Genomic DNA, 112,337 nt, shown 5'->3' on the forward strand with positions numbered 1-112,337 from the left:
GCCGCAAGGCCGAGACCGCAGGCCAGTCGATCAGCTCCTGCTGTTCCAGCGTCTGTGCCAGTGCGCCCAACTGGCATTCGCGCAGGGCACGCTGTACCGCCTCGGCACCGAGGATCTGCGCCGGGGCGGCATGCAGGATATTGAGCAATGAGCGGCTGGAAGGGGAGTAGGGACTGTAATGTTCGGGACGGCAACTGAACATGGCATGCAGCGGACTGATTGCCAGCGCATCGGCGCCCTTGTCGGCGGCGCTCAGGACCAGATCCTGCAGCGCAGCGGTGTCGCCCAGCCCGCCATCACCTGTTCGGCGCAGGGAGTAGACCTGCGCAGCAATGCCCCAGATATGTCGCCGGCCACCGGTCAGCTCGGGAATGGACGGGCAGGCCGGCGGCGCGCAGGCCAGCTGCCACTGCTGCTCGCCACAGCTCAGTTGATGGTAGCCACAGGGCAGCGCGGGCAGGTAGCCATGGCGGTCGACCTGCAGCGTGATGGCGTGGCCATCTTCCCGCAGTACCTGACAATGGCTGCCCGGTCCCAGGCGGCTGCGCACATCGATGGGCTGCTCGGCATTGCAGATCAACAGCGGCCCGTGCTCGGCTTCCTGCCGGAGCTGACGAGCCCGGGCCAGGCTGGCATCCAGCTGCGCCGGCGTATCGGCGGGCAACTGCAGTGCCTTGAGTACACCAAGCAGGGCCCGCTCGTCGAGGCTGGCCGAGTGGCCGTGGGCATCGGTCCAGTGGCAGAGGACGCCGGCTTCCTCGGCCAGTTGGAACAACTGTCGGGTGCTCATGTCGCTGGGTCCAGAATCGCCCTCGAGCTGTAGCCCGGTAGCAGGCAGGGGTCCCGTGACAGGTTGGCGCGATAGTCATGGATGACCGTGGTGCCCGGCTCGGGAGCGGCCACTGCCAGGGCATGCTCGGACAGGTTCAGGTCGATGCGCAACCGGCTGCCGTCACCCAGTCGCCAGCAGGCCGATAGCGCCTTCTCGCCGAGAATACTGGCGCCGTCGGACAGGGTTCCGGGCAGACGCGGCACTATATGCGCATGGCGCAGGCGCAACAGACTGCGGTAACAGGCCAGCCAGTCCTCCTGCAGGGTCGGGTTGCCCTGTGCCCGCTCCGGCACCGAGCTGAGATAGGTGGCGGCCACATTTGGGTCCGGAATGCGCTGGCGCAGGGCCTCGTCGGCGAAGGCAGCAAAATCCGCGAATTCATTGCGGCGGCCTTCGCGCACGGCCTTGCCCAGTTCCGGATCGTGGTCGGTGAAGAACAGGAACGGCTGCTCGCAGCCCCATTCCTCGCCCATGAACAGCAGCGGGATCATCGGGCACAGCAGCACCAGTCCGAGGGCGGCCTTCACCGCGCGGTGATCGGCCAGGGTGATCAGGCGCTCGCCGAGGGCACGGTTGCCGATCTGGTCATGGTTCTGCAGGAACAGGATGAAGGCGGTCGGCGGCAGATGGCCGCTGGGTTCGCCGCGTGGGACGCCGTTGCGGCTGGGCTCGCCCTGGTAGACGAAGCCTTCCTGCAGGCAACGGGCCAGCTTGATGGTGGTATCCCGGGCGAAATCGCTGTAGTAGCTTTCCTCCTCGCCGGTCAGCAGAACATGCAGGGCATGATGGCCGTCGTCATTCCACTGGGCATCGTAGCCCTCGCTGAGCAGGCTGGCCTGGTTGCGCTCGTTCTCCAGCATCAGGTGCACCCGCCGTCCGTCGGGCACGGCGCTGCGCACCCGCTGCGCCAACGTCTTGAGAAAATCCGCATCGCGGATGGCATGCACCGCGTCCAGGCGCAGGCCATCGATACGGTAATCGATGATCCACATCATGGCGTTCTCGTAGAAGAAATCACTCACCTGGAGCACGCGAAAGTCGATGGCCTGACCCCAGGGAGTCGGCAGATCCTGGCGGAAGAAGCTGCTGGCGTACTCACCCAGGTAATTACCATGGGGGCCGAAGTGGTTGTAGACCACATCCATGAATACCATCAGCCCGAGGGCGTGGGCACTGTCGACCAGCTGCCGCAGCTCGTCGGGTGTGCCGTAGCTGGCTTGCGGGGCGAATGGGAAGACGCCGTCATATCCCCAGTTGCGCTGCCCCGGGTACTGGCTGACCGGCATCAGCTCGATGGCGGTGATGCCCAGTTCGAGCAATTCCGGCAGCCTGGCCTGGATGCCGGCAAAACCGCCGAAGGCGCCCGGATGCAGTTCATAGATGACCGTCTCATGCCAGGGCCGGCCCTGCCATTGCTGACACTGCCAGACGAATGCGTCGGGATCGACCACGCAGCTGGGACCATCCACGCCCTGCGGCTGATAGCGCGAGGCGGGATCGGGCACCGAACGCTCGCCGTCGATCAGGAAGCGGTAGACAGTCCCCGCGCCACAGCTGACCCGGGCGCTGTACCAGCCATCATCCTGGTGATGCAGGCTGTGCACACTGCCATCGCCGAGGCGCACCGCGACGCTGTGGGCATCGGGGGCCCACAGGGAAAAGCTGGTGGCGCCGTCGGGCTGCAGAGTGGCTCCATGCAGTCGGGTTATCTCACGCATGTGCCGGCTCTCCTGCCGGCTACGGCAAAGGAGTCATAGGTACGCTCGATCAGCCTGCGATAAAGACGGTCATAGGGCTTGACCGATTGGTGCCAGTACAGCGGTGCGGCCATCGCCTTGCAGCGCATGGCGTTGAGCAGCACCGGGTGGCGGTGCACATTCAGCGCCCGGCGAATCGCCTGCAGATAGCTGTTGGTGGTCGGCTCGCGGAACAGGAACCCGGAGACGCCATCCTCTATGGTGTCGGCCAGGCCGCCGGTGCGCCGGGCGATCGGCAACGAGCCGTAGCACTGGGCATAGATCTGACTGAGGCCGCAGGGTTCGTAGCGTGACGGCATCAGCAGGAAGTCGCTGCCGGCGAGGATGCGGCGCGCCTCGGTCTCGTCGAAGTGCAGGTTGACGCCGACCCGACCGGGATAACGCCCGCTGAGCTCCTCGACCCGGCGCTCCAGCGCGCGCTCGCCCTGGCCGATGATGGCGATGCGACCGCCAGCGGCGACGATGCTGTCCGCCACCTCGATGGTCAGGTCGATACCTTTCTGATGCACCAGCCGCGAGACCACGGCGAACAGCGGTCCCTCCTCCTGGGCAAAGCCGAAGGCCTGTTCCACATGCCGCCGGTTGGCCTGCTTGCCCTGCCATTGGCCGGGGGCGAAGCCCTGCACCAGCCGCGGATCGCTCTGCGATTGCCAACTGGTATCGATGCCATTGACGAAACCGCACAGCAGGCCTTCGTCGGCCTTGCGTCGCAACAGCCCCTCAAGCCCGCAGCCGAACGCCGGTGAGGTGATCTCATGGGCATAGGTATGGCTGACGGTGGTGATATGGGTGGCGTAGTTGATGCCGGCCTTGAGAAACGACAGCTTGCCGTAGTACTCCATGCCATCGGGGTGCAGTGCTTCCTCGGGCAGGCCGAGTTCGACGCGACTTTCCGGCGAGCACAGCCCCTGATAGGCCAGATTGTGAATGGTGAACACGCACGGCACCTGCTGGCCACGCCAGGCCATGTAGGCCGGGGTCAATCCCGCCGGCCAGTCATTGGCATGCACCAGGTCCGGTTGCCAGTTGCGTACGCCCACGCCATCGGCGATCTTCGCCGCAGCCAATGCCAGGCGGGCGAAGCGAATATGATTGTCCGGCCAGTCGATGCCCTCGCTGTCACCATAGGGGCCGCCATCGCGGTCATACAGTTGCTGGCACAACACCACATAGACGATGAGCTGGTCGGGCAGGGTGATCTGGCCGATCAGGCAGGGCGGAATGGCGCCGTGACCGGGCAGCTTGCCGACCACATGGATCGGCAGCCCACTCTGGATCACCTGCCGGTAGCCGGGTATCAATACCCGTACCGAATGATGCTGGCTCAGGGCGCGGGGCAGGGCCGCGGAAACATCACCCAACCCGCCCACCTTGATCAGGTCGGTGAACTCGGAGGTGACGAAGAGAATATTGTGGCCAGTCTCTGCTGGCGGCGAGGGTTGCACCTGGCTCTTCGATGAGGTGTGCTTGAATGACTCTTCCGGCAGGATCGCCGCCGCAGCATTGCCCATAACATCCTCCAAACGGTGTGTTTTCTCTGGGAGAGTGTTGGTACCTGATCGCATAGCCATGAGCGGGATCGTCCGCCGTAGCAGATCAGAAGGTGTGGATAGCCATCCCTCAATTTAGTGACTGGCTGGGGTTACAGAAGTTTCGACTTTTTTTGCCGCTCGACAGCGCCGGCAAGCGGGAACTTAAAGGCTCTGCCTCCAGCTCTAAATGGGTAACGCGGATAGGTGGTCGATCAAGGTGGACTCAGCATGCAGAACCTGCAGCAGGTAGTGGATTTCCTCAAGCACAACGAGCTGGTCCTGGCCACGGCCGAGTCCTGTACCGCCGGGCTGATCGCCTCGCTGGTGGCCGAGGTGCCCGGAAGTGGTGCGGTGATGGAATGCGGTTATGTGGTCTATGCGATCAGTGCCAAGCGGGAGATGCTTGGCGTCAGCCTGCAGACCATCGACAGCTACGGTCTGACCAGCGAACCGGTGGCCCGGGAAATGGCCCTGGGCGCACTGCAGCGCTGTGGCGCCGGCATAACCCTGGCCAATACCGGGCTGGCTGAAGCGCAAGGGGAGATGGATGGAGTCATCTGCTTCGCCTGCGCCATGCTGCTCGATGGCCAGCCGCGGGTGCTGAGCGAAACCCGCAAGTTCGATGGCAGGCGTAATGAGGTAAGGGCCAAGGCCGCACGTCACGCTCTGCTGTCGCTGGAAAGATATGTGGACGAGCTGCGCCAGACACCGCCCCGCCAGAACTGAGCGGCTACCAGAACCCGGCGGGGTGACGCTCTGCCACCGCCGGCAGGGTCAGCGCGAAGCCGTCGTGAAACAAGGTGGCCAGCTGGGTATCGAGCACCATGCTGTTGATCGAGTCGAGGCCGGCCTCGAGGGTGCGGGTAGTGCCATCGGTGACGAAATACAACTGGTGACGCACCTGTCCACGGCTGGTATCGGCGGCGATACGGTAGTGGCTGGCATGGCCGTGCTCGACGGCACTGACCTCCAGGCACAGCTCGGGCGGGCTGCCTGCTGTATGCACCACGGCATTCAGGCCGGCCTGGCGCGCCGCCAGCGCGGCCTGTTCGAACAGGGGGGCTGCTCTGGCCAGCAATATTTCGCCATAGCGACGGGGAAAACCATCTGCAGCGGATGGCAGGGCGGATTCGGTCATGGCATACCTCGCTGGCGCAGGGAATGAAGCGGTACAGTGTTGGACAGGTGAATTCCCCGGGAGTTGTGTCAACGAGCGTCAGTCCGGATTGGTTAAAAATAACGCGAACCTCTGTTGCGGCCTGCCCTCCAACTTATCAGGTGCCGTGCACCTGTATGTACAACCCTGAGTGGAGGTCAAGCAGATGACTCAACGTAGAGGTGGTAAAGGCAATTTCGCCGAAAACCCGCAACGTGCATCGGAAGCCGGCAGAAAGGGCGGTCAAGCCAGCGGTGGTAACTTCAAGAACAATCCGCAGCGTGCTGCGGAGGCCGGACGCAAGGGTGGCCAGCAAAGCAGACGGACCTGACGCAATGCAACGGCGAAGCGGGGGCTGCGGCCCCCGTTCTTTTGGCCTGCCATCCATGGCGGCCACCTTTGCTGACTGCCGCTGCGCGACGCGAAAAATCGCTGCCGGCGATTTTTTGCTTCCAGTTCGCGTCAAGCCGTTCTCCCCGGTAGCCGGGCTTTGTCCGCACTGTTATGCTTCGTGCTTTATTTTCGCCCGTACGGGCTAGTCGAAGAGGTAAGCATGAAGCGGAATCTGCTGGCAGCCAGTGTTGCACTCAGTATCTTTACTTTGGTGGGTTGCAGTGAAAAGGAACCCGAACTCACCACTTCCATCCAGCAGGCGTCCTACGGTATCGGCCTGAACATGGGCCAGAGCCTGTTGCAGGATGGTCTGGATGATGTGGATACCCAGGCCCTGGCGCTGGGTATGCAGGACGCGCTGTCGGGCAGCGAAGCCCGGGTCAGCGAAAAGGACCTGATCGCCGCCTTCGGTGAGCTGCAGACCCGTGCCGAAGAGCGTGCCAATACCCAGAATGTCGAAGCCCTCGAAGCCAACACGGCCTACCTGGTGGAAAATGCCGAGCGTGATGGGGTGATCACCACCGAATCCGGTCTGCAGTACGAAGTGATCGAGTCCGGCGACGCCGACGGCGCCCAGCCGAAGGTCAGTGACGTGGTCTCCGTTCACTACGAAGGCAAGCTCACCGATGGCACCGTCTTCGACAGCTCCATCAGCCGTGGCGAGCCGATCGACCTGCCGGTCAGCGGTGTGATCCCCGGTTGGGTCGAGGCGCTGCAACTGATGCGTGTCGGTGACAAGTGGAAGGTGACCATTCCCAGTGATCTGGCCTACGGCCCGGGTAGCCCCAGCCCGCTGATTCCGCCGAACTCGGTGCTGGTGTTCGACATGGAACTGCTGGGTATTCAGCAGGACGAAGAATAAGTTCTATCTGCGCTAGGGTAACACTCGCCGGGGCCCGGGACAGACGCTGCGGGCCTCGGAGTGTTACCGTTATGCACATTTCGCCGGTAACAGGCAAGCGACAATTTGCCACTTCCCCGCCTAATTTCCTGTCTCGTAAATACCTGTTTTTTAAGGTTTTTGTGACTGATCAAAAAATGTGCAGGGCAGCCGGGAGCGCATCCTGACGGGTGTTTGCCTCCCTTGTGCAGGCCTTGTTCACAGAGTTATCCACAGGAATTGTGGGTAACCGGCGCAACCCCGCTGCGGGCCGCCATGAGGCCACTCCAGACCTGGGGGCGACCCAGCCAGAAACCCTGCACCATCTGTGCGCCGAGTTGCTCCAGCACCTCCAGTTCTTCCCCCAGCTCCCGCCACTGTCGAGAATCTCGCACAGTGCGGCCGGTTGTTCGGAGAGAGTCATAGGGTGCCCAGGCATGCGAAAACCGCCTTGCCCGGGGGGACAACCAAGGCAAGTTTCCAGCCCGGATTGTCCGCTTGATGGGTGACGAAAATGTGACCCGGGGGCTCTATCCCTTCGCTACCCCGGGAAAGCCTTAGCCTGCTCTGGCGACCTGTTGGCGCTTGATCTCCAGCAGGTCGATGAGGATATGGCCGGTTTCGGCGAGGAATGGATCGTCCTTGTCGTCGGTATCCTCTTCTTCAAGCGGCGAGGGCAGGCCGCTGCCGTCCATCAACGGGTCTTCCCTGTCCAGGGCGTCGAGCGGCTCTTCGCCCAGTGCCTTGCGCCGGGTATTCTCCATGGCCAGCAGTTTGTCCTCGAACTCCTTCTGCTCGGCGCGGCGCTTGGCCTCATTCAGCGGCAGATACTCACGCTCCTGCATGCTCCGGTTCAGGTCGATCCGCGCCAGGGTATAAACGAACTGCGGGTCGTTGGCGGCGCGCGCCTTGTGCCTGTCGGTCAATTGCGGGATCAGCGGCTGCAGACCGGTGTCGGCCTGGTAGCGGGCCGGCGGGATGGTATCCCAGGGCAGTGCGCGGGGCAGGCTGCTTTCGCCGATCTCGGCGGTTTCCAGCAGCGACGGGTAGGCGATGTCCGGCACCACGCCACGGTTCTGCGTGCTCTGGCCGGAAACGCGGTAGAACTTGGCCAGGGTGAATTTCAGTTCGCCATGGTTGAGCGGCTGGATGGACTGCACCGTGCCCTTGCCGAAGGTCGGTTCACCGATCACCAGGCCGCGGCCATAGTCCTGTATCGCACCGGCGAAGATCTCCGAGGCGGAGGCGGACAGGCGGTTGACGATCACCGCCAGCGGGCCGTTGTAGGCCACTCCGGCATTCGGGTCATCCAGCACCTGCACGTCGCCCTTGCTGTCGCGTACCAGCACGCTGGGTCCCTGGCCGATGAACAGGCCGGTCAGCTCGGTGGCTTCCTGTAGCGAGCCGCCACCGTTGTTGCGCAGGTCCAGCACGATGCCGTCGATGTCCTGCTTCTGCAGTTCGCCGAGCAGGCGACGTACGTCGCGGGTAGTGCTGCGGTAGTCCGCATCGCCACGACGGTAGGCCTTGAAGTCGATATAGAAGCCGGGCACCTCGATGACGCCGATGCGGTAATCGTTGCCGTGTTCGTTGAACTCCAGCACCGAGGACTTGGCAGCCTGGTCTTCCAGCTTCACTGCCTCGCGCACCAGTGCCACCTCACGGCTGGTCATGTCGCTCGGGGGGTTGCTCGCCGGGATCACCTCCAGGCGTACCGAGGAACCCTTGGGACCACGGATCAGCTTGACCACCTCATCCAGGCGCCAGCCGACCACGTCGACCATCTCACCCTTGTCCTGGGCAACGCCGATGATGCGGTCGGCGGTGGACAGCTGCTTGCTCTTTTCCGCCGGACCGGCCGGCACCAGGCGGACGATCTTGGTGTAGTCGTTGTCGCTCTGCAGTACCGCGCCGATACCTTCCAGCGACAGGCTCATGTTGATGTCGAAGTTCTCCGCGTTATCCGGAGACAGGTACTGGGTATGCGGGTCGTAGACCTGCGCCAGGGCGTTGATGTAGTTCTGGAAGATATCTTCGCTGCGGGTCTGGTACAGGCGCTTCTGCTGATTGGCATAGCGCTTCTCCAGCAGATCCTGGATGGCATCGGTTTCACGTCCGGCCAGCTTCAGGCGCAATACCTCATCCTTGATCTGCTGGCGCCACAGGGTATGCAGGGCCTTTTCATCGGTCGGCCAGTCGGCTTCCTCCCGGTCGATCAGGATGCTCTGGTCACCGGTGAAATCCAGTTTGTCGACGCCTTCGCGCAGCAACTGCCGGGCGTAGGCCATGCGCTGGTCGGCGCGCTGAATCTGCCGGGTGTGCATGGCGAAGCCGATGCTCAGATCGCCGGCCAGCAGCAGGTCGTCGAGCTTGTGGCGATACTCTTCGAAGGTATCGATATCGGCCGCGGTGAACAGGCTGCGCTGCGGATCGAGCTGGCGCAGGTAGGTATCGAACACTTCGCTGGAGAGCGCGTCATCCAGGCGAATGCGGTTGTAGTGATGGCGCCGCAGCAACTCCACGGTATTGAGGCTGGCGATCATCTGCTCACGGGTCGGCTGCAGACTCTCCAGATCGAGAATGGGCATCGCGCTGTCGACCGTGTCTGCAGCGAAGGCACTGGCGCCAAGGCTGAGCAGAGCGATCAGGCAGGACTTGCGCAGGATGTTGGAAACTTTCATCAAAGGTATCGTGTCCGGAGAGGTGAGGGTATTCTTTAGTGCTCGACAGGGGCCCGAGGGTTCCCTTTTCAAACCGATTCGACTGATAACTATGGGGGCACCGTGAAAGGATTGCAAGCTGATGGCGGGGTACTGAGCTGGCGTACGGAAGGCTCGGCGGCGCTGGCGCCGGGGCAAGTCCGGGTGGCTGTTCGCGCCGCCGGAATCAACCGCGCCGACCTGTTGCAGAAGGCCGGCCATTATCCGCCACCGCCAGGCACCACCGATATTCTCGGCCTGGAGTGCGCTGGCGAGGTTGTCGAAGTCAGCGGCGAGACCCGCTGGCAGGTGGGCGACCGGGTTTGCGCGCTGCTGGCTGGCGGTGGCATGGCTGACGAGGTGGTCGTCGATGCCCGGCACCTGCTGCCGGTGCCCCAGGGCATGAGCTGGGAGGACGCGGCGGCGATTCCCGAAGTATTCAGTACCGCCTGGCTGAACGTCTTCGAACTGGGCGCTGCGCAGCCCGGCGAGAAGGTGCTTATCCATGCCGGCGCCAGTGGCGTGGGCACTGCCGCCATCCAGCTGTGCAAGGCCTTCGGCAACCCGTGCTGGGTGAGCCTGGGCACCCAGGAGAAACTGGACACCTGCAAGGCGCTGGGCGCACAGGGTGGTGTACTGCGCCATGATGGCATTACCGCGTTGAGGGATGCGGGGCCCTTCGATGTGGTGCTGGACCCGGTGGGTGCCAACTATGCACCGGATCACCTGGATCTGATGGCGGTGGACGGCCGCTGGGTGATGATCGGACTGATGGGCGGTCGTCAGGCCACCCTGGATCTGGCCAAGGTGTTGGTCAAGCGCCTGCAACTGACCGGCTCGACCCTGCGCACCCGCAACGCCGACTTCAAGGCCGGCTTGCTGGTGCGCATGGAGCAGCGTCTGTGGCCGCTGTTCGAGTCCGGCCAGTTGAAGCCATTGGTGGCCAGAACCTACTCCTTTGATCAGGCCGAAGAAGCCTTTGCCGAACTGGCCAAGGATCAGATCGTCGGCAAGATCGTCTTGGTAAACAGCTGACTCGAGCGCACGGAGCCCCCTCGGGGACACCGAGCTCCGAGATGTACGAGCGGTGCTCTAGCCTCCCAGGAAGAGAGGGGCTGGGAGTGACGAGTTCCATCTCGTCACAGCGTACTGGCTGTGGCCTCCGAAGGCCGAGATGGAACTCGGCCTTCCATTAAGCGGCTTTCTTGTGGGAGCGACGAGCGGAATGGACGTTATATCTGTGGGCAATCCAGAAATGCCGTCAACACCCGCTGCAGATACTCCACATCCCTGACCCCCGCCAGCTCGCGGATCGAATGCATGGCGAAGGTCGGGGCGCCGATATCCACGGTGCGTACGCCCAGCCGGCTGGAGGTGATCGGGCCGATGGTGCTGCCACAACCCATGTCACTTCGCACAACGAAGCTCTGTACCGGCACGTCGACCTGTTGGCAGAGATGGCGGAACAGTGCGGCGGTTTCGCTGGTGGTGGCGTAGCGCTGGTTGCTGTTGATCTTGATTACCGGGCCGGCATTGAGCTGCGGGCCGTGATTGCCATCATGGCGGTCGGCGTAGTTGGGGTGAATGGCATGGGCGTTGTCCGCCGAGACCAGTACCGAGCGCTGGATGGCGCGAATGCGCTCGATCTCATTCGGCAGCAGACGCTTGAGTACGTCTTCAAGGAACGGGCCGTCGGCGCCACAGGCGGAGCTGGAGCCGACTTCCTCGTGGTCGGTGCAGACCAGCAGGCAGGCTTGCCTGGTATCGCTCGCCAGCAGGGCTTCGAGACCAGCATGACAGGACAGCAGGTTGTCCAGCCTCGCGGCGGCCAGGAAGTCGCCATCCAGTCCGATCATCGCCGGTGGCTGGGTGTCATAGAAGCTCAGTTCGTAGTCCAGTACCTGCAGCTGTCCGCGTTCCGGATAGCGCTGGCTCAGCTCGCTGGCGAGCAGCGCGCGCAGATCCCGGTTGGGCTCGATGCTGTGTGCCAGTACCGGCGGCAGGTCGGTCTGCGGGTTCACCGCAAAACCGCTGTTGACGTCCCGGTTCAGGTGGATGGCCAGGCTGGGGATGATGGCGATCGGGCGCTTGAAGTCCAGCATCAGGTTGTGCAGCTGACCGTTGTCATCGCGGCAGGTGACGCGACCAGCCAGTGACAGGTCGCGGTCGAACCAGGGGGCCAGCAGTGCGCCGCCGTAGACTTCCACGCCCAGTTGCCACAGGCCGTGGCGGCTGAGTTCCGGTTGGGGCTTGACCCGCAGGCAGGGGCTGTCGGTATGCGCGCCGATCATGCGCAGGCCGTTGTCCAGCGCACCGGGCTGGCCCAGGCTGAAGGCGATCAACGATGACTGGTTGCGCAGGACATAGTAGCGCCCGCCCTGTTGCAGGGACCACTCATCACGCTCATCCAGCTGCTGGTAGCCGGCGGCCTGCAGGCGTGCGGCCAGGCTGGCGGCGGCGTGGAAGGGGGTGGGCGAGGCCTGGATGAAATCGGCCAGGGCCAGGCTGGCGGCACTGTGAGGCATGCGAACTCCTGTACGTCAGAATGGGGCGGGGCAGTCGAAGACCATGCGCTCACCGCTACGCGGATGGTTGATCTCCAGCCGAGCGGCGTGCAAGGCCAGTCGCGGACAGGCGGCCAGCGCTGCCTCATGGGCATACAGCCGGTCGCCGAGCAGTGGGTGACCGATACTGAGCATGTGCACGCGCAACTGGTGCGAGCGACCGGTGATCGGCGTCAGCTCGACCCGGCAGTGATCGGCGTGACGCTCCAGCACCCGCCAGAAGGTCTGCGCCGGTTTGCCCAGTTCATGGTCAACGATATGCCGTGGCTTGTTGGGTGGATCATAACGCAAAGGCAGGTCGATATGCCCGGCGTCCGCCGGCGGCTGGCCCCAGCACAGGGCGATATAGGTCTTGCCGGTCTCCCGGTCCTGGAACTGGCGCGACAGCTCACGGTGGCTGTCCGGGTCACGGGCGATCACCAGGATGCCGGAGGTTTCCCAGTCCAGGCGATGGACGATGCGCGCCTCCGGGTAGCCGTTGTCCTGCAGGCGGGTGATCAGGCAGTCCTTGTTGTCCTCGGCACGACCGGGGACCGACAGCAGCAGGGTGGGTTTGTTGACGATCAGAAACGCTGGATCCTCGTGGAGGATACCGATATGGGTCAGGGGCATGGGGTTACCACGGCACCGCCAGAGGGCGGTGCCTGTCTGTCAGCGTTCGGGCAGGGTGATGTTCAGTTCCAGGATCGAGCAGTCGTCCTGGTTGTCCAGGGCGACATGTACCTGCTCGCGATCGATCGGCACGTACTTGCTGATCACATCGATGATTTCCTGCTGCAACTGCGGCAGATAATCCGGCTGGCTGCGCTGGCCACGCTCGTGGGCAACGATGATCTGCAGGCGTTCCTTGGCCATGGAGGCGGGGGAGTCCTGCTTCTTCTTGCGGCTGAAATAGTCGAAAAGGCTCATCATTATCCTCCGAACAGGCGCTTGAGCAGCCCTTTCTTCTGGGCTTCGAGGAAGCGGTGGGGCACTTCCTTGCCAAGCAGACGTTCGACGGCATCGCTATAGGCCTGACCTGCGTCGCTCTTGTCATCCATGATTACCGGGATGCCCTGGTTGGAAGCCTTGAGCACCGCCTGGGATTCGGGGATCACGCCGAGCAGCGGAATCGACAGGATGTCCTCGACATCGCTGACCGACAGCATCTCGCCATTTTCCACGCGCTCGGGGCTGTAGCGGGTCAGCAGCAGGTGTTCCTTGATCTTCTCGCCCTGTTCGGAGCGGCGTGACTTGCTCGACAGCAGGCCGAGCATGCGGTCGGAGTCACGTACCGAGGAGACTTCCGGGTTGGTCACGACGATGGCCTCGTCGGCGAAGTACATCGCCAGGTGAGCACCCTTCTCGATCCCGGCGGGGGAGTCGCAGACGATGAAATCGAAGGTTTCCTTCAACTGATCGAGCACGCCCTGCACGCCTTCCTGGGTCAGTGCATCCTTGTCCCGGGTCTGCGACGCGGGGAGGATGTAGAGGTTGTCCGAGCGCTTGTCCTTGATCAGCGTCTGATTGAGATTGGAGTCGCCGTTGATCAGGTTGACGAAGTCATAGACCACGCGACGCTCGCAACCCATGATCAGGTCGAGGTTGCGTAAGCCCACATCGAAATCGACGATGACTGTCTTGTATCCACGCAGAGCGAGTCCGGTACCGATGGCAGCGCTGGTAGTGGTTTTGCCAACGCCCCCCTTGCCTGAGGTAATGACTAGGATCTTTGCCAAAATGACCTTCCTGACTGATCTTGAATGTAATTGTGCAGCGCGCAAAAAGCGCTATTGGGCGCTGTTTTCGTTGACGTGTCCGGGTCCCGCTAATCGACCCCAAGCCACGGCATACGGGTGTCTCCGAATGGTTGAACAGTATCTGTCAAAGGGCGGCTATCTTCAAGCTGTCACCTTCCAGAGATATCTGTACTGCCTCCTTCCATTGCTGCCGGCGCAGGTCCTCGGCGACCTTGTACTGACCGGCCACCGAGACCAGTTCGGCCTCCAGTGACTGGCAGAAGATGCGCGCGCTGGTATCCCCGCGTACCCCTGCCAGCGCTCTGCCGCGCAGCGGGCCGTAGACATGGATATGACCATCGGCCAGCAGCTCCGACCCGGCGCTCACCGGCGCCAGTACGATAAGGTCGCCGCCGGGAGCGTATACCTGCTGCCCCGAACGTACCGGCTGGGTAATCACCCGGGTCGGCGTGGACTGGGCGGGCTGGGTCGGCTCAGCGGGCTTTTGCGCCGCGGCTGGTTGTTGGGCAACAGCTTGCGCTTCTGGTTCCGGAGCTTCCAGTACTTTCTCGCGGCCGCGGCCGGGCGGCAGCAATACCAGGCTGGCCTGCTGGGCCAGGGGGCGAAAATCCTCCGCGCCGCGCAGGGCCACCGGTAGCAGGCCGTGGTCCCGGCAGATACGCAGCAGGGCGATCAGGCCGGCGATATCCAGGTGATCATCGAGCTTTTCCAGGCTGATCAGTACCGGCGTGTCCTGAAAGAAGTTCGGTGCCTGCTCGACTTTTTCCGCCAGTTGAATGGCAAAGCGTTCCGGTGCCTGGCGTACCAGTTCCACCACGGTCATGGTCAGCATGCCGCCCTTCAGATGGAATACCGGGTCGTTATCGAGAAGGTCGAGGTTTGAGTCGGAAGTCATGATGGATCCATAGAGCGTTTGGTGGGCACACTTATATAGCCTGAAAAGAGCGACCGCAAGCCGAATCCGGAAAAGCACCGGGCGTGCGGTTTCCCCTCCGACCCGCTGCTTGGGTAGAATGGGCCTTTTCGTCATTCACCCTGTATGGTCCCGCTGATGACTCGCCCCGGCTTCAAACCTGCATTGCTGCATCCCCGCTATTGGCTCATGTGGTTCGGGCTCGGCCTGCTGTGGCTGGTGGTGCTGTTGCCTTATCCGCTGTTGCTGCGCCTTGGTCGGTTGCTTGGCTGGGCAATGTACCTGGCAATGCGCGAGCGCCGCGAGATCGCCCGGATCAACCTGGAATTGTGTTTTCCGCAGTGGAGCGCTGCCAGGCGTGCAGCAGTATTGCGTGAGAACTTTGCCTCCAACGGCATCGCCCTGTTCGAAATGGCCATGGCCTGGTGGTGGCCGCCGCGGCGGCTGGCGAAGCTGGCACGGATCGAGGGGTTGGAACATCTGCAGCAGGCGGCTGCGGCAGGGCAGGGTGTGGTACTGATGTCGCTGCACTTCACCACCCTGGAAATCGGCGCCGCGCTGCTCGGTCAGCGGGTGACCATCGATGGCATGTACCGTGAGCATCGCAATGCGGCATTCGACTATGTGCAGCGGCGGGGCCGTGAACGGCACAACGCCGACGCCATTGCGGTGGAGCGGGAGGATGTGCGCAGCATGCTCAAGTCGCTGCGCAAGGGCCGCGGCATCTGGTACGCCCCTGATCAGGACTATGGCCGCAAGGCCAGCGTGTTCGTACCGCTGTTCGGTGTTACCGCGGCGACCGTCACTGCCACCGCGACCTTCGCGCGACTGGGCAAGGCGCTGGTGGTGCCTTTTACCCAGACACGCCTGCCCGGTGCCCAGGGCTATCTGCTGACCGTGCATCCGCCGCTGGAGAACTTCCCGATGGGTGACGAGGAGGCCGATGCCCTTCGCATCAACCAGTGGGTGGAGCAGCAGATCCTGCTGCAGCCGGAGCAATATATGTGGGTGCACCGGCGCTTCAAGACCCGCCCTGAAGGCGAGCCCAGGTTCTATCCCAAGCGCCAGCGCAGGAAACGCAGGCGGCGGAGCGCTGACTGATGGTCGAAGCCGGCCCCTGCAAGGATGATTGCCTGGCGTTGATATTGTCCGGCGGCGGTGCCCGCGCGGCGTATCAGGTCGGGGTGATGACGGCGCTTGCCGAGCTGACCCCACCCGGTACGCCGAATCCGTTTCCCATTATCTGCGGCACCTCGGCCGGAGCGATCAATGCCCTGGCGCTGGCGACCCACGCCGGTAATCTGCACCAGGCGGTCGACAGCATGCTGGAGGTCTGGTCGGAGTTTCGCAGCCACCATGTGATGCGTACCGACTGGCCGGGCCTGCTCGGGCAGGCCTGGCGCTGGAGCCGCACCAACCTGCTCGGTAGAACCAGCGAGCTGACCACCGCGATGCTGGACAATGGACCGTTGCGGGAGCTGCTGGAGTCGCGCATGCGCTTCGGCTGCATCGAGGAAGCCTTGCAGGCCGGGCAGCTGCGGGCCATTTCGGTCAGTGCCTTTGACTACCAGGCTTCGCAGTCGGTGTACTTCTACCAGGGGCGTGGGCGCATCACGCCGTGGCGCCGTCACCGCCGCATCGGTGTGCAGACGCGCCTGGGGCTGGATCATCTGATGGCCTCGACCGCCATCCCGCTGCTGTTTCCGCCGGTGCTGCTCAACCGCACCTGGTATGGTGACGGCGCGGTACGCCAGCAATCGCCGCTGAGCCCGGCCCTGCACCTGGGAGCGAACAAGGTGCTGGTGATCGGAGTGACGCACCATACATCCGAGATACCGGTCGCCGGCCAGCCTGGCCCGATACTGAAAACGCCACCACCGCCGAGCCTGGCGCAGTTGGGTGGGCACCTGTTGCACAGCACCTTCATCGACAGTCTGGAAAGCGATCTGGAACAGCTGGAGCGGATGAACCGGCTGGCAGCCTATCAGCCCTTCGCCATGCGTACCGGCGCCAATGGCATCCGCCATGTGGATGTGCTGGTGATCTCGCCCAGCGAGCCGGTGGACAGGATCGCCGCCCGGCACCGGGACGCTCTGCCGGCAGGACTGAGGCTGTTCCTGCGGGGCAGCGGTGCCACCCGCTCCTCGGGCAGCGATCTGCTGAGCTACCTGCTGTTCGAGGCGGAATACTGCAACGAGCTGATCGCCCTGGGGCGTCGTGACGCCCTGGCCCGCGCGGATGACCTGCGGCGTTTTCTGGATATTCCTGTCACGGCGTAATGGGTGGGGCGCGGTTAGCCCACCACCAGAATACGCAGCGCGTCCAGGCGGATCTTCGCCTGGCCCAGCACCTCGATGCCCTGGGTGCGCTGGCGTTCCAGCGCATCGATCTCGCTCTGGCGCACCAGCGGGTTGACCTGCTGCAGGGCCTTCAACCGGTCGATCTCCTCGGCCATGTCACTGGTGAAGCGTTGCGAGGCCTGTGCGACCAGCTCGTCGTGCTGCACGTCGGCCAGTGCCTCGGCACGGTCGAGCAGGCGCTCGACGGTCTCGCGCTGGCTCTTGGCGACCTTGCTGGCCAGGTGCTTGGGCAGCCCGTCGATCTGCGCCTCCAGGGTTTCGAAGGCGACCTTGGCGGCCAGGTCGTTGCCATTGATGTCGAGCAGGCAGCGTACCGGGGTCGGCGGCAGATAGCGCTGCAGCTGCAGGTTGCGCGGGGCGATCGCCTCGCTGACGAACAGACACTCCAGCAGCATGGTGCCGGGCTTGAGTACCTTGTTCTTCAATAGCGCGACCGAGCTGTTGCCCATGCTGCTGGACAGTACCAGGTCCATGCCGCCCTGCAGCATGGGGTGCTCCCAGGTGATGAACTGCATGTCCTCGCGGGACAGTGCGGTGTCGCGATCATAGGTGATGGTCACGCCTTCCTCGTCACCGAGCGGGAAGCCGGCGTCGAGCATGCGCTCGCCCGGGCGCAGCACCAGGGCGTTATCGGAATGATCCTCGCTGTCGACACCGAACACATCGAACAGGCGCTCCATATAGATAGGTAGCTGGAAATCATTATCCTGCGCGCTGATGGCATCGATCATGCGCTGGGCGTCGCCCGTCTGTCCGCGTGAATGCAGTTCCAGCAGGCGGTCGCGGCCCTCGTGCAGCTCGGCTTCCAGTTCGCTGCGGGACTGTTGCACCTGTTCGATGAGTTGCTGCCATGCCTCCGCCTGCGGATTATCCAGCTGCTGCAGCAAGGCCGAGCCATAGCGGTGCTGCAGCGCGTTACCGGTCGGGCAGGTGGCGCGGAAGGCATTCAGTGCCTGGTCGTACCATTGGAACAGCCGCTCCTGGGCGGACTCTTCCAGATAGGGTACGTGCAACTGGATGGTCTGCCGCTGACCGATACGGTCGAGGCGGCCGATACGCTGCTCCAGCAGGTCGGGATGCCCCGGCAGATCGAACATCACCAGGTGGTGGGCAAACTGGAAGTTGCGCCCTTCGCTGCCGATTTCCGAACAGATCATCACCTGGGCGCCGAACTCCTCGTCAGCGAAGAACGCAGCGGCCCGGTCGCGTTCGATGATGCTCATACCCTCATGGAATACGGTGGCCGGAATGCCGCTGCGGATGCGCAGCGCATCGTCCAGGTCCAGGGCGGTCTCGGCATGCGCGCAGATCACCAGTACCTTGCTGTGCTTGAGCATCTTCAGCGTGTCGATCAACCAGTCGACCCGCGGATCGTCCTGCCACCAGGCGGTTTCCGCCGGCTCGAACTCATCCTGCAGGCCGACTTCCGGGTACAGCGCGGCACGGCCTTCCAGATCCTGATAGATCGGCGGGCAGGGCAGTGGGTAGGCATGCAACTGGCGCTCGGGGAAGCCGCTGATCACCGCGCGGGTATTGCGGTACAGCACCCGGCCGGTGCCATGGCGGTCCAGCAACTGGCGGATCAGGCTGCGGCGGGCATCATCTGCGGCGTTTTCGTCATCGGCCTGAAGGGCATCGAGCAATGGCGCAGCGCTGTCGCCGAGCCATTGGCTGATGGCCTGGCGGTCGGCGTCAGCCAACTGCCGGGTATCCAGCAGATGCTGCACGGCCTCGGCCACGGGCTGGTAGCGCTCTGCCTCCTGGCGAAACGCCTGCAGATCATGGAAGCGGTCAGGGTCGAGCAGGCGCAGGCGGGCGAAATGGCTGGCCTGGCCCAGTTGTTCGGGTGTTGCGGTCAGCAGCAGCACGGCGGGGATCTGTCCGGCCAGTTGCTCGACCAGGGTGTATTCGGGGCTGGCACCCTCTTCATGCCAGACCAGGTGGTGGGCTTCGTCGACCACCAGCAGATCCCAGTCGCTGGCCTGCAACCAGTCGGCGGCCTTGGCATCTTCCAGCAGGAATTCCAGCGACACCAGGGCCAGTTGCTCTTCTTCGAAGGGGTTCTGCTCGGCGCCCTGGCAACGCTCGCTGTTGAACAGTGCAAAGCGCAGGTTGAAACGGCGCAGCATTTCCACCAGCCACTGATGCTGCAGGTTCTCCGGCACCACGATCAGCACGCGGCGCACGCGGCCGGTCTGCAACTGACGGTGGATGACCAGACCCGCCTCGATGGTCTTGCCCAGGCCGACCTCGTCGGCGAGCAGCACCCGGGGCGCCACCCGGTCGGCGACGTCCTGGGCGATATGCAATTGATGGGCAATCGGCTGGGTGCGTACCCCTGCCAGACCGAGCAGTGGTGAACGCTGGATGCGGCAATAATGACGCAGGCTTTCGTAGCGCAGGCCGAACCAGGGCAGGGGATCGACCTGGCTGGCGAACAGGCGGTCGCTGGCCAGGCGGAACTGGATGAAGTTGTCCAGCATGGTTTCGCTGAACTCGTCGCGGCTACCGTCTTCGCGCAGGCCACGGTAATGCAGCAGGCCATCCTGCTCGCTGACGTCGCTGACCGTCAGGCTCCAGCCTTCATGGTGGCTGATGCTGTCGCCGGGGCTGAAGCGCACCCGGGTCAGCGGCGCCGTGCGGATGGCGTAGTGCCGGGTCTCGCCACTGGCGGGAAACAACATGACGACCAGGCGACCATCCTGTGATAACACCGTACCCAATCCCAGTTCCGATTCGCTGTCACTGACCCAGCGTTGTCCCGGGGTAAATACTGTCATGTTCCACTCCTGCCCGTGCGTAAAGGGCGCTATGGTAACCGATACGGGTGTGCTCACAAACCGTTGATGCTGCGCTTTCGAGTACGCGGCAGAAAGTGCCTTGACTGACTGCGGATAGCCCGATTTTGTGATGGCGATCACGACATGATTAGTAAAAAAGGCCTGTTGACGGCCGATACCATCAGTACCAAGCTGATTATGTTGGCATCGATTGATCGACCACAGGTGTTCCCATGCTCATTCCCGGTTTACCGCCGGCAGGCGCCCAGCAGGAAGTGTTCAAGCCGGATCGACAGGTCAGGACCACGGCTGCCGAAGGGCTGGCCCACGATCCGCTGTCCGAATTGCCGGTCGAGGAGCAAGCCTCGGCGCAGTACCATGGCCAGCACTCCGGGGGCGAGCAGTCCCCGCCACAGGACACCGAAGCAGCAGCGGCAGAAGTGACTGCGGAGGCGCCCGCGGGCTCGCCGGAGCTGCCGCGCAAGGGGTTGCTGGTTGATATCAGGGCCTGAGGTGGTTGCGAGGCAAGGGCAACAGACCCTAGACTGGCAACCGTCTTGAGTCTGGGGGTATCTGCGTGTCCGAGCCATCCGAATCTGCCGCGGTTATCGATCTTGCCGAAGCGCGACGCGAGCGGCTGCACGATATCCACGAAGCCCGCCTGGCCAAAGTGCGTGACGCCTTCGAGAAAGCCTTTCCCCTGCCTGCGGCTCCCGCTGCCAAAAAACGCTCGAAGAAGAAAAAGCCGAAAAAGCGCTGAAAACTTCTGCTTAATTGATCCTGGTCAATTACCCGGATAAAGCCAATGGGTATTCTGCAGTCATACACGGATGCGGAGATGCCCAGATGTTTATTGATGACGCTGTGATTGCCGGTTTACTGACAGTCGGCCTGATGGTGGTTTTCCTGGCTGGGGTGGGCGTATTCATCTACAAGGACGCACAGAAAACCCGCAACCGGAATTCCTGAATTTCTCGATTTTTAACGTGCATGGCTCGCAAGGCCTTCAGCGGTTGCTCTCGGGTAACCGCTTTTTTTTATTTCTTTCCCTCCCGAATTTTCCGTACCGCCTGTAGCAGGCAGCCATGCTGTGCCTGCGCCCGGCTCGGCCATGTCGAGCTCCCGAAAGTCTAAACCAATGAATCCTGCTCCGGTCACAATCTTGACAGCCAGTGCACCACGGCGTTGAGCCGCAGCAACCCTGCGCTGGCGACAGAACACCCACGCCAAGCGAGGTTTCCCATGGCTATGACTGTGAGTGAGTACATTGTCGACCGTCTCTATGAATGGGGCATACGGCGTATCTATGGTTATCCCGGTGACGGCATCAACGGGGTCTTCGGCGCGCTCAATCGTGCCGATGGCAAGATTCGCTTCATCCAGGCCCGGCACGAGGAAATGGCGGCCTTCATGGCCTCGGCGGAGTCCAAGTTCAGCGGCGGCCTGGGGGTGTGCATCGCTACCTCCGGCCCGGGCGCCTCGCACTTGTTGACCGGGCTGTATGATGCCCGGCTGGATCACATGCCCCTGCTGGCCATCACCGGCCAGCAGGCCCGTACTGCACTGGGTGGCCATTATCAGCAGGAACTCGATCTGACCTCGATGTTCAAGGATGTCGCCGGCTCCTTCGTGCAGCAGGCCAGCGCGCCGGCCCAGGTGCGCCATCTGATCGACCGGGCGATCCGTACCGCCTATGGTGAGCGCCGGGTGGCGGTGATCATCCTGCCCAACGATCTGCAGGAGGAAGAGTACCAGGAGCCGCCCCGTGCCCATGGCACCGTGCATTCCGGGATGGGGTACAGCCGCCCCCGGGTCGTTCCCCATGAAGAGGATCTGGAGCTGGCGGCTGAGGTGCTCAATGCCGGGAACAAGGTAGGCATTCTGGTCGGTGCCGGTGCCCTGGGGGCGACCGATGAGGTGATCCAGGTCGCGGAAAGGCTCGGCGCCGGGGTGGCCAAGGCGCTGCTCGGCAAGGCGGCGTTGCCCGACGATCTGCCCTGGGTGACCGGCAGCATCGGTCTGTTGGGCACCGAGCCCAGCTACAAGCTGATGACCGAGTGCGATACCCTGCTGATGATCGGCTCGGGCTTTCCCTATTCCGAATTTCTTCCCGAGGAAGGGCAGGCCCGGGGTGTGCAGATCGATATCAAGGCGGACATGCTCGGCCTGCGCTATCCGATGGAGGTGAACCTGCAGGGCGACTCGGCGCAGACCCTGCGTCTGCTATTGCCGCTATTGAAGGAAAAGACCGACCGTAGCTGGCGCCAGGACATAGAAAGCTGGCGTGCCGACTGGGACAAGGCGCTGGAAAAACGTGCCATGGTCTCGGCCAATCCGATCAATCCCCAGCGCGTCGCCTTCGAACTCTCACCGCGTCTGCCTGATCGCTGCATCATCACCTGCGACTCGGGCTCCTGCGCCAACTGGTATGCCCGCGACCTGAAGATCCGCCGCGACATGATGTGTTCGCTGTCCGGTGGTCTGGCTTCGATGGGGGCAGCGGTGCCCTACGCCATCGCGGCGAAGTTCTGCCATCCGGAGCGTCCGGTCATCGCTCTGGTCGGTGATGGCGCCATGCAGATGAACAACATGGCGGAACTGATCACCGTCGCCAAGTATTGGCAGGAATGGGAGAACCCGCGCTGGATCTGTGCGGTATTCAACAACGAGGATCTCAACCAGGTCACCTGGGAGCAGCGGGTGATGGAGGGTGACCCGAAGTTCGAAGCCTCGCAGAACATTCCCAATGTGCCTTACCACAAGTTTGCCGAGCTGATCGGCCTCAAGGGGATCTACGTCGATAGCGAGGACGCCGTGGCCGGCGCCTGGGAGCAGGCACTGGCCAGTGATCGGCCGGTATTGATCGAGTTCAAGACCGACCCGGACGTACCGCCGCTGCCGCCGCACATCAAGCTGGAACAGGCCAGGGCCTTCGCCTCGACCCTGCTGCAGGGCGACCCGGACCAGATGGGCATCATCAAGCAGACGGCCAAGCAGGTGCTGAGTCGTATCCTGCCGACCAGCGGGGACAAGTGACCCCGGGTCTGCGGGTGCAGGAAGCTGCAACAGGGCTTAGACTTGCCCCACCCTGACCACCGGTTTCGTCTCATGCCTGATTCATCCATCCCGTCCCGCTGCAGCTCTGTGCGACCGCGTTGCGCCCTGTGCCAGCGCCCGCCAGGGCATTGCCTGTGTCATCTGCTGCCGAGTATCGCCAGCCATACGCAGGTACTGGTGGTGCAGCACCCGGATGAGCGGAAACATGCCCTCAATACCGCCCGGTTGCTGGTGGGTGGGCTGCTCCAGGCCGAACTGCTGGTCGCCGAGCGATTGCCCGCATCCTGGTGCGCCCGGCTGGCCGATCCGGAGTGGCGCACCGAACTGCTGTTCCCCGGTCAGGATGTGCCGGTGGTCCAGGCCCCCGGGGAGGATCTGCGCCCCCGCCGCCTGGTACTGCTCGACGGCACCTGGCGCAAGGCGCGCAAGCTGCTGTATCTCAACCCGGTACTGCAGGGGTTGCCACAGGTGTCGTTGCCCGCTGGGCTGAGTAGTCGTTACCGGTTGCGCAAGGCGCCCATGGCAGAGGGACTGTCCACCATCGAGGCGGGCATGCATGCGCTGCAGGTCATCGAGCCACAGACCGACTTCAGCGCCTTGCTGCGGCCCTTCGATGCGCTGATCGAGGGGCAGATCCAGGCCATGGGGCAGGCGGTATATCAGCGCAATCACGCAGGACCACGCCCGCGCTGAGTTGTCCCCATTCGTAACAGTGATTTTGGTGTTTTCCGCTCCTCGCCGATTCCCGGGCCCGCTAGACTGGGCGATATGAGGATTTTGATACAAAAACAAAAAGTGACTCGATCCGACGGCGTGGTGACTGGAGGCGGTATGCACAAGACAGGTTTGCGGGTGGTGGTGACGGGGGCGGGTAGCGGGCTGGGGCGTGAACTGGCATTGCGTTACGCGCAGGAGGGTGCGCGGCTGGCCCTGGCTGATATTCAGGAGGAGGGGCTGGGAGAAACCCTGCGTCTGGTCGAAGCGGCGGGTGGCAGCGGCTTCACCCGACGCTGTGATGTGCGTGATTACAGTCAGTTGGCGGCACTGGCGCAGAGCTGCGAGGAGACCATGCACGGCGTCGACGTGCTGATCAACAACGCCGGCGTGGCCTCCGGTGGCTGGTTCGAGGATCTGTCGCTGGAGGACTGGGACTGGCAGATCAGTATCAACCTGATGGGGGTGGTCAAGGGCTGCAAGGCGTTCATGCCGCTGCTGCTGTCCCAGGAGGGTGGCCGGATCATCAATATCGCCTCCATGGCGGCGTTGATGCAGGCCCCTGGCATGAGCAACTACAACGTGGCCAAGGCCGGCGTGCTGGCACTCTCGGAAAGCCTGCTGTGCGAGCTGCAGCCCAAGGGCGTGCAGGTGCATGTGGTATGCCCGTCGTTCTTCCAGACCAACCTGCTCAACTCCTACCGTGGGCCGGACAATGCCTCGAAGGAGGACATCGCCAAGCTGCTTGAGGGCTCGCCGATCTCGGCGGCGGATATCGCCGATACCATCTACCGGGAAAGCCAGGCCGGCCACTTCATGATCCTGCCCCACGACAAGGGTCGCGAAGCCTGGGCGATCAAGCAGGCCAATCCGCAGGTGATCTACGACGAGATGACCCATCTGGCAGTGAAGAAGCTGGCAACCGCCGGCCGCTGACAGGGTTCTACCGGGAAAAGGGAGAGGGCATCCGCCCGTCTCCCTTTTTTCCATCCGCTGCATTCCCTCCCGGTGTCACGCGCTACGGCATGTGGCACAATGCGCCATTGACTATCGAATTACGGGATCAGACGGGAACATGGGCGTTTCTACTGCCACAGGCGGGTCGTCGGATGACAGCTGAAGTGCGTCGCATGGCGTTCCTGCTGTGGCCCGGGTGTCATCCGGCGATTCTGATGCCGGCGCTGGCGGTGTTGCGTTCGGCCAATCGCATGGCCGAGACCACGCACTACCAGATGGACTGCTTCACCCTGGACGATAACCCCATTCTTTCTCCAGAGGGCTGGCAACTGCCGGCGCGGCGCTGGACTGGTCCTGTGCAGGAACTGTCTCATCTGTGGTTGGTCGCTGACGTGGCGCAATTGCCGGTGTCGCTGAGCCCAGCACTGACATTGCAGCTCCGTTCGCTGGCGCGTGATGGCGTGCTGCTTGGTGGCCTGGAGGAAGGGGTGTTCCCCTTGGCCATGGCCGGACTGCTGGACGGCCACCGCTGTGCGGTGCACTGGCGCATGCTCGAGGAGTTTCGCGAGCGGTTTCCCGCGGTGCAGGCCGGAACCCGGCTGTTCGAGCAGGACCAGGGGCGACTGAGCAGCAGCGGCTGCGCGATTACCGATCTGTTCCTGACCCTGGTCGGAGAGCATCATGGCGCGGATCTGGCGGCGCTGGTGGCGGAGGAGCTCAATGTCGAGCGGGTCCGCGATGGCACCGAGCAGCAACGGGTGCCGCTGCGCAACCGTCTGGGCAGCACCCATCCCAAGCTCACCCAGGCGGTGATCCTGATGGAGTCGAATATCGAGGAGCCGCTGACCACCGACGAGATCGCCCGGCATGTGTGCGTATCGCGACGGCAGCTGGAGCGTATCTTCAAGCAGTATCTGAACAGCGTACCGTCGCAGTATTATCTCGAGTTGCGCCTGAACCGGGCGCGGCAGATGCTGCAGCAGACCAGCAAGTCGATCATCCAGATCGGTCTGTCCTGCGGCTTTTCATCGGGCCCGCATTTTTCCAGTGCCTACCGCAACTGTTTTGGTGTCACTCCCCGCGAGGATCGAAACCAGTACCGTGCCCAGCAGGCGCAGGACGGCCGGGTCAGTATGTAACATCGGCATGCCCAGGCATGCCATATTCACTATCCGCCTTTGGCGAATACAGGAGAGTTGAGGAAATGTCGCAGTCAATGCAGGTCAGCCGCGCCGATTTCGACCGGCTAATGGTGCCCAATTACGCCCCCGTGGACATGATTCCGGTGCGCGGCAAGGGTTCGCGCCTGTGGGATCAGCAGGGCCGAGAATACATCGACCTGGCCGGCGGCATCGCAGTCAACTCTCTGGGCCATGCCCACCCCGAGCTGGTGGAGGTGTTGACCGAGCAGGCGCACAAGCTCTGGCACGTGTCCAACATCATGACCAACGAGCCAGCGCTGCGCCTGGCCAGCAAGCTGGTGGCGGCGACCTTCGCCGATCGGGTACTGTTCGTCAACTCCGGTGCCGAGGCCAACGAGTCGGCCTTCAAGCTGGCCCGGCGCTGGGCGCATGACAATGTCGGCCCGGACAAGCACGAGATCATCGCCTGCAGCAACAGCTTTCATGGCCGTACCCTGTTCACCGTCAGTGTCGGCGGTCAGCCGAAGTACTCCCAGGGCTTCGGTCCGGCCATCGCCGGTATCAGCCACGTGCCCTACAATGATATTGCTGCCCTGGCGGCGCAGATCTCCGAGCGCACCTGTGCCGTGGTGCTGGAGCCGCTGCAGGGGGAGGGGGGAGTGATCCCGGCTTCGACCGAGTACCTGCAGGCAGTACGGGAGCTGTGCGACAAGCACGGCGCACTGCTGATCTTCGACGAGGTGCAGAGCGGTATGGGCCGTACCGGCAAGCTGTTTGCCTATATGCACAGCGGTGTGACACCGGACATCCTGACCAGCGCCAAGGGTATTGGCGGGGGCTTCCCGATCGCCGCGATGCTGACCACTGACCGGGTTGCCCCGGCGTTGAGTGTCGGCAGCCACGGCAGTACCTACGGCGGCAACCCGCTGGGTTGTGCCGTAGCCGAACGGGTGCTGGATATCATCAACACCCCGCAGGTGCTCGACGGCGTGGCGCAGCGCCATGCGCTGCTGACCGACGGCCTGCGCGCACTGGCCGACGAGCTGGGTGTGTTTTCCTCCATCCGTGGCCAGGGTCTGCTGGTCGGTGCGGTATTGGCCGAACGCTGGCGCGGCCAGGCCGGGCAGGTCATGCAGCTGGCCCAGCAGGAAGGATTGCTGGTACTGCAGGCCGGTGCTGATGTGGTGCGGCTGGCGCCGAGCCTGATCATTCCCGAGGCGGATATCCGCGAGGCGCTCGGGCGGTTGCGCTCGGCCTTGCAGAAGCTCGCCGAGTAACCGGAGAACCCCATGCTTATCCAGCGCCTGTGCACCCCGGCCGATCTGCCTGAAATAGAACGTCTTGCCATTGCCAGTCCGGTGGGGATCACTTCCCTGCCGGCTGACAGCGAACGTCTGTCGGTGATTATCGAGGGCACCGAGGCGGCGATGGATGAGGGGGTCACCTTCACCGGCGAGGAGCGCTACTTCTTCGTGCTGGAGGATGTCGACAGCGGGCGGCTGGTGGGGTGCAGCAGCATCATTTCCGCGGCGGGCTTCAGCCAGCCGTTCTACACCTTTCGCAACGAGATGTTCGTGCATGCCTCGCGGGAGCTGGGGCTGCACAATCGCATCCACGTGCTGTCGCTGTGTCATGACCTGACCGGGCACAGCCTGCTGACCGGGTTCTACCTGGATCCGACCTGGCGCAGTTACCAGGCGCTCAAGCTCAATGCCTGCGGGCGGCTGCTGTTCATTGCCTCGCATCCGCAGCGGTTCGCCGAGTCGATCGCGGTGGAAATCTCCGGTATCAGCTATGAGGATGGTAATTCGCCGTTCTGGGATGGCGTGTGCCGACACTTCTTCGACGTCGACTATGCCGAGGCGGAGCGTCTGGGCAGCAGTCTCGGGCGCAGCGTGCTGGCCGAGCTGTTGCCAGGCTATCCGCTGTACGTGCCGATGCTTCCCGATGCCGCCCAGGAAGTCATCGGCCAGGTACGACCTGCCTCGCAGATGGTCTATGACATCCTCATGAAGGAAGGTTTCGAGAGTGACAATTATATCGATATCTTCGACGCTGGCCCGGTGGTGCAGACCAAGACCGCGGAGCTGACCTCGGTGCGCTGTAGCGAGGTGGCCACCGTCAGCATCGGCCAGCCGCCAGCCCCCACCGGCACCTGGCTGGTGGCCAACGAGCGGGTGCGGGACTTCCGTGCCTGCCTGTGCGAACTGGCCTGGACACCCGGCGAGCCGCTGGTGCTGGAGGCACGGCTGGCGCAACTGCTGAAGGTTACCGAGGGTGACAGCCTCAGATTGATTGGAGGAGATTGACATGCTGGTACGTGCGGCGCGCACCGAAGACCTGCCGGCACTGCTCCAGCTGGCGCTGGAGGCCGGGTCGGGGTTGACCAGCCTGCCGGCCAGCGATGAGCGTCTGGGGCGGCGCCTGCAGACGGTGGCCGCGAGCTTTGCCGGCGAACTGCCGGCAGCCGATGCCGACTATCTGTTCGTGCTGGAGGATGAGCACGGGCAGGTGGTCGGTACCAGTGGCGTGCTCGCTGCCGCCGGGCTGCGCGAGCCCTGGTACAGCTATCGCATGGGCTTGACGGTCACCGCCAGCCGCGAGTTGAGCGTGTATCGCCAGCAGCCAACGCTGTTTCTGACCAATGATCTGACCGGGGCCTCGGCGCTGTGCTCGCTGTACCTGAGTCTGCCGCACCGGCACAGCGTGAATGGCCGGCTGCTGTCCAAGGCGCGGTTCATCCACATGGCCGAGTTCGCCACCGATTTTGCTCCGCGGGTGATTGCCGAAATGCGCGGCCTGTCGGACCGCCAGGGGCGTTCGCCGTTCTGGGACAGCCTCGGGCAGCATTTCTTCCGCATGGACTTCGCCCACGCCGACTACCTCACCGGTACCGGCAGCAAGGCCTTCATCGCCGAGATGATGCCGAAGTTCCCGCTGTATGCCTGCTTCCTCAGTCAGGAAGCGCGCGATGCCATGGGCCGGGTGCATCCGGATTCGGAGCCGGCGCTGGCGATGCTCACCGAGGAAGGGCTGCAATACCAGGGCTATATCGATATCTTCGATGGTGGCATCACCATCGAGGCGCCGCCCGGCCAGATTCGCAGCATCCGGGAAAGCCAGCAACTGGTACTGGCGGTGGGCACACCGGGAGATGAAGCGCAGACCTACCTGGTTCACAACCGCGGCCGTGCGGACTGCCGCATCACGGCCGCGCCCGGGCGCATCGCCGCCGGCACCCTGGTGGTGGCGGCGCAAACCGCCGAACTGCTGCGGGTGCGTGCCGGTACGCCGGTACGCGCGGTGGCGCTGGTCGGCGGACCGGGCGTCGCCGATCCCTATGCGGTTGCCGCTCCCTGACAGACCGGAGCGGTGGTCGGTGGGATATCCAATCGCACCGATAGACAGAATCGCGCAGAGCAGGTAATGCATGCTGTCTTGCTATACCTATATAATGACGAACTTTGCCCGGCGTGAGCCTGGCCGACCTGATCCGTGGTAAGGGACCTATGAAAAGCGCTGAGATCCGTGAAGCCTTCCTTCGCTTCTTTGAAGAGAAGGGCCATACCCGAGTCGCCTCCAGTTCGCTGGTGCCGGCAGATGATCCGACGTTGCTGTTTACCAACGCCGGGATGAACCAGTTCAAGGACTGCTTCCTGGGGCTGGAAAAGCGAGCCTACACCCGCGCGACCAGCAGCCAGAAGTGCGTACGTGCCGGTGGCAAGCACAACGACCTGGAAAATGTCGGCTATACCGCCCGCCACCACACCTTCTTCGAGATGCTGGGCAACTTCAGTTTCGGTGACTACTTCAAGCGTGATGCCATTCATTATGCCTGGGAGTTCCTGACCTCCGAGCAGTGGCTCAAGCTGCCCGCCGAGAAGCTCTGGGTCACCGTCTACGCCAGCGATGACGAAGCCTACGACATCTGGACCAAAGAGATCGGCGTGCCCGCCGAGCGCATGGTACGCATCGGTGACAACAAGGGCGCCCCCTATGCCTCGGACAACTTCTGGGCGATGGGTGATACCGGTCCGTGCGGTCCCTGCACCGAGATCTTCTTCGATCATGGCGAACACATCTGGGGTGGCCCGCCGGGCAGCCCGGAGGAGGACGGCGACCGCTATATCGAGATCTGGAACAACGTGTTCATGCAGTTCAACCGCACCGCCGATGGTGTGCTGCATCCACTGCCGGCGCCGAGCGTGGATACCGGCATGGGCCTGGAGCGCATCAGCGCGGTGCTGCAACATGTCAACTCCAACTACGAGATCGACCTGTTCCAGAACCTGCTGAAGGCGGCTGCCGAAGCCATTGGTTGTGCCCAGGACGATGCCGCGTCACTGAAGGTAGTGGCCGACCATATCCGCTCCTGCAGCTTCCTGATCGCCGACGGTGTGCTGCCGTCCAACGAAGGACGCGGCTACGTGCTGCGCCGGATCATCCGCCGCGCCTGCCGCCATGGTAACAAGCTGGGCGCTACTGGCACCTTCTTCCACAGGATCGTTCCGGCGCTGGCCGCCGAGATGGGTGCAGCCTTCCCCGAGCTGAAGACACAGCAGGCGCATATCGAGCGCGTGCTCAAGACTGAAGAAGAGCAGTTCGCCAAGACCCTGGAGCAGGGCCTGCGGATTCTCGAGCAGGACCTGGTTGCACTTGAGGGCAGTGAGATTCCCGGCGACGTGGTTTTCAAGCTGTACGACACCTACGGCTTCCCCATGGACCTGACCGGTGATATCGCCCGCGAGCGCGGCCTGACCATCGACGAGGCCGGCTTCGACACCGCCATGGAAGCCCAGCGTGAGCGGGCCCGTGCGGCCAGCCAGTTCGGTCTCGATTACAACCAGTTGGTCAAGATCGACGGCGAGACCCGGTTCGAGGGCTACACCGCCACCGCCGGCTCGGCGCAGATTCTTGCCCTGTACCGTGACGGCCAGGCGGTCGAGACGCTGGGCGAGGGTGAGTCGGGTGTAGTGGTACTGGACCGCACGCCATTCTATGCCGAATCCGGCGGCCAGGTAGGTGACACCGGCTACCTGAGTGGCGCTGGGGTGCGCTTCGATGTGCGCGACACCACCAAGGCCGGCGGTGCCCACCTGCACCACGGCGTGGTAAGCAGCGGTAGCCTGGCCGTTGGCAGCACCATCAAGGCGGTGGTCGACGACGGTGTGCGTGACGCCACCAAGGGCAACCACTCGGCCACCCACCTGCTGCACGCGGCGCTGCGCCAGGTGCTGGGCGAGCATGTGCAGCAGAAGGGCTCGCTGGTGGACAGCCAGCGCCTGCGTTTCGACTTCAGCCACTTCGAGGCGATCGCTCCGCAGCAGCTGCGTGAGCTGGAGCGCATGGTCAACGAACAGATCCGGCGCAACTCGGCGGTGGAAATCGAGGTCACCGATATCGAGACCGCCAAGGCCAGAGGTGCCATGGCGCTGTTCGGCGAGAAGTACGGTGATCAGGTGCGGGTGCTGAGCATGGGCGGCGGCTTCTCCGTCGAACTGTGCGGTGGCACTCACGTCAATCGTACCGGTGACATCGGCCTGTTCAAGATCGTCAGCGAGGGTGGTATCGCCTCGGGCATACGCCGCATCGAAGCGATCACCGGCCAGGTGGCCCTGGACTGGATTGCCGAATCGGAAGAGCAACTGCGCCAGGCGGCGCAACTGGTCAAGGGCAACCGTGACAACCTGCTGTCCAAGCTGAATGCGGCGCTCGAGCGCGCGCAGCAGCTGGAGAAGGATGTGCAGCAGCTCAAGGCCAAGGCGGCCAGCGCGGCTGGCAACGATCTGGCTGGCGAGGCACAACAGTTGGCCGGCATGAATGTGCTGGTCAAACGCCTGGACGGGCTGGATGGCAAGGCGCTGTTGGCCCTGATCGACCAATTGAAGAACAAGCTGGGCTCGGCGGTGCTGCTGCTGGGTGGCGAGCTGGACGGCAAGGTAGTGCTGGTCGCCGGGGTTACCAAGGATCTGACCAGCCGGGTCAAGGCTGGCGATCTGATCCGCACCACGGCGCAGGCGGTGGGCGGCAAGGGTGGCGGGCGCCCGGACATGGCGCAGGGTGGCGGCACCGAGGTGGCCGCATTGGATGCCGCGCTGGCTGACGCAGCCGAATGGATTGCGCAGCAGTGACAGTGAACAGGGTCAGGCGTCCCAGGGCGCCTGGCGCAACGATCGGGTAACCGATTTCTGCATGGGGGTTGGTGCGACAAATGGCACTTATTGTCCAGAAGTTTGGTGGTACCTCGGTTGGCAGTGTGGAACGCATTGCTCAGGTGGCCGAGAAAATCAAGGCGTTCAAGGCCCAGGGGAATGATCTGGTCATCGTGGTTTCGGCCATGAGTGGTGAAACCAATCGGCTGATCGGGCTGGCGCGGGAAATCTGTGCCGATCCGGACCCACGGGAAATGGACGTGATCCTGTCCACCGGTGAGCAGGTGACCATCGGCCTGTTGGCCATGGCGCTCAAGTCCATCGATGTACCCGCCGTATCCTATACTGGCGCCCAGGTGCGCATCGAGACCGACAATGCCTTCGGCAAGGCGCGTATCCAGCGTATCGATGAGCAGAAGCTGCGCGGTGAACTGGAGGCCGGGAAGGTGGTGATCGTGGCCGGCTTCCAGGGCATGGACGGCAACGGCAATATCACCACCCTCGGCCGTGGTGGCTCGGATACCACGGCGGTGGCCCTGGCGGCGGCGCTCAAGGCTGACGAGTGCCAGATCTATACCGATGTGGATGGCGTCTATACCACCGATCCACGGGTGGTCGACAGTGCCCGTCGGCTGGACAAGGTCACCTTCGAGGAAATGCTCGAGATGGCCAGCCTGGGCTCCAAGGTGCTGCAGATTCGCGCGGTCGAGTTCGCCGGCAAATACAACGTGCCACTGCGTGTGTTGCACAGTTTCAAAGAGGGTCCCGGGACCCTGATTACCCTTGAGGAAGATCTTTCAATGGAACAGCCCGTCATTTCCGGCATTGCTTTCAATCGTGACGAAGCCAAGCTGACTATCCGCGGTGTGCCGGATACCCCCGGCGTGGCATACAAGATCCTGGGGCCGGTCAGCTCGGCGAACATCGAAATCGACATGATCGTGCAGAACGTTTCCCAGGATCAGACCACCGACTTCACCTTCACCGTCAATCGCATCGACCAGCGTCGCACCGAAGAAATTCTGCGCAAGGTGGCGACTGAAATCGGTGCCCGGGAAGTGGCTGGCGACAGTGCTATTGCCAAGGTCTCGATCGTGGGTGTGGGCATGCGTTCGCATGCCGGTGTGGCCAGCAAGATGTTCGAGGCGCTGGCGCAGCATGGCATCAACATCCTGATGATCTCCACCTCGGAGATCAAGATTTCCGTGGTCATCGACGAGAAGTACCTGGAACTGGCCGTACGTACCCTGCATTCTGCCTTCGAGCTGGATGCGCCTGCTGAAGAGGCCGACCAGATCGGCTGACACCCGGCGGTGGTCTGTTGATCATCGCGGCGGGCACGATTGCTAACGGTCGTGCCTGCTGACAGGTCCAGTTAGTGTGAATTGTCGCATCGATATCGAACGCCTGATGCCCGTTGTGGTCACATTTATGCAAACGTGACGGCTGAACAGGCACCAGGCCGATTTTTTTATTGCAGAGCTGTGTCCTGATTAATGAGCAAGGAGAAATGGAATGCTTATTCTGACTCGCAGGGTTGGTGAAACCCTGATGGTAGGTGATGAAGTAACAGTAACGGTCCTGGGCGTGAAGGGTAATCAGGTGCGTATTGGCGTCAATGCCCCGAAAGAAGTGGCTGTGCACCGCGAAGAAATCTACCAGCGCATCCAGAAAGAGAAGGATGATGCATCAAACGATTAATTTTCTTAAATTTTTCATTGCATTAGCGCAGCCGCGCAGTTAATATTCTGCGCGTGTTACGGAGAGGTGGCCGAGAGGCCGAAGGCGCTCCCCTGCTAAGGGAGTACACCTCAAAAGGGTGTCGAGGGTTCGAATCCCTCCCTCTCCGCCACTTTTGTGTTATAGAGTTGTCAAGAGATAGTTTCTTGAATTTAAAAGAAAAAATCGTTTGACAGGCAGAAAAAAGACTCTATAATACGCACCCACAACGCACTCGTAGCTCAGCTGGATAGAGTACTCGGCTACGAACCGAGCGGTCGGAGGTTCGAATCCTCCCGAGTGCGCCACTTTGAAAAGCCCATTGCTCATACAGTGGGTTTTTTTTCGTCCCGCAAAAATCGCAGTCATCACACCTGCGCAAAAGCCTGCCAGACTGGCTAAAGGGCCGGTTGCTGTCGCGTCGCCAGGGCCCTTCCTGCGGCTGCTGCGAAACGGCAGCTGCCCCTGGTGGCAGGCCGATCTTGTCTTGTCGGAGGACGTACCATGTCAGAGCTGAACAGAAAGTCCCCAGAGCGTCTGCAGGACCGCCTCGAGCAGGTCATCCAGCTGCTTGAGCGACACCGGCTGGTCGACTCGCTGCTGGACAGGACCGATAGCGACAGACAGGACCAGGCCGATGATCTGGTGTACCGGCAGAACCGGGCCGAGTTGCAGAACAAGCTCAGCGAGCTGCACCCGGCCGACGTCGCCTATATCCTCGAATCCCTGCCGCTGGACGAGCGTCTGGCGGTCTGGCAACTGGTCAAGTCCGATCACGACGGCGATATCCTGCTCGAAGTGTCCGATGCGGTGCGTGAAACCCTGATCGCCGACATGGACAGCCACGAAATCATCGCGGCGGCCAATGCACTGGATGCCGACGAACTGGCGGACCTGGCGCCGGACCTGCCGCGCGACGTAGTGCGCGAGCTGATGGACAGTCTGGATGCCCAGCGTCGCGAGCGGTTGCGCTCGGCCCTGTCCTATGATGAGGACGAGGTTGGCGCGCTGATGGACTTCGACATGGTCACTATCCGTGATGATGTCACCCTGGAGGTCGTCAGCCGTTACCTGCGGCGCTTCGATAGCTTGCCGGACCATACCGACAAGTTGTTCGTGGTCGACAGCGAAGGTCGCCTCCAGGGCGTTCTGCCGATCCACAAGCTGCTGGTGAGTTCACCGGATGCCGTGGTGGCCGATGTCATGGCCACCGACCCGGTGGTGTTCGACCCGCATGCCGAGGCAGGGGAGGCCGCCCAGGCGTTCGAGCGCTATGACCTGGTCACCGCGCCGGTGGTGGATGCCGATGGCAAGCTCTGCGGTCGGGTGACCATTGATGAAGTGGTCGACTACATTCGCGAAGAAAGCGAGGCCGAAGTACTCAGCTCGGCAGGTCTGCGCGAGGAGGAAGACATTTTCGCCTCGGTCTGGAAATCCGTGCGCAACCGCTGGGCCTGGCTGGCCATCAACCTGTGTACGGCGCTGGTTGCCTCCCGGGTGATCGGCCTGTTCGAGCATTCCATCGAGCAACTGGTGGCATTGGCGGCGCTGATGCCGATTGTCGCCGGTATTGGTGGTAATTCCGGTAACCAGACCATTACCATGATCGTTCGTGGTATCGCCACCGGCCAGGTTCAGGTAGCCCATGGTCGCCGACTGATCCGCAAGGAGGCGGGTGTGGCTATGATCAACGGGCTGTTCTGGGGCTTGGTGTTGGCGGTAATCGCCTGGGTTCTCTATGACAGTGCGGCGCTATCGGTGGTGCTGATGGCGGCCATGCTGTTGAATATGCTGCTGGCGGCGCTGATGGGCGTGTTCATTCCGCTGCTGCGGCTGCGCTCGGGCAAGGACCCGGCGCTGGGCTCCAGTGTGATGATCACGGGTATCACCGACAGTGGTGGTTTCTTCATTTTCCTCGGCCTGGCGACATTGTTTCTGTTATGAGTCGTTGATCTGGACGATTGCCAGTCCCGGCAATGTAAGGTTACATTGAGCCGGCTTTGCCGGGGCGGAGTGTCGATGCAGTCCGCCAGTACGCCAGAAGCGCATTCACACAGGTGGTGCGCTTTTTTGATAATGGAGGCATGAAAACAATGAGTTCGACTGAACTGCTGATGGAAGGTGTGGATTTGATGTTGATGGGCATGGGAGCGGTCTTCGTGTTTCTGCTGCTGCTGATCGCCTGCATCAACCTGATGTCGTGGCTGGTAATCCGCTTCGTGCCGGAAGAGATGCCGGTGACCGCGGCGCCCAAGCGGGTGCCTGTGTCAGCTACCGCGCCGGTTGAACCCGAGCTGCTTGCTGCAATCGGTGCCGCTGTGCGACTGCACCGTGCCAAGCGCGCTGCCAGCTGAAACGCAATCCTGACAATCTGAATAACAACACAGGCCGTACATTCATGACCATCATGAAAGCTAATCCATTAGGAATTACCGACGTCATCCTGCGTGACGCTCACCAATCCATTCTTGCCACCCGCATGCGCCTTGAAGACATGTTGCCGATCGCCGGCAAGCTGGATCAGGTGGGCTTCTGGTCCGTGGAGTCCTGGGGTGGGGCGACCTTCGATGCGTGCATCCGCTATCTTGGCGAAGATCCCTGGGAGCGTATCCGCGCCCTCAAGAAGGCGATGCCCAATACCCGTCAGCAGATGTTGTTGCGCGGTCAGAACCTGCTGGGTTACCGGCATTACGCCGATGATGTGGTGGAGAAATTCGTCGAGCGGGCAGCCTCCAATGGGGTGGACGTATTCCGCGTATTCGACGCGATGAACGACCCGCGCAATCTGCAGACGGCGCTCAAGGCGGTCAAGCAGGTCGGTAAGCACGCCCAGGGCACGATCTCCTATACCACCAGCCCGGTGCATACGCTGGACATGTGGGTCGATCTGGCCAAGCAGATCGAGGACATGGGCGCCGAATCCATCGCCATCAAGGATATGGCCGGCATTCTGACGCCCTATGTGTCATTCGAGCTGGTATCCCGATTGAAGCAGACGCTGAGCATTCCAGTGCACATGCAGTGTCATGCTACCGCCGGCCTGTCCACGGCTGCGATTCTCAAAGCGGCCGAGGCGGGCATCGACAATGTCGATACGGCCATCTCGTCGATGTCGATGACCTATGGCCATTCGCCGACCGAGTCGGTGGTGGCGATCTTCCAGAACACCGAGCGTGATACCGGCCTTGATCTGGAACTGCTGGAAGAAGTGGCCGCCTACTTTCGCGAGGTGCGGAAGAAGTACGCCAAGTTCGAAGGCAACCTCAAAGGGGTGGATTCGCGCATCCTCGTCGCCCAGGTGCCGGGTGGCATGTTGACCAATATGGAGAGTCAGCTGAAAGAGCAGGGCGCCGGGGATCGCTTCGATGAAGTGCTCGCCGAGATCCCACGAGTGCGCGAAGACCTGGGCTTCATCCCGCTGGTCACGCCCACCTCGCAGATCGTCGGGACCCAGGCGGTGATCAACGTGCTGACCGGTGAGCGCTACAAGTCCATTACCAAGGAAACCGCCGGTGTGCTCAAAGGTGAGTATGGCGCAGCGCCTGCCCCCTTCAATGCCGCGTTGCAGGCCCGTGTGCTGGATGGTACTGACGCGATCAGCTGTCGCCCGGCGGATCTGCTGGAACCGGAAATGGACAAGCTGACGCTCGAGTTGCAAGAGCTGGCAGCGGAAAAGGGATTCTCACTGGCGGATAACGAAGTTGATGACGTGCTTACCTATGCGTTGTTCCCGCAGATCGGTCTGAAATTCCTGGAAAACCGTGGCAATCCCGAAGCATTCGAACCGGCACCGACTGGCCAGGCGCCAGCTGCGGTTAGCGGACAGCGGGGCGAGTCGGAGGTCTACACCGTATCAGTGGGTGGCAGGGATTTCGTCGTCCAGGTCACCGATGGTGGCGACATCAGCGGTATCAAGCCGTTGGGCGAATCGTCGGCGGTCGGCGCGGCCAGCGTCAGCCCACAGGTGGCCCCGACGGCAGGTGAGCCGCAGGTGGCTCCACTGGCCGGTAATATCTTCAAGGTACTGGTGCAGCCTGGCGACCAGGTACAGGAAGGGGAGTTGGTGCTGATCCTGGAGGCGATGAAGATGGAAACGGAAATCCGCGCCATCAGCTCCGGAGTGATCGGCTCGGTCAATGTGAAGGTTGGCGATGCGGTATCGGTCGGTGACACCTTGTTGACCATCGGCTAAGGAGAGCTCCATGGAAAAGTTGTTCCTGCTGTGGCAGACCACAGGCCTGTATCATCTGGCAGCGGGTCAGTTGCTGATGATCCTGGTGTGTCTGTTGCTGATTTACCTGGCTATCCGCAAGGGCTTCGAGCCGCTGTTGCTGATCCCGATCGGCTTTGGCGGTATCCTGGCCAACCTGCCGGTGGCGGGTATGGCGGAAGTGGGTGGGCTGCTCAGGCTCATCTATGATGTCGGCATACCGACCAGTGTCTTTCCCCTGCTGATTTTCATGGGGGTCGGTGCCATGACCGATTTCGGTCCGATGCTGGCCAACCCGCGTACCCTGTTGCTGGGTGCGGCAGCACAGGTTGGCATCTTTGGCACCTTGCTTGGGGCGCTGGCACTGACGGCCTGGGGTGTTCCCGGGTTCGATTTCACCCTGCGTGAAGCTGCCTCTATCGCGATCATCGGCGGGGCCGACGGCCCCACCTCGATCTTCGTGACCTCCAAGCTGGCACCCGATCTGCTGGGACCGATTGCGGTGGCGGCCTATTCCTATATGGCGCTGGTACCGCTGATCCAGCCGCCGATCATGCGTGCCCTGACGACGGAAAAGGAACGTGCCATCGTCATGACCCAGCTGCGGGTAGTCAGCAAGGTCGAGAAGATAGCCTTCCCCCTGGTATTGCTTCTGCTCATTTCGCTGCTGTTGCCCGATGCCGCACCGCTGGTGGGCATGTTCTGCTTTGGCAACCTGATGCGTGAGAGCGGCGTGGTTGAGCGCCTGGCGGATACGACGCGCAATGCCTTGATCAATATCGTGACCATTGCGCTGGGGTTGGCGGTGGGTTCCAAGCTGTCGGCCGATTCCTTCCTGCAGATGAAGACCCTGGGCATTCTGGTGCTGGGGATGGTGGCGTTCTGCATGGGAACGGCCGGTGGGGTGTTGATGGCCAAGCTGATGAACAAGTTCAGCAAGCACCCGATCAACCCGCTGATTGGTTCGGCTGGTGTGTCAGCGGTGCCGATGGCGGCCCGGGTATCCAACAAGGTTGGCCTGGAAGCCAATCCGCATAACTTCCTGCTGATGCATGCCATGGGGCCCAACGTGGCGGGTGTGATCGGCTCGGCGGTGGCTGCGGGTATTCTGCTGGCGTTCGTTGGTTGATCCACGGCTCGATGTAGCTGGGAGAGTATCCCACTAAAAAACCCGCTCAGTTCGCTGAGCGGGTTTTTTAGTGGCAACGGGCCGGGACTAACGCAGGCGCTGGAGCAGCGCCTGTCTCGGCTCAGGCCTGCTGTTCGCCTGCCAGCAGGGCAAGCAGGGCATTCTGCTGGCGACGACTCATTTCCCTGAAACGCAGCAGCAATTCGCGTTCAGGGTGGTTCAGGTCTTCCAGCCGCTGCTCATTGAGAGCCTGGCGCGAAGGCTGTTCAGGCAGGCTGGGGAGGTCCAGCAGGCTGTGTTCCAACCGAGCGATGATCTCTGAGTTCATGCTGCGGTGGTGTTGCTTGGCAACCTCGGCAATGCGGTCACGCATGCCTTCGGGGAGGCGGACGACAAACTTGTCGGCTGTTCGACTGGTGTAGCTCTGGAGTGCAGTTTTCATGGGCAACAATAATCGCTTTAGCTGATGAATCGATCCCGGCCAGTTGGAATCCGTATGGCTTCCTGCCATCCAAACCGCCATCTCGTCAGGAGTTCAAAAAAACCCTGACACATTGACAATGGATAAAGGCATTTTGCTCAATTCCATACCCATTTTTTCAACGGCTCAGAGGTGTGCCGGAATTACGTCTCGTTTTTGCGACGGGTTTCCGGCGCTGGCCATTTGAAATCGAACTTTGGCAGTATTTGTCAAGGTGGTCAAGCCCAGTTGTGATCAGGTAATATGCGCGGCACGAAAATCGATACTGTCATTGCGCTTGTAGCTCAGCTGGATAGAGCAACCGCCTCCTAAGCGGTAGGTCCCCGGTTCGAATCCGGGCTCGCGCACCATATAAATCAAGGGCTTGCGTGGCATATGGTCTGCAGGCCTTTCGTTTTTCAGGGGAATGGTCCCTATATTGGTCCCTACTTCTCCCGCGCTACGCTTTCTGGGGGGGGCTTGGTGCCTTGTGCTTGCCCGGTCTGGTTGTTACTCCAGAAAAAACAAAGGCTTACAGTGTGTCAGCTGTAAGCCTGTGGGGGTGCTTTTGGTGGTGTTACCAAGAGGTGCTAGGCCGCCTCGCTTGAGGGTGTCCCCAGCTCGAATGTCCCCGATGTAACCTTGCGGATCTCGCCCAGACGCCAGCGCGGGGATGCCGGCCCGATAGGTACTGATGCAGGGTACCGGCCTGTTTTGATCCCCGCATACCATGTCGATCGCGATATTCGCACCAGGGCCAATACCTCACCGATTGACAGCATTGCACTATCCGGCAGTTGGTCCAGGTAGCGGTAATCCTTCTCCTCATTCTTCTTCATGATTCCCCCTTCGCATACTTCTGCAGATCGGTTTGGTCGATATTTGATGCGGCAATATGCCGCACACTTGAGTTGTGTCAGTCATGGTTATCACCACCTCGCTGAGCGCTATTTGCGATCAAGCTCAGCAGCGCCTCACCTTCACCGGGTTTAAACAAGGTTTCTCGCGGCGGCTCCGGCGTGTGAGGCATGTGATCAATGCGTATCACGTCACTGTCATAGAAGGTCCGCGCCTTGCCGGTCTTGGTGTTCACTCCCACCATCTGGCCGGGGCATGTCCAGTACGCGCCGCGGATGCCTGTCACCTTGAGCTGCAGCATGTGCCCGCCGAGTTCGACCGTGACGATCGTGTCTTTTGGATATGCAGCTGCTGTAGCGGCTTCGAGGTCCTGCTGAGCACGACTGAGGCGTTCTTTTGCCGCTTCGACTGATCGGATCATGCTTCACCCCCTGGCAGCGTGCGGTAGAGCTCCAGCGCCGCATCTATCTTGTCGCGCAACACCTCCATGCTGTCTGCTGGCATAGGGGTTTCGGCTTCGAGATAGGCTTGAAGGCGGAGCAGGGTGGCTTCCAGGGCGTCTACCAGTTCGCCAACAAGGTGCTCATACCCCTCGGCAAGCTGCGCGGGCAGCGGCTCCCTGGGCTGCTGTGCAGTGGCACAAGATGGCGGCGCGGCGCACGCTTGTGGTGGGGTATGAGCGCTTTCGTCGGCTGACGCATTGTCGATAAGGCCTGCCCCTGCGGGGCAGACGCTCTTTGTTGTCGGGCGGGCAGGGCATGCGTGAGTCGTCGCTTTTGCGTTGTTGATGGTCATGCGGCCGCCCTCCCTGCGTAGCGGCCCAGCTGAGCTTCAATGGCGCTGATCTGTTGCTTCAGGTTGGCAATCGTCTGGGCGGCCCGGGCGGCGGCGTCCGACTCCAGCCTTGGCGCGCGGGCTTTGAGCATTGCAACATTAGCCAGGTGGGCCTTGCGTTCGGCGATGAGGGTGTTGGTATGGGCGTGGCTCATGCGGCTTTCTCCATTTGCTCCACCGGGGCGTCCGGTGCTTCAGGTGTAGGTGTGGCAGCTTTATAGCGTCCGGCCATCGCATAGCACTCCCGGCTCAAAGCGCTGGCCGTCATGGCATGGCTACTGCGCATAGCCTGGAATGTCTCGCTGGCCAGGTGCAGCTCCTGGCCTGCCCGGAGCAGGGTGTAGTGGTCCTCGAGGGACTGATCGGCCTGGCTGCTTAGCTGACGGCGCAGCTCGGCGTTTTCAGCGGTCAGGTCGGCGACAGTCTGCTGGAGCCGGAATATCGTCCGGTGGTGAGCCCGGCATTTGGCGCGCAGCGCTTCCAGTGGTGCTGCTTGCTTGATCTCATGTTCCCGCCTGGCCACATACTGGCCGTAAAAGTACATGCCGATTGCAAGCGCAGCGGCAAGGCTGATGATCACCGCATCGATCGCGGCATGAAGGTTTGTCATGGGTATTTCCTCGCTGTGGTCGACCGGTGGTGGCGGTCAGGTAGTTTGGCCGGGCGGATTGTTCCGATCGGCCAGTTGCTGGTCCGCCTCCCAGGCTCGGTACTCGATGTACGCGGCCAAGGCGCGGATGTGGACGAAGCGGTCTGCTTTCTGGCTCAGTGCCAGGGTGGTTACCGGTAGCGGTATCCGCTCGGTACCCAGCGCACCCTTGAACGTTTCGGCATTCATGCTGCGGAAATACCGGACGCGGATATCCTCGACCGGTATCAGCTCATCGCCGAACACCCGGAACAGGCGATCAAGCGTGTCACGGGCTGGAGCCAGCGGCAGGCGTATGGGCATTTGGTTTTCTCGGTCACTCATCTTGCTTTCCCGTTTCTCGCTGGGTGGTGCCAGCTGTTCAGAACGTGGGTTTTTATGAGGTCGCGCCACTCGGGCGGGACCTGTTCCAACGCTCGCTTGCGCGCTTCCTTGTCGGGCAATGCGAGGATCTGGGCGGCCTATTGCCTAGGTGACACCTCTCCGGTCCTCCGGTACCGGTGGAAGCTCCAGATCGAGCTTGCTGGCCAGCCAGTTGAGTCCGGCCTGGGTGACCCTGGTGGACTGGCTGTACTGCATGCCGCACACCGGGTGGTACCACTGGCCCTGCTTGATCTGCAGGTAGCAACGATCGCGCACCGGGCTTGCCGGCAGGTTCTCGCTGTCAAGCAGGCCGGCATTGCGCATGCGTTGGATCAGATCCTGGCGGGATATGCCGAAGTAGCGGGCAGCTTGGGCGAGGGAGCGGTTAGCCATGGCTGGCCTCCCGTTGCTGTGTGTCCCGTCGGGCGCAGTTACTGGCGTTGAGCGCTAGATCGTAAAGTCGGTCTGCCTCCTCGGTATCTATCAGCTTTGCCAAATGGGCCATGCTGATTCGCCCCAGGGCCGCCCCGTATTCGATGGATGCGCAGTGCCGATCGGTGATTGATCGCAGGCTTCCCAAGCCCCGCTGAATGGCTTTAATGGCTTCGGTGCGCCGTGTCATGCCGCACGCTCCAGCTGGCCATTGGCGCAGTCGGTGAGCCATTGCTCGGCGCGGTCTCGCAGGGACTTGCTGCTTGTTGCGCCGTTCAGGGTGCAGCTGTTGAAGCTATCCGCTGCCCGCAAGGTGAGGCGCACGCCGGTACCAGGTATTGGCTCGACAGTGAGTTCAGCCGGGGTGCGGCGACCGTGCGGGCCTTCAAAGAACAAGCGGAAGCGCCCGTGTAATGCAATCCAGCTGGCCAGCAGCTGGGTGCTGGTGGGAGTGAGTTTGATCATGCCGCATGCCCTCCGTCATTCGGATCGAAGGGATAGGGGCGCGGCTGCGCTTTCAGGTGGGGCTTGCCGCCGCCAACAACAACCAGGCAGCCGGTACGCTGCTGGATTGCCTCAACGGCGGCAGGGGAGTGTGTGCACGCGGGGTGCACGTGGATTTTTGCGGTGGTGCGCATGGTGTTTGCCTCGTCTCTGTGGTGGAGATAAGTGCTTGCGGTCGCAGAATATCAAGCAAGCTTGCAAATATAAAAGCATGCTTGTGGTTTTAATGCAAGAATGCTTGAAGTTTCTGTGTGGACGTTGACGTGTGTATCTCTACGGATACAATGAGGCATGGCTTATATAATCCAGAAAACCGAGATCTTTGACCGCTGGCTTTCCCGCTTGAAGGATGCAAAAGGCAAGGTTGCCATCCTGCGGCGCATAAGCCGTGCAAAAGGCGGCAACTTGGGTGATATCAAGCCGGTAGGCGGCGATGTTACGGAGATGCGCCTGGATGTGGGGCCGGGCTACCGGCTGTACTTTACGCGCCGCGGTGAAGCGATAATCTTGCTGCTATGTGGCGGAGACAAGCCGTCTCAGTCGCGTGACATTAAGCTGGCCAAGAAGCTGGTGGGAGAACTTGAATGAAACCTGTGATTACAGAATTTGACCTGGCTGACTACCTCGACAGCGAGGAGATGATTGCCGAGTATCTGTCCCAGGTGCTGGCGGAAGGTGACACCGAGGAGCTGCTGCAAGCCATCGGCCATGTGGCCAAGGCTCGGGGCATGACGCAGATTGCCAAGGAAACCGGTCTGGGTCGGGAAAGTCTGTATAAAGCGTTTGCTCCTGGGGCGAAGCCGCGCTTTGAAACGGTGGTCAAGGTGATGAATGCGCTGGGTGTGGAGCTTCATGCACATCCCGTACGCCTGTAACTGGTAGGGAAGGAGATGCAGAAAAGCCCGCGCGGGCGCGGGCTTGGATTATTCGGCTGCGGTGGGAAGGGGTGGGGCAGTGCCCTCTTTTACATCCAGACCGACACACGGTACGAGGTTTCCATCTGCGAGGATGTTAACTTTCAGATAGCCAGGCTCGTTGAAAAGATAGTTCTGGGCAATGAACTCCATTCTAATGCAGTGCATAGGCTCGCCAGCTGATGAGATGACTGGCTGCAGGTCGGCAGTATCGATATCAATATCGATGGCGAAGGACTGCTGGTCATTGAAAACAATTTCGAGCTTCGCTTTGCTGATGGGCTCTGCAGCTGGCGTATACAACTGAACCGACACGCATAGCTTGATCATGTGGAAAGGGAAGCGTGGAACCATCATTGCATCAGTGTACATGCCGATGTACATCAGCTTGCCGTTATCCTCGCGCCGAATATCATCGGAAAATACAGCTACAGCGTAACGCTTCATGCCTGTTTCCTCGATGATTCCCATACAGCAAATAGCTGATCCAGGCTGACATTCAAAGCTTTGGATAGCAGGGCGGCAGTCTCAAGCATCATGTTCTGTTTGCCGTTCTCTATGTTGGCGATATGCGGTTGAGAGGTGTTTACAGCCTTAGCCAGGGCCTGCTGTGATAGACCCGCCTTCAGCCTAAGCGTCTTCAGACTGGTAGGGGCGTCCTTGTAGTAGGTGTCTGCTATTTGTTGACGGGCGTTTGCCAGTGCAGCGGCTCCCTCCTGGTTGCCCTCCAGTTTGGAAAGCAGGTCGGAAAATTTGCTATGTTTCCGAGCCATAGCCGACTTAGGGCTGGGGATATCAAATGACAATACTCGCCCAGGGGTAGAGGTCGTTGGAGCTTTGGTTTTCCCACTACTCTTCCATAAGCTGCCGGTAGGCTGCTTGGATTCTGAGTGAAAGATCGCTGTCGAGCTCATAGTCAAACTCTTCAATTTTGGTTGCTGTGTCTGCTTTTCGGCCAATGCCGAGAATCACGTATGTATCGATGAGTGGCTGGAAGGCGTAAATGCACCTGTAGTCGCTGCATTCGTCGTCGAAGCCGCGCAGACGCCACATGTTCATATTGTGGATCTGTGCTTGACCCCATGTCCTCACGTTGAATTTTGCTGTTCTTGGTTGGGGGTGTGCCGGTCTTCCTCCAAATCCGTTTTGGGTAAGCCTATCCAGCAAGTCTTGGTCGCACTCCAGTTGCTCGAGCAAGGCTATCAGCAGTACGCCGGCAGGCGGGTCATGCTCCAGTATGCGAGCCAGGTCATCTGCGGCATCATCATGCACAATCAGCTCATACACTATATAAGACCGTATATAACAATTCAACGGATAGACGAAAACCGCTCGGCAGATCAGGCTTACCTTTCAGAGCAACATCCCTGTCTGCCATGCTGCCTTGCGGCAGTATGGGGCTCGTGACGGCTCCATTTAGGTGTAAGGTGTTCATAGTCTTTGCGACCGCCAAGCCAGCAATACACGCGCATGAATAATCAGGTTGTCCAGATCCTTCCCAGTCACCTCATAGGGCGGATATGCCTCGTTGTCCGATAGCACGCGGACGCCGTTGGGCAAGATCTGTAGGCGTTTGACCATCAGGGCGCCACTGAGGCTGAACAGGTAGACACCATCAGTCGTTACGGTCTTGATGCCCTGATCGATAATCAGTGGATCGCCTGACTTGAACGTCTTGTTCATCGACTCGCCAAAGCCGGTGATCATGGCGAGGTTGTCTGGCTGGGTGCAGGAGATTCCCTGGCTGCGCATGAAGTCGAGGCTGATGGTTACGTGCCTGATGGTCTCGATGTAATCGCTGGGTAGCACCTGGCCGGTGCCCATGGCGGCCCGAACATCGTAATGCGGTATATCAATCTCGCCTGGCCGCGCCCGGGCTTTGGAGAAATTTGCAGCGATCACATTACTTTCGGAGTCCTTCTCCGCTTTGGATCTGTGCATTTCTCCTTTCCCGGTGAGCAGCCAGTCTACGGTGCTTTCATACTCCGCAGCGATGGCGGTCAGGTTTTCATTCTTAATATTCCCTGTTTCACCAGTAAACCATTGGCTTACAGCCTGATGGCTTATGCCACAGGTCTTCGCTAGGGCTGAACGAACCTTCCGTGGCTGTACGCCTCGGGATTTCAGCAGCTGCTCAATGCGGTCTGTAATCGTCATAGCAAAAACATACAAGCAATCTTGCAAAGCATGCTTGCGTTTATATGCTCAAGCATGCTTGAATGTGATGACTTGAATTGGAGGCTCATATGAAACGCTCCGAAGCTATAGATTTTTTCGGTGGTATTTCTGCGGTAGCAAAAGTGTTAGGGGTCAGTTACGAGGCGGTGAGGCAATGGCCGGAGGAGGGCATACCTTTACTGCGCCAGTATCAGCTCGCTGATATTTCTGGGGGAGTCCTGTCCGTCAGTGGCTCGTCAAGAGTATCGCCAGCAGCTGAAACCAAAGCAGCATAGTGAGCGCCGGGCATGCCCGGCTATCACCGGCCCAGCACCACCTGGGCCTTGTCGGCTGTTCCACCACGAACTGCCGGCCGTTGGGTGCAAGGGGTGACCACAGCATGAGCAACCCTTGCACGTTCGTCCCGACACGGATGCCGGGGCTTGCCAGTCTCTCCACCACAGAGTGGCTGGCGGTTTGAGGGCAGGGCGCGGGGTAGCGCCCTGCCCTCGGAGCCGGGGGCTTTTCCACCACAGAGCGGCCCCCTTTGTGACCACAGCGATGTGTCCACGCCGCAACTGTATCAAACCAGATGCGCCGTGGCACTGGCATACTTTTGGAGTTACTGCCATGAGCCGAGCGCCCATGAGTTGTACCGAGCGTGCGCAGCGGGAGATATTGCCGCTGCGCCTGGCCCTCTACCACGGCACGCGGGACTTTCCCGGCGGTGCCGCTGCCATCGCCGCCATCTATGGCCGCAATCCCACCACCTTGCAGCACAAGCTGAGCCCCACTAACACCAGCCACTCGCTCAACCCCGACGAGATCGAGGAGATCACTACGGCAACGCGCGACCCACGCATCCTGGACTCAATGGTCGAGGCGTATGGTGATGCCGCCTGGGTTGACCTACGCAAGGTTGCAGGCGCACAGACGGCAGAGTTGCCGCTCGGTACGGTGTTGCAATCCACGGGAGTGACGCTGCGAAAGCAATCTGCACTGATGGATGTTATCGCGCAGCATCTGGCCGATGACGGCCGCATTGATCGCCATGAACTGCTGGAGTGCAAGCTGCATTTGCGTCGTGCCCAGGGGGCGCTGCTGGCATTGGAGCGGGCGATGGAGCGCGATGCGGAGGTGTGCAATGGCTGATGCGGCTGATATTGCGGGTGACTACACCGAGCGCTGGTTGGATGACGCGCTGGCCGCGGCAGTGCCAAAGGCGGCTTCAGTAGCCTTGTCGCGTTTCTTCTGCATTGATTGCGATGACCCGATCCCGTTGGGGCGGCGTGAAGCTGTGCCTGGGTGTGTGCGTTGTACGGACTGTGAAGAGGTAGTGACGGGAGGGTTGCGGCGTGGATGAAGTGATCGATGAGGTATTGAGCCAGTTTACCGACTATGGCCTGGACGTGGATCTGCCGCTTGTTTTCGGCAAGCTGACTCGGGTCAAAGCAGAAGGCGATCGAGGTGCGGAGAAGACTGGTTGGTATGTTGCGTATGAGCATCGTACCGACAGCGGGCAGACACTGATCCTGGGTTCTTTCGGCAATTGGCGGCTGGGCGAAAAGCAGAACATCAAGCCCAAGGGTATCAAGCTGACGAACGAAGACCGCGAGCTGATGCGGGCCAGGCAGGAGGAAGCCAAGCGCAAACAGGCCGAGGCACAGGAGCGGGCTGCTGGCAGGGCGGCGAAGCGGGCGGCGGCAATGTGGAACCGGCTGCCGGAGAAGGGCGAAAGCGCTTACCTGCAGCGCAAGCAGATTGTCGGTTTCGGCGTTCGCTATGCGGCGCGATCCGGCGCCGTGCTGATCCCAATGCGCAATGCCAAAAGCAAGCTGGTGGGCCTGCAGGTGATCTATCCCAAGGTGCGGGAAGACCTGGGGCGTGACAAGACGTATTGGCCCTACGGGGTGGCGAAAGAGGGCGCCTATCACCTGATCGGCCCGCATCCCGAGCCGGGTGAGCCGATCCTGATTACCGAGGGCTATGCGACTGGAGCCAGTCTGCATATGGCGACGGGGCTGGCGGTGGCCATGGCATTCGACGCGGGCAACCTGTTGGCGGTGGGCAAGGCCCTGCGCGAGCTATTCCCGGCGCGGCCGCTGATCTTCTGTGCGGATGATGATTGGCTGACCAAGCGGCCCAATGGAGAACCATGGAATCCGGGCGTGGAAAAGGCGGAGAAGGCGGCAACCATTCTCGGTGGTCAGGTGGTGGTGCCGGTCTGGCCAGGCCAGCGCGGCGACAAGGAAACCGATTTCAACGACTTGCACGTCACGGCAGGTATGGAAGAGGTGCGGCGCCAGGTGATGGCGGTTGTGCGCCCGGCAGCGCAGGGCGGCTGGAAGGACAAGCTGCAGCGCAGCGAAAGCGGCGCATTGCATCCGCATGCCTACAACGTACAACTGATACTCGGTAACGACGAGCGCTGGGCCGGCGTGATCGCCATCAATGAGTTCAGCAGCAAGATCGTCAAGCGCCGGACGCCGCCCTATGGCGGGTCGGCCAGTGAGTGGAGCGACCTGGACGATGCCAGGGTGGTGATGTGGCTGGCCGAGCAGTACAACTTGCGGGTGAGAGCGCCGGCTGTTGTCGAGGCGGTTGCGGTGGTTGCGGCAGAGAATGCATGGCATCCGGTGCGGCAGTACCTGGAGGGGCTGGAATGGGATCGACAGGGCCGGCTGGATTTCTGGTTGACTGCCGGGCTTGGTGTTGAGTCTTCCAGCTACACGCTCAAGGTCGGCGTGCGCTGGATGATATCTGCCGTCGCCCGGATCATGGAGCCGGGCTGCAAGGCGGACTCCGTGCTGATTCTGGAGGGTGCGCAGGGAGCGGGTAAGTCCACCGCGCTATCGGTGCTGGCCGGTGAGTGGTTCATGGACTCGCCTTTCGCGCTTGGTGACAAGGAAGCGTACCAGGCGATTCGGGGCAAATGGGTCGTTGAGCTGGGTGAGCTGGATGCCTTCAACAAGGCGGAGTCGACCAAGGCGAAGCAGTTCTTCTCGGCCTATATCGATACCTACCGCGAGAGCTATGGCCGCAGAACGATTGACGTGCCACGCCAGTGTGTTTTCGCTGGCACCACCAACCAGGATGAGTACCTGAAAGACACCACCGGCAACCGGCGTTACTGGCCGGTGCTCTGTACTCAGGTGGATATCGAATACCTGCGTGAGGTGCGCGACCAACTGTGGGCTGAGGCGTTGGCCCGATATCGCGCTGGTGAGCGCTGGTGGGTGGAGCGGCATGAGGCAGACGAGTTTGCGGAGCAGCAGGATGCGCGTTACATGGTTGATGCCTGGGAACACCCGATCCGCGAATGGCTGGAGCAACCAGACCGCCATGACGTTATCACCGGCGACCAGATATTTGCCAGCGCGCTCAAGCTGGACCTGGGCCACTGGGGCAAGCCGGAGCAGATGCGGGTCGGCCACATCATGCACCGGTTGGGCTGGAAGCGTAAGCGCCTGCCGGCGGCAGGGCGCAGTGGGATCAGGCCGTGGGGCTACCAGCGGCCCAGGAGCTGGACGGCGGCAGCAGCGGTGGCCGATGCCGAAGCTGAGGCCAGGCGGAAGGAGGAGCCGTTTTGATAAAAGTCATTGATGAGTTGTTGCGGGAGTGGGCAGAGTGGCACTGGCGGGAACTGCGCGGGGAGGCGGTCGGGCCGATGAGCCTGGATTGCCCCTTGGGACGTGCCATTGATAGCAAAGGTGTCATGATCCCGGGTACGAGAAGGAGCGGTGCCGGATGTGATCCGCGCTACCCAGAGACGGACTTAGTGATTAACATGCTGCGCTATGACTTGGAGAGGCTGGTGAAGATGCACTATCTGACTCATCCGCATCAGCATGCCGGGAACGCCCGGGCGCTGGGCTATGGGGCGGTCAAGTCCTATTACCGAGCTTTGGACGAGGCTCACCGTCGCATTCGTGACAGCCTGTATCAACGGCTGGCGGCTTGATGGGCGTCATTGCGTCCCGCCGTCCCGCTGCTGTCCTGCCGGGTTTTGCCTCGGCAGGTCAGCGCAAAGCCGCGCCGCCGCTCGCTCTGTCCTACCGTCCCGCCGTTTCCGCAATTCCCCACACATACACATGCGCACATATGCGCGCCCACGCGCACGCGCTCGCCCGCACATTATTTATTATTACTAAGATAGTCAGTCAGTAGGACAATACTATATAGAACAGGGGGTTACGCTGTCCCACCAGCAGAGCAGCAGGCGGGGCAGCAGGACAACAAACCAGCCGACAAAGATATTAGCCGTTCTTTGCCGGGGTATTATGGGGATTTTAAGGGGGCTTTGCAGGATGGCAGCTTAAAGCGCTTGCTGCCATGACAATCGAGGGGTACAAATACGTCATTCTAGTTTTCGTGCGTCCACAGCGGATGCCATCCAAGCCCGGCCATTGCGCCGGGCTTTCTGTTTCTGGCGCCAGGCCGGTGGTCACCCGGTCATGGAATGGCGCCGCCCCTTCATGGCCCTGCATCTGCGGGGCTTTGTTTTTCCCAACGACACAACCAGGCGCAGCGCCGGGGGTGCCATATGAAATCAGGTGTAACCATGTCTGAGCCGGGTCCGCTGACTGCTGCAGGTGGTATCGCGTTGTACAAACTCGGCGCGTTTGGGCTGATGGCGGTGCTGGCGGCCATTGTGGTCATGGCCATGACCCTGCCGCGAACGGTGCGGGAGTTCATCGTGGCGATGATCAGCACGGTGGTGTCCAGCATTGCTGGCGGCGCGTTCATCGTCCGCTGGTTCGAGATCGCGCATTGGGTGCATGACGACATGGGCATGATCGCCATCGGCGGCATCGTGTTCGTCTGCGGCCTGCCAGCCTGGGTGCTGGTGCGCGCCGGGTTCGCCTGGAGCGAGGCGAAGAAGGACCGGCAGCTCAACGAGATCATCAGCGCGGTGATCGAGGCCAAGCGGCGGGCAGGGTTGTGAGGGCCAGCCTCAACACCTTTGGCATGGACGATGCGGTGGAGTCTCTGCAGCAGCTCAAGGGGAACGCGCCAACGCATGCCTTGGTCCAGGTGCTGAACAACATGGCCACGGATGCTATCGCACCGCTGCAGGCCGAAGCGGCCTCGGTGTTCGATCGCCCCACACCGTTCACCCTGAACGCATTCCGTATCGACTACGCCAAGCCGAGTTCGCTGGAGGCGGCGGTGTCGGTCAAGGATGAGAAGTCGGGCAGCTCGAAGGGGCAGGCACCGGAGGCGTGGTTCGAGCCGCAGGTGTACGGCGGTGAGCGGCAGCTCAAGGCATCCGAGAAGTGGTTGCGCCAGGCGGGGATACTGCCGGCGGGTCTTTATGCTGTGCCAGGCCCGGGGGCGCGGCTGGACGCCTACGGCAACATGAGCCGGGGCCATATCCAGCAACTGCTGTCGGGGCTCAAGGCGTTCGACCTGTCCGGCTCCGATCACAACGCGACGGACAGCAAGCGTTCCCAAGCCAAGGGCCATGCTCGCGCCTTCTTCGTGCTGCGGCGTGGCAAGCGGGCGCTGGGTATTGCCGAGCGGCGCGGCAAGACAATGCAACTGGTGTTGATCTTCGTGCGTGAACCGAACTACGCGCCGCGCTTCGACTTCCACAAGGTGGTGCGACAGATCGCGGAGAACGATGCGCTGTTCGAGTCGTACGTTGACGAGGCGTTGGCCACGGCCCTGCGGCGTGGGTGGTAACCCTGCGGGATAAGTTGATGCGATCCGTTCGCATTTGCGGAAAGGCAGCCGGGGGCCCCTGGAGGATCGACCCGCCAAGGGTAATTCGAACCGTGTTTTCGTACTAGCGGCTGGGTCTGGAGGTTAGTTAACAGGGTTAATTCTGTTAACTGTCAGTGGTTTACGGTTAACAGGTGGTGCCATGTCGTCGGTTACCAAGTCTGAATTCGCTGCGCTGATGGGCTGGTCGCGGGCGTATGTGTCCAAGCTCGGCAAGCAGGAACGGCTGGTGCTGGATGCTGCCGGTAAGGTGCTGGTGGCCGAGACCCAGGCGCTGCTTGATCGTACAGCCGACCCCAGCAAAACGGCGGTTGCCGACCGGCATCAGCAGGATCGTATCGAGAAGGGCGTGGGCGCCCATGTCGCTCCAACGGCGCCGGCTGAAGCTGATCCGGCGCCACCTGCCGGCGGCAAGTACGACTACCAGTCATCCCGCGCCCAGCGCGAACACTACCTGGCACAGCTGGCCGAGAGCGAGGCCCGTAAAGCGGCGGGGGATCTGGTCGAGCGGGAGGCAGTGGAAGACGCTGCCTTTGCCGCCGGCCGCATGCTGCGCGATCTGGTGCTGGGCTTGCCCAAGCAGATAGCTCCCAGCTTGGCCGCCATCAGCGACCCTTGGGAGCTGGAACGAACCCTGACAACCCACCTGCGGCGCGTGCTGGAGGATGCCAGCCGCCTGAGTGTGGCCGACCTGGAGCACGTGCTGAACCCTGAGAAGTGATGCCATGAACCTCAAGTATGCCGACGGTGCCGAGCAGTACCGCTCGGCGTACTGTCGGGGCCTGCAGCCGGACCCAGAGCTGTGGATCGATGAGTGGGCGGACCAGTACATGCGCATCCCGGCGGACACCGGCGCGGCAGAGCCCGGCCCGTACCGCACCGAGCGCACCCCCTATGCCAGGGAGCCCATGCGCTGCCTGTCGCCGGCACACCCGGCCAAGCGCGTGGTGACCAAGGTCGCCTCGCAGATGATGAAAACGCAGATCGCCCTGAACTGGATCGGCGGCTGCATTCACATGGCCCCGGCCAACATCCTGACGTTGCTGCCCAGCCTGGGGTTGGCCAAGCGCGTCAGTGGCCGGATCGACAAGACAGTGAAGGCCACGCCGGTATTGCGTGAGCGCATGGCTGAAGCGCGCTCGCGTGACTCCCGCAACACACTGGATACCAAAGAGTTCGAGGGCGGCACCCTGTATGCAACCACCGCCGGCTCCGCAGCCAACCTGGCTGAGCTGGCCGCCCGGTATGTGTACGGCGACGAGATCGACCGTTGGGACGTGAACGTCGACAACGAAGGTGACCCGATCGAGCTGGCCGAGACCCGGGGCACGACCTTCGGGCGCAACGCCAAGTTCTATTTTTCCAGCTCGCCCACGATCAAGGGCGTGTCGCGGATCGATGACCTGTTCATGCAGGGCGACCAGCGGCACTACTACGTGGCTTGCCCCTACTGCGGCGAGCACCAGGTGCTGGAATGGCAGAACCTGAAATGGTCAGCTGACTACAGCTGGGCCGGGTACCAATGCTGCAACCCTGACTGCAGCGGCAACGGCGCCCTGATCGAGGAGTACCACAAGGAACAACTGCTGGCTGGCGGGGAATGGCGGGCGCATGCCGAGGGTGATGGCGAGACCGTCAGCTTTACCCTGTCGGCGCTGTATATGCCGCCCGGCTGGCTGGGCTGGACCGACCTGGCCAAGCAGTACGACAAGGCCGCTGAGGCCATGGCCAAGGGCGACCTGGAACCCATGCAGGTGTTCTACAACACCCGCCTGGCTCTGGTATGGGACTCGGCGCAGGAGATGACCAAGGCCGAGGAGTTGAAGGCGCGGGCCGAAGACTACCGGCTCGGCACAGTGCCGGCCTGCGGGTTGATACTCACCGCAGCGGTGGACACCCAGGGGGATCGCCTGGAACTGATGGTGATCGCCTGGGGTGAAGGCATGGAGCGCTGGGTGGTCGATCACCAGATCATCCAGGGCAGCCCGTCTGACGAACGCACCTGGAAGGCGCTGGATGAAAGGCTGCAACGCCGGTATCTGCATGCCTCCGGCATAGAGTTGTCTATCCGGGCGACGGCCATCGATTCCGGCGGTCACCACACCGATGAGGTTTATCAGTTCTGCCGGCTGCGCCGGTGGCGCAACGTGTTTGCCGTCAAAGGCGCCAGTAAGCCTGGACGGCCCGTCATTGCACAGCGCCCGTCCAAGGTGGACGTGACCTGGAAGGGGACAACCGAGAAGGACGGCGCCGAGCTGTGGCTGCTTGGTACCGACACCGCCAAGGACTGGATCTACAACCGTTATGGTTTGTCGGAAGGCCCCGGCACGCTGCACTTCTCCAACGATCTGCCTGACGACTTTTACGACCAGTGCGTAGCGGAACGCAAGATCACCCGCTACGTGAAAGGCTACAAGCGGCAGGAGTGGGTCAAGGCCAAGGCAGACCGCAACGAAGCGCTGGACCTGCTGGTGTACAACCTGGCCATGGCGCAGTACCTGGGCATCCATCGGTACAGCACGCTGGACTGGGACAACCTGCGCGCCGCGTTCACCCAGCGCAGTCTGTTTGCTGAGCCGATCAAGCCCGCGCCGGAAGCCACAGCCGAGGAAGCGGACGAGCCGCAACCAGAGCAGCAGGCGCTGCGAACACCACCTATCCCCGCTGTCCCGGCCCAGCCGGCCAGACGGCGCACATCCCGCAGCGGGTACCTGTCCCGCCGCTAACCCAAGGGGCACAACATGAGCACTGCACAGCAGCGCCTGGACGGTGTCCGGGCACAAATTGCCGAGGTCCTGGAACAGGGCCAGCGCATGCGCAAGGGCGACCGCGAGCTGCAACGCGCCGAGCTGGCCAGCCTGCGGATGCTGGAAACCGAGTATGCCAAGCAGGCCCACCGCGAGGCGGCGGCCAAGTCCGGCCGCTCCCGCATCACCCGCCTGCGGCATGGCGGCAAGGGGATCTGATGAGCAGACACATTTACATCTCCAAGCGCATCCGCAACAGCTACGAGGGCGCCGGTACCGGCCGTAGGGCCAAGGACTGGGAGGCCCCGGCAGCCGCCATCAACAGCGTTGCCCTGCCGGCGCTGCCGCTGTTGCGGCGACGCAGCCGGGCAGCGGTACGCAATGACCCCTATGCCGGCGCAGCCATCAGCAAACGGGTCACCAACCTTATCGGTACCGGCATCGTGCCGCACCCGCAGATCCAGGATAAGGACGTGCGGGCAGCCCTGCAGGAGCTGTGGGAAGACTGGGTGGACGAGGCGGACGCCGATGGCCGTACCGACTTCTACGGCCTGCAGGCGTTGATCGGGCGCATGGTCGAGGAGTCCGGCGAATGCTTCGTCCGGGTCCGCCATCGGCGCGACGAGGATGGGCTGGCGGTGCCCCTGCAACTGCAGGTGCTGCCGCCGGAGTTCGTCCCCATCGAGCGCAACTTCAAGACCCGGCGCGGCAACATCGTCCGCGCCGGTATCGAGTTCGACGCCATCGGTCGCCGGGTCGCCTACTGGATGTACCAGCAGAACCCGGGTGACTCCGGCGCGCAACTGACCGGCTACAACACCTTGCACCGGATACCAGCTGACCAGGTACTGCACGTTTACGAAGTGCTGGAAGCGGGGCAACTGCGTGGTGTCCCGCGCCTGGCATCCGTGCTGCTGCGCCTCAAGTCGCTGGATAACTACGACGACGCCGTACTGTTTCGCCAGGAGGTCAGCAACCTGTTTGCCGGTTTCATCAAGAAGCCATTGCCCGAAGGGCCGCCGCAGGTGGATGCGGTTACTGGCGAGCCGCTGGTCACTGATCACGATGGCACGCCGATGGCGGCACTCGAACCGGGCTCGATGCATGAGCTGCTGGAAGGGGAGGAGGTGCAGTTCTCCGACCCACCCGACGCGGGCAACACCTACATCGACTTCATGCGGCAGCAACTGCAGGCCGCTGCCGTCGGCGTAGAGCTGCCCTATGAACTGCTGACCGGCGACATGAAGGACATCAGCGACCGCGTGCTGCGCATCCTGCTCAACGACTTCCGCCGGCGCATTGAGCAGCTGCAGTTCTCGGTGTACGTGCATCAGCTGTGCCGACCGGTACGGGCAGTCTGGATGGATGCGGCGGTGCTGTCCGGGGCGATCGACCTGCCGGGTTACGCCGAGCGCAAACAGCGCCGTGCTTATCTGCGCACCCGCTGGATACCGCAGGGCTACGCCTACCACCACCCGGTACAGGACGTGCAAGGCAAGGTCCTGGAAATCGGCGCCGGCCTGCTCAGCCGCAGCGAGCATGTGCTGCGCACCGGCTACGACGCCGAAGTGATCGACCGGGAAAACGCCCAGGACAACGACCGCGCCCGGGGGCTGGGCCTGTCCTACAAAACCGACACCTCCAGCCAGCAGGCCGAGGGCAACACCGACAACGAGGAAGACAAACCATGAAGAAACACTGGCAGCACATCATCGCCATGGCAATGGCCGCTGCGGCCTTGTTGCCGTGGCGCATCATGAACAAGGGCTCCGGCACCCGCAGCTCAGACGGCAGCTGGTACCGGATCAACAACGCCGCCGAGGGGGATACCAGTCAGCCGCTGGAGATCGAGATCTACGGCGAGATTGGAGACTGGGGCAAATCGGCTGAGCAGTTCCTGGCTGAACTGAAAAACGCCGACGATGGCCAGCGCCCCATTGTAATCGCCATCAACAGCATCGGCGGGGAGGTGGGCGACGGGTTCGCCATCCACAACGCCCTGCAGCGCCTGGGCGAACGGGTCACCGCTCGCATTGACGGCTTCGCCCTCAGTTCGGCTGGCATCGTGGCTATGGGCGCCCACCGGGTGCAGATGCATGACAACGCCATGCTGATGATGCACAACCCCTGGACCTGGGCTGCCGGTGACAGCGAGGAGTTCCGCAAGATCGCCGACATCATGGATCAGATGGTGGAAGGAATCGTCGCCAGTTTCCAGCACCGCCAGCTGAGTATCGATGAAGCCGAGCTGCGGCGCATGATCAATGCCGAGACCTGGCTCACCGCCAGCGAAGCCAAGGACATGGGCTTTGTTGACGAGGTGCTCACCGGTACCGGCAGCGTCAGCAACACCACCAGCCTGCGCATTCTCAACCGCTACCGCAACATGCCGGCGGCGGTGAAGGCGCAGATGGACCAGCAGCCGGATGCAGATCCTGATCCAGCCCCTGAAGCTGATCCGCCGGCAGAGGAGGAAGACGCACCTGACATGGTAGCCCTGGCTGCTCTGGCCACTGCCGAGTGCGCCAAGGCCGGCATCGCCAACCATGCCGAGCACGTCATCAAGGCCAGTGGCCTGAAGGATGAAGCCGCCGTGCGGGCCGCTATCAAGCGGGCCAAGGACATCAAGGATCTATGCATCGTCGCCAAGCAGCTAGATATGGCCGGCGAACTGATCCAGGGCAACGGGTCGGCAGACGAAGCCCGCGCCAAACTCTTCGACAAGATGGTCGCCAACAGCGGCCAGGTCGAGATCATCAACCACCCCCAGGTGGATGACCAGCCGGCACCCAGTGCCAGGGCAGTCAACCCAGGCGACGTGTATGCCAAGCGTCGTAATCAGCAACAAGCGGCCTCGAAAGGAGCACGCACATGAGTATCAAGACCGAAGGCGTACACGCCGGAGAATTCCTCCTTTCGGAGGCCAATGGTTCCCGCAGTCGCGAGAACATCGTCATTGCCGCCGGTGCTGGGCAGCTCGTCGCCGGTACCGTGCTGGCGATCATCACAGCCGCCAACGCGGTGGTCGCCACCGCCGCGCCCGGCAACACCGGTGACGGTACGGTGGGCAGCACCTCCGCGCAGAGCGAGGCGGTGTCGGGCGACTACACCTTGATCATTACCAGTGCAGAAGAAGGTGAGTTCGAGTTGATCGGGCCATCAGGCGGGACGATTGATTCTGGCATGGTCGGGCAGGCATTCAACGCCCTGGGTATTGGTTTCACTGTAACTGCTGGTGAAACCGACTTTGCCGATGGCGACAGCTTCACCCTGTCGGTCAACGCCAACCTCGGCGAATACGTCGCCTATGACGCCGACGGCGCCAACGATGGCCGCCGCACTGCCTCGGCCATCCTGTACGGCCCGGTGGATGCCACCGACACCGACGTGCTGGCGGTGGGCATTGTCCGCGATGCCGAGGTTATCGCCCGCTTGCTCACCGGCCTGGATGACAACGGCGTGGACGATCTCGAAGCCCGGGGTCTCGTCATCCGCCCCTGATCCACCACCTGGCCTGAACCATTCCAACCTCGCATCAGCGGGGTTTTTATTTGAAGGAGCCTATCCCATGGCTGAGATTTCCATTTTTGAAGATGAAGCGTTCAGCGTTGATACGCTGCTGGCTGTCATCAACGACGAACCAGTGATTGCCGGACAGATCGGTCGCTCTGGATTGTTTGAAGAAGAGGGCGTGTCCACCACGACCGTTCAGATCGAGAAGGACGGCACGACCCTGGCACTGGTCCCTGCTGCCTCCCGTGGCGGCGTTGGCCTCTCGGTGCTGGCTGACAAGCGCAGCCTGATCCCATTCAACACTGTGCACCTGCCGCAGATCTTCAGCATCTTGGCTGATGAGATTCAGGGCATCCGCGCAGTGGGCAGCATGACCGAACTGCAATCTGCCCAGCGGGTTGTGCAGCGCCGCTTAGACAAATGCCAGCAGCAGCTGGACCTGACCCATGAGTTTCAGCGGGTCGGTGCGATCGACGGGCTGGTGATCGATGCTGACGGCAAGTCCACACTGCTGGACATCTACCAACGCTTCGGTCTGAAGAAGCTCCAGGCGTTCAGCTTCGAGCTGAACAATCCGGAGACGGATGTCAGCGTCAAATGTGTGGAAGCGCTGGACCAGCAGGAGGACGCCCTCGGCAACGTCACCGGTACCGGGGCCCGCGCCTGGTGCGGCAAGCTGTTCTGGAACAAGCTCATCTCGCACCCCAAAGTCCGCGATACCTACCTCGCCAGCGAGGCCGCCAGTGCCCTGCGTGGCGATCGGCGCCTGGCCTTCGAGTTCGGTGGCATCCTGTGGGAGCGCTACCGGGGCAAGCACAACAAGAAACCGTTCGTTGCTGACGGCGCCGCCAAGCTGGTACCGGAAGGGGTGTCGGGCCTGTTTATCACCGCCTTCGCCCCAGCGGACTATATGGAGACCGTCAACACCGAGGGCTTGCCGTACTACGCCAAGCTCGAACGCATGCCGTTCGACAAGGGCATCATGGGCGAGGCGCAGTCCAACCCGCTGCACCTGTGCACCAAGCCACTGGCCGTGCGCGAGCTGACCATCTGAGCATGGCCAGCTTCGACTCACTGGTGAGCCGGATGGACGCCAAGCTGATGGCCGGCCTCAATGACGGTCGTGTCGACTACTTCACCGCCAGTGGCCAGCCGCTGGCGGCGGGGATCGAGGCGATCGTCGAGCGGGAGGTCGAGCGGGTGAATGACGTCACCGGCGCGATCGATCGGCTCATCACCATTTGCGTGCTCAAGTCCCAACTGGGCCAGATCGCTCGCCAGGGCATCTTCCGCAGCAATGCGGATGCGCCCGTTGCGGCGCTGGCCGGGCGCGACTGGATTGTCGATGGCATCGAGAGCGACGACGGCAGCCTGATTACCTTCTACGTGGTGCCCTGACATGAGCTTACGAGATATTCAGAGCGAGATCATCGCCGCGCTGCAGGCCTTGCTGGCCCCGCTGGGGCAGGTGGAAGAGGGCGATGTGCGAAGCATGTTCGATGCGGACGATGACGGGCTGCCGGATAGCATCATCATCCTGCAGCCCGGTGACACTGTCGAACTCACCCAACAGGGCAGTCCGCGCATGCCCGGCAGCCTGCGTGAGCAGGTCACCATCAACCTTATACCGGCCACCCGCAAACGGCAGTACGCCGCTGAGCTGCGTGCGTTGCGGCTGGCGATCAAGGTCGCCACCGCAGGGCCCAAGGCTGGGCTGCATGTTCAGGGCGTCCAGCTTGCAACGTTCGCCACGCAAACCACTGTCCCGCCCGAGCCGGGCAGGCGCTGGGCATTCCATGTCATGCCCCTGCAAATCACTTACGTCCAACCGCTCGCCTGAGCGGTTTTTTACATCAGGAGATCACCATGATCCACGCACCAGACCGCTCGTTTATCGGCGTTGGCGTACTGTCGTCCAAGCGCTACCAGGCGCCCACCGGGTTGCTCGAGGTTGGTAACTGCAACACCCTGGCCATCCAGCACGCCACCGAAGACCGTGCCCTGCCGAACTACCGTACCGGCATCGGCAACAACAACTCCCAGACCCGCGTCACCGCCGTGACCGGCTCGTTCAACCTGCACGACGTTACCCCGGCCAACCTGGCCTTCCTGCTCAATGCCACCATCAACAGCGTGGCAGCCGGCACGGTGCCCGACGAGGTGCACGGCTGCGGCGGCCAACCCCGCGAGCTGATCGTGTTCAAGTACCTGCCGGACCCGACCCAGCCCATCACGCTGACGGCCATGGCCAAAAGCGCCACGGCCAGCGCCGCCAGCGGCAACGCAGGCGATGGGGCCATCACTGGCCTGAGCGGCGTAGCCGCGGCGGTGGGTGTGTATACCGTCACCCTCACCAGCCCCACAGCATTCAGCGTGACGGATGCAGCGGATGCGCTGGTCGGCACCGGCACGGTGGGTACCGCCTTCAGCCAGGCCGGGCTCGAGTTCACCCTGGTCGAGGGGGATACCGACTTTGTAGCGGATGACAGCTTCACCATCACCGTCACGGAAGCCAGCACCCCGGTAGGCGAGCAGGGCACCGACTGGGTTGCCACGCCCTATGGTATTCAGCTCACCGAAGCAACCGGCTTGCCCGCCGGCAGCATCACCGTGAACTACACCCGTCTGGCGGCGGATGTGACCGAGGTACTGGCCCAGGCCGGAGCAGGGGAGAAGACCCTGCACTTTGCCGGCCTCAACGATGCGCAGAACAGCGAGCCGTTCGACATCATGCTGTACCGGGTCAAGTTCCGGCTGATCCAGGAGCTGCCCGTCAGCACCACGGAATACGCCGCCCTGGCCGTCACCTTCGAGGCGCTGCAGGACGTCACGCGGGTGGGCAATGGTTTGTCGCAGTTCTACACCATCCGGCAGTTGGCGCGGTCAGCCTAACAGGCTCAGCCAAATAGCCGGTCCAGGGCCGCCTCAGTGAAGTAGCCGGCAAGCCACCAACCGAAGCTGCCAAGGGCAAGCAAAGCGCGGTACCACCAGGTGCTGCGCCGTATCTTGTCCTGCAGCTCATCAGCAAAGAGGCGGCCTTTGGTGGTGATGCCCTGCCATCGGAGATTGTTGATTTCCAAGGGCGATCGATAGTTAGGCAGGTAGCTGCCACGGGCCATCTGTTCATCCAGTAACTCGGCTGCCAGCGGGTAGTCATCAGGCGATGCGGGGCCGTTGAGCAAAATGCGCAAATACTCGTTTTTCCATTGGTGGTTTTTCTTCTTGTATGCTCTTGGCGTGGTGATGTCGGGTTTTGACAAGATCAGTTTCCTCCCTGAATCAGCCAGCTCTGAGGTGCCCCGCCTGTTAGTGATGGCGCTGGCACTGCTGCTGGCCTGGTTTGTCTGGATACCGCTGGTGTTGTGGGTGTTACGCCGAATGGGCGTCGACGTTGATTGAGACCGTTGGCAGTTGATGGCTCTATGATATGGTAATGCTTGTATTCCGGGAGGGACACCATGAGCATCATTCAGCGCGGTACAGTGGCTGCAACCATGATCGGCGTCGCCATGCTCTATACAGGTGCGATATCAGCCGAGTGCCGCACGTTCAACAGCAATGAACTGCGAACGCTGGTCATCCAGAAACTGATCAAGGAAGGCATGACCGCCCAGCAGGTCGAGCGCAGCTGGGGCAAACCGACCAAGGTACGCCATAACTCCCGTGGCAATACCTGGGAGTACTGGAACCCCGGCGGTGACCAGATTGTGGAGTTTGGCCGGGATGGGTGTGTTGCCGGCTGGTATACGGCCCGAGATTAAATGTTAAGTCCTTTCACAACCCCGCTCCGGCGGGGTTTTTCATGCCCGGAGTTTACCCATGGCCATCAAAGACCGGCTGATTCAGTTTGTATTCCGCGGTAAGAATGAGCTGTCACCGGAAGCCAAGAAGCTGGCCGAGGATCTGGACAAGGTCCGCGTCAAAGGCAAAGAGCTGACCGATGAGCTGGACAAGGCCAAGGGCGCTCAAGGGCTGCTGATCAACTTTCGCAGCACTGGCGAAGAAGCCGAGCGTATCCGCCGTACGCTGGAGCGTACTGAGCAGAAAGCCGCTGAACTCCGCGAGGAACTGAACAAGAGCCCCGGTAGTAAAGGGCTGGCCGACTCACTACGTGCAGCCGAGCGCGATGCTGCACGCGCTGGCCGCGAGCTGGACAAGCTGACGGTTGAGACCAAGAAAGCCGAGGCCGCCGCGCAGGCTGCCGGTATCGACACCCGCAATCTGGCCGAAGAAGAAAAGCGCCTGGCTACCGAGGTGGACAAGGCCAAGGCTGCAGTAACCGACAACACCAAACAGCTGCGGGATCTGGAACGCCAGCAGCGTGCTGCCGCCCGCGCGACTGCTGAACACCAATCGCGGGTGGATGCCGCCCGCAATGCCATGGATTCTGCTGGCAAGCGGGTGCTGGCTTTTGCTGCGGCCTACGTATCGCTCAATGCCGCACTGGGGCTGGTACGCCGCGGCTTCGACCTGGTGCGCGGTGGCATCGCCAGAGTGATTGGTGAGGGCAGTGGCGCCGAGAACTCTATCGCCCAATTGAATGCGGCGCTGGCCGCCACGGGCAGTGCTGCCGGCTGGAGTGCTGAGCAGCTACTGAAGATGGCTGATGATCTGCGTGACGTCAGCAACTTCAGCACTGAGCAGATCATCGACGCTCAGACGCGGCTGCTGTCGTACACGGATGTGGTCGGCGAGCAGTTCCCGGCGGCGATGCAGATCGTGATCGACCAGGCGCAACGCCTGGGGATATCCGTCGAGCAGTCAGCCGAAACCGTTGGCCAGGCCCTGCAGAGCCCCAGCAAGGCCATGGCAGCCCTTGGTCGGCAGGGCTTTACGCTGGAAAAGAGCCAGCAGGATCTGCTCAAGCGGCTGGAAGCGACCGGGCGCATGGCCGAGGCTCAGGCCATCATCATGGACATGCTGACCGAGTCCTACGGCGGCTCGGCAGCCGCTGCACGGATTGGTACCGCAACCGGTCTGTGGAAAGGCCTGCAGGACCAGATCGGCGACTTCTTCGGCATGATCAGCAGCGCCGGTGCCTTTGACTACGTCAAGGATAAGCTGCAGGAGTGGACCGACAAGATTATCGAGCTGAAGGACAGCGGCCACCTCAAGCAACTGGCTGAGTCGCTGTCCAATGCGTTTATCCAGGGCGCAGAAAAGGTTGAGGAGTTTATCAAGTCCCTGGCCGGGGTGGACTTCAAGACGCTGATAGACGACAGCGCGGCTTGGTTTAACAACTTTGGTCGGCACATCGATGATGCGGTGGTTCGCGTCAACTCGTTTATTCTGCCATTCCGCGCGTTGTTCAACGGCGTTACCTCTGGCTTTGCTTTGCTGGGAGCCACGGCAACCAGAGTCACCAGCGCTGTGCTTGGCCACTTCGAGTGGATCAGTCGAGCGATTCCGGACCTGTTCGGCGGCGATAAGGTGCGGGCCAAACTGACCGAAATGAAGGACGCCTCTGATGCAATCAGCTCTGCAATGCTTGCGCAAATTGAGCAGGACGGTGAGGACATCCGTAATGTCTGGGACAACACCGCTGGCCGTGTAAACGAGTCCCAGAAAACCATCGCCGAAACGGCCAAGTCCACCTCCGAAGAAACCAAGAACCAATGGACGGTTGCTGCTGAAGCTGCCGCCGCCGCGGCGCAGATGATGGCCAAGGCGATCGATGAGCAGAAGCAAAAGCAGATCGAGGCGCGCGCCGAATACGACGCGGGCAACATCACCCTGGAGGAGTACTCGCGACGCCACAATGAGGCGGCCCAGGCCATCGTCGAGTTGGGCAAGGCTGCAGCGGATGCGGCCAAACCCAAAAGCGAACTGGCCAACCAGATCGAGGAGTTACGCAAACAGCAGGAAGCGGCTCGGGCCGAGTACGACGCCGGTAGTATCTCGCTGGAGGAGTATTCGAAGCGGCACAACGAAGCCGACGACGCCATCAAGCAGCTGATCGCCAGCAGCGAGAAAGCCACCTCGGTAGGTAGCGAGCAGGCCAAGGCCGTCGCTCAAATGAAGGAAGAACAGGCCAAGCTGTTCGAGGAATACCGCAAGGGCAACCTGACCCTGGAGGAGTACCAGCAGAAACACAACGCGCTGGCGTCTGAGATTGCCAAGCTCGGCATCTCGGCCTCCAGTGCCGCCAGTGGCATCGACGAGGTAATCAAAACCCTGGGCGATCTGGCCGACGTGCAGGGCGCCATCAAAAACGCTAAGACCGACGTCGACATCAACAAGCTCGGTGCTGCTATCCGCAAGATGTACGCCGACGGCAAGCTGACTGCCGACGAATACAAGCAAGCGATGGAGGCGCTGGAAAAGCAGAAGACCGAACTCAAGAAAGCCACCGACGAGCAGAGCAAGTCGGAGCAGGGCCTGGCCAGCAGCATCGACCTGGTCGCCAAGGCGCTGGAAGAAAAGGCCGCGAAGGGACGGGCCGCCCAGCAGGCAGCTAGCGAGGCCGCTGCTCAGCGCGCTCAGGAGATGGACAGCTGGGGCGGCTACTTCGACTCGGTCATGACCGCTGCCCGCGAACCCCTGGCGGCACTTAGCGAGCAGGCCCTGGCGGCGTTCGACTCCATCCGGGGCATCGCCAATACGGACATGACCATCGATACCAGCGGCATAGAAGCCACCCGGGCATCGATGGAGCGGCTACGCGAAAGTATGGCTGCCACGCAGCGGGAGCTGGATGACAACCTGCGCAGCCCGTTTGCCAGGTGGGCTTCGGAACAGATCCAGCTGAGCCAGCAGATCCGGCAGGACTACCTGCAGCAGAAGCTGTCCCTGCAGGAGCTGATGGACCGCTATGAGCGCGGCACCATCACGCTGCAGGGCTTTCGCAACGAAGCCTCCAGGCTCAAGGGTAGTCTGACCCTGCTGGACCAGAGCGACCTGTCACAGCTGGAAAGCGCCATCGCCAGCGTCAAGCAGCAGATGGAGGCGGTGGGTGACAGCGCCCGCAACACCTTTGACAGCATCCGTGACGAACTGGACCGGCTGCAGGGCGATACCGAGGCCATCGAGCAGCGCCGCATGGCCAACCGTCGACGCGACCTGCAGGCGCAGATTGCCGAGGCCCGCGCCGCCGGCAATGGCCAGGCGGTGAGCGACCTGACCCAGGCCTTGGCCATGCTGAAAACCATTGAGGCCGAGCAGCAGCACGCCCGGGAACAGGAGCTGCGGCAGAACCGCCGGGAGGCGCAGCAAGCGGCCGCGCCCGGTACCGAGGCTGCAGCCCCCAGCGAGCAGGCCGCACCGACCACGGTCATCCGCCTGGAAAGTGCGCGGGGCAGTGCGGTGGACGTGGCGGTGCCGGATGGGCAGCAGGATCAGTTTCTGAGCATCCTTGAACAAGCTGGACTGAGGACCATTTGATGTACATCACCCTCGACGATGTGCAGCTGGATGACCAGCTGCAGTGGGTCAACGAGTTCGACCACAACCCCATCGAGCAGACCCGCGAGCACTCGGTAACCGGCGCGCTGCTGATCCAGGAGGGCGTCAAGCTGTACGGGCGGGAGATCGAGCTGCGCAGCAATGGCGGCGTCTGGACGCCGCTGTCTGTCGTTCGTCAGTTGGAGGTCATGAGGGACGAGCCAGGCCGGGTGATGCTGCTGACCCTGGTTGGTGACCGCCAGTTCCATGTGATCTGGAACCGCACTGGTGGTGCGCCGTTGACGGCTGAACCGATGTTCCGCGAGGTATACCCCACAGCGGATAGCGTGTACGGCGTCAACCTGCGGCTGCTGACGGTGGCGCCACCCGCTGAGCCGGGGCCCTGAGCGGCCCCGGCATACTCATTGATTGCGCAGCCGCCCGGCCTCGATGTCGGCACGCAGCAGGTCGTTCACGCGGGTCTGCCAGCCCTTGCCGGTGGCCCTGAGAGCGGCCAGCACGTCCGCATCGATACGGATCGTGGTTGACACTTTCAGTGGCTGGGCGGACTTGGGCCGACCGATGCGAGCCTGGGGTTTGGCGGCTGCCCATTCCTCATCAGTGAGCGGAGTGGCATCCGGGTCAGCTGTGGCTGCCGCAGTGATTGCACGGTCTTCTTCGTTGGTGGGCAGCAGGGTGCCCGGCTTAAGTTTCGGCATAGCGTTTTACCTCTCGCTTGTTTGCCTTGCGCAGGCTGATGACGCGCCGTTCATCGACGCGATCCACGAATGCCATAAAGAACAAACGCAGACCGATATAGCCGAGAGCGCACTGGCGTGGTTCACCGTAGTCGCGGCGGGTGTCTGGCCATACCACGGCTGTATCCCACTCGAACTCCACAGCCAAGCCAAGGGAAACCCCGTGCTTGTCGAGGTTGATGGCGTCTTTACTGGCTGTATAGGTGATGTCCATGCACTTATTGTATTAACAATAAATAGGCGCTGCAAGCGCTCGCGTCAGCACAACTCATAACCTGGACCTGTTATTCCTGCCCACCCCCGTGTGGGTTTTTTTACGCCCGGAGATCCTGCATGACCATCAACGTCGATGACGTAAAGCTGCTCAAGTCACAGCGCCTGACCGATGAGGAAGACGGCGGTGGCCGGGCTACCGGCGAAGCCGTGGCCGATGGGGAGATGAACAACCTGTTCCCCGACATCAGCCGCCTGGACCGCACCCTGGGCCGCATCAGCCTGCGCAAGGTGTTTGCCGGCGTGATGACTGATAACGCCGACCCTTACCTGGGTGTGCACTCGATCGTCACCCAGGCCCCGGAAGACCCCCGGGTGTCGGTGCTGCTGTTCAATACCAACGACCAGACCGACGAGCGCGCCGATGCGCGGTCGGTCATCGAGGGCTACGTGGTACCCAGTACCTACGCTACCTTCGAGCTGCTGGGTGATCAGTTCGCTGGCCAGCGGGCCATTACCGGCATCCAGCGCCTGGAGGCGCGCATGCCGGAGATCGGCGAGGTGTACCAGTTGCTCAACGGCAGCGTGAGCCAGTACGTGCGCATTCAGGATGTCGAGGCCACCGAGGAGGAGTTCATCAAGGACTACGGCAACGGCAATTTCCTGAACTTCACCCGGCGCCGCTTGAGCCTGATCATCAGCAGCCCGCTGACCACTCGTTACCCGGGTGGCCAGCCAGAGCCGGCAGGCACATCGGCTACCAACCTGTCGGGGCAGGCCAAGTCACAGGTCCTGTCTACCCAGGTGGCGGACTCGGCGCGCTACTACGGCATCAGCCCGCTGGCCCAGCCGGCCACGGCGGGGGACATGAGCCTGTCGGTGGCCTCGGTGTACTCCCAGCTGGTCCCCAGTGCCATGCGCGAGAGCGCGCTGACCAACCAGAACGGCGGCGCTCGCAGCCGCTACATGGTCGCCAGTGCCAACAGCAACCGCAGCCTGACGCTGAGTTTCACCCAGGTTACCAGCGGCCATAGCCGGGCCTTTCTGACCACCGGGGCGCTGCCGTCATCGGTTGAGCTGAGCATCAGCAGCGGTGTATATGCCGATAACGGCCAGGGCGAGCTGACGCACCGCAGTGGCTCCAGCAGCTTCAGCCGGATCACCATCGACTATGAGACCGGGGAGATCAACGCCTACCGCGCTTCGACCTTCACCGGCAACGCCAGCGTCAGCTACCGCCCAGCGGCGGCCGCGACCGGGCAGGCGATCACCGGCGAGATCCAGATCGACCTGGGCAGCCGCGGCTTTGCCTACACGCTCAACCTGGCCGATGCCAAGCCGCGCCCCGGTACGTTGGTGGTCAGCTTCATGGCCCTGGGCAAGTGGTATGAGCTACGCGACCTGGGCAACGGCGAGCTGGCCGGGGAGGGCAGCGGTACCGTGGACTTTGCCAGCGGCGCGGTCAGCATCAGCCTCAACGCGCTGCCGGATGTGAATACCAGCCTGATCTACAGCTATATCGGCCAGTGGGACAGCAACCTGCAGGTGCACGCCGGCAGCGGCGATGCGCCGGAAGTACGCATCGCCCACCGGCTACCGCATGACGGTATCCAGCCCGGCAGCCTGACGGTGACGGTCACCATGGGCGCTGAGCCGAAAACGCTCACCGACAACGGCGACGGCACCCTGACCGGCGAGGCAGGTACCGGGCGCATTGTCTACGCCTCCGGCCAGATCACGCTGCTGCTGACCGCCACGCCGGACGCGGGCAGCAATGTGCAGTTCGGCTATGAACGGGCTGGCCACGATATCGATACGCCGATGACCGCCACGCCGGATACCGGCGGCATCGTCAGCGGGGTGCTGCCCGGTGCGCCGTTCGAGCCAGGTAGCGTGAATATCCGCTGGCAGTGCCAGCGCCGGCAGACCGCGCCCTCTGCTGTCTACGGCGGCAGTGCCCAGTACACCGGGACCATCACCGTCGACCACGAAGCCAACGATGACGGCGCCGGTGGCTGGCAGGGCTATACCGGCAGCATCAACTACGCCACCGGGGCATTCAGCCTGCGGGTGGAGCAGATCTACGACTGGCGTGAACACACCCTGGTCTACGAGCCCCTGGAGATTTGATACATGGCCACATATGGCAGACTGGCACCCAGAACAAGGTCAACCGGCGGCGGTGGCAGCAACCCGCCCGCCGAGCTGAAACAGGAAATCTTCGGTGGCACGCTGATGGTGCGCGCCCAAGCAGCAGGTACCACCTATGAACCGCAGACCGACAGCGTCGGCGCGCCTCCGCTGGAGATCGACCTGCTGCCGCATGTCGCCGACCCGATTGTGCCGGGCAGTCTGATATTCCAGTGGGGCGGCGAAACCTACATCGACCGCTCCGGCGTGTTGTTCCGCGCCGTCAGCACCTCGACCAACGCCGGCACCGCCGTCGGTGCAGTGGACTACGCTACCGGCATCGCCACTTTGCAGAGCTACCCCGGCGGCCAGGCGGGCGTGGTCAACCGCCTGGCGGCGCTGACCGAGAACGGCGGCTTCAGTACCACCCGGCTGACCTTCCGCACGCCCGGCGCGCCCCTGCGCCCGGCCAGCCTGCAGGTGACCGTCATCCGGGCCGACAACAGCAGCATCGTCACCGGTACCGCCGACCTGAACGGCAACATCACCGGCAGCGGCATCATCCACGGCGAGGTGGATATCCAGAGCGGGATCGTCCGCCTGGTGTTCAGCACCAACCCCGACGACCTCACCGGTGCGTCTGATGTACCAGTGATCGCCCTGCTGGTCACCTACAACGCCGTGGTGCAAACCAGCATGCCCATGTCTGCCGATCTGCTGGGCCTGGACCCAGTACGCCTGCCCGCCGATGGCCGGGTGCCGATCTACCGGGAAGGGGATGTGTTGGTGATTCACCACACCGCTGAGCATGCGGTAGTGCCGGTGGCAGGTCAGACTATCACCTTCGACCGCGCCTATCAGGCTGACATTGAAGTGATCGACAGCAATGGCGTGGCCATGAGTTCGGCGCAGTACAACACTGACCGGAAGTTGGGCACCCTGACCTGGGCCGACCCGGTGCTGCTGGTCGATGCCGAGGACAACATGCTGACCCCACCGCTGACTATCCGTGAGCGAGTGGAGCACATGACGGTCTGCACGGAAGTGCAGATCACCGGGGCCATCTCCTTTGGCTCACCGCTGCCGTGGGATTTGCCCGCCGACGAGACTCGCGTCAGCAGCGCTGTCACCTGGGGCGACCTGCAGGCTCGGGTCTATCGCTGGTTCACCCAACAGACCTGGAGCCAGGGCGCGCCCAACTGGAGCGACACGCCTATCGGCAACGCCACCACGGCGCAGTACAACCAGCTCAACTACCCGATCGAGATCACCAACATGGGGGCGATCGCGGGCAAGTGGGCGTTGGTATTCACCAGTCCTACCAGTTTCAACGTGGTGGAGCAGCAGTTGGGTGTGATCGCCACCGGCAGCACCAGTACCGACTGCTCACCCATCAACCCCGCGACCAGTGTGCCGTACTTCGTGATCCGCGCAGCAGGCTGGGGTACCGGTTGGGCATCGGGCAATGCTGTGCGGTTCAACACCGACGCCTGCCTGGGACCGATGTGGGTGGTACGTACCGTCATCAGCGGTCAGGGCACGGTGGATGATGACAAGATGAATTTGCAGATTCGAGGGGATGCAGGCTGATGGCTGAAGAAGATCTATGGTTCGGCACGCTCAGCGCCACGGTACGGGTGGAGGACCTGCCCGCCACGCGGCAGGTGGTCGCAATCGAGCGTCCGGAAGTCGGAGACTGGCGCGTCTGTGGAGCCGGGTCGAGCAATGCGGAGGGAGTGGCGACTATACCCATCACAGGTTTGCCTACCAGCCGCATATACGCTGTAGTGGTGGATGATTGGGGGCGCCCATTTATACCAGAAATGAGCGTCATCCCTGGAGAGATCGTCAGGCCTACTCACTTCGTTGGATGGATGTATCGGGTAACCCAGGCGGGTGTGCTACCGGCAGAGGAGCCTGCATGGTGGAACTCGATGGCTGGTATACCACGCGAGGTTGGTACCGCAATGGTTGAGTCGATCCGTCATTATCAGCCTATAGCCCATGGCCCAGTCAGCGATATCGATTGGGCCGATCGAGAGTTCGATCTTTACTGGGACAACGTCGTTCTGCTTTTGCAGCCGCCTTTTGCTGGAAGCGGTGTGATAGACCACAAGGGACGCCATGTGTTTACTACATCAGGCGGATTCGGTGTCTCTGAGTCCGATCTGCTTTTCGGCCAGCCTACGCTGCAGATGTCAGGCGGTACATACTTCCAGGCGCCTGATAGTGAGGACTGGGACTTTGGGGCCGAAGATTTTACTGTTGAGCTTTGGTACAAGCAGACCACGACCCCGAGCAGCTATCAGGGTCTTATTTCGCAGCAGGGAAGTAGTGCCTCGACCCGCAATGCGTGGAAGATCATTACCAATAACTCCGCATCCGCTTTGGTGGGGCAGGCCAGTACAACAGGGGCCGCCAATACCAACAATGTGAGCGGTCCTCCATTTCTTCAGAATGAATGGGTTCATGTCGCCTTTATCAGGTCTGGCCAGTATCTCACTCTGTTCGTTGACGGTGTGGCCGGCTCCAGTAATTTTATCGGGAGCCAAGCTATTTATAACTCTTCCGAACCTTTACGAATTGGGCGCCAGGCGAGCACGAATATGGTCGGACGTCTTGGACCGATCCGGGTGACAAAAGGCATAGCTAGGTACACCGAGAACTTTGTCCCGCCAACCGGGCCTTTCCTCACTGAAGGGCCTCTCCTCTGAATTGGGAAGAAACAATGACCTACCAGCCTGGACCAGCCGACTTCCAGCTCGGTAGTGATGCCTACAACCCCCCATCCCCACTCGGCTTCAACTTCGGTAGCACTCCGGCAATCATCCCAGCCCCGCCACCCAGCCTGATCCGGGGAGTAGGCGCGGCATGGAGCAGGGCGGTTGCAAACAGTACTGCGCCCACCGCTGCTGCCTGGGGCGAGGCTCCGGCCAAGCAGCACGCAGCAGCCACAGGCTGGGGTACCGGCGCAGCAGCAGACAGCGCCCGCGCTGCAGGCTGGTCCGCAGTCCCGGCCAAGGAGCAGGGCGGGGCCGCTGCATGGCGGGCTGGCAAAGCAGCTGATGGCGCGGCCAGCAGTCAGTGGGGCGATCTGCCCGCCAAGGACAGCGGCAACCATGTGGGCTGGGACAAGAGCCTGAAACCCACCGACTGGCAGGTGCACGTCACCTGGAACCCGGCGGTACCCAGCAAAGACCGGATCATCACGCCGCGCTTCCAGCGCAGCAACGAATACGGCACCCGCATACCCCAGAGCCAGCCTGCGCCACTGCATCACCCCGGCGGCGCAGTGGCGTTCACGTTCAGGGGTGGACTGTACACACCGCCGGACAACGGCGATGTGTTTTTCCACTTCTATGTGCAGCCCATTCGCGCCGGCCGCATCGGCCCGGTGGACTCGGCTGGGTCTGCTCGCTGGGGGCTGTCACGGCAACTGGATCGATTCCGGCGCCTGCCATGGGGTAGGGCGCGTGCCCTCGACCCAGTGCCCACCGGCATCGAATACCCGGACTACGAAGGCCCGATCTCCATCATCGTGCCGCCCCCGGCCGAGCCGGACATACTGGAGACCTACATGATTGCCAACAGCGTCAGCCTGGTCGTGCTGCCGGACCGCACACCACTGGATGCCACCGCCCTGCGTGTCAGCCTGGACATAGACAGCTTCGCCTGGACCCTGTCCGCCCAGCTGTTCGGCCGCACCTCGCTGGCCCAGGTGCGGCCCACCGCCAGCGGCCCCAAGGAAGTTGAGCTGACCATCAACGGCCACCGCTGGGTATTCATCATCGAGCGCTATTCCGGCACCGGCAAACTGGCCGACGAGCGCTACAGCATCACCGGCGTCAGCCAGACCCAGCTGCTGGCCAAGCCCTACGCCCCGACCCGCAGCCACAGCAACGCGGTACCGATCAATGGCCAGCAGGCCGCAGAACAGGAACTGCTGTACACCGACTTCACACTGCACTGGAACAGCCAGACCATCGGCCCGCCCGACTGGACGCTGCCCGAAGGCGCATTCAGCTACGCCGACAAGACAGCAATGGAGGTCATCGCCGAACTGGCCGAAACCGTCGGCGGCATCGTCCGCCCTGCCCAGGCCAGCCGCGAACTGACCGTTCTACCGCGCTACCGCGAGCCGGTCTGGCAATGGTCCAGCGCGATCATGGACAAGATCATCTCTACCAACATCGTCAGCGAGTGGGGCAGCGAATGGCAACCGCAACCGGAGTGGAACAGCTGCTACGTCAGCGGCACCAACCACGGCATCGCCATGCAAGTGCGCCGCGCCGGTACCGCCGGCAATGAACCCGCGCCGGATGTGTACCACGACTGGATCACCGGCGAGCAAGCGGCACGGGCAAGAGGCATCACCGAACTGTGCAAAGGCGGCAACCAGGAAATCGTCACCCTCAACCTGCCCCTGTTCCCCAAGCAAACCGCCCCTGGCCTGGTACAGCCCGGCATGCTCTGCGAAGTGCGAGAGATCGACGACACCTGGCGCGGCCTGTGCCTGGCCACGGAAATCAGCGCAGACGGCATCGGAGCCAGCCGCGTCAAACAAACCCTGCAACTCGAACGCCACCACCGGGAGGGCGCCTGATGGCCACAACAAACCCCTGGAAACGCTTCGTCGGCCTACTACCCGGCGGCGCCCGCACCGTCGGCACCGTGGCCAGCATCAACCTGCAGACGAGCACCAGCACGGTCACCCTGCGCAATGGCTCACAGATGACAGCGAAAGGCACCAGTGTGCCGGTGGGGTTGAGGGCGTTTGTGGTGGATGGGCAGATAGCCGGGCCGGCACCAGAGTTGCCGCAATATGAAGTGGAGGTGTGATTGGCATGGGCTCTGTATCGAATCTGAGGTATATAAAATAATTCAAGGAATAATTTTGTTGTTAAAATAGAGTTTTGACGGTAGCGTATTGCTGATCCCTCTTCAAGGAGTTATGCAATGCCGTTCCCAGATCAAGAGCAAGTGCTCAACGTACTCAAACCGCACTTCCCGGCCTTGACCGGCTCCCTACGTAACGCGTGGTCAACTTGGCTGGGCAGTGAGTTTGTCGGGCGCTGGAATAAAAGATCAAGGGCCAATTTTGTCTGGGAGGAGACACGGCATGCAGCAGTGAAGCAGCTCACAGGTGTGTCTGGTGTCGCGATTCTTGCTCGCTCTGACACCACTTACTTTGTGGTTGATCAGCAGGTGCTATTCCGCTTCAAAAAAGGGGATCACTTGGGGGTAAGTGGCAACGTCAAAACGAAGGAATCGCAAGCGTATCATGACCACCTCCAGCCGCCGCTGAACCTACCGGATCTTATGCGGGTTGAGGTGGTCTACCAGCTAAATGAGCTTGAAACATCCATTTTGGACATTATTATTGTCGCCCGGCAAGGGGTGGCGGTGCTCTGGAAATTCAGCCTCCTGCACTCCGATGCTCGTGTTATTCCGCTGCCTCTTCAAACAGAAGAGAGCGAGGCCCCGACTCCCCAGCGGAAGGCAGTGGTGCGTTCGGCTATTCAGAAAAAAGGCGAAGTTAGGCTAGACGATGCGAAACGATCATGAGATTTAACTCCGACCTCCTCCGAGTGGCTCGTCAGGTTCGGGGTTTGAGCCAGACGAAGCTGTCTGTGGACAGTGGGTTGACGCAAGGCGCGATCTCCAAGATGGAGAACGGGTTATCTGAGCCCTCGGAAGAGGTGGTGCAGAAACTGGCTGATACCCTGCAGTTTCCACCTTCATATTTTTATCAGAGCTTTCAGCCGTTTGGGTTGCCGGTCAGCGTGCACCCGATGTTTCGAAAGAAGGCATCTGTACCTGTGAAAGAGTTGGAGCAGCTTGAGGCTGGCCTGAATCTTAGGCTCTCGCACTATCAAACGTTGCTGCGCTCGGTTGAAATTGACCGTGACCTTGAGCTGCCCAGACTCGATCTGGATGACTACGACAATGATCCTGTCGCGATTGCCTCTTTGGTTCGTCGTACCTGGCAAATACCCCGAGGCCCGATCAAGAATCTCGTTCAGTACGTCGAGAGGGCCGGCTGCATTGTGGTGCACTGCGACTTTGAGGGGGTAGGTGTTTCAGGGGTGACCATCACGCTAAAGGGACTGCCTCCGTTTATTTTTATCAATCGGAATAACCCAGCGGATCGGCAACGGTTTACCTTGGCTCATGAGCTTGGGCACCTCGTAATGCACCGCTTGCCTACCCCAGACATGGAGCGGGAGGCGGATCGCTTTGCGGGTGCATTATTGTTGCCGCCTGACCAGGTAGCTCCTTATTTCATGGATGGGGTTACCTTGCCCAAGTTGGCTGCTTTGAAGCCAGTTTGGCGTGTTTCTATGGCAGCGTTGCTGATTGCAGCAAATAATCTTGGCTACTTGACTGCAAATCAAAACCAATGGCTGTGGCGTCAGTTCAGCGCAAAAGGCTACAGAACCAATGAGCCGCCCGAGTTGAATTTTGAGGTGGAGCAGCCATCAGTGATTCGTGACATTGTCCAGCTCCACCTTGGTGAATATGGATACACAGAACAGGAGTTGGCTTTTGTTTTGCATGCGGAGCTGTCTGATTTGAGAAGGCTGCATGGGCTTGAATCTGAGCCACCGAAGGTTGGCTTGCGAATCGTCAAGTAAACAGCAATCCTTTAAAGAGGATAGTGCATGATGTAAAAGCCCAGCTCAGCGGGTTTTTTGTATTTCTAGGCCTTACATCTTCTGTTGGCGTGAATGTGTAATTTGATTGCCAGCGCAAGGTACAAGAGGCAGAAGCCACTCAAGGTCAGAAACTGACAAACCCACACCCTGAACCTCATCAACCCGCCCCGGCGGGTTTTTTTACGCCTGGAGATTGATATGTCTAAAGTGATTGACCGGATCATCGCTGAGGTGATCCAGGCTGAGGGCGGCTATGTGAATGACCCAGCCGATCGCGGTGGCGAAACCAACTACGGTATCACTGTGGCCGTTGCCCGGGCGAACGGGTACAGTGGCCCGATGCGTAGCATGCCCAGGTCGGTTGCTGAAGCCATCTACCGCAAACGCTACATCACCGCCCCCGGCTTCGACCGCATTGCCGCCATCGATGAGCAGATTGCTGAAGAGGTCATAGACACTGGCGTCAACATGGGCCCGCATCGAGCAGGGGAGTTTCTGCAGCGCTGGCTAAATGGCTTCAACCTGCCCGGCAGCGGCTATCAGGATCTGTTTGTTGATGGCCAGGTAGGTCCGTTGTCGATTGATGCCCTACGCCGTTACCTGTCAGCACGGGGCCAGGAGGGCAGGCTGGTGCTGCTACGCGGCTTGAACAGTACCCAGGGCAACCGTTACCTGGAGATCACTGAGAACAACAAGTCCCAGCGCCGGTTCCTGTATGGCTGGGTACGTGCGCGGGTGGTGCTGCCAGCATGATCAGCCAATACACACTCTACGCAAAACTCGCCGCTCTCGCGGGCGTAGCGGCCCTACTGGTAGCCCTCGGCTGGCAACTCAACGGCTGGCGACTATCAGGCCAGATCCAAACCGTTAAAACAGAATTCGCCGAGTACCGCGCAACAGTCAAAGCCGCAGGCGAGCGAGCTCAGGCAGACGTCCGCACCACCGAGCAGGCATGGCAATCCAAAATTGAAAAGGTCCGCACCGATGCAAACCAACAGCTCACTGAAACTGAACAGCGCGTTGCTGACGCTAACGCTGTTGCTCTCCGCCTGCGCAAGCAGCTCGAACATCTATCAACCCGTCTCACCGAAAATCCCACAACTCCCCCTGGAAGCCAAGCAGCCCCCGCCACCTGCGGAATGCTTACCGAGCTGCTTGCAGAAACTGACCGATTGGCGGGAGTCTATGCTGAAGCGTCTGATCGAAGCCGAGTAGCCGGAGAGGCTTGTGTTGCTGGGTATGAGGCGCTGCTGCCTTGATGGTTTGCATTGGCTGGAGTTTTGTGTGCATTTCGGGAGATGAGGGCAGGAAAAGTTCGTCATTGATTGGAAAACAAAAGGCTTGCATCGAGCATGGCGGCATAATAATATCGATTTCGCATGAACGTATCGTTCAATTGCTGCAACCGAAATTTAAAGCCTGTTGAAATATGCTCTTTAGGGCGTCTAGTTTAATAGCTAGACATATTGGGCGGGGCCGCGGCAGTCTCCGACTCCCGCGCTCTGCGCTCCCGCGTTGCTGGAGTATTTCATGGCGAGCGCACCACGAGAAAGGTGGCTGAGTTCAACAGGTAATTTGGTGAAGGCAACACCTTTCTCGGCATCCTATTTTATGGATTGGTGCGCATCGCACTAAATCAGGGATTGAATCGTGCGACTGTTTCCCCAGAAAGTGTCAACAGCGTCTATAGCTAATGTTGATAGCCTCTGCCAAGCACTGTCTATTCCTCGCTCTGTTTTAGATCAAGTTTTGGCCCTGGGGTTGGATGAGCGTTACAAGGAAGTCATGCATATCAAAAAGGCTGACGGGACTAATAGGCCTATATATAACCCACATCACCTTCTTCGTCGTATTCAAAAAAAGATAAATGAGCGTATTTTTTCAGATACGAAAATAATAAAGTGGCCAGGTTTTTTATATGGTTCAATCCCGAATCAGACTGGAAGTTCAGGGCAGGATGTTAGCAAGGATTATGTGGCGTGTGCCGCAGTGCATTGTGGTGCAAAAAGTCTTTTGAAGATAGATGTTGAGAGCTTTTTTGATAACATACAGCGAGATATCGTTTTAAATATATTTTCTAAATTTTTAAAATATCCTGAAGATGTGGCAGATGTATTGACTAATATATGTTGCTATAAAGGTCGTTTGGTTCAAGGTGCTCTGACATCTAGCTATATTGCATCGCTTTGTCTATGGGATGTTGAGGGGAATGTTGTTCGGCGATTAAATTTAAAAGGTCTAAGATACACAAGGCTTGTTGATGATATAACTGTCTCTTCGGTTGGTTTGGCAACAGATTTTTCATATGCTAAAAAGCTGGTTGAAGATATGCTGTCAGATAGAGATCTTCCTATTAAAGCGAGTAAGACAAAAGTTTATAGGATGTCTAGTGAACCGCTCACTGTTCACAGTTTAAGGGTTAATTTTTCGTCGCCAAGGCTTCCTGCTGATGAGGTGGGCAGAATTAGAGCCGCTGTGAAGCATGTTGAGAGACTGGCTTCAGAGCCAAATTATATAACAACGCATAGTTATCGTAAGGTATACAATCGTTGTGTGGGAAGAGTGAATAAGCTTTCACGTGTAGGCCATAATCAACATAAAATTTTGCTGGCCAGGCTAAACAAGATAAAACCTCTCCCATCCTTTAGCGATATTCGTCGAGCTAAAGCTATGCTTGCTCGACTTAAAAGTGACTTTGGCAGCAAAGGTCATACACATTGGTATAGATCAAGATATTATCGGCTTGATCAAAGGTTAAGGATACTTTCGAGAAGGTATGAGAGAACAAGTGACCAGATTCGTGAGGAGATTAGGGGTATTAAACCGTTTAAAAAACATAGTTCGGAAACTCACTAGAGGTAGAAAGGAGCTAGATTATTTTATCTATGCTCTAGTTTTGATACTCTGTTTGGGTGTGGTGGTTAGTTTTTCTTCTGCAATAATGGTAATGATTGCTGATGACAGATTGAATTACTCTTTTTGTCTCAGGAATGAGTGCTTGAATAATGTCGCCGATTACTATAGTGCTCCGATTGCTATATTTGGTTTTTTTGTGGACGTCTTAGTACTCGTTGCCACGGTTGGTGGAATACTCGTTGCACTCATGAGCTATCTTGGCAGCAAGGATACCTCTAATTTTACAAATCATATCTCTCACCTCTCTCTCTTTCAGGAGTTTTTTGTAGGTGAAGTCAATAAAAGAGACAGGCTGTCGATTTCTTCATTTGATGTGTATAGAGTTTATTTTATGGTATTCCCAGGCTCTAAGGATGGTGACTTCGTACCGGGAGAAGATTACTCGTATTTTTTGACAGAGGTAAATAATGCAATTAATGAGTCTAATAGAAAATTTACAAGCGGGTCAATTCCTCCCTTTAGCTATCAGCAACACCAGACAGCAATGATAGATTGTTTTAGGATGATAGGGCTTTCATTGCAGCATGTGCCGAAATTAGATTTCTTTGAAATAGAGAATCAGGTATTGGATTTGCTAGAAACAATTAATAAATCATTTATTGGGGGGCATGAGAGCTTAAAGGTAAACGAAAGACTCTATCGTTAAGTGTATCTTTAAGGATGGAGGGAAAAAGCCAACGGTATTGGGTTAGCTGTATGTATTTTGACCTAAGCAGCCTGAGAGGCATGACCGCGCAGGGGTCGTGCGCACTTACACAAAAAGTAATCCGACCTGTGCGAAAAGTTCTGATTTCACTCCAGAGCTAGCATTGCACCTTAATCTACAGTCTGCTTGAAATGGCCAAGACCAATTGATAGAAGCGCTGTAACTTGTTGCGGCGTGTGCTGTAAAGCTCGTTTTGGAATTGCGTTAGTCACTGCACCCCTTTGTTTTAATAGTATTAACAGCTGGCGTTATAGGAATCATAAATGTCGGAAATTTCACCGGTTGTGTACTTTGCTGCAATAAAATAAGGAAGGACCTCTTCTATGAAAAAATGGAAGGACCTCCATGTGTTGACTATAAAGAAAAGAAGACCTAAAAATGTTAGGGTCAAATTTTCCAAGTTGAAGCTAAGATTCAGCAGTGCGCAGGCTGATAAAGCTAAAGCAATAGTGGACAGGCTTCTGGATCGTCTTAGTTTTTTCTGGTTTTTTTCCAGATGGGGAAGGGCATTTTTCTCCAGTAGGTCTGGGGAGGTGTTTGAGTTGAATTTATTTGTGATATCAATTATAAGTTTTCCGAAATCACCCTTAAGGGTGAATAGATAAAATAGCCCTGCGGATATTTTCTTTGATAGCCAGAGAATGCTAGCAGTAAATAAAATAGAAATAGCTAATTCAGATATTGTTAGCATAGGGATTATGCCTGCATCAAGATCGGTTATGTATTTTACATTTATTTGGTTTAGTGCGCAAATTAAGCTGGGGGATTTGAGCTTGTAGAGTGAGTGCCAGGACAATATAAATATGCCCCAGCATATTATGTTGGATAGAGTCAGCCTCTGCTCCAACTCGTCCTGGTAGCGGGATTGGCAGAACTCCAGAAACTTTTCCATTAAACCAGCCTTAGAAAAAATATATCGCCACCATGAATATCAAACGTGCCTCCCTCATAGATCGGGCAGCCAATGAATGACATGATATCAGGTGAACCTAGAAATGGTTTGATCTGCCCAAAACTATCATCTGTGAACGTCATCTTTATTTCTCGGCCGGTGATTAAGTTAACTATTCGGCCGGATTTGTTTTTGGCGTCTAATTCTCGCAGGTTTGCTGATATTATAAATGGCTCACCGAGTTGGCGAGTAGATACATATGAGTGGAAGGCTTCGCTTTCTTGACGATTGAATTTGAAAGTAGAGCTTTGGTCTCCCCCAATGACAATTTCAATTGTACTCTGCCCCGCGTTTGGGGTTCTTACTACGCTGATTAAAAGGTCGATTTCTTTGTTGATTGCGCGGTCCCCATAAGGCCGTTGGTTGGCGCGCGGCATATAATCCGCCAACTGTTCTGGCTGGATTATCCCGGAGTCGATTCTTTGTTTGGCTATATCTGACTGCTGAGCAAGTGACCCCGCGGCTACAATGGCTTTTTGTTGGGACCGTTCTACGGTAGGAGTTATTGCGTTAATCATGCGCGTAAGGGTTTTTTTAATTTGCGGGCTGTCGTTAATGAAGTCTATGATGTAGCCACCTTCCTGAGGTGGCCTAGACCATAGTTCGGTCGCCTCGTAATCCTCTTTCTGAAGGCGAGCACCTTTCCACACTTCACCATAGCGCAGATCTAAATGTGCGCGATTAACTGCTGCCTGTAGATGAGTTAGGGCTTTTCCTAACGTGCGAAGAGAAACGGTGTGGTCATGAGTGATATCCCCGTCAAAATGCAATAGCAAACTGCTCATTCTAAAGTCTTCCGTTTGTTCTAGTGTCCATTCGTTCATGCAGCGACGGATGTGTAGAGCCCTGCTCTCGCATCTCCACCCTTGGAGGTACTGCTTAACCATTTTCAATGGGTGAGCTGAAAACCTCTGCAGCCTGATATCATCTACGCATCATCGGATAGGTTTCAGCTATATGCAATATGCCGCGAATGCACCGATGGCTAGCCTACCGGGTTGACGCTAGTCGCAAGAGAGCGCATAGTGCCCACGTCACTGCAAATTCAGCGACACGGGATTGGCGTCCCGGAACTACTAGGCGGACACCGCCACAGCGCGGTTTTTTTGTGTCCGCAACACGGCAAGGCCTTTATGGGCGGGGCTGTGTGGGGCTGCTTCGGCAGCGCCGGTTTCTAGTGGCCGGTACGCCAACCTGCATGGTCCCGTCCACCCTGATTGGCGTCAGGGGAGCGGGAAATAATCCGCACACTAGAGGCTCCTATCATGCCGACACGTCCGACTCTTACCCTCAATCCGTTAAAAAATCGTGCTGCCCGCTACCGGGCCCAGGCGCTGACTGCCCTGCGCGCTGATTCCTCTCTGTCCGTCCGGCTCAAGCGTTACAACGCAGCCATGGCCAAAGCCCGGGCGCTGGAAGTAGAAGGAGGTGCAGCATGAAAGTGACACAACAGTTGGCTGCTGCTCCGGCATTGCAGTTCAACAATCGAAAGGTAGAGCCTCTGCATCGTCTGCCGTTTGTGGGGCGCGGCACACATCCATATCAGCTCTGCTTCTGGACTGTACCCAAGACGGGAGGGTACGCCGGCGGTAACAATGCGGGGCGTGGCTTGGCACGTATCTATCTGAAATACCTCAAGCAGCACGGGCGACCTGAAGGGCTGGGGGCGCTGCAGTGGATAGTGAGGGATATGTTCGACAGCGATAGCGACGGTCCGCGGACGCCAGAGCAATCAGCGCGGCGTGGCCAGGTGGTCGGCTTTTTCGATGAATTGGATGCCTGGCTGCATGCTGCGGTCTGTCATCTGGAAGGTGGGTTGGACCGCCAGAGCAATGAGGCGCTGTTGGACTACGTCAATGCAGGGTTGATCGATGAACAGGCCAGCGTGATATCCCGGCCTCGTAAAGCACGGAGGGCGCAGTCATGAGCAAGCCGATGGAGTTTGCCTTTGGCGAGAATCCTGTACGAGTGGTGCTGTTGGATGGTGAGCCGTGGTGGTTGGCTGCTGATATTGCCGTAGCGCTGGAATATCGCGACGCCAGCAACATGACTCGTAATCTCGACGAGGATGAAAAGGGTACTCAGATTGTGAGTACCCTTGGTGGTGATCAGGAAGTGCTGGTCATCAACGAGTCTGGTCTGTACTCGGCCATCCTGCGCAGCCGCAAAGCATCAGCCAAACGCTTCAAAAAGTGGGTCACCGCCGAGGTGCTGCCCTCGATCCGTAAGCACGGTTCCTATGTCATGCCGCCCGCAGCGGATGAGCAAGAGCCAACACCCATGGCTGCCCATATCGAGGCCGATCAGGTTGTCAGCGCTGGCCGAGTGTTCCGGTCATTGTTCACCACCGGCCGCAGTATGGGCATGCCTCGCCGGCTGGCAGCTACCCGTGCCAACTCGGCGGCAGAGCGCGCCACCGGCGTGGATCTGGCCGCAGAGCTGGGCGCCAGTAGCTGGCTCGAAGGGCCAGACATGCCAGAGCCGCAACGCAAGCAGTATGAGCTGCAACAACGCATCCGCACGCACCTGGCCGCGAATAGCTGGCCATCTGGGTTCAGCGGGCAGCAGTTGATTGAGGCGCTGGGGCTGATCAATGACAAGCCGACACAGATGGCAGTAGGCCGCTGCCTCGGCCTGCTGGGCTATCAACGCCAACGCCTGCCGGCTGCTACTCCCAATGGCATCCGGCCTTGGGGTTATAGGTTGAATACTTTGCCGGTGGTGTAACGGCGGTGCCGCTCTCAACTCATGGGGCTCGTAGAGAGCCCCTGATTCAAAAGCAAGCGTCAGTTATTTCTATGGGGCCGGAGAGGGGTTTGTGGGCGACCAGAGGCCAAGGAAGGGTTGTTCCAGGATGATTTCAGCATCTCCTATATTCGGATAACGGCTCTTGAGCATGGCCACATCCCGTTCGCTGAAGTCACGAATCTCCGGAACAAGGTCTCCTATCACTGGTTGATTGACGAAATTTCTGCCCATCCTGACATGGATATGCAGGTTGCCGAGGTATAGCGCTTTGCCGGGCTCGACTATGAAATTGATCTCAGGAAAGTCCTGTCTCGGCGTATAGTGAGTTGTGCCATGGGCGACATGCCAGCGTTGAAGGCTGTTAGCTCCGGCTGGCATTTCCAGTACAACCAGTCGACCATAGTCTTCTTGGAGTTCACTGGGCTTGAGCGTAGCGCCGGGGATATGCTCTTCACGCGATTTTGCAATACCACCTTTTTTGAAGTTAAAAAGGGCGATGGGGCCGTATCTGTATTCAACGGATGTGCTGACACTTGCGAACACTAAACCGGTGTTTGCAAGCTGGCTGGGCGCCACGTTCTGATCAACGTTTGGAGTAGCGCAGCCAGCTAGGACGAGCATGGCCAGTAACGAGAAGTACTTCCATGAAATGCGGGGCATTGGTGACCTCCTGTCGAGAGTAGAAGCGAGCAGCACTCAGTAGCGTGTTAACCGGCGAGTATTATAGCCAGAGCCTGATCATAGGCGGCAATGGCCCGCCACTTATCAGGCAGCGCCGCATCCGGGTTGTTGGCATAGTGCTTGTTGGCTATACCGCTCTGGTTGTGGTCCTGCAGCAGGTCGCGCAGGTGCGGCTCAATGCCGGCCCGCTGCATGATCTGCTTTGCCGTTCTGCGCAGGTCGCGAGGGGTGAAGGGCTCAACCCTTTGCCCGGTGGCCACGTCCATTATTGATGCCTCATCTTCCAGAAACCTAAGCACAGCGTTTCGTGGTGTGGTGATCACTATCGGGTCTTTGCCGGTGAAGGTCCAGGGCCAGGGGTGCTGGCCATTGATTTCCTGAACGCGGCGGAGAATGTCCAGTGCTCGATCGGTCAGCGGTGTAAGGCTGATGCGGGGCTTGGCTCGGCCCTTGCGGCTCTCGGTGCGCATTACCTTGGCTTCGAGGTCGTAGTCGGTCCAGGGGGCGACGATCATCCTGTATGGCCGCTGCCCTCCCGTGGCGATAATGAACCGCAGGAGTAGGGCGGTCAGCTCGCCAACTCGATTGGTGTCACCGCACTTGTCCCAGAAGTGCTTCAGCTCGGCATCACTCAGCGCACGCTCCAGCGCATTCTCACCTTCCTTCTGTTTTTTTACCGCGGCAACCGGGTTGTGCTTGAGTTCGAAGACGCGCTTGCTCTCCCGGCTGACGTCGTACTCGGACACCAGTCCATATTGGAAGGCAGCGTGGAGATAGGTTCGGGCGCGGTTGTACTGGGTTTTGGCGCCTCGCTTCCAGATTGGCTCCAGCAGTGCCAGTGCATGACCTGGCTCGATGTCGCGGGCCTTCATTGCGACGATGTCGGGCTTGGCGGCAATGAAATCCACGTTGATAATGCGCTCGATTTCTTTCGCTGAGTCGACAGCGGCATCGTGGAGGTGGGCTATATAGTCCTGCAGTAGATCCTTGAGGGTGCCGCGTTGGGCTTCTGCCTGTGCGAGCAGGGCCAGCCGCTGGGCTTCTGCTTGCTTGTCAGCCTCCACCTGCTGTAGATGGCTTTTCAGGTCGGGGTGTTCTCGGCGTAGCGCTGCCAGTGCGTTGGCTTCTACCCTGCATGCGGCCAAGCTGATTTGACCATAGGTTCCAATCTTGATGGCTTCGGTTTTGAGATTGAACCGGTATCTGTAGTAGGCCTCGATTGAGCCCGAGTCTCTGCGCCGAAATAATAACGCTCCATCGCCGCGCCCGCCGATACTTTCGGCTACTTTGCCCTGCAGCGCTTTTACTTCCCGATCAGTGAGCTTGGCCATAATGGTCCCTATATTGGTCCCTACTTCTCATCGGCTGGCATCATAATATGCTGGACGAGGTAGGACAAATAAATATAGTTAACCCATTGATTTTAAATAATTTAATGTATTTGTGTGAGCAGGGCTGTTGACGGTGAGACGCAAAAATATACGCCTCCTAAGCGGTAGGTCCCCGGTTCGAATCCGGGCTCGCGCACCATATGAAACAAAGGCTTGCGAGGTGGTTAACCTGCAAGCCTTTGGTTTTTCCGGGTTTATATTTCCTGTTCCGGTTTAGCGCGCCTTGGCCACCTGCCGCCAGTGGTGCAGCAGGGGTTCGGTGTAGCCGCTGGGCTGTTCCAGTCCCTTGAACACCAGATCCAGTGCTGCCTGGTAGGCAGGCGAGTTGGCGAAGTCGGTGGCCATGGGGCTGTACTCCGGGTCACCGGCGTTCTGCTGGTCCACCACCTTGGCCATACGCTCGAAGGTCTCGATCACCTGCTCCTTGCTGACCACACCGTGATGCAGCCAGTTGGCCATGTGCTGGCTGGAGATACGCAGGGTGGCGCGGTCTTCCATCAGGCCGATATTGTTGATATCCGGCACCTTGGAGCAACCCACTCCCTGGTTCACCCAGCGTACGACGTAGCCAAGGATACCCTGGGCGTTATTGTCCAGCTCCTGCTGCTTGTCGCTGTCGCTCCAGTTGGCCTGTTCGGCCAGCGGTGCGGTCAGCAGGCCGTTGAGCAGTGCCTCCTGTTCATCCTGCAGGGAAATGCTTTCCATCTCCTGCTGGACTTGCTGCACATTGACCTGATGGTAGTGCAGGGCGTGCAGTACCGCCGCGGTGGGCGAGGGTACCCAGGCGGTGTTGGCGCCGGCCTTGGGGTGGCCGACCTTCTGCTCGAGCATGGCGGCCATCAGATCCGGCATGGCCCACATACCCTTGCCGATCTGCGCCTTGCCACGCAGGCCGCAGGTCAGGCCGACCAGTACGTTGTTGCGCTCGTAGGCCTGGATCCACTCGGTGGACTTCATGTCGCCCTTGCGCAGTACCGGACCACCCTGCATCACGGTATGCATCTCGTCACCGGTACGGTCGAGGAAGCCGGTGTTGATGAAGGCTACCCGCGCACTGGCGGCGGCGATACAGGCCTTGAGGTTGACCGAGGTGCGCCGCTCCTCGTCCATGATGCCCATCTTCAGGGTGTTCTGTGGCAAGCCGAGCAGTTGCTCGACGCGACCGAACAGCTCGTTGGCGAAGGCCACTTCGTCCGGGCCGTGCATCTTCGGCTTGACGATATACACGCTGCCGGTGCGCGAGTTGCCCTTGCGCTGCAGGTCATGCATGGCGATCAGACTGGTGCAGACCGCATCGAGAATGCCCTCGGGGATTTCACTGCCATCCTCGAGCAGGATCGCCGGGTTGGTCATCAGGTGGCCAACGTTGCGGATGAACAGCAGCGAGCGGCCATGCAGGGTCAGTTCGCCGCCGTCGCCAGTGGTGTACTGGCGGTCCGGGTTGAGCTTGCGGACCATGGCCTTGCCGCCCTTTTCCATATGCTCGACCAGGTCGCCGCGCATCAGGCCCAGCCAGTTGCCGTAGGCCAGCACCTTGTCCTGGGCGTCGACCGCGGCGATGGAATCTTCGCAGTCCATGATGGTGGACACCGCGGCTTCGATCAGCAGGTCCTTGACGCCGGCGGCATCGGTCTTGCCGATCGGGTGGTCGCGGTCGATCTGGATCTCGAAGTGCAGGCCGTTGTGCACGAACAGCAGTGCATCCGGGCTGGCCGGGTTGCCCTGGTAGCCAGCGAACAGGTCCGGTGACTGCAGACCGGTCTTGCTACCCGACTGCAGGGTCGCCTGCAGTTGTCCGTCCTGCACGCTGTAGGACTCCACCTGAGTGTGGTCGCCCTGCTGCAGCGGAATGCTCTGGTTGAGGAAGTTGCGGGCGAAGGCGATTACCTTGTCACCACGTACCGGGTTGTAGCCCGGACCACGCTCGGCGCCATCCTCGTCGGAAATGGCATCGGTGCCGTACAGCGCGTCATACAGGCTGCCCCAGCGGGCATTGGCCGCGTTCAGGGCATAGCGGCCATTCATCACCGGCACTACCAGCTGCGGGCCGGCCTGCTGGGTGATCTCGCTGTCGGTATTGGCGGTGCTGATCTGGAAGTCGGCGGGGACCGGTTTCAGATAGCCGATGGAGGTGAGGAATTCACGGTAGGCGGCCATGTCGCGGACCGGGCCGGGATTGGCCTTGTGCCATTGGTCCAGTTCGGTCTGCAGGCGATCACGTTCGGCCAGCAGTGCGCGGTTCTTCGGCGCCAGGTCGTGGACCAGCTGGCTGAAGCCGGACCAGAACGCGGCAGCATCCACACCGGTGCCCGGCAAGGCATGCTGTTCGATAAACTGGTGCAGGGCGGCATCGATCTGCAGGCCCTCGATATTCACACGTTGAGTCATGACAGTGTTCCTCCTCGGGTTTACAGGATGGCGATGCCGGCCTTGGCGACCTGGGCGTCCTGGTCCGGCTTGACGCCGGAGACACCGATGGCGGCCACTACCTGACCTTCGACCTTCAGCGGTACACCGCCTTCGAGCAGGCCGCTGACTTCGGGGGCGGACAGGAAGGCTGTGCGCCCACCGTTGATCATCGCTTCGAACTCGCTGGTGTCGCGACGGCCCAGGGCTGCGCTGCGTGCCTTCTGTGGGGCGATATAGGAGGCGATGGGGGCACAGCCGTCCATGCGGCGCATGGCCAGGATGTGGCCGCCGTCATCCACCACGGCCACGGTGACTTTCCATTCGTTTGTTTCGGCCTCGGCGAAGGCGGCATCGATCATGCGGTTGGCTTCTTCGAGGGTCAGTACAGGCTTGCTCAGCATCTTGTTGTCTCCAGGTAGTCAATTGAGTGCGTCTTCGACGACTTCGATCCAATGGCGCACGGGTGTTCGGTTGGCTGAACCCAGATGGGTCTGGCAGCCGATGTTGGCGGTGACGATGAGGTCCGGCTTGCCGGCTTCCAGCGCATTCATCTTGTTGTCACGCAGTTGCTTGGCCAGTACCGGCTGGGTAATCGAGTAGCTGCCGGCGGAGCCGCAGCACAGGTGCCCATCGGCGACCGGGGTCAGGCTGAAACCGAGTTGTTTCAGGATCGGTTCCACACGCCCGCCCAGCTTCTGGGCATGCTGCAGGGTGCAGGGGCAGTGGAAGGCCAGGCGCTGGTTGGCCTTGGCCTGTAGCGGCTGGAGATCTTCTTTCTCCAGCAACTCCACCAGGTCCAGCGCCAGTGCGCTGACTTTCTCGGCCTTGTGGGCGTAGGTTGGATCGTCCTTGAGCAGATGGGCGTATTCCTTGACGAACGCGCCGCAGCCGCTGGCGGTCTGGATGATGGCCTCGGCACCATTCTCGATGGCCGGCCACCAGGCGTCGATATTGCGGCGCGCGCGGTCCAGTCCGGCGTCCTGGGCATCGAGGTGGTAGTCCACCGCGCCGCAGCAGCCAGCTTCGGCAATGGGCTTGATCGAAATACCGAGACGGTCCAGTACCCGTGCGGCGGCGGCGTTGGTATTGGGCGACAGGCCCCGCTGGGCGCAGCCTTCGAGGATCAGCACATGGCGGGCATGACGTGGCTCGGGACGTGGCTTGGCCGGGGTAGCCTTGGGCGGAATCTTGTCCTTGACTGCGGCCGGCATGAAGGTGCGGACCGCCTGGCCGGTCTTGAGCAGGGTGTTGAAAACGCCGGGGTTGGGCACTACGTGGCGCAGCGCCGAGCGCAGCATGCGCTGCTGCAGCGGCCGCTCGATCTGCCCAGCCATGGCTTCACGGCCGATGTCCAGCAGGGTGTGGTATTTGACCCCGGACGGGCAGGTGGTTTCGCAGTTGCGACAGCTCAGGCACTGATCCAGATGAATCTGGGTTTCCCGGGTGGTGGCTTCGCCTTCCAGAAAGGCCTTGATCAGGTAGATGCGGCCACGCGGCCCGTCACGCTCGTCGCCGAGCAGTTGATAGGTCGGGCAGGTGGCGTTGCAGAAGCCGCAGTGCACGCATGAGCGCAGAATGCTTTCCGCCTCTTCGGCGCGCGGCAGCTGGCGCGCCTGTTCGGTTAAATTGGTTTGCATGACTTACCTCATTATCTCAAAGCGCGGAATACTGACGGCCAGGGTTGAACAGGCCCTGGGGATCCAACTGCGCCTTGAGCTGGCGGTGATAGCGTTCCAGCAGCGGAGCCAGGGGCTGGAAGGGGCTATCGGTGACATTTGCACTGTAGCAGGTGGCGTGCCCGCCATGACGGATGGCCAGTGCCTGGATTTCCTCGGCGGCGGCGTCGCTCTTCAACCAGCGCTGGCTGCCAGCCCAGTCCAGCACGCTGGTGCCGGGCAGTTCCAGTTCCGGGGTCAGCGGCGGCAGTGACAGGCGCCACAGGGGGCGTGGGTCCTGGAAAAACGCCAGTTGCTGCTCATTGAGTTGCTCCCAGAAATCGGCGTTCAGCTCCTCGCCGCCGATGCGGTCGGCGGCCGAGCGTACCGAACCGATACCACCTTCCAGGCGCAGGCACAGATGCCCGTCGATATGGCAGGCCGCGGTAATCGGAATCGGCTGCTGGCCCCACTCGGCCAGCTTCTGCAGGGCCTTTTCGACAGGCAGTTGCAGACGCAGATGACGGCTGCATACCGGCTTGGGCAGCACCTTCATGGAGACCTCGGTGAGCACGCCGAGCTGGCCGAAGCTGCCGGCCATCAGTCGGGACAGATCGTACCCGGCGACGTTCTTCATGACTTCGCCGCCAAAGCGCAGCAGCTTGCCGTGACCAGTGATCACCCGAGTGCCGAGGACCAGATCACGCACCGCCCCGGACCAGGGGCGGCGCGGGCCGGACAGCCCCGCCGCGACCATGCCGCCAACCGTAGCCTGGCCGTTGAAGGTCGGTGGCTCGCAGGTCAGCGTCTGACCCTGTTCTTCGAGGGCGGCAAAGAGTTCGACCAGCGGCGTACCGCTGCGTACGGTCACCACCAGTTCGGTGGGATCGTAATTGACGATGCCGCTGTGTACACGCGTATCCAGTACCTGGCCGGTGACCGGGCGGCCGAGAAACGCCTTGCTGTTGGCACCCTGGATGGCCAGCGAGGTATTGCCATGCAGGGCATCGAGTACCTGCTCCTGCAGTTGCTGCTCGCTGACACTGGCGGCGCGTTCGCCGGGGCGAGGGCTGTGGGTGTGGTGTGCAGACATCAGAAGCGCTCCAGTTCGGGGAAAGGCAGCTTTCCGTTATGGATATGCATGGCGCCGAACTCGGCGCAGCGGTTCAGTGTAGGAATGTTCTTGCCCGGGTTGAGCAGTCCATCGGGATCGAATGCCGCCTTGACCGCATGGAAGGTCTGCAACTCCTCGTCATTGAACTGCGAGCACATCTGGTTGATCTTCTCCCGACCCACGCCATGCTCGCCGGTGATCGAGCCGCCGACCGCCACGCAGAGTTCGAGAATCTTGCCGCCGACCGCTTCGGCACGCTCCAGTTCGCCCTCCTGGTTGGCATCGAACAGGATCAGCGGGTGCATGTTGCCGTCGCCGGCATGGAATACGTTGGCCACGCGCAGGCCGTACTCGGCGGACAGGTCGGCGATGCCCTGCAGCACTTTCGGCAGTTCCCGGCGCGGAATGGTGCCGTCCATGCAGTAATAGTCCGGCGAGATGCGTCCCACCGCGGGGAAGGCGTTCTTGCGCCCGGCCCAGAACAGGGCACGCTCGGCATCGTCCTTGGCCTGGCTGATGGCGGTGGCACCGCTTTTCTCCAGCACTTCGCGAACGCGATCGCATTCGTCGGCCACGTCGGCTTCGACGCCGTCGAGCTCGCACAGCAGGATGGCCTCGGCCTCGACCGGGTAGCCGGCGTGGATGAAATCCTCGGCGGCGCGAATGGCCAGGTTGTCCATCATTTCCAGGCCGCCGGGGATGATGCCGGCGGAGATGATGTCACCAACGGCCTTGCCGGCCTTGCCCACGTCATCGAAGCTGGCCATCAGTACCTTGGCCACCTGTGGACGGGGCAGCAGCTTGACGGTGACCTCGACAACGATGCCGAGCATGCCTTCCGAGCCGGTGAACAGTGCCATCAGGTCGAAGCCGGGGCTGTCCAGGGCGTCGGAGCCGAGCGTCATGCGTTCGCCTTCGACGGTGATGATTTCCAGCTTCAGCAGGTTGTGTACGGTCAGGCCGTATTTCAGGCAGTGCACGCCGCCGGCGTTCTCGGCGACATTGCCGCCGATCGAGCAGGCGATCTGCGAGGAGGGGTCGGGCGCGTAGTACAGCTGATAGGGCGCTGCCGCTTCGGAAATAGCCAGGTTGCGCACGCCGGGCTGGACCCGGGCGAAGCGTCCCTCCGGATTGACTTCGAGAATGCTCTTCAGGCGAGCCAGTACCAGCAGCACGCCGCCTTCCAGCGGCAGCGCGCCGCCGGACAGACCGGTGCCGGCGCCACGGGCGACCACCGGGACCTTGCGCTGGTGGCAGATCTTCATGAACGTCTCGACCTGCTCGACGGTATCGGGAAGTACCACCAGCATGGGCAGCACGCGGTAGGCCGAGAGGCCGTCGCACTCGTAGGGTTGGAGGTCTTCGCGTTCGTGCAGCAGCTCCATGTCGGGAAGCTGCTGACGCAATTCCTGGATCAGCGCAGCCCTGTCCACCGCGGGCAGGGGGCCGTCGAGCTTTTCGTCATACAGAAGGTTCATGGCTATCACCTGTTATTGTGTTGATGGTCAATGACCCTTGGTCAATGAACAGCAAAGTGTCTGAATACTGCGGCCTGACTTGATCTTCGTCTAGTGTATTGGTCCCTGGTCCGACCAGTTTGTCTTGTACTTTTGTTAATGAAGATCCCTGCAGCTCAGCTGGATACAGGGGTTCCTGAGCCTGTAGTGGATTGTTTGGCGGACTACCTTTAAGCTGGTATGACCAGTTATTGGAGTAAGGAAAAGGTCATGGTCGAAGGTGTGACGCAGCGGCGTCAGGTGGGTGATGTGGTGGCTGACCGCATCGAGAAGCTGATCGCCGACGGGGTCCTGAAAGTGGGCCAGGCATTGCCCTCGGAAAGGCAGCAGTGCGAGAAGCTGGGCATCTCCCGCAGCGCGCTGCGCGAGGGGTTGAAAGTGCTGCGCGGCCGGGGGCTGATCAAGACCGAGCAGGGACGGGGCTCCTATGTGGCGAGTCTGATCGGCAACCGCACGGAAACGCCAATGATGCATCTGTTCAACAGCCATCCCCGGACCCTGTTCGACCTGCTGGAAGTCCGCGCCCTGTTGGAAGGGGAGTCGGCCCGGCTGGCAGCCCTGCGCGGCACCGATGCGGATTTCGTGCTGATCCAGCGGCGCTACGACGAGATGGTCGCAGCCAATGCCTCTGGTGCAGTGAAGGACCCCGAAGCCCTGGCGCATCTGGATCATGCCTTCCATCTGGCAATCTGCGATGCGTCGCATAACCCGGTGCTGGCGCATACCCTGCAATCGCTTACCAGCCTGCTGCTGAGTTCGGTATTCGCCTCGGTGCAGAACCTCTATCACCGTCCGGCACACAAGCGGCAACTGGACCGGCATCATGCGCGCTTGTATCACGCGGTGATGGAGCGCCTGCCGACCCAGGCCAAGCGTGCGGCGATAGATCATATTCACAGTATTCGGGATGATTTGCGGGAGATCGAGAATGAGGAGCAGCGTCTGGAGCGCGCGACCATGCGCCTGGACGGTTGGCAGTAGCTGGAACGGGTCAGGCGGTGCTGCTGCGCCGCCTGACCCGGGGGGTTGCTAGCGCCCGGTGGTAGTGAGCCCTGCCTGGCTCAATGGGTCACTGACGCCCAGTACATAGATCGCCAGCATGGCCAGAATGCCAGCAGCAGTCACGTAGTAGAGGGTCGGCAGGATGGTCTTGCGCAGGGTGATACCTTCGCGGCCAAGCAGCCCCACGGTCGCGGATGCCGCAACCACGTTGTGAATGGCAATCATGTTACCTGCGGCGGCGCCCACCGATTGCGCAGCGACCACTAGCGCTCCGGATATCCCCAGCAGCTCCGCGGTATTGAACTGGAACTGTGAGAGCATCAGGTTGGAAGCGGTATTGGAGCCAGCGATAAAGGCGCCTAGTGCGCCAATGGCGGGTGCAAACAGGGGATAGACGCCACCGACCGAAGAAGCGACTGCCTCCGCCATGGCCACGGGCATCGATGGAAGGTCGGACAGGTTGACGCCCGAGTTGATCAGAATGCGGACCATCGGGAAGGTGAATACCAACACGAAGCCGGCACCCACGATTGTGCTCGTGGACTCTCCCAGAGCGCGCTTCATTTCAGTGAAGCTCATGCGGTGCAGGAAGTAGGTCAGGATCACCACCATCACCAGAATGCCGCCGGGCAGATACAGTGGCTCAAGGCTGGCGGACAGGCCGGTTTCGCCCATGATGTCGGTAAAGGGCAGGCTGAGGCTGTTGAGGGCGGCCTTGACAGTGTCATTGGTGCGCGAGAGCACCAGCAGACCGGCCAGCAGCACGTAGGGCAGCCAGGCCATCCAGATCGCCACCGGGCGTTTGCCAGCGACATCGTCCAGTTTCATCTGGATGCTGCCCATCCACTCGGCTGGCCATTCCTTGGGATCAGCAAAGTCCCAGGTTTTCTTTGGAATGAGAAAGCCCGCCTTGGCGGCAGGTACCACTATGGCCAGGCCAACCAGCCCGCCAATCATGGAGGGGAATTCCGGCCCGAGGAAAACACCGGCAAGTACATAGGGAATGGCAAAGGCAAAGGCCGTGAATATCGCAAAGGGCGCGATCTCGAAGCCTTCTTTCCACGAGCGATTCTTGCCGAAGAAGCGTACCAGTACCACGACCATGAACAGTGGCATCAGAATTCCGACAATCCCGTGAATGATGGCAACTTCCGACACGATCAGTTGAAAGAAGCTGGGCCAGTCAGAGCCGACCGTTGCCAGTTGCGCGCCGATGGTAGTCTGGTCAAGCCCTGAGCCCACACCCACAACCATGGGAGTGCCGACTGCCCCGAAGGACACCGGGGTGGATTGCACCATCATACCCACCACGACCGCAGCCACGGCCGGGAAGCCGAGGGCGACCATCAATGGTGCAGCCACCGCGGCGGGGGTACCGAAGCCCGATGCGCCCTCAATGAAACACCCGAACAGCCAGGTGACGATGAGTGCCTGCACCCGCCGGTCCGGACTGATGGATGAAAAGCCCTTGCGAATGGCGAGGATGCCGCCCGAATGCTTGAGGGTATTGAGCAGCAGGATTGCACCGAAGATGATCCACAGGATCGAAGCCGTCAACACCAGCCCCTGAAGGGTGGAGGCGATCACGCGGACTGCAGTCATGTCCCAGGCGAACAGGGCAATGATGACAGTAACCACGAAGACAACGGGCATCGCATATTTTGCCGGCCAGCGGAATCCGACCAGCAGCACCCCCGCCAGCACCAGTGGGAAAAATGCGAGCAAAGACAAAAGTGTTTGGCTCATGTGATATTTCCTTGTTTTTTTTATGACAAATGCGCATTCCAGAGAGTGCGCATATTCTCGACATGCCGATACTGCTGTGGCGGCCTTGAGAGGTCTAGATGTTATCTATATGGTCCGACCAGTTGTTTTGTATGTGTTATGTATATCTGGTAATTAATCCATTTTAAATCATGATGTTATTTCAATAATAATATTTCTGGATGGCGACTTATATAACTGGTCCGACCAGTGCTTCCGGCGGCTGCCAAACGGCTTTTTGCGGCTGACCGCCTGGCTTGCGCTGGCGTGTCAGCAAACTCAGTGTAGTGCATCGATGCCAGCCCTGTGGTGGAGCATCGAGCAGGTCTCGCCGAAAGAGATCTTTGCTGCCAGAATATGGTCTTTGTCATCCTGGGTCGCTCACCATAAGGAACGCTATGGGCACTTCACACAACCATCGCTGGCAGTTCTTCCGCGCCGGCGGCTTCGATCAGGTCCAGTTGGACACTCCTGCCGATCTGGCCGCTCTACGCAGTCTCGATCAGAAGCTCTGGGCCACGCTGGCCTGTCCTACACACAATCTGGAGTTGGACCAGCGCATGCTGGGCTATATCGACAGCAATGGCGATGGACGCATTCGCGCGCCGGAAGTGCTGGATGCGGTGGACTGGACCCTGGCGCGGCTGGCCGACCCGCAGACGCTGTTCCGCGATGAGCCACTGACGCTGACCTCGTTCAGCGAGGGTAAGGAGAGCCATCATCTGGTCGTCGCCGCACGGCGGCTGCTGCAGATTCTCGGCAGGGAGGAGAGTCAGGGGCTGGATGCTGCCGATACCGATGACCTCAAGGCCCTGTTCCCGCCAGCGGAGCCCAATGGCGATGGCCTGGTGCCGGCGACGCTGACCGAGGATGCCGATCTGCAGGCGGCGATCGCCGACATCATCAGCTGCATGGGGGCCGAAACGGACCGCAGCGGGGAAGCGGCGGTGTCGGAAGCGAGCATCAACGGCTTCTTCGAACAGGCTCAACAGGTGCAGGCGTGGCAGCAGCAGTCCCTGGAGCATGGCGTACAGTCACTGGGGCCGGACGCCGAAGCGGCGATCTCGGCGATCGGCGCGCTGCGGGAAAAGATCGACGACTACTTCACCCGGGTGGAAATGGTTGCCTTCGATCCGCGGGCGGCCAGCATCATGAATGCTGACGAGGCCGAGCTGGTGCGCCTGTCCGCATTGAATCTGGCCGATTCCCAGGAAGTCGCGGCGCTGCCGCTGGCCAGCCTGCAACACGGTGAAGCCCTGCCGCTGGACAAGGGCATAAACCCTGCCTGGCGTGGCGCCATGCGTGCTCTGCGCGAGCACGTGGTCAGGCCGCAGCTGGGCGACGTGGATTCCATCACCCGGGAGCAATGGCATGACCTGACCGCCCGCTGCAATGCGTATTTCGCCTGGCAGGCGGCGAAGCCGGCGGTGGATATTCTGCAGACGCTGGACGTCGAGCGGATCGTCTGGCTGGTGGAGCAGGGCATGCAGGCGCGGTTGCTGGACCTGGTGGCCAAAGACCTGGAGGTGGCCGAAGCGGCCGATGGGCTGGTCGAGCTGGACAAGCTTCTGCGTCTGCAGCGTGGGCTGCTGACCCTGCTGCGCAACTTCGTCTCCTTCTATGATTTCTACAGCCGCAAGCACAAGGCGATATTCCAGGCTGGCCGGCTGTTCATCGATGGCCGCAGCTGTGACCTGGTGGTGGAAGTGGCTGATGTGGAGGCGCACAGCCAGGTCGCTGCCAACAGCGACAGCTTTCTGCTGTATTGCGCCTGTACCCGCCGGGGGCAACCGGTCAGGGAGCGCGAGTCGCTGAACATCGTGGCAGCGGTGACCGCCGGTGGCGAGGAGGAGCTGCTGGTAGGGCGGAACGGCTTGTTCTACGACCGCGAGGGTAATGACTGGGACGCCACCGTGGTCAAGGTGGTGCAGAACGCGATCAGCGTACGGGAAGCCTTCTGGTCGCCGTATCGCCGCATTTCCCGGCTGGTATCTGATCAGATCCAGAAACTCGCCGCCAGTCGAGACAGCGAGCTGGTCAACAGCAGTGCCGCCCGGGTCGGCAGTGGCCCCGAGGCGGCTGCGGAAGCTGGTGCCGCCTCGAAGACCTTCGATATCGCCAAGTTCGCCGGGATCTTTGCCGCCATCGGCCTGGCGGTAGGAGCCCTGGGGGCGGCGATGGCCGCTATCTTCAGCGGACTGCTGTCGCTGCAGTGGTGGCAATGGCCGCTGGTACTCGCCGGTGTGCTATTGGCGATTTCCGGCCCATCGATGCTGATGGCCTGGTTCAAGCTGCGCCGCCGTAACCTGGGACCGATCCTGGATGCCAACGGCTGGGCGGTGAACACCCAGGCGCGTATCAGTATCGGCTTCGGTACCACCCTGACTCAACTGGCCTGCCTGCCCCAGAACTCGGCGCGCTCGCTGCGTGACCCCTATAGTCGGGAGCGGCGGCTGTGGCCCTGGCTGCTGGCGGTACTGGCGATCGTCAGCCTGGTGTTCTGTGCCCTGTATTTCGGCTGGTTCAGCGGCTTGCAGCCGACACCGCCGGAGTGACCCGGCAGGCAATGGAAAAAGGTAGCGCAACGCTGCCTTTTTCCATTCTGATTGGCGGTCGACATTGCCCCCGTCAGGCTCTGGACTGCTATCCTGTGTAGGCTGGAACGGAAACCGGCACTTGGGTGCTTCAATGCCAGGCATGGCGAATTTTCAGTCTATCGGAGTCTTCATTGCCCAGCACATTCGCCTCCTTCTCCTCGCTTTACACCTCCACCCTGTTGATGCTGCTGGGCAGTGGTCTGCTCAGTACCTACCTCGGTTTGCGCCTGTCCGCTGACAATGTCAGTGAAATCTGGATCGGCATCCTGATGACCGGCTACTACGTCGGCCTGGTCATGGGCGCCTCGGTAGGACATCGTCTGATCGCCCGGGTCGGCCATATCCGTGCCTTCGTCGCCAGCGCCGGTGTGGTGACCGCCTCGGTGCTCGGGCATGCACTGACCTCCAGCGTGGAGGTATGGCTGGCGCTGCGCTGGCTGGTCGGAGTGGCGATGATGTGCCAGTACATGGTGCTGGAGAGTTGGCTCAACGAGCAGGCCGAGTCCCATCAGCGTGGTCGGGTGTTCGCCGGCTATATGCTGGTGACCTTCCTCGGCCTGGGACTGGGGCAACTGGTGTTGACGCTGATGCCGGAGTTGAGCGTCAGCCATATCATCCTGGTGGCCATGTGTTTTTCCCTGTGCCTGGTGCCGGTCGCGGTAACCCGCCGACTGCACCCGGCGCCGTTGCACCCGGCGCCGCTGGAGATCCGCATGTTCGTCCAGAAGATTCCCCAGGCGCTGACCACCATCGGTGTGTCCGGTCTGCTGCTCGGTTCCTTCTACGGCCTGGCACCGGCCTATGCCAATTCGATCGGGCTGGATACCCAGTTCATCGGTGTATTCATGGCGGTGACCATCGGCGCCGGGCTGCTGGCGCAATGGCCGGCTGGCTGGCTGTCCGATCGCCTGGACCGCAGCCGCATGATCCAGGTCAACGCCATCATCCTGACCACGGTATCGCTGCTGATTGCCCTGGTCTCGTTGCCACAGTTCCTGATGTTGCTTACCGGGCTGTTCGGCTTGCTGGCCTTTACCCTGTATCCCCTGGCCGTGGCGCTGGCCAATGACCACGTCGAGCAGGAGCAGCGGGTGTTGCTGTCGGCCATGCTGTTGGTCACCTTCGGCCTGGGTGCCAGTGCCGGCCCGCTGCTGGGCTCGGTGCTGATGAAGTTCGGCGGCGCGGGGATGCTGTATGTGTTCATGGCCTGCAGCAGCCTGCTGCTGGTGATCTTCGTGCGGCCGGAGCGGGTGACCGGCGAGAACCTGGTGGACGAGGCGCCGATCCAGTTCATGCCGGCAGCCGGTAACCTGGCCAGTTCACCACTGGCCGCGGCGATCGACCCGCGGGTGGATGAGCAGGTGGTCATCGAACAGATGCAGGATGAGAACGATATCCAGGAGCAGCCGGTCGATGAGGATGGTGACGAGCATCGGCCGGGCTGACCCTAGAACAAGTCTTCCTTGGCCAGGCGCCGCGCTTCGCGCTGCAGGTAGTGGACGAAGCGGTCAATATGCCGCTGCGCCTGGGGGGCGGGGTGGAGGAAGCGTAACCCGACGTGGGTTTCGTCGCCTGCTTCATGGTATTCGCAGTGGCGTACCTCGATATTGACATCGAAGCGGACCTCCTCGGGCAACAGCAGCCGGCTGTGCTCATAGCATTCACCCGGCTGCAGGGCCTGTAGCTGGTTACCGGCCAGACGCAGCTTGCAGCCGGTGGCGGAGATATCCAGCAGTTCGCCGGCGAATTGCCGCTCATGGCGGGCATGGATCAGTTCCAGATGGGTGTCGATGCTGCGCTGGATGGTCGCGCGATAGGCGCCGCGGCGCTGGTGATAGGTGACCTGGGTCGGTAACTGCACGCTGAAGGCCGGGGCATCCTCCAGCAGCACCTTCAGCGCTGCGCTGCCATGCCAGCGGATGTGCACACCGTCCCGCCAGGCATCGATGCGGAAGCTTTCGCCCTGGGTGAGCCATTTGTCACCGATATGGGGAATCAGTTCATCGATGAGCAGACGGGCATTGGGGCCGTCTACGCCGACGATATAGCTCTGGAACTGCTGGCTGCGGCCATCGAAGCTGATATTCAGCGGCGTGCGTGCCAACTGCAGATTTTTCAGCAGGGTCTGGATTTCGACGGTGGCGGTGATTTCTCTGGGCGGCTGCGGGCCGGCCTCTTGTTCAAATAGCGTTGACACGTTAGCTTCTCATCGGCAGTTGAATCAACGGAACATCAACGGAGTCCGGCACGATCTCCACTGCCCACCGTTCAGGCACGGCTTATCGGGCGCTGAGAGGGAGCGCGGCTGGCGTTGCCCTGGCGATCATATACATTCAGGCTGGCTTCGCCCTGATTGCGCAACAGGTCCAGCAAGGTGCCATTGATATGCTGGCTGTGGCGGATCAGTCGGGCGTTACGCAGATTGGCACTCTGGCAGGCTTCGGCCGCGGCCAGAAAGGTGCTGTGATGCGCGCTCAGGCTGGCATCATTCAGGCTGCGGATGAAGTCTTCCAGGCTGCCGCTGTCGGGTCTGCCCAGTTGCTGCAGCTGGGCCGCGATGGCCTGCTCGTCGGCCTGCAGCGAGGCAATCAGCGGCGCCTTGGCCGCGATCAGCGCGTCAAGGGCGGGCATGTCCTGGTCGAGCAGGGCCTGGCGTTCCTGGTCAAGCAGTTCGGCGAACTGCTGGCAATGCTGCGTGGCCCGAGTGAACAGCTCGCTGAGATACTGCATCCGTCATTCTCCGCTGGTGGGGCGCGCCAGCTCCCGGTCAGTGTTCGAGCGCGATCAGCTTGTCGGCAATCCGGCTGCTGTCGGGCTTGTAGCTGCCGTCGGCAATGGCCTGCTTGATCTGCTCGACACGTGCACTGTCCACTTCCGGCAGTTCACGCAGGCGCTCTTCGATTGCCTGCAACTGCTGGGCCTGGTTGCTCAGTTTCACCTGCGAGTTGGCCGTGGCCGGCTGCTTGGCGCTTTGGGTATCGGCAGCCGGGCGGTCAGCCGCCACGTCGCGCTTGCCGGCGGTGGCACCGCTCTGGCTGCTGCGTGCGGCACCGCTGGTGCTGCCTGGGTTGAAGTCGATGACCATGTGTTTGTCCTCAGAGCCTGAATGCTTCGTCAGCATCTGTAACGGCCGATGCAGGAAAAACTTTAGGGGATCTTTGCAAAAACATGACGCCGTGTTTTCTCGCGTCTCCCCGGTAGTGAATCGTGGTGTCACGCACAGTGTGCGCGTTCACCGGAATGCCGGCAAGTATAGCCGATACGAGTGACCACATTACATGGCAACCTCGACCTGCCCGGGGCCGATCACCCGCGCCCTGATCACCCGGTCGGAGCGGGTATTACGCACCCGGATCTGGCTGCCGGTGCTGCCGCTTTCCAGTGCCTCGCCCGGCATGCGCACGGCGACCCGGCTGTTCGCCGCGCTGATCACTACCTTGTCGCCACGCTTGACTGTCTCGTCCTGCTCCAGCTGGTTGGGCGCCAGCACGCTGTCGGCATCCACTGGTCGGCGCACACGCATGCCGACAGCCTGTTCGGCCTGGGTCAGGTAGCTGCCGCTGAGCTGGCCAAGGTTGCGCTCGCGCAGCACCAGGTCGCCGGCGCCGATGACCGTATGGCGGGCCAGCGGGCGGGTGGTGACCACCACCTGCTGGAACAGGTCGACGTTGGCGGGCACGAACAGGCGCCATTGTACCTCGCTGTTGCAACTGACGCGCACGGTGACCCGGCCGACCGGTACCTCGGGGCTTTCCAGGTTGGCGCTGATGGCATCGGCCGGGCACAGTGGCAGGCGCAGGCGCGGATCGAGGCGATTGACCCTGATCTCATAGCGCGCATCGTGGGCGCTGCCACCCAGATGCGCCGCAACTTTGTCCTCAAGATACGCGGTGGTGGTGCCGATAAGCTGATCAATGAGCGGATTGGCATGCAGGCCGCCGGAACCCAGCAGGGCAATAGCTGCGATCAGTCTGATGAAAAATGCCTGTAACTGCATATAATCCGAAACCTTAATCAGGGGTGACGCACGTCAAAATGCTGTCGTCTCTCTAGTTCTGATGGGAACAAGCAAGGACCATGCCGCTTGAACCGCATCGCAAGAGGAGCATTTCATGGCTGGCATAATGGACTCGGTGGATCAGCGTACCCAGTTGGTCGGGCAGAACCGGCTCGAACTGCTGCTGTTCCGGCTCGGCGGGCGGCAGCTGTATGGCATCAACGTGTTCAAGGTGAAAGAGGTACTGCAATGCCCGCGCCTGACGCTGCTGCCCAAGCTGAATCCGATGGTGCGCGGCGTCGCGCATATCCGCGGCGGCACCTTGCCAATCATCGACCTGGGGCGGGCGACCGGTGGCCGTGGGCTGGAGGATCTGTCCACCGCCTTCGTCATCATCACTGAGTACAACAACCGGGTGCAGGGGTTTCTGGTGCGGGCCGTGGAGCGCATCGTCAACCTGAACTGGAGCGACGTACACCCGCCGCCACGCGGTACCGGGCGTGATCACTACCTGACGGCGGTGACCCACGTGGACGAACAGATGGTGGAGATCATCGATGTGGAGAAGGTACTCGCCGAGGTCATCGCCGGCGAGGAGCCGGCACCGCAGCGTGCTGCCGATGCCACCACCCTGGCGGCGGCCACCAGCCGCAAGGTGCTGATCGTCGATGACTCCTCGGTGGCACGCAAGCAGATCATCCGTTGCCTGGATGCGCTGGGAGTGGAAGTCATCGCTCTGAACGATGGTCGCCAGGCATTGGACTGGCTCAAGGCGCAGGCCGATGCCGGTGTGCGGCTGGCTGATGACCTGCTGATGATGATCTCGGATATCGAAATGCCCGAGATGGACGGCTACACTCTTACTGCTGAAGTGAGAAATGACCCACGAATGAAGGACTTGCATGTCATGCTGCACACATCGCTCTCGGGCGTGTTCAACCAGGCCATGGTACGCAAGGTCGGCGCGGATGATTTTCTCGCCAAGTTCATTCCCGATGAGTTGGCTGATCGGGTGATCCAACGTCTGCAGGCAGTATGCGAGGGTGGTAATGCTTGAATTCTTTTTCCCCATCTGGAGTCCGGAGCCGAGTGTGTGAGCGCGGCTGATCAGGATTTCAACCTGTTCCGGGATTTTCTCGAACGGACCTGCGGCATCGTGCTGGGGGACAACAAGCAGTACCTGGTCGCCAGCCGGCTCAATCGCCTGCTGGAGCAGCGCGGCATCAACGGCCTGGGCGAGCTGATGCGGCGTATCCAGCAGCAGCCGCATTCCGGTCTGCGCGAGATCGTGGTGGACGCCATGACCACCAATGAAACGCTGTGGTTCCGGGATGTCTACCCCTTCGAGGTGCTGAAGAACCGGCTGATTCCCGAATTCATCAGGAACCAGCCAGGTCAGCGCCTGCGTATCTGGTCGGCAGCCTGCTCCTCGGGTCAGGAACCCTATTCGCTGAGCATGGCCATCGATGAGTTCGAGCGTACCAATCCGGGGCAGCTGCGCGCTGGCGGGCAGATCGTCGCCACGGAAATCTCCAGCAATATGCTGACCGCCGCCAGGTCTGCCCGGTACGACAGCCTGGCGATCGCCCGGGGGCTGTCCCAGGAGCGGTTGACACGCTATTTCGACGAAGCTCCGCCCGGTCAATGGACGGTGAAGATGCCGGTGCGTAGCCGTGTGGAGTTCCGTCAGCTCAATCTGCTCGACAGCTACAGCATTCTCGGCAAGTTCGATATCGTATTCTGCCGCAACGTGCTGATCTATTTTTCGGCGGATGTGAAGAAGGATATCCTGCGGCGCATCCACGCTACCCTCAAGCCCGGAGGCTACCTGATGCTCGGCGCATCCGAGGCGCTGAACGGACTGCCTGAGCTGTACAGCATGGTGCAATGCAACCCGGGGATCATTTACCAGGCTATCTGATAGGGTGTGGCGTGCCGGCTGGCCGGTCGCTGCCCTCGGGTTGTCGAGCGCCTGCTCGACGACCTCTGCAGCTCGAAGGTCGCAGATGCCCGGCAGCCCCAGGCAGTGGCATTGCCGTTTGCCGCCGGGCCTTGCCGTCAGGCGGAAATCCCTTGCCGCTTTCTTCTCCCTGCCTTTTCCAATTCCCTGAAAACAGAGGCTTTCAGCCTGCTGGCACAGCTATTGCTTAGATAACGGCAATAGGACTCTGGCCGTCGTGGCCACAGTGAGGAATGCCATCATGAGTTTGAGTTTCGACCGCGCCCTCGGGCTGCATGAAAAGGCCCTGGCCTTTCGCGCTGACCGTGCCGCGGTGCTGGCCAACAACATCGCCAACGCCGATACGCCCAACTACCAGGCCCGTGACCTGGATTTCGCCAGTGTGCTGGAAGCCCAGCAGAGCGGCGCCGACCAGTCGTTCCAGGCGAGCCGCACCCATGCCCGGCACCTGGCTGCCGAGGGCTTCATCGATCAGGCCGCCGGCCTGCGCTATCGGCTGCCGACCCAGCCGTCGATCGATGGCAACACCGTTGAAGTCCAGGCCGAGCAGGCCCGCTATACGGAAAACGCCATCGACTTCCAGGCCAGCTTCACCTTCCTCAACAGTAAATTCAAGGGGCTGATGACGGCCCTGCGCGGAGACTGAGCATGTCCCTCAACCAGATATTCGACATTGCCGGTTCCGGCATGAACGCGCAGTCACTGCGGCTCAATACCGTGGCCAGCAACATCGCCAATGCTGAAACCGTATCCAGCAGTATCGACCAGACCTACCGCGCCCGGCAGGCGGTGTTCGCCACGGTATTCAGCGAGCAGCAGGGGCTCGGCGGCTCGCTGTTCGCGCCCAGCGACAAGGCCGGGCAGGGCGTGGAGGTGCTTGGCGTGGTGGAATCCGACGCCGAGCTGCAGGCGCGCTACGAGCCGGATCATCCGATGGCCAATGAAGAAGGCTACGTGTACTACCCGAACGTGAACGTGGTGGAGGAGATGGCCAACATGATGGCTGCCTCCCGCGCCTATCAGACCAATGTGGAAATCATGAATACCGCCAAGACCATGCTGCAGCGCGTGCTGACGCTGGGTCAGTAAGGGAGTGGGCAGATGAGCAATAACATCAGCGTTGGCAACAGCCTGCTGGATCAGTACCAGGTGGACCAGAGTCGCTTTGCCAAGGGCGACGAGCTGGGCAAGAACGAGTTTCTTCAGTTGCTGGTTGCGCAGCTGAACAACCAGGATCCGCTGTCGCCCCAGGAAAATGGCGAGTTCATTGCCCAGCTGGCGCAGTTCAGTACCGTTGAAGGTATCGAGAAGATGAACAGCACCATGGATTCCATGGTCAGCAGCTTCCAGTCCTCCCAGGCGCTGCAGGCATCGTCGCTGGTAGGTCGTACCGTGATTATCCCAACGGATGAGGCGATGGTGGATACGGATAGCGACTTCACCGGCCAGTTGGCTCTGCCTCATGCCAGTCCCGCGGTGGTGGTCAATGTGTATGACGAGGCCGGCAGCGTGGTCGCCACCATCAATATGGGGGGGCTGGACGCAGGCATCCATGAGTTCGTCTGGGATGGTCAGGATGCCAGCGGCAATCCTTTGCCGTCCGGCAAATACACCTTCGAGGCGCAGGCCAGCATCGACGGCGAGACCAAGCAGTTGGCCACGCTGCTACCGGCCAACGTCGATAGCGTCTCCCTTGGTGTGGGCCATGGCGGTGAAATGGTTCTCAACCTGGCCGGGCTGGGCAGTATCGGCCTGTCAGAAGTCTTTTCAATCGGTAAGTAACGTCGTCCGACACGTCACAACAGGAGTTGATCATGTCTTTCAATATTGGTCTCAGTGGTATCCGGGCGGCTTCCTCCGATCTGAATATCACCGGTAACAACATCGCCAACGCCAGCACCGTGGGCTTCAAGAGCTCCCGTGCGGAATTCGCCGATGTCTATGCGGCATCGATCCTCGGCACCGGCAGCAATGCCCAGGGCAGCGGGGTATTGCTGAACAACGTCGCGCAGATCTTCACCCAGGGCAATATCAACTACACCGAGAACAGCCTGGACCTGGCGATCAACGGCAACGGCTTCTTCGTTACCAGCAACAATGGTGCACTGAGCTATACCCGCGCCGGCTACTTCGGTACCGACCGTCAGGGCTATATCGTCAACAACAACGGCGAGCGCCTGCAGGGTTATGGTGTCAATGCGGTGACCGGCCGGATCAACGAGGGGGTGCCGACCGACCTGCGGGTGGATACCCGGGCGGCGAATCCGAACCGCACCAGCGAGGTCAGCTCCACGTTGAACCTGAATTCCACCGCCGTGCGGCCGGTGGCGGCGCAGAATGTCTATGATTCGACCTTCGCTACCGAGTATAGCGCCTATATCAACGATAACGGCTTTGACCCGGATAACCTCAGTGCAGACGAAGCGGCAGAGGCCAGAGCCCATGCTGAACCCTTGGCCCTGGAGGCCTCCCGAGACGCAGCGCGCAGTGGTTTCGATCCGTCGGACTCCTCCACCTACAACAGCTCCACCTCGGTCAACGTCTATGACAGCCTGGGCAATGCCCACGTGATGACCAAGTACTTCGTCAAGACCGATGCCAACAGCTGGGATATGCATATCCTCATCGACGGCCGCAATCTGGATGGGGTGCTGGCTACCGATCCGAACTTCTCCAGTGAACCAGCGGAGCTGACCTTCAATAGCGCCGGCGCACTGATCGGTGGGCAGGTCACCAGTATAGATGACTGGCAGCCACTGGATTCCAATGGCCAGCCGGCTGGCGCCGAGACACAGACGCTGGCCCTGGATCTGACCGGTTCATCCCAGTACGCCTCCAGTTTCGGGGTGACCTCGGTGGTGCAGGACGGCTACACCACCGGCGAACTGGCTGGCCTGGAAATCGATGACCAGGGCATGCTGATCGCCCGCTACACCAACGGCCAGACCAAGACCCAGGGCCAGCTGGTGCTGGCCACCTTCGCCAACCAGCAGGGGCTCAAGCCGCTGGGTGATACCGCCTGGGCCCAGTCCAGTGCGTCTGGCGAGCCGGTGATCGGTGTGCCGGGCAGCGGCACCCAGGGGTTGGTGCAGTCGGGCGCGCTGGAGCAGTCCAACGTCGATCTGTCGGAAATGTTGATCAACCTGATCGTGGCCCAGCGCAACTACCAGGCTAACGCCAAGACCATCCAGACCGAAGATGCGGTAACCCAGACCATCATCAACCTGCGCTGATTTGCAGGTTGGGGGTGGGGCTTAGCGCTACCTGCGGGTTGTCGAGCACCCGCTCGACGACGGGGTTCCCCCGGGGTCCGCAGGCGTAGCGCAGGGGCGCTACACCCCGAAAGCGGCACAATGCCTTCGGGTTGTCGAGCACCCGCTCGACGACGGGGTGCCCCCGGGGCCCGCAGGCGTAGCGCAGGGGCGCTGCATCCCGAAAGCGGCACAATGTCTTCGGGTTGTCGAGCACCCGCTCGACGACGGGGTACCCCCAGGGTCCGCAGGCGTAGCGCAGGGGCGCTACACCCCGAAAGCGGCACAATGCCTTCGGGTTGTCGAGCGCTTGCTCGACGATGGGGTGCCCCCGGGGCTCCGCAGGCGTAGCGCAGGGGCGCTGCATCCCGAAAGCGGCACAATGTCTTCGGGTTGTCGAGCACCCGCTCGACGACGGGGTGTCCCCGGGGCCCGCAGGCGTAGCGCAGGGGCGCTACACCCCGAAAGCGGCACAATGCCTTCGGGTTGTCGAGCACCCGCTCGACGACGGGGTACCCCCAGGCTCCGCAGGCGTAGCGCAGGGGCGCTATACCCCGGGAGGGCGGCAACAGCGGCAAGGTATTTGCCGCTGTTGCCGCCTTCTTTTTTTGTTTTTTCGGTAACTAATTGATTACATTGAATATATATCTTTCCCTTTGAGTTGGCATGAACTCTGCTTGGATAACTCTGAAATCATTCAGAGCGGCAATTTCCTGTCGTCGGATTGCCGAAGCGGAGTCAGAGCGTGGACAAATCACTCTTCATTTCCATGAGCGGAGCCAGTCAGAACATGCTGGCCCAGCGCGCCCATGCCAACAATCTGGCCAACGTCGCCACCACCGGGTTTCGCCGGGATTTTGAACAGGCGCGGTCCATGCCGGTATTCGGTGACAGTTTTCCGACGCGGGTCTACGCCATGACCGAACGCCCTGGTACCGATCTCTCCGCCGGCACGCTGCAGGAAACCGGCCGTGACCTGGACGTGGCCATCAATGGTGAAGGCTGGATCGCGGTGCAGGCGCCTGACGGCAGCGAAGCCTATACCCGCGCCGGCAGTCTGAATATCGATGTGTTCGGCATCCTGCGCACCAGCGGTGGTTTGCCGGTACTCGGCAACGCCGGGCCGATTGCCTTGCCGCCAGCGGACAAGGTGGAGATCGGTACCGACGGCACCATCACCTTCCGTGCCCAGGGTGAAGCGCCGAACGTGCTGGCCGAGATCGACCGCATCAAACTGGTACAGCCGGAGCTGGGCACCATGCGCAAGGGCGAGGATGGCCTGATGCGCATGAATGACGGCCAGCCACTGCCGGCCGATGGTGCCGTGACCCTGGTTACCGGATTTCTCGAGGGCAGTAACGTCAATGCGGTGGAAGAGATGACCGCCATGCTGTCACTGGCGCGCCAGTTCGAGCTGCACGTCAAGATGATGCGCACCGCCGAAGAGAACGCCCAGACCACCAACAAGCTTTTGCAGATCAGCTGATCAGCCTTCACCAGTCGTGTCAGGCCACTGACATGCGAGGAGACCGCACATGCACGCAGCACTTTGGGTAAGCAAGACCGGTTTGTCCGCCCAGGACACCATGCTCACCACCATTTCCAACAACCTGGCGAACGTCTCGACCACCGGCTTCAAGCGCGACCGTCCCGAGTTCGAGGACCTGCTGTACCAGATCAAGCGCCAGCCCGGTGCGCAGAGCACCCAGGACACCCAGTTGCCCTCCGGTCTGCAGCTGGGCACCGGGGTGCGCATCGCCGGTACCCAGAAGATCTTCACCGCCGGCACCCTGCAGACCACCGAGCAGCCGCTGGATATGGCCATCAATGGCCGTGGTTTCTTCCAGATCCTGATGCCCGACGGCAATATCGGCTATACCCGCGACGGCAGTTTTCACCTGGACTCCGATGGCCGCATCGTCACTTCCAACGGCTACCCGCTGGAGCCGGGCATCGACCTGCCGCAGGACGTGCAGACCTTCACCGTGGGTGAGGACGGTACCGTATCGATCTCGGTATTCGGTGATGCCGGCGTGCAGGAGCTGGGTGTGATCCAGACCGCCGACTTCATCAACCCGGCCGGGCTGCAGGCGATCGGCAGCAACCTGTTCCTGGAAACCGCCTCCAGTGGCGCGCCGCAGGTCGGCAACCCTGGCGAGAACGGCCTGGGCACGGTGCTGCAGAACACCCTGGAAAACTCCAACGTCAGTGTGGTCGAGGAACTGGTGAACATGATCACCACCCAGCGCGCCTACGAAATGAACTCCAAGGTCATTTCCACCGCCGACCAGATGCTGCAATACATCAGCCAGAACCTCTAAGTGATCGGTTCCCGGAGTGAATGAGATGAAAGCCCTGCGTGCGACCCTGTTGATGCTCTGTGTGGCCAGCCTGGCGGCCTGCGTGCAGACCCCGCCCAAGCCGGATGATCCGGCCTACGCGCCGGTGATGCCGCGCACGCCGGTACCCCAGGAACTGAACAACGGTGCCATCTATCAGGCGGGTTTCGATATGCAGCTGTTCGATGACCGTAAGGCCAATCGGGTCGGCGATGTGATCACCGTGGTCCTCACCGAGCAGATGAGGGCACAGAAGAAGGCCGAGAACGAGATCAGCAAGAGCAGCAATACCAGTATCGCCAATCCCATGTTGTTCGGCCGCAGTGGCATCGCCGGGATCAATACCGGCGTCGAACTTGCAGGCAGCCGCGGTTTCAACGGCGAGGCCGATGCCAACCAGAGCAACAGTCTGAGTGGCTCGATCACTGTCACCGTCGCCGATGTGCTGCCCAATGGTCTGCTGGCGGTGCGTGGTGAGAAGTGGATCACGCTGAACAACGGTGATGAGCTGATCCGCCTCTCCGGTCTGATCCGGCCGGATGATGTGGGCTCCGACAATACCGTGCTGTCGACCCGGGTGGCCGATGCGCGCATTACCTATTCCGGTACCGGTGCCTTTGCCAATGCCAGCAAGCCCGGCTGGCTGAGCCAGTTCTTCATGAGCCCGGTGTGGCCGTTCTAGGAGCAATGCCCATGCGTACTCTGTTGATCTGCCTGTGTCTGGCCCTGGTCAGCCCGCTGGCCCAGGCCGAGCGCCTGAAGGATATTGCCAGTATCGCCGGTATCCGCAGCAACCAGTTGATCGGCTATGGCCTGGTGGTTGGGCTGGATGGCTCGGGCGACCAGACCACCCAGACGCCGTTCACCGTACAGACCTTCAACAACATGCTGACCCAGTTCGGTATCACCGTGCCCGAGGGTACCCGCATCCAGATGAAGAACGTCGCCGCGGTGGCGATACATGCCGATCTGCCGGCCTTCTCCAGCCCCGGCCAGACTATCGACATCACCGTATCCTCGATCGGTAATGCCAAGAGCCTGCGCGGCGGCAGTCTGCTGATGACGCCGCTGAAGGGGATCGATGGCCAGGTCTATGCCATTGCCCAGGGCAACCTGGTGGTTGGCGGTTTCGGTGCCGAAGGCGCGGACGGCTCACGTATCACGGTGAACGTGCCCAGCGTGGGCCGTATTCCCAACGGTGCGACCGTCGAGCGGGCGGTGGCCAACCCCTTTGCCAGTAGCGATCATCTGGTGTTCAACCTCAATCGCCCGGATTTCACCACCGCCAAGCGGGTGGTCGATCAGATCAACGATACCTTCGGGCCGGGCGTGGCCCAGGCCCTCAACGGTGGTTCGATACAGGTACGCGCACCACTGGACCCCAACCAGCGGGTCGATTACCTGGCCATGGTCGAGAACCTGCAGATCGAGCAGGGTAATGCCGCGGCCAAGGTGGTGATCAATTCGCGTACCGGTACCATCGTCATCGGCCAGGACGTGCGCGTCCAGCCAGCCGCCGTGACCCATGGCGGGCTGACCGTCACCATCAGCGAGAACTATCAGGTCAGCCAGCCGGAGCCGTTCAGCGGCGGCCAGACGGTGGTTACCCCGAGTTCGCAGATCAGCATCGAGGAAGGCGACAGTCGCATGTTCGTGTTCAACCCCGGCGTGTCGCTGGACGAGATCGTCCGCGCTGTGAACCAGGTAGGCGCAGCCCCCGGCGACCTGATGGCCATTCTCGAAGCCCTGAAGCAGGCCGGCGCGCTGAATGCCGATCTGGTCGTGATCTGAGGAGTAACCCATGCACAGCAACAGTCTCAGCTACACCGACCTGAATGCCATGGCGCAGATGAAGGCCGGCAGCAAAGCCGACAGTCCGGAGAATATGGAACGGGTGGCCCGGCAGTTCGAGTCGCTGTTTCTGAATGTCATGGTCAAGAGCATGCGGGATGCCAACCAGGCGTTTGCCGAGGGCAACCCGCTGAACACCCCGCAGACACGTTTCTACCAGGACATGTATGACAGCCAGTTGTCGGTGCACCTGGCGGAAAAACAGGGCCTGGGGCTGGCGGACGTGATGCTGCGCCAGCTGTCACCGCAGAAAGCCGAGGCGGCAACCGCCCCCGCCGTCGCCGCGACAGGCGAGCGCCCCGACCATTCCGCGCTGCTGGCGCGCCGTCGCCTGGGTATCAGCCTCGGCCATGGCGAGGTGACGCTGGGACGGGGCGCGGCGGCTACCCAGCCGGCGGCAACCGCCGACCGAGCCGCTGTGGCCGAACCCTCGCGCCAATGGCAGCCGCTGCGAGCGACGCAGCTGGCGGACCGCAGCCAGGCGGCGGTGGCCGCTACCAACAGCAAGACCCGTTTCGACAGTCCGGCGGAGTTCGCCGCCGCCATGCTGCCCATGGCCGAGAAGGCTGCGGCGCGGCTGGGCGTGGACCCGCATTACCTGGTGGCCCAGGCGGCGCTGGAAACCGGCTGGGGCAAGTCGATCATTCGTGGCCGCGATGGCAGCAGCAGTCACAACCTGTTCGGCATCAAGACCCATGGTCAGTGGCAGGGGGGCTCGGCCAATGTACTGACCAGCGAGTACCGCGATGGGGTACGTCAGCAGGAGCGTGCGACCTTCCGCAGCTATGAGTCCTACGAACAGAGCTTCGATGACTATGTAGACTTCCTGCAGAGCAATGGACGTTACCAGCAGGCGCTGGCCCGCACCGGCAATGCCGATGCCTTCTTCCGCGAGCTGCAGCAGGCCGGGTACGCCACTGACCCGCGTTACGCCAGCAAGGTATCGCAGATCGCCCGCAAGCTGATCAGTGACAACATGACCGCGTCGGTCAGCCAGACCACTACCGAAGGCAGGGCATAAGCATGGCGGATCTGTTCAGTATCGGCCTCAGCGGCCTGCGTGCAGCGCAGACCAACCTGTCAATCACCGGGCAGAACATCACCAACGTCAACACCCCCGGCTACAGCCGGCAGACCGCGGTGCAGTCCACCAGCCCGGCTAGCTTCACCGGCGCCGGCTACATGGGCAGCGGCACCAAGGTCACGGATGTCCAGCGCATCTACAACCAGTTCCTGACCAACCAGGTCCGTACCACTACCTCGGCGGCAGCGGCGAACCTGGCCTACAACATGCAGATCGAGGAGCTGAACAGCACCCTGTCCAGCACCGCCTCCGGCATCACCAGCGGGTTGCAGAGTTACTTCGATGCGCTGCAGACCGCTATCGAGGACCCGGCCAGCCTGCCGGCCCGCCAGTTGTTCCTGTCCGAGGCCGAAGGCCTGGCCGGGCGCTTCAACTCGGTACACGAGCAGCTGTCCACGCAGAACCGCTTCATCAACCAGCAGATGACCACGGTGGCACAGCAGGTAACCCGGCTGGCCCAGTCGGTGGCCGGCTACAACGATGCCATTTCCAAGGCGGCAGCCAATGGCGCGGCGCCCAACGATTTGCTGGATGCGCGCGACGAAGCCATTCGCCAGCTCAGCGAGTATGTCGGTGTCACCGTGGTGAATCAGGACGACCACAGTATCAACCTGTTCATCGGCTCCGGTCAGCCGCTGGTGGTCGGCAAGGAGGCCTCCATCCTGCAGGCCAAGCCCGGTCTGTCGGACCCGTCGCGGCTGGATATCCAACTGGTCAGCGGCAACTCGGCGCAGGATGTGACCGATCTGATAAGCGGTGGCGAACTGGGCGGCCTGCTGCGCTATCGTGATGACGTACTGGACCAGGCGCTCAATGCACTGGGGCGCATGTCGCTGGCGATCGCCAGTGAGTTCAACCAGCAGTTGGGCAAGGGCCTGGATCTGAACGGGCAGGTCGGCAGCAACCTGTTTGGTGATATCAACAGTCCGGAATACATGGAGCTGCGCAGCCGTGGCCGCGAGAGCAACCGTTCGGATGCGTCGTTGGATGTGCGCATCGACGATACCTCGCAACTGAGCACCTCGGATTACGAACTGACCTTCACCAGCGATACCGAATTCACCGTGCGTCGGGTCAGCGATAACCGGGTGCTGGGGCCCTTCGACCTGAATGCCGCCGAAGGTGAACCCGGCTATGCGGTGTTCGATGGTCTCGACCTGACCGGCCAGAGCGGCAACTTCCTGAGTGGCGACCGTTACCTGCTGACGCCGACCCGCTCGGCTGCGCAGAGCCTGTCGGTGGTGATGACCGAGCCGCAGCAACTGGCCTTTGCTTCGCCCATGGCATCCGAGGCCAACCTCGACAACCGTGGTACCGGCAATGTTGGCCAGCCGCTGCTGACCGACGGACCACAGCCGCTGGACCTGGCCAGATTGCAGGCGCTGGGGGTCGAGTTCAGCTATGCCGACAATGGTGATGGTACCGG

The 112,337-nt window shown here is 61.1% G+C and carries 116 protein-coding genes and 3 tRNA genes (2 of these 119 only partly in view); 77 read left to right on the plus strand and 42 right to left on the minus strand.

The window, feature by feature from the left end; translation table 11 throughout:
• The 3 genes in view from malQ to glgA are tightly spaced (each overlapping or abutting the next) and all read right to left on the minus strand, a layout consistent with a single transcriptional unit that may run on beyond the window.
• Positions 1-790, minus strand: the 5' end (the start) of a protein-coding gene (malQ, locus tag CQ007_RS12130) for a 4-alpha-glucanotransferase (RefSeq protein WP_105646098.1). 1,280 nt of this gene lie to the left of the window's left edge; the window shows 790 of its 2,070 coding nt (coding positions 1-790); its start codon is at positions 788-790; its stop codon lies off the left edge, out of view.
• Positions 787-2,550: a malto-oligosyltrehalose trehalohydrolase gene (gene treZ, locus CQ007_RS12135; protein ID WP_105646099.1), complete on the minus strand. Its 1,764-nt coding sequence runs from the start codon at positions 2,548-2,550 to the stop codon at positions 787-789. Before treZ ends, malQ begins: the two co-directional genes overlap by 4 nt.
• Positions 2,538-4,100 carry a glycogen synthase GlgA gene (glgA, locus tag CQ007_RS12140; RefSeq protein ID WP_105646100.1) on the minus strand — a complete coding sequence of 521 codons (1,563 nt, stop codon included), beginning with the start codon at positions 4,098-4,100 and terminating at the stop codon, positions 2,538-2,540. The genes treZ and glgA overlap by 13 nt, the downstream gene beginning before the upstream one ends.
• A gap of 249 nt (positions 4,101-4,349) precedes the next feature.
• Between glgA and CQ007_RS12145 the strand changes: the two genes are divergently transcribed.
• Positions 4,350-4,847, plus strand: coding sequence for a CinA family protein (locus CQ007_RS12145; RefSeq protein WP_105646101.1), 498 nt, complete (start codon positions 4,350-4,352; stop codon positions 4,845-4,847).
• Between the two features lie 4 nt (positions 4,848-4,851).
• Here CQ007_RS12145 and CQ007_RS12150 read toward each other — a convergent pair whose 3' ends face one another.
• A complete protein-coding gene (locus CQ007_RS12150) occupies positions 4,852-5,259 on the minus strand; it encodes a hypothetical protein (RefSeq protein ID WP_105646102.1) in 408 nt (135 codons plus the stop codon).
• A gap of 184 nt (positions 5,260-5,443) precedes the next feature.
• Here CQ007_RS12150 and CQ007_RS12155 point away from each other — a divergent pair, with 184 nt between their 5' ends.
• Both CQ007_RS12155 and CQ007_RS12160 read left to right on the plus strand, forming a co-directional pair.
• Complete coding sequence (locus tag CQ007_RS12155; protein ID WP_105646280.1) at positions 5,444-5,608, plus strand: general stress protein; 165 nt, start codon at positions 5,444-5,446, stop codon at positions 5,606-5,608.
• Positions 5,609-5,830: 222 nt separating this feature from the next.
• Positions 5,831-6,532, plus strand: coding sequence for an FKBP-type peptidyl-prolyl cis-trans isomerase (locus CQ007_RS12160; protein ID WP_105646103.1), 702 nt, complete (start codon positions 5,831-5,833; stop codon positions 6,530-6,532).
• A 575-nt stretch (positions 6,533-7,107) separates the two neighbouring features.
• Here CQ007_RS12160 and CQ007_RS12165 read toward each other — a convergent pair.
• On the minus strand, positions 7,108-9,231 hold the full coding sequence (locus tag CQ007_RS12165) for a carboxy terminal-processing peptidase (protein WP_105646104.1): 2,124 nt from the start codon (positions 9,229-9,231) through the stop codon (positions 7,108-7,110).
• 102 nt (positions 9,232-9,333) lie between these two features.
• On the opposite strand from CQ007_RS12165, the gene CQ007_RS12170 reads away from it, so the two are divergent.
• Positions 9,334-10,284: an NAD(P)H-quinone oxidoreductase gene (locus CQ007_RS12170; protein ID WP_105646105.1), complete on the plus strand. Its 951-nt coding sequence runs from the start codon at positions 9,334-9,336 to the stop codon at positions 10,282-10,284.
• 197 nt (positions 10,285-10,481) lie between these two features.
• On the opposite strand, the gene CQ007_RS12175 is transcribed toward CQ007_RS12170, so the two are convergent.
• The 5 genes from CQ007_RS12175 to minC form a co-directional block, all read right to left on the minus strand.
• Positions 10,482-11,774: a M18 family aminopeptidase gene (locus tag CQ007_RS12175; protein WP_105646106.1), complete on the minus strand. Its 1,293-nt coding sequence runs from the start codon at positions 11,772-11,774 to the stop codon at positions 10,482-10,484.
• A gap of 15 nt (positions 11,775-11,789) precedes the next feature.
• Entirely contained in the window at positions 11,790-12,425 is a 636-nt protein-coding gene (locus tag CQ007_RS12180) for an RluA family pseudouridine synthase (protein ID WP_105646107.1), read from the minus strand.
• A 39-nt stretch (positions 12,426-12,464) separates the two neighbouring features.
• The gene (minE, locus tag CQ007_RS12185) at positions 12,465-12,722 is read right to left on the minus strand and encodes a cell division topological specificity factor MinE (RefSeq protein ID WP_105646108.1); all 258 of its coding nucleotides are present in this window, start codon (positions 12,720-12,722) and stop codon (positions 12,465-12,467) included.
• Between the two features lie 2 nt (positions 12,723-12,724).
• A complete protein-coding gene (gene minD / locus CQ007_RS12190) occupies positions 12,725-13,531 on the minus strand; it encodes a septum site-determining protein MinD (RefSeq protein ID WP_036990553.1) in 807 nt (268 codons plus the stop codon).
• A gap of 145 nt (positions 13,532-13,676) precedes the next feature.
• On the minus strand, positions 13,677-14,447 hold the full coding sequence (minC, locus tag CQ007_RS12195) for a septum site-determining protein MinC (RefSeq protein ID WP_105646109.1): 771 nt from the start codon (positions 14,445-14,447) through the stop codon (positions 13,677-13,679).
• Positions 14,448-14,603: 156 nt separating this feature from the next.
• Here minC and CQ007_RS12200 point away from each other — a divergent pair, with 156 nt between their 5' ends.
• Entirely contained in the window at positions 14,604-15,566 is a 963-nt protein-coding gene (locus CQ007_RS12200) for a lipid A biosynthesis lauroyl acyltransferase (RefSeq protein ID WP_105646281.1), read from the plus strand.
• The gene (locus tag CQ007_RS12205; RefSeq protein ID WP_105646110.1) at positions 15,566-16,744 is read left to right on the plus strand and encodes a patatin-like phospholipase family protein; all 1,179 of its coding nucleotides are present in this window, start codon (positions 15,566-15,568) and stop codon (positions 16,742-16,744) included. Before CQ007_RS12200 ends, CQ007_RS12205 begins: the two co-directional genes overlap by 1 nt.
• A 14-nt stretch (positions 16,745-16,758) precedes the next feature.
• Here the strand turns inward: CQ007_RS12205 and rapA are convergent, their stop codons facing one another.
• Positions 16,759-19,605: an RNA polymerase-associated protein RapA gene (rapA, locus tag CQ007_RS12210; protein WP_105646111.1), complete on the minus strand. Its 2,847-nt coding sequence runs from the start codon at positions 19,603-19,605 to the stop codon at positions 16,759-16,761.
• A 233-nt stretch (positions 19,606-19,838) separates the two neighbouring features.
• On the opposite strand from rapA, the gene CQ007_RS12215 reads away from it, so the two are divergent.
• From CQ007_RS12215 to CQ007_RS12300, 19 genes are all read left to right on the plus strand, one after another.
• Entirely contained in the window at positions 19,839-20,117 is a 279-nt protein-coding gene (locus tag CQ007_RS12215) for a hypothetical protein (RefSeq protein WP_105646112.1), read from the plus strand.
• Positions 20,118-20,182: 65 nt separating this feature from the next.
• Positions 20,183-20,365, plus strand: coding sequence for a hypothetical protein (locus CQ007_RS12220; protein WP_105646113.1), 183 nt, complete (start codon positions 20,183-20,185; stop codon positions 20,363-20,365).
• 86 nt (positions 20,366-20,451) lie between these two features.
• Complete coding sequence (gene ccoM, locus CQ007_RS19210) at positions 20,452-20,574, plus strand: cytochrome c oxidase subunit CcoM (RefSeq protein ID WP_256582281.1); 123 nt, start codon at positions 20,452-20,454, stop codon at positions 20,572-20,574.
• Positions 20,575-20,847: 273 nt separating this feature from the next.
• Positions 20,848-22,641: a thiamine pyrophosphate-requiring protein gene (locus CQ007_RS12225; RefSeq protein WP_105646114.1), complete on the plus strand. Its 1,794-nt coding sequence runs from the start codon at positions 20,848-20,850 to the stop codon at positions 22,639-22,641.
• A gap of 72 nt (positions 22,642-22,713) precedes the next feature.
• Positions 22,714-23,355 carry a tRNA-uridine aminocarboxypropyltransferase gene (locus CQ007_RS12230; protein WP_105646115.1) on the plus strand — a complete coding sequence of 214 codons (642 nt, stop codon included), beginning with the start codon at positions 22,714-22,716 and terminating at the stop codon, positions 23,353-23,355.
• A gap of 138 nt (positions 23,356-23,493) precedes the next feature.
• A complete protein-coding gene (locus tag CQ007_RS12235) occupies positions 23,494-24,312 on the plus strand; it encodes an SDR family oxidoreductase (RefSeq protein WP_105646116.1) in 819 nt (272 codons plus the stop codon).
• 173 nt (positions 24,313-24,485) lie between these two features.
• Positions 24,486-25,472: a GlxA family transcriptional regulator gene (locus CQ007_RS12240; protein WP_105646117.1), complete on the plus strand. Its 987-nt coding sequence runs from the start codon at positions 24,486-24,488 to the stop codon at positions 25,470-25,472.
• 65 nt (positions 25,473-25,537) lie between these two features.
• A complete protein-coding gene (locus CQ007_RS12245; RefSeq protein WP_105646118.1) occupies positions 25,538-26,752 on the plus strand; it encodes an aspartate aminotransferase family protein in 1,215 nt (404 codons plus the stop codon).
• Between the two features lie 12 nt (positions 26,753-26,764).
• Positions 26,765-27,784, plus strand: coding sequence for an arginine N-succinyltransferase (locus CQ007_RS12250; RefSeq protein ID WP_105646119.1), 1,020 nt, complete (start codon positions 26,765-26,767; stop codon positions 27,782-27,784).
• A 1-nt stretch (position 27,785) separates the two neighbouring features.
• Positions 27,786-28,835 carry an arginine N-succinyltransferase gene (gene astA, locus CQ007_RS12255; protein ID WP_105646120.1) on the plus strand — a complete coding sequence of 350 codons (1,050 nt, stop codon included), beginning with the start codon at positions 27,786-27,788 and terminating at the stop codon, positions 28,833-28,835.
• A 149-nt stretch (positions 28,836-28,984) separates the two neighbouring features.
• Positions 28,985-31,606, plus strand: a complete 2,622-nt coding sequence (gene alaS / locus CQ007_RS12260) for an alanine--tRNA ligase (RefSeq protein WP_105646121.1) — start codon at positions 28,985-28,987, stop codon at positions 31,604-31,606.
• Positions 31,607-31,686: 80 nt separating this feature from the next.
• A complete protein-coding gene (locus tag CQ007_RS12265) occupies positions 31,687-32,931 on the plus strand; it encodes an aspartate kinase (protein ID WP_105646122.1) in 1,245 nt (414 codons plus the stop codon).
• A 211-nt stretch (positions 32,932-33,142) separates the two neighbouring features.
• Entirely contained in the window at positions 33,143-33,328 is a 186-nt protein-coding gene (csrA, locus tag CQ007_RS12270; protein WP_105646123.1) for a carbon storage regulator CsrA, read from the plus strand.
• Between the two features lie 60 nt (positions 33,329-33,388).
• A tRNA-Ser gene (locus CQ007_RS12275) sits at positions 33,389-33,479 on the plus strand.
• Between the two features lie 98 nt (positions 33,480-33,577).
• Positions 33,578-33,654: transfer RNA gene (locus CQ007_RS12280), tRNA-Arg, on the plus strand.
• Positions 33,655-33,850: 196 nt separating this feature from the next.
• A complete protein-coding gene (gene mgtE, locus CQ007_RS12285; protein ID WP_105646124.1) occupies positions 33,851-35,290 on the plus strand; it encodes a magnesium transporter in 1,440 nt (479 codons plus the stop codon).
• 149 nt (positions 35,291-35,439) lie between these two features.
• Positions 35,440-35,700 (plus strand): OadG family protein, encoded by a 261-nt coding sequence (locus CQ007_RS12290; RefSeq protein WP_105646125.1) that lies wholly within the window; start codon positions 35,440-35,442, stop codon positions 35,698-35,700.
• Positions 35,701-35,744: 44 nt separating this feature from the next.
• Positions 35,745-37,538, plus strand: coding sequence for a sodium-extruding oxaloacetate decarboxylase subunit alpha (gene oadA, locus CQ007_RS12295; RefSeq protein ID WP_105646126.1), 1,794 nt, complete (start codon positions 35,745-35,747; stop codon positions 37,536-37,538).
• A 10-nt stretch (positions 37,539-37,548) separates the two neighbouring features.
• The gene (locus CQ007_RS12300; protein WP_105646127.1) at positions 37,549-38,685 is read left to right on the plus strand and encodes a sodium ion-translocating decarboxylase subunit beta; all 1,137 of its coding nucleotides are present in this window, start codon (positions 37,549-37,551) and stop codon (positions 38,683-38,685) included.
• 121 nt (positions 38,686-38,806) lie between these two features.
• On the opposite strand, the gene CQ007_RS12305 is transcribed toward CQ007_RS12300, so the two are convergent.
• On the minus strand, positions 38,807-39,136 hold the full coding sequence (locus CQ007_RS12305; RefSeq protein WP_105646128.1) for an Arc family DNA-binding protein: 330 nt from the start codon (positions 39,134-39,136) through the stop codon (positions 38,807-38,809).
• A gap of 303 nt (positions 39,137-39,439) precedes the next feature.
• Between CQ007_RS12305 and CQ007_RS12310 the strand changes: the two genes are divergently transcribed.
• A tRNA-Arg gene (locus tag CQ007_RS12310) sits at positions 39,440-39,516 on the plus strand.
• 219 nt (positions 39,517-39,735) lie between these two features.
• On the opposite strand, the gene CQ007_RS12315 is transcribed toward CQ007_RS12310, so the two are convergent.
• The 9 genes from CQ007_RS12315 to CQ007_RS19015 form a co-directional block, all read right to left on the minus strand.
• Entirely contained in the window at positions 39,736-39,984 is a 249-nt protein-coding gene (locus CQ007_RS12315; protein ID WP_105646129.1) for an AlpA family transcriptional regulator, read from the minus strand.
• A 77-nt stretch (positions 39,985-40,061) separates the two neighbouring features.
• Entirely contained in the window at positions 40,062-40,424 is a 363-nt protein-coding gene (locus tag CQ007_RS12320; protein WP_105646130.1) for a hypothetical protein, read from the minus strand.
• The gene (locus CQ007_RS12325) at positions 40,421-40,798 is read right to left on the minus strand and encodes a hypothetical protein (protein ID WP_105646131.1); all 378 of its coding nucleotides are present in this window, start codon (positions 40,796-40,798) and stop codon (positions 40,421-40,423) included. Before CQ007_RS12325 ends, CQ007_RS12320 begins: the two co-directional genes overlap by 4 nt.
• Entirely contained in the window at positions 40,795-40,992 is a 198-nt protein-coding gene (locus CQ007_RS12330; protein ID WP_105646132.1) for a hypothetical protein, read from the minus strand. The genes CQ007_RS12325 and CQ007_RS12330 overlap by 4 nt, the downstream gene beginning before the upstream one ends.
• Positions 40,989-41,447: a hypothetical protein gene (locus CQ007_RS12335; RefSeq protein ID WP_105646133.1), complete on the minus strand. Its 459-nt coding sequence runs from the start codon at positions 41,445-41,447 to the stop codon at positions 40,989-40,991. Before CQ007_RS12335 ends, CQ007_RS12330 begins: the two co-directional genes overlap by 4 nt.
• A 36-nt stretch (positions 41,448-41,483) precedes the next feature.
• Positions 41,484-41,789, minus strand: coding sequence for a pyocin activator PrtN family protein (locus tag CQ007_RS12340; protein WP_256582282.1), 306 nt, complete (start codon positions 41,787-41,789; stop codon positions 41,484-41,486).
• 165 nt (positions 41,790-41,954) lie between these two features.
• A complete protein-coding gene (locus tag CQ007_RS12345; RefSeq protein WP_105646135.1) occupies positions 41,955-42,242 on the minus strand; it encodes a phage antirepressor KilAC domain-containing protein in 288 nt (95 codons plus the stop codon).
• A gap of 225 nt (positions 42,243-42,467) precedes the next feature.
• Positions 42,468-42,746, minus strand: coding sequence for a hypothetical protein (locus tag CQ007_RS12355; protein ID WP_105646137.1), 279 nt, complete (start codon positions 42,744-42,746; stop codon positions 42,468-42,470).
• Positions 42,743-42,919: a hypothetical protein gene (locus CQ007_RS19015; protein WP_177424336.1), complete on the minus strand. Its 177-nt coding sequence runs from the start codon at positions 42,917-42,919 to the stop codon at positions 42,743-42,745. Before CQ007_RS19015 ends, CQ007_RS12355 begins: the two co-directional genes overlap by 4 nt.
• A gap of 157 nt (positions 42,920-43,076) precedes the next feature.
• Between CQ007_RS19015 and CQ007_RS12360 the strand changes: the two genes are divergently transcribed.
• Both CQ007_RS12360 and CQ007_RS12365 read left to right on the plus strand, forming a co-directional pair.
• Positions 43,077-43,373 carry a type II toxin-antitoxin system RelE/ParE family toxin gene (locus tag CQ007_RS12360; RefSeq protein WP_105646138.1) on the plus strand — a complete coding sequence of 99 codons (297 nt, stop codon included), beginning with the start codon at positions 43,077-43,079 and terminating at the stop codon, positions 43,371-43,373.
• Positions 43,370-43,660, plus strand: a complete 291-nt coding sequence (locus CQ007_RS12365) for an addiction module antidote protein (protein ID WP_105646139.1) — start codon at positions 43,370-43,372, stop codon at positions 43,658-43,660. The genes CQ007_RS12360 and CQ007_RS12365 overlap by 4 nt, the downstream gene beginning before the upstream one ends.
• 48 nt (positions 43,661-43,708) lie before the next feature.
• On the opposite strand, the gene CQ007_RS12370 is transcribed toward CQ007_RS12365, so the two are convergent.
• The 4 genes from CQ007_RS12370 to CQ007_RS12385 form a co-directional block, all read right to left on the minus strand.
• A complete protein-coding gene (locus CQ007_RS12370) occupies positions 43,709-44,146 on the minus strand; it encodes a hypothetical protein (protein ID WP_105646140.1) in 438 nt (145 codons plus the stop codon).
• Positions 44,143-44,505 carry a helix-turn-helix transcriptional regulator gene (locus CQ007_RS12375; protein WP_158256768.1) on the minus strand — a complete coding sequence of 121 codons (363 nt, stop codon included), beginning with the start codon at positions 44,503-44,505 and terminating at the stop codon, positions 44,143-44,145. Before CQ007_RS12375 ends, CQ007_RS12370 begins: the two co-directional genes overlap by 4 nt.
• A gap of 43 nt (positions 44,506-44,548) precedes the next feature.
• Positions 44,549-44,986: a hypothetical protein gene (locus CQ007_RS18835; protein WP_146114580.1), complete on the minus strand. Its 438-nt coding sequence runs from the start codon at positions 44,984-44,986 to the stop codon at positions 44,549-44,551.
• Between the two features lie 144 nt (positions 44,987-45,130).
• Positions 45,131-45,856, minus strand: coding sequence for an XRE family transcriptional regulator (locus tag CQ007_RS12385; protein ID WP_105646143.1), 726 nt, complete (start codon positions 45,854-45,856; stop codon positions 45,131-45,133).
• A gap of 89 nt (positions 45,857-45,945) precedes the next feature.
• On the opposite strand from CQ007_RS12385, the gene CQ007_RS12390 reads away from it, so the two are divergent.
• The 17 genes from CQ007_RS12390 to CQ007_RS12470 all read left to right on the plus strand — a co-directional run bounded on the left by CQ007_RS12390 (position 45,946) and on the right by CQ007_RS12470 (position 60,732).
• Positions 45,946-46,152, plus strand: coding sequence for a Cro/CI family transcriptional regulator (locus tag CQ007_RS12390; RefSeq protein WP_105646144.1), 207 nt, complete (start codon positions 45,946-45,948; stop codon positions 46,150-46,152).
• A gap of 334 nt (positions 46,153-46,486) precedes the next feature.
• Positions 46,487-47,008: a phage regulatory CII family protein gene (locus CQ007_RS12395; protein ID WP_177424338.1), complete on the plus strand. Its 522-nt coding sequence runs from the start codon at positions 46,487-46,489 to the stop codon at positions 47,006-47,008.
• Positions 47,001-47,219: a TraR/DksA C4-type zinc finger protein gene (locus CQ007_RS12400; protein WP_105646145.1), complete on the plus strand. Its 219-nt coding sequence runs from the start codon at positions 47,001-47,003 to the stop codon at positions 47,217-47,219. Before CQ007_RS12395 ends, CQ007_RS12400 begins: the two co-directional genes overlap by 8 nt.
• Position 47,220: 1 nt before the next feature.
• Positions 47,221-49,446, plus strand: a complete 2,226-nt coding sequence (locus tag CQ007_RS12405; RefSeq protein ID WP_105646283.1) for a VapE domain-containing protein — start codon at positions 47,221-47,223, stop codon at positions 49,444-49,446.
• Positions 49,443-49,817 carry a hypothetical protein gene (locus tag CQ007_RS12410; protein ID WP_105646146.1) on the plus strand — a complete coding sequence of 125 codons (375 nt, stop codon included), beginning with the start codon at positions 49,443-49,445 and terminating at the stop codon, positions 49,815-49,817. The genes CQ007_RS12405 and CQ007_RS12410 overlap by 4 nt, the downstream gene beginning before the upstream one ends.
• A gap of 600 nt (positions 49,818-50,417) precedes the next feature.
• A complete protein-coding gene (locus tag CQ007_RS12415) occupies positions 50,418-50,801 on the plus strand; it encodes a hypothetical protein (protein WP_177424340.1) in 384 nt (127 codons plus the stop codon).
• Positions 50,798-51,541 carry a hypothetical protein gene (locus CQ007_RS12420; protein WP_105646147.1) on the plus strand — a complete coding sequence of 248 codons (744 nt, stop codon included), beginning with the start codon at positions 50,798-50,800 and terminating at the stop codon, positions 51,539-51,541. Before CQ007_RS12415 ends, CQ007_RS12420 begins: the two co-directional genes overlap by 4 nt.
• Before the next feature lie 181 nt (positions 51,542-51,722).
• Positions 51,723-52,301: a terminase small subunit gene (locus tag CQ007_RS12425; RefSeq protein ID WP_105646148.1), complete on the plus strand. Its 579-nt coding sequence runs from the start codon at positions 51,723-51,725 to the stop codon at positions 52,299-52,301.
• A gap of 4 nt (positions 52,302-52,305) precedes the next feature.
• On the plus strand, positions 52,306-54,306 hold the full coding sequence (locus tag CQ007_RS12430; protein ID WP_105646149.1) for a phage terminase large subunit family protein: 2,001 nt from the start codon (positions 52,306-52,308) through the stop codon (positions 54,304-54,306).
• Between the two features lie 15 nt (positions 54,307-54,321).
• Positions 54,322-54,546: a hypothetical protein gene (locus CQ007_RS12435; RefSeq protein WP_105646150.1), complete on the plus strand. Its 225-nt coding sequence runs from the start codon at positions 54,322-54,324 to the stop codon at positions 54,544-54,546.
• Entirely contained in the window at positions 54,546-56,018 is a 1,473-nt protein-coding gene (locus CQ007_RS12440; protein ID WP_105646151.1) for a phage portal protein, read from the plus strand. Before CQ007_RS12435 ends, CQ007_RS12440 begins: the two co-directional genes overlap by 1 nt.
• The gene (locus CQ007_RS12445; RefSeq protein WP_105646152.1) at positions 56,015-57,202 is read left to right on the plus strand and encodes a head maturation protease, ClpP-related; all 1,188 of its coding nucleotides are present in this window, start codon (positions 56,015-56,017) and stop codon (positions 57,200-57,202) included. The genes CQ007_RS12440 and CQ007_RS12445 overlap by 4 nt, the downstream gene beginning before the upstream one ends.
• Positions 57,199-57,828: a head decoration protein gene (locus tag CQ007_RS12450; RefSeq protein WP_105646153.1), complete on the plus strand. Its 630-nt coding sequence runs from the start codon at positions 57,199-57,201 to the stop codon at positions 57,826-57,828. The genes CQ007_RS12445 and CQ007_RS12450 overlap by 4 nt, the downstream gene beginning before the upstream one ends.
• Positions 57,829-57,895: 67 nt before the next feature.
• On the plus strand, positions 57,896-58,894 hold the full coding sequence (locus tag CQ007_RS12455; RefSeq protein WP_105646154.1) for a major capsid protein: 999 nt from the start codon (positions 57,896-57,898) through the stop codon (positions 58,892-58,894).
• Complete coding sequence (locus CQ007_RS12460; RefSeq protein WP_146114581.1) at positions 58,855-59,238, plus strand: hypothetical protein; 384 nt, start codon at positions 58,855-58,857, stop codon at positions 59,236-59,238. Before CQ007_RS12455 ends, CQ007_RS12460 begins: the two co-directional genes overlap by 40 nt.
• Position 59,239: 1 nt before the next feature.
• Positions 59,240-59,680 (plus strand): hypothetical protein, encoded by a 441-nt coding sequence (locus tag CQ007_RS12465; RefSeq protein ID WP_105646156.1) that lies wholly within the window; start codon positions 59,240-59,242, stop codon positions 59,678-59,680.
• 26 nt (positions 59,681-59,706) lie between these two features.
• Positions 59,707-60,732 (plus strand): hypothetical protein, encoded by a 1,026-nt coding sequence (locus CQ007_RS12470; RefSeq protein ID WP_105646157.1) that lies wholly within the window; start codon positions 59,707-59,709, stop codon positions 60,730-60,732.
• 5 nt (positions 60,733-60,737) lie between these two features.
• Here the strand turns inward: CQ007_RS12470 and CQ007_RS12475 are convergent, their stop codons facing one another.
• A complete protein-coding gene (locus CQ007_RS12475; protein ID WP_146114582.1) occupies positions 60,738-61,100 on the minus strand; it encodes a hypothetical protein in 363 nt (120 codons plus the stop codon).
• A gap of 198 nt (positions 61,101-61,298) precedes the next feature.
• Here CQ007_RS12475 and CQ007_RS12485 point away from each other — a divergent pair, with 198 nt between their 5' ends.
• The 3 genes from CQ007_RS12485 to CQ007_RS12495 are packed head-to-tail and all read left to right on the plus strand — an operon-like array spanning position 61,299 to position 65,627.
• Positions 61,299-61,601 (plus strand): hypothetical protein, encoded by a 303-nt coding sequence (locus CQ007_RS12485; RefSeq protein ID WP_105646160.1) that lies wholly within the window; start codon positions 61,299-61,301, stop codon positions 61,599-61,601.
• A 58-nt stretch (positions 61,602-61,659) separates the two neighbouring features.
• The gene (locus CQ007_RS12490; protein ID WP_105646161.1) at positions 61,660-65,220 is read left to right on the plus strand and encodes a phage tail length tape measure family protein; all 3,561 of its coding nucleotides are present in this window, start codon (positions 61,660-61,662) and stop codon (positions 65,218-65,220) included.
• Positions 65,220-65,627 (plus strand): hypothetical protein, encoded by a 408-nt coding sequence (locus tag CQ007_RS12495; RefSeq protein WP_256582283.1) that lies wholly within the window; start codon positions 65,220-65,222, stop codon positions 65,625-65,627. The genes CQ007_RS12490 and CQ007_RS12495 overlap by 1 nt, the downstream gene beginning before the upstream one ends.
• Positions 65,628-65,642: 15 nt before the next feature.
• Here CQ007_RS12495 and CQ007_RS12500 read toward each other — a convergent pair whose 3' ends face one another.
• Positions 65,643-65,939, minus strand: coding sequence for a BrnA antitoxin family protein (locus CQ007_RS12500; protein WP_105646162.1), 297 nt, complete (start codon positions 65,937-65,939; stop codon positions 65,643-65,645).
• Entirely contained in the window at positions 65,926-66,192 is a 267-nt protein-coding gene (locus CQ007_RS12505; protein ID WP_105646163.1) for a BrnT family toxin, read from the minus strand. The genes CQ007_RS12500 and CQ007_RS12505 overlap by 14 nt, the downstream gene beginning before the upstream one ends.
• Before the next feature lie 119 nt (positions 66,193-66,311).
• Between CQ007_RS12505 and CQ007_RS19020 the strand changes: the two genes are divergently transcribed.
• The 11 genes from CQ007_RS19020 (at position 66,312) to CQ007_RS12555 (ending at position 78,539) form a co-directional block, all read left to right on the plus strand.
• A complete protein-coding gene (locus CQ007_RS19020; protein ID WP_177424342.1) occupies positions 66,312-68,321 on the plus strand; it encodes a hypothetical protein in 2,010 nt (669 codons plus the stop codon).
• A gap of 3 nt (positions 68,322-68,324) precedes the next feature.
• A complete protein-coding gene (locus tag CQ007_RS19025; protein WP_177424344.1) occupies positions 68,325-69,911 on the plus strand; it encodes a hypothetical protein in 1,587 nt (528 codons plus the stop codon).
• Entirely contained in the window at positions 69,911-71,035 is a 1,125-nt protein-coding gene (locus CQ007_RS12515) for a LamG domain-containing protein (RefSeq protein ID WP_105646164.1), read from the plus strand. Before CQ007_RS19025 ends, CQ007_RS12515 begins: the two co-directional genes overlap by 1 nt.
• Before the next feature lie 14 nt (positions 71,036-71,049).
• Positions 71,050-72,924 (plus strand): hypothetical protein, encoded by a 1,875-nt coding sequence (locus CQ007_RS12520; RefSeq protein WP_177424346.1) that lies wholly within the window; start codon positions 71,050-71,052, stop codon positions 72,922-72,924.
• Positions 72,924-73,160, plus strand: a complete 237-nt coding sequence (locus CQ007_RS12525; RefSeq protein ID WP_105646165.1) for a hypothetical protein — start codon at positions 72,924-72,926, stop codon at positions 73,158-73,160. The genes CQ007_RS12520 and CQ007_RS12525 overlap by 1 nt, the downstream gene beginning before the upstream one ends.
• Positions 73,161-73,277: 117 nt before the next feature.
• Positions 73,278-73,886 (plus strand): hypothetical protein, encoded by a 609-nt coding sequence (locus tag CQ007_RS12530; protein WP_105646166.1) that lies wholly within the window; start codon positions 73,278-73,280, stop codon positions 73,884-73,886.
• Positions 73,883-74,956, plus strand: coding sequence for an ImmA/IrrE family metallo-endopeptidase (locus CQ007_RS12535; RefSeq protein WP_105646167.1), 1,074 nt, complete (start codon positions 73,883-73,885; stop codon positions 74,954-74,956). The genes CQ007_RS12530 and CQ007_RS12535 overlap by 4 nt, the downstream gene beginning before the upstream one ends.
• 219 nt (positions 74,957-75,175) lie before the next feature.
• Complete coding sequence (locus CQ007_RS12540) at positions 75,176-75,730, plus strand: glycoside hydrolase family 108 protein (RefSeq protein WP_105646168.1); 555 nt, start codon at positions 75,176-75,178, stop codon at positions 75,728-75,730.
• Positions 75,727-76,236, plus strand: a complete 510-nt coding sequence (locus CQ007_RS12545) for a DUF2514 family protein (protein ID WP_105646169.1) — start codon at positions 75,727-75,729, stop codon at positions 76,234-76,236. Before CQ007_RS12540 ends, CQ007_RS12545 begins: the two co-directional genes overlap by 4 nt.
• A gap of 391 nt (positions 76,237-76,627) precedes the next feature.
• Positions 76,628-77,833 (plus strand): reverse transcriptase family protein, encoded by a 1,206-nt coding sequence (locus tag CQ007_RS12550; protein WP_218278874.1) that lies wholly within the window; start codon positions 76,628-76,630, stop codon positions 77,831-77,833.
• A complete protein-coding gene (locus CQ007_RS12555) occupies positions 77,754-78,539 on the plus strand; it encodes a retron Ec48 family effector membrane protein (RefSeq protein ID WP_256582284.1) in 786 nt (261 codons plus the stop codon). Before CQ007_RS12550 ends, CQ007_RS12555 begins: the two co-directional genes overlap by 80 nt.
• Positions 78,540-78,834: 295 nt before the next feature.
• Here the strand turns inward: CQ007_RS12555 and CQ007_RS12560 are convergent, their stop codons facing one another.
• Both CQ007_RS12560 and CQ007_RS12565 read right to left on the minus strand, forming a co-directional pair.
• Entirely contained in the window at positions 78,835-79,491 is a 657-nt protein-coding gene (locus tag CQ007_RS12560) for a hypothetical protein (RefSeq protein ID WP_105646172.1), read from the minus strand.
• Positions 79,491-80,336: a hypothetical protein gene (locus CQ007_RS12565; protein ID WP_146114584.1), complete on the minus strand. Its 846-nt coding sequence runs from the start codon at positions 80,334-80,336 to the stop codon at positions 79,491-79,493. The genes CQ007_RS12560 and CQ007_RS12565 overlap by 1 nt, the downstream gene beginning before the upstream one ends.
• Positions 80,337-80,816: 480 nt before the next feature.
• Here CQ007_RS12565 and CQ007_RS19030 point away from each other — a divergent pair, with 480 nt between their 5' ends.
• Genes CQ007_RS19030 through CQ007_RS12575 form a run of 3 tightly spaced genes read left to right on the plus strand, consistent with a single transcriptional unit; the run spans position 80,817 to position 82,278 of the window.
• The gene (locus CQ007_RS19030; RefSeq protein ID WP_177424348.1) at positions 80,817-80,990 is read left to right on the plus strand and encodes a hypothetical protein; all 174 of its coding nucleotides are present in this window, start codon (positions 80,817-80,819) and stop codon (positions 80,988-80,990) included.
• Positions 80,987-81,478: a hypothetical protein gene (locus CQ007_RS12570; protein WP_105646174.1), complete on the plus strand. Its 492-nt coding sequence runs from the start codon at positions 80,987-80,989 to the stop codon at positions 81,476-81,478. Before CQ007_RS19030 ends, CQ007_RS12570 begins: the two co-directional genes overlap by 4 nt.
• Positions 81,475-82,278 carry a Bro-N domain-containing protein gene (locus CQ007_RS12575; RefSeq protein ID WP_105646175.1) on the plus strand — a complete coding sequence of 268 codons (804 nt, stop codon included), beginning with the start codon at positions 81,475-81,477 and terminating at the stop codon, positions 82,276-82,278. Before CQ007_RS12570 ends, CQ007_RS12575 begins: the two co-directional genes overlap by 4 nt.
• A gap of 69 nt (positions 82,279-82,347) precedes the next feature.
• On the opposite strand, the gene CQ007_RS18840 is transcribed toward CQ007_RS12575, so the two are convergent.
• From CQ007_RS18840 to glcD, 7 genes are all read right to left on the minus strand, one after another.
• Complete coding sequence (locus CQ007_RS18840) at positions 82,348-82,959, minus strand: hypothetical protein (RefSeq protein ID WP_146114585.1); 612 nt, start codon at positions 82,957-82,959, stop codon at positions 82,348-82,350.
• 47 nt (positions 82,960-83,006) lie between these two features.
• Positions 83,007-84,311, minus strand: a complete 1,305-nt coding sequence (locus CQ007_RS12585) for an integrase family protein (protein ID WP_105646177.1) — start codon at positions 84,309-84,311, stop codon at positions 83,007-83,009.
• 273 nt (positions 84,312-84,584) lie between these two features.
• Complete coding sequence (locus tag CQ007_RS12595; RefSeq protein ID WP_105646178.1) at positions 84,585-86,759, minus strand: malate synthase G; 2,175 nt, start codon at positions 86,757-86,759, stop codon at positions 84,585-84,587.
• Positions 86,760-86,779: 20 nt separating this feature from the next.
• The gene (locus CQ007_RS12600; RefSeq protein ID WP_105646179.1) at positions 86,780-87,181 is read right to left on the minus strand and encodes a heme-binding protein; all 402 of its coding nucleotides are present in this window, start codon (positions 87,179-87,181) and stop codon (positions 86,780-86,782) included.
• Between the two features lie 18 nt (positions 87,182-87,199).
• Positions 87,200-88,417, minus strand: a complete 1,218-nt coding sequence (gene glcF, locus CQ007_RS12605; protein WP_105646180.1) for a glycolate oxidase subunit GlcF — start codon at positions 88,415-88,417, stop codon at positions 87,200-87,202.
• A gap of 16 nt (positions 88,418-88,433) precedes the next feature.
• Positions 88,434-89,528 (minus strand): glycolate oxidase subunit GlcE, encoded by a 1,095-nt coding sequence (glcE, locus tag CQ007_RS12610; protein WP_105646181.1) that lies wholly within the window; start codon positions 89,526-89,528, stop codon positions 88,434-88,436.
• Positions 89,528-91,027, minus strand: coding sequence for a glycolate oxidase subunit GlcD (gene glcD, locus CQ007_RS12615; RefSeq protein WP_105646182.1), 1,500 nt, complete (start codon positions 91,025-91,027; stop codon positions 89,528-89,530). Before glcD ends, glcE begins: the two co-directional genes overlap by 1 nt.
• A 249-nt stretch (positions 91,028-91,276) precedes the next feature.
• On the opposite strand from glcD, the gene glcC reads away from it, so the two are divergent.
• Positions 91,277-92,047, plus strand: coding sequence for a transcriptional regulator GlcC (gene glcC / locus CQ007_RS12620; protein ID WP_105646183.1), 771 nt, complete (start codon positions 91,277-91,279; stop codon positions 92,045-92,047).
• Positions 92,048-92,095: 48 nt separating this feature from the next.
• Here the strand turns inward: glcC and CQ007_RS12625 are convergent, their stop codons facing one another.
• Positions 92,096-93,814 carry an L-lactate permease gene (locus CQ007_RS12625; RefSeq protein ID WP_105646184.1) on the minus strand — a complete coding sequence of 573 codons (1,719 nt, stop codon included), beginning with the start codon at positions 93,812-93,814 and terminating at the stop codon, positions 92,096-92,098.
• A 416-nt stretch (positions 93,815-94,230) separates the two neighbouring features.
• On the opposite strand from CQ007_RS12625, the gene CQ007_RS12630 reads away from it, so the two are divergent.
• Together CQ007_RS12630 and CQ007_RS12635 are read left to right on the plus strand one after the other, a co-directional pair.
• The gene (locus tag CQ007_RS12630) at positions 94,231-96,387 is read left to right on the plus strand and encodes a hypothetical protein (RefSeq protein WP_105646185.1); all 2,157 of its coding nucleotides are present in this window, start codon (positions 94,231-94,233) and stop codon (positions 96,385-96,387) included.
• A 173-nt stretch (positions 96,388-96,560) separates the two neighbouring features.
• On the plus strand, positions 96,561-97,874 hold the full coding sequence (locus tag CQ007_RS12635; RefSeq protein ID WP_105646186.1) for an MFS transporter: 1,314 nt from the start codon (positions 96,561-96,563) through the stop codon (positions 97,872-97,874).
• Positions 97,875-97,876: 2 nt separating this feature from the next.
• On the opposite strand, the gene CQ007_RS12640 is transcribed toward CQ007_RS12635, so the two are convergent.
• The 4 genes from CQ007_RS12640 to flgA form a co-directional block, all read right to left on the minus strand.
• Positions 97,877-98,626: a flagellar brake protein gene (locus tag CQ007_RS12640; protein WP_105646187.1), complete on the minus strand. Its 750-nt coding sequence runs from the start codon at positions 98,624-98,626 to the stop codon at positions 97,877-97,879.
• A gap of 71 nt (positions 98,627-98,697) precedes the next feature.
• The gene (locus tag CQ007_RS12645; RefSeq protein WP_105646188.1) at positions 98,698-99,159 is read right to left on the minus strand and encodes a flagella synthesis protein FlgN; all 462 of its coding nucleotides are present in this window, start codon (positions 99,157-99,159) and stop codon (positions 98,698-98,700) included.
• A 37-nt stretch (positions 99,160-99,196) separates the two neighbouring features.
• On the minus strand, positions 99,197-99,514 hold the full coding sequence (flgM, locus tag CQ007_RS12650; RefSeq protein ID WP_105646189.1) for a flagellar biosynthesis anti-sigma factor FlgM: 318 nt from the start codon (positions 99,512-99,514) through the stop codon (positions 99,197-99,199).
• A 189-nt stretch (positions 99,515-99,703) separates the two neighbouring features.
• A complete protein-coding gene (gene flgA, locus CQ007_RS12655; RefSeq protein WP_105646190.1) occupies positions 99,704-100,426 on the minus strand; it encodes a flagellar basal body P-ring formation chaperone FlgA in 723 nt (240 codons plus the stop codon).
• A 115-nt stretch (positions 100,427-100,541) separates the two neighbouring features.
• Between flgA and CQ007_RS12660 the strand changes: the two genes are divergently transcribed.
• The 12 genes from CQ007_RS12660 to flgK all read left to right on the plus strand — a co-directional run.
• Positions 100,542-101,483 carry a chemotaxis protein CheV gene (locus CQ007_RS12660; RefSeq protein WP_105646191.1) on the plus strand — a complete coding sequence of 314 codons (942 nt, stop codon included), beginning with the start codon at positions 100,542-100,544 and terminating at the stop codon, positions 101,481-101,483.
• 36 nt (positions 101,484-101,519) lie between these two features.
• Entirely contained in the window at positions 101,520-102,347 is an 828-nt protein-coding gene (locus CQ007_RS12665; protein WP_105646192.1) for a protein-glutamate O-methyltransferase CheR, read from the plus strand.
• A 280-nt stretch (positions 102,348-102,627) separates the two neighbouring features.
• Positions 102,628-103,032, plus strand: a complete 405-nt coding sequence (flgB, locus tag CQ007_RS12670; protein WP_105646193.1) for a flagellar basal body rod protein FlgB — start codon at positions 102,628-102,630, stop codon at positions 103,030-103,032.
• Between the two features lie 2 nt (positions 103,033-103,034).
• Positions 103,035-103,475, plus strand: a complete 441-nt coding sequence (flgC, locus tag CQ007_RS12675; protein ID WP_105646194.1) for a flagellar basal body rod protein FlgC — start codon at positions 103,035-103,037, stop codon at positions 103,473-103,475.
• Positions 103,476-103,487: 12 nt separating this feature from the next.
• Entirely contained in the window at positions 103,488-104,168 is a 681-nt protein-coding gene (gene flgD / locus CQ007_RS12680) for a flagellar hook assembly protein FlgD (RefSeq protein WP_105646195.1), read from the plus strand.
• Between the two features lie 32 nt (positions 104,169-104,200).
• Entirely contained in the window at positions 104,201-105,619 is a 1,419-nt protein-coding gene (locus tag CQ007_RS12685) for a flagellar hook protein FlgE (RefSeq protein WP_105646196.1), read from the plus strand.
• Between the two features lie 763 nt (positions 105,620-106,382).
• On the plus strand, positions 106,383-107,123 hold the full coding sequence (gene flgF, locus CQ007_RS12690) for a flagellar basal-body rod protein FlgF (RefSeq protein ID WP_105646197.1): 741 nt from the start codon (positions 106,383-106,385) through the stop codon (positions 107,121-107,123).
• Positions 107,124-107,172: 49 nt separating this feature from the next.
• Positions 107,173-107,958 carry a flagellar basal-body rod protein FlgG gene (flgG, locus tag CQ007_RS12695; RefSeq protein ID WP_105646198.1) on the plus strand — a complete coding sequence of 262 codons (786 nt, stop codon included), beginning with the start codon at positions 107,173-107,175 and terminating at the stop codon, positions 107,956-107,958.
• Positions 107,959-107,983: 25 nt separating this feature from the next.
• Positions 107,984-108,658, plus strand: coding sequence for a flagellar basal body L-ring protein FlgH (flgH, locus tag CQ007_RS12700; RefSeq protein WP_105646199.1), 675 nt, complete (start codon positions 107,984-107,986; stop codon positions 108,656-108,658).
• Between the two features lie 11 nt (positions 108,659-108,669).
• Positions 108,670-109,767 (plus strand): flagellar basal body P-ring protein FlgI, encoded by a 1,098-nt coding sequence (locus CQ007_RS12705; RefSeq protein WP_105646200.1) that lies wholly within the window; start codon positions 108,670-108,672, stop codon positions 109,765-109,767.
• Between the two features lie 10 nt (positions 109,768-109,777).
• A complete protein-coding gene (flgJ, locus tag CQ007_RS12710) occupies positions 109,778-110,848 on the plus strand; it encodes a flagellar assembly peptidoglycan hydrolase FlgJ (RefSeq protein ID WP_105646201.1) in 1,071 nt (356 codons plus the stop codon).
• 2 nt (positions 110,849-110,850) lie between these two features.
• Positions 110,851-112,337: the 5' portion of a flagellar hook-associated protein FlgK gene (gene flgK, locus CQ007_RS12715; protein ID WP_105646202.1), read on the plus strand. 484 nt of this gene lie beyond the right edge of the window; 1,487 of the gene's 1,971 nt are visible here — the first part of the coding sequence; it begins with the start codon at positions 110,851-110,853; its stop codon lies off the right edge, out of view.

Origin of the sequence: Pseudomonas sp. MYb185 (genome assembly GCF_002979975.1) — a bacterium.
In the GTDB taxonomy this organism is placed as follows: domain Bacteria; phylum Pseudomonadota; class Gammaproteobacteria; order Pseudomonadales; family Pseudomonadaceae; genus Halopseudomonas.

Coding starts and splice junctions, on each gene's coding strand:
- oadA (WP_105646126.1), top strand. CDS start 35,745: ATGACCATCATGAAAGCTAATCCATTAGGAATTACCGACGTCATCCTG.
- CQ007_RS12600 (WP_105646179.1), bottom strand. CDS start 87,181: ATGCTGAGCAAGCCTGTACTGACCCTCGAAGAAGCCAACCGCATGATC.
- CQ007_RS12645 (WP_105646188.1), bottom strand. CDS start 99,159: ATGCAGTATCTCAGCGAGCTGTTCACTCGGGCCACGCAGCATTGCCAG.
- CQ007_RS12180 (WP_105646107.1), bottom strand. CDS start 12,425: ATGCCCCTGACCCATATCGGTATCCTCCACGAGGATCCAGCGTTTCTG.
- CQ007_RS19025 (WP_177424344.1), top strand. CDS start 68,325: ATGGCCACATATGGCAGACTGGCACCCAGAACAAGGTCAACCGGCGGC.
- CQ007_RS12400 (WP_105646145.1), top strand. CDS start 47,001: ATGGCTGATGCGGCTGATATTGCGGGTGACTACACCGAGCGCTGGTTG.
- CQ007_RS12515 (WP_105646164.1), top strand. CDS start 69,911: ATGGCTGAAGAAGATCTATGGTTCGGCACGCTCAGCGCCACGGTACGG.
- CQ007_RS12575 (WP_105646175.1), top strand. CDS start 81,475: ATGAGCAAGCCGATGGAGTTTGCCTTTGGCGAGAATCCTGTACGAGTG.
- CQ007_RS12245 (WP_105646118.1), top strand. CDS start 25,538: ATGTCGCAGTCAATGCAGGTCAGCCGCGCCGATTTCGACCGGCTAATG.
- CQ007_RS12425 (WP_105646148.1), top strand. CDS start 51,723: ATGTCGTCGGTTACCAAGTCTGAATTCGCTGCGCTGATGGGCTGGTCG.
- CQ007_RS12330 (WP_105646132.1), bottom strand. CDS start 40,992: ATGAGCCACGCCCATACCAACACCCTCATCGCCGAACGCAAGGCCCAC.
- glcF (WP_105646180.1), bottom strand. CDS start 88,417: ATGCAAACCAATTTAACCGAACAGGCGCGCCAGCTGCCGCGCGCCGAA.
- CQ007_RS12360 (WP_105646138.1), top strand. CDS start 43,077: ATGGCTTATATAATCCAGAAAACCGAGATCTTTGACCGCTGGCTTTCC.
- CQ007_RS12630 (WP_105646185.1), top strand. CDS start 94,231: ATGGGCACTTCACACAACCATCGCTGGCAGTTCTTCCGCGCCGGCGGC.
- mgtE (WP_105646124.1), top strand. CDS start 33,851: ATGTCAGAGCTGAACAGAAAGTCCCCAGAGCGTCTGCAGGACCGCCTC.
- CQ007_RS12200 (WP_105646281.1), top strand. CDS start 14,604: ATGACTCGCCCCGGCTTCAAACCTGCATTGCTGCATCCCCGCTATTGG.
- CQ007_RS12585 (WP_105646177.1), bottom strand. CDS start 84,311: ATGGCCAAGCTCACTGATCGGGAAGTAAAAGCGCTGCAGGGCAAAGTA.
- CQ007_RS12570 (WP_105646174.1), top strand. CDS start 80,987: ATGAAAGTGACACAACAGTTGGCTGCTGCTCCGGCATTGCAGTTCAAC.
- CQ007_RS12145 (WP_105646101.1), top strand. CDS start 4,350: ATGCAGAACCTGCAGCAGGTAGTGGATTTCCTCAAGCACAACGAGCTG.
- CQ007_RS12565 (WP_146114584.1), bottom strand. CDS start 80,336: ATGAGCAGTTTGCTATTGCATTTTGACGGGGATATCACTCATGACCAC.
- minE (WP_105646108.1), bottom strand. CDS start 12,722: ATGAGCCTTTTCGACTATTTCAGCCGCAAGAAGAAGCAGGACTCCCCC.
- CQ007_RS12705 (WP_105646200.1), top strand. CDS start 108,670: ATGCGTACTCTGTTGATCTGCCTGTGTCTGGCCCTGGTCAGCCCGCTG.
- CQ007_RS12470 (WP_105646157.1), top strand. CDS start 59,707: ATGATCCACGCACCAGACCGCTCGTTTATCGGCGTTGGCGTACTGTCG.
- CQ007_RS12390 (WP_105646144.1), top strand. CDS start 45,946: ATGAAACGCTCCGAAGCTATAGATTTTTTCGGTGGTATTTCTGCGGTA.
- CQ007_RS12555 (WP_256582284.1), top strand. CDS start 77,754: ATGAGAGAACAAGTGACCAGATTCGTGAGGAGATTAGGGGTATTAAAC.
- CQ007_RS12435 (WP_105646150.1), top strand. CDS start 54,322: ATGAGCACTGCACAGCAGCGCCTGGACGGTGTCCGGGCACAAATTGCC.
- flgC (WP_105646194.1), top strand. CDS start 103,035: ATGTCCCTCAACCAGATATTCGACATTGCCGGTTCCGGCATGAACGCG.
- CQ007_RS12320 (WP_105646130.1), bottom strand. CDS start 40,424: ATGATCCGATCAGTCGAAGCGGCAAAAGAACGCCTCAGTCGTGCTCAG.
- csrA (WP_105646123.1), top strand. CDS start 33,143: ATGCTTATTCTGACTCGCAGGGTTGGTGAAACCCTGATGGTAGGTGAT.
- CQ007_RS12205 (WP_105646110.1), top strand. CDS start 15,566: ATGGTCGAAGCCGGCCCCTGCAAGGATGATTGCCTGGCGTTGATATTG.
- glcC (WP_105646183.1), top strand. CDS start 91,277: ATGGTCGAAGGTGTGACGCAGCGGCGTCAGGTGGGTGATGTGGTGGCT.
- ccoM (WP_256582281.1), top strand. CDS start 20,452: ATGTTTATTGATGACGCTGTGATTGCCGGTTTACTGACAGTCGGCCTG.
- CQ007_RS12395 (WP_177424338.1), top strand. CDS start 46,487: ATGAGCCGAGCGCCCATGAGTTGTACCGAGCGTGCGCAGCGGGAGATA.
- CQ007_RS12325 (WP_105646131.1), bottom strand. CDS start 40,798: ATGACCATCAACAACGCAAAAGCGACGACTCACGCATGCCCTGCCCGC.
- CQ007_RS12505 (WP_105646163.1), bottom strand. CDS start 66,192: ATGGACATCACCTATACAGCCAGTAAAGACGCCATCAACCTCGACAAG.
- glcE (WP_105646181.1), bottom strand. CDS start 89,528: ATGTCTGCACACCACACCCACAGCCCTCGCCCCGGCGAACGCGCCGCC.
- CQ007_RS12335 (WP_105646133.1), bottom strand. CDS start 41,447: ATGACAAACCTTCATGCCGCGATCGATGCGGTGATCATCAGCCTTGCC.
- flgD (WP_105646195.1), top strand. CDS start 103,488: ATGAGCAATAACATCAGCGTTGGCAACAGCCTGCTGGATCAGTACCAG.
- CQ007_RS12230 (WP_105646115.1), top strand. CDS start 22,714: ATGCCTGATTCATCCATCCCGTCCCGCTGCAGCTCTGTGCGACCGCGT.
- CQ007_RS12345 (WP_105646135.1), bottom strand. CDS start 42,242: ATGGCTAACCGCTCCCTCGCCCAAGCTGCCCGCTACTTCGGCATATCC.
- CQ007_RS12495 (WP_256582283.1), top strand. CDS start 65,220: ATGTACATCACCCTCGACGATGTGCAGCTGGATGACCAGCTGCAGTGG.
- CQ007_RS12370 (WP_105646140.1), bottom strand. CDS start 44,146: ATGAAGCGTTACGCTGTAGCTGTATTTTCCGATGATATTCGGCGCGAG.
- CQ007_RS12430 (WP_105646149.1), top strand. CDS start 52,306: ATGAACCTCAAGTATGCCGACGGTGCCGAGCAGTACCGCTCGGCGTAC.
- CQ007_RS12265 (WP_105646122.1), top strand. CDS start 31,687: ATGGCACTTATTGTCCAGAAGTTTGGTGGTACCTCGGTTGGCAGTGTG.
- CQ007_RS12225 (WP_105646114.1), top strand. CDS start 20,848: ATGGCTATGACTGTGAGTGAGTACATTGTCGACCGTCTCTATGAATGG.
- rapA (WP_105646111.1), bottom strand. CDS start 19,605: ATGACAGTATTTACCCCGGGACAACGCTGGGTCAGTGACAGCGAATCG.
- flgM (WP_105646189.1), bottom strand. CDS start 99,514: ATGGTCATCGACTTCAACCCAGGCAGCACCAGCGGTGCCGCACGCAGC.
- CQ007_RS12540 (WP_105646168.1), top strand. CDS start 75,176: ATGTCTAAAGTGATTGACCGGATCATCGCTGAGGTGATCCAGGCTGAG.
- CQ007_RS12175 (WP_105646106.1), bottom strand. CDS start 11,774: ATGCCTCACAGTGCCGCCAGCCTGGCCCTGGCCGATTTCATCCAGGCC.
- CQ007_RS12500 (WP_105646162.1), bottom strand. CDS start 65,939: ATGCCGAAACTTAAGCCGGGCACCCTGCTGCCCACCAACGAAGAAGAC.
- CQ007_RS12560 (WP_105646172.1), bottom strand. CDS start 79,491: ATGGAAAAGTTTCTGGAGTTCTGCCAATCCCGCTACCAGGACGAGTTG.
- CQ007_RS12365 (WP_105646139.1), top strand. CDS start 43,370: ATGAAACCTGTGATTACAGAATTTGACCTGGCTGACTACCTCGACAGC.
- CQ007_RS12300 (WP_105646127.1), top strand. CDS start 37,549: ATGGAAAAGTTGTTCCTGCTGTGGCAGACCACAGGCCTGTATCATCTG.
- CQ007_RS12545 (WP_105646169.1), top strand. CDS start 75,727: ATGATCAGCCAATACACACTCTACGCAAAACTCGCCGCTCTCGCGGGC.
- CQ007_RS12215 (WP_105646112.1), top strand. CDS start 19,839: ATGCTCATTCCCGGTTTACCGCCGGCAGGCGCCCAGCAGGAAGTGTTC.
- CQ007_RS19015 (WP_177424336.1), bottom strand. CDS start 42,919: ATGCGCACCACCGCAAAAATCCACGTGCACCCCGCGTGCACACACTCC.
- flgA (WP_105646190.1), bottom strand. CDS start 100,426: ATGCAGTTACAGGCATTTTTCATCAGACTGATCGCAGCTATTGCCCTG.
- CQ007_RS12415 (WP_177424340.1), top strand. CDS start 50,418: ATGTCTGAGCCGGGTCCGCTGACTGCTGCAGGTGGTATCGCGTTGTAC.
- CQ007_RS12290 (WP_105646125.1), top strand. CDS start 35,440: ATGAGTTCGACTGAACTGCTGATGGAAGGTGTGGATTTGATGTTGATG.
- CQ007_RS19020 (WP_177424342.1), top strand. CDS start 66,312: ATGACCATCAACGTCGATGACGTAAAGCTGCTCAAGTCACAGCGCCTG.
- CQ007_RS12165 (WP_105646104.1), bottom strand. CDS start 9,231: ATGAAAGTTTCCAACATCCTGCGCAAGTCCTGCCTGATCGCTCTGCTC.
- CQ007_RS12465 (WP_105646156.1), top strand. CDS start 59,240: ATGAGCTTACGAGATATTCAGAGCGAGATCATCGCCGCGCTGCAGGCC.
- CQ007_RS12355 (WP_105646137.1), bottom strand. CDS start 42,746: ATGATCAAACTCACTCCCACCAGCACCCAGCTGCTGGCCAGCTGGATT.
- CQ007_RS12525 (WP_105646165.1), top strand. CDS start 72,924: ATGGCCACAACAAACCCCTGGAAACGCTTCGTCGGCCTACTACCCGGC.
- CQ007_RS12530 (WP_105646166.1), top strand. CDS start 73,278: ATGCCGTTCCCAGATCAAGAGCAAGTGCTCAACGTACTCAAACCGCAC.
- CQ007_RS12340 (WP_256582282.1), bottom strand. CDS start 41,789: ATGCCCATACGCCTGCCGCTGGCTCCAGCCCGTGACACGCTTGATCGC.
- CQ007_RS12150 (WP_105646102.1), bottom strand. CDS start 5,259: ATGACCGAATCCGCCCTGCCATCCGCTGCAGATGGTTTTCCCCGTCGC.
- CQ007_RS12660 (WP_105646191.1), top strand. CDS start 100,542: ATGGCTGGCATAATGGACTCGGTGGATCAGCGTACCCAGTTGGTCGGG.
- CQ007_RS12520 (WP_177424346.1), top strand. CDS start 71,050: ATGACCTACCAGCCTGGACCAGCCGACTTCCAGCTCGGTAGTGATGCC.
- CQ007_RS12445 (WP_105646152.1), top strand. CDS start 56,015: ATGAAGAAACACTGGCAGCACATCATCGCCATGGCAATGGCCGCTGCG.
- CQ007_RS12450 (WP_105646153.1), top strand. CDS start 57,199: ATGAGTATCAAGACCGAAGGCGTACACGCCGGAGAATTCCTCCTTTCG.
- CQ007_RS12535 (WP_105646167.1), top strand. CDS start 73,883: ATGAGATTTAACTCCGACCTCCTCCGAGTGGCTCGTCAGGTTCGGGGT.
- CQ007_RS12385 (WP_105646143.1), bottom strand. CDS start 45,856: ATGACGATTACAGACCGCATTGAGCAGCTGCTGAAATCCCGAGGCGTA.
- CQ007_RS12485 (WP_105646160.1), top strand. CDS start 61,299: ATGAGCATCATTCAGCGCGGTACAGTGGCTGCAACCATGATCGGCGTC.
- glcD (WP_105646182.1), bottom strand. CDS start 91,027: ATGAACCTTCTGTATGACGAAAAGCTCGACGGCCCCCTGCCCGCGGTG.
- CQ007_RS12155 (WP_105646280.1), top strand. CDS start 5,444: ATGACTCAACGTAGAGGTGGTAAAGGCAATTTCGCCGAAAACCCGCAA.
- CQ007_RS18840 (WP_146114585.1), bottom strand. CDS start 82,959: ATGCCCCGCATTTCATGGAAGTACTTCTCGTTACTGGCCATGCTCGTC.
- treZ (WP_105646099.1), bottom strand. CDS start 2,550: ATGCGTGAGATAACCCGACTGCATGGAGCCACTCTGCAGCCCGACGGC.
- CQ007_RS12595 (WP_105646178.1), bottom strand. CDS start 86,759: ATGACTCAACGTGTGAATATCGAGGGCCTGCAGATCGATGCCGCCCTG.
- CQ007_RS12315 (WP_105646129.1), bottom strand. CDS start 39,984: ATGAAGAAGAATGAGGAGAAGGATTACCGCTACCTGGACCAACTGCCG.
- CQ007_RS12250 (WP_105646119.1), top strand. CDS start 26,765: ATGCTTATCCAGCGCCTGTGCACCCCGGCCGATCTGCCTGAAATAGAA.
- alaS (WP_105646121.1), top strand. CDS start 28,985: ATGAAAAGCGCTGAGATCCGTGAAGCCTTCCTTCGCTTCTTTGAAGAG.
- CQ007_RS12440 (WP_105646151.1), top strand. CDS start 54,546: ATGAGCAGACACATTTACATCTCCAAGCGCATCCGCAACAGCTACGAG.
- CQ007_RS12160 (WP_105646103.1), top strand. CDS start 5,831: ATGAAGCGGAATCTGCTGGCAGCCAGTGTTGCACTCAGTATCTTTACT.
- minC (WP_105646109.1), bottom strand. CDS start 14,447: ATGACTTCCGACTCAAACCTCGACCTTCTCGATAACGACCCGGTATTC.
- CQ007_RS12455 (WP_105646154.1), top strand. CDS start 57,896: ATGGCTGAGATTTCCATTTTTGAAGATGAAGCGTTCAGCGTTGATACG.
- CQ007_RS12235 (WP_105646116.1), top strand. CDS start 23,494: ATGCACAAGACAGGTTTGCGGGTGGTGGTGACGGGGGCGGGTAGCGGG.
- CQ007_RS12490 (WP_105646161.1), top strand. CDS start 61,660: ATGGCCATCAAAGACCGGCTGATTCAGTTTGTATTCCGCGGTAAGAAT.
- CQ007_RS19030 (WP_177424348.1), top strand. CDS start 80,817: ATGCCGACACGTCCGACTCTTACCCTCAATCCGTTAAAAAATCGTGCT.
- CQ007_RS12240 (WP_105646117.1), top strand. CDS start 24,486: ATGACAGCTGAAGTGCGTCGCATGGCGTTCCTGCTGTGGCCCGGGTGT.
- flgB (WP_105646193.1), top strand. CDS start 102,628: ATGAGTTTGAGTTTCGACCGCGCCCTCGGGCTGCATGAAAAGGCCCTG.
- astA (WP_105646120.1), top strand. CDS start 27,786: ATGCTGGTACGTGCGGCGCGCACCGAAGACCTGCCGGCACTGCTCCAG.
- flgJ (WP_105646201.1), top strand. CDS start 109,778: ATGCACAGCAACAGTCTCAGCTACACCGACCTGAATGCCATGGCGCAG.
- flgG (WP_105646198.1), top strand. CDS start 107,173: ATGCACGCAGCACTTTGGGTAAGCAAGACCGGTTTGTCCGCCCAGGAC.
- glgA (WP_105646100.1), bottom strand. CDS start 4,100: ATGGGCAATGCTGCGGCGGCGATCCTGCCGGAAGAGTCATTCAAGCAC.
- flgH (WP_105646199.1), top strand. CDS start 107,984: ATGAAAGCCCTGCGTGCGACCCTGTTGATGCTCTGTGTGGCCAGCCTG.
- CQ007_RS12625 (WP_105646184.1), bottom strand. CDS start 93,814: ATGAGCCAAACACTTTTGTCTTTGCTCGCATTTTTCCCACTGGTGCTG.
- CQ007_RS12685 (WP_105646196.1), top strand. CDS start 104,201: ATGTCTTTCAATATTGGTCTCAGTGGTATCCGGGCGGCTTCCTCCGAT.